This window comes from Amycolatopsis sp. WAC 01376, assembly GCF_003947415.1.
Taxonomy (GTDB): domain Bacteria; phylum Actinomycetota; class Actinomycetes; order Mycobacteriales; family Pseudonocardiaceae; genus Amycolatopsis.
Window position 1 is genome coordinate 228,185 of sequence record NZ_QHKL01000007.1, and the last position, 115,343, is coordinate 343,527.

The following is a 115,343-nucleotide window of genomic DNA, read 5'->3' on the forward strand; positions in this document are numbered from 1 at the left end:
AGCGTGCTCCGGCGTAGTTCCCCGCCCTACTCGCTGACGACCAGGGAATTGGCCAGGTCGACCCTGGTCACGGCGGGCGCGATCTCCCAGCGGGTGGCCCGAGCGGAACGGGAGGGGCTGGTCGAGCGGCACACCGAACCGCCAGGTCGCAGCGTGTACGTGACACTGACCCCGGCGGGACACGCACTGGTGGAGCAGACCGTCGATCGGGTACTGGAGCGGGAACTCGAACTGGTTTCCGGACTGAGCGACGAGCAGCGGGCCCAGCTCGCCTCACTGCTGCGGGTGCTCCTCGGCGAGGTCCAGAGCCGCTGCGGCGATCACGGCGTCTCCCACGTGGGCGATCTCGGTCAGGCGCGCTGAACCCGATCTCACGAGCTCAGTCGAGCCGTACGGGCGGGCTCCTTGGCCTGAGAGGCGTAGTGGGCGGTGACGATCGCGCCCGACATGGCCAGGATCAGGCCCGCGACCGTGAACGTGGCGAAGCCGTCGCGGACGCGGTCGTCGAGGAAGACCAGGCCGATGATCGAGGACAACGCCGTATTCGTGGTGAACATGATCGCGTTGACCGCCGTCGCCCCGCCCTTCTGCAGGGCGAGGGCGAACGCGACCGCCGCGGCCAGGCCGTTGAGGATCATCGCCCACACGGCCGGTTCCGCCAGAATCGCCCAGCCGGACGACGGCAGGTCCAGGGTGCGTGCGGAGACACCGACCACGCTGAACCCGACCCCCGTCGCGAAGCCGAGCACCTGCGCGGCCCAGGGGCGATCGAAGCGCCGGAAGTACCAGGCGATCGCTCCCACGACCAGCGCCATCGCGGGCAGAACCCAGCGCCACGCCGCCGGAAGCACCTTGGCCGGACCCGGCTGCGCCGACAAGCCCAGCAAGATCAGACCGACCGCTCCGACGCCCAGCGCGGCCCAGCCCGCCGTGGCGAGGCGGGTGCCCATGAACGCGGAAATCGCCGCCGTCACGCCGACGCTGAACGCCAGCACCGACTGGACCAGGAACAACGGCAGCCGTTGCAACGCGGCCGCCGCGCAGGCGAAGCCGACCAGGTCGACGCCGATGCCCGCGAAGTAAACCCATTGGCGCCGCAAGTGCACCAGGTCCAGTGCGCTGCCGCCGTACGCGCCCGCGCGGCGGACACCGATCGACTCCAGCACCGAACCACTACCCGAGGCCACCGCCGCCAGCAGCGCGAGGACGTATCCGACGATCACCCCCGCAGTCTGTCAGCCACGCTTCGGCGCCCTTGCCGGTCACCCGCCGTGGGGTGGGCCTTCACACAAGCGGTCTTCAAGCCGGTCAAGGCACGTGGGTGACCGCGTGAGACTTGCCGAGATGACATGATGCAGCCTTGCTCTCGGCTGCCGAGGAGGTCGTTCGCCCGGCGCGCGGCGGCGATCGTGTGTATCGCCCGGCCGAGGTGCTGAATCCGGTGGCGGAAGCACAGCAAGATCCGTGTCGCGGCCATGCCTGCGAATGGTGACAGTGTCGTGGTGACGAGAGAGGGATCATATGGAGTCTCTGTGGACGACGCTTGGTGCCGTGGCCGTGGTGGTGGTCGTCGTCCTCGTTTTGGTCGCGCTGTTCCTCGTGGTCAAGCTGGTGCGGAAACACCGTCAGGTCCATCAGCCGGGCACGCCGGTGCCGACCAAGGCCGCCTACTGGATTTCCCTCGCCTACACCGTTTTCCCGTTCGACCTGTTGCCCGACCCGGTGTACTTCGACGACATCGTGGTCCTGACCAGCGGGCTGGTCTACGTCAGCAGGTCGCTGACCAAGAAGGCGCGCGACGACCGCCGGGCGAACTGAAACACGGTCGGCCCTGGGCGCGGCCAGAGTGGACCGCCACCCGCCGTCCACCCGATGGTGGCATCCGGTCGGCGGGCTCTGCCAATGGTAGGAATGCCTGGTGACCGAACCGAATTTGATCGAAGCAGCCGCCGAAGAGGCAGTCACGCTCACCAGTGAACTGATCCGCATCGACACGACCAACACGGGTGATCCCGACACGCTGGTCGGTGAACGCGCCGCGGCGGAGTACGTCGCCGAGAAGCTCACCGACGCGGGCTACGAGATCACCTATGTCGAGTCCGGCGGCAAGAACCGCCACAACGTGATCGTCCGGTTGCCGGGCGCCGACCCGTCGCGCGGCGCGCTCCTGATCCACGGTCATCTCGACGCCGTCCCGGCCGACGCCTCGGAGTGGTCGGTCCACCCGTTCTCGGGCGCGATCCAGGACGACTACGTCTGGGGCCGCGGCGCGGTCGATATGAAGGACATGGTCGGCATGGCGCTGGCGCTGGCCCGCCACTACAAGCTCAACGGCATCGTTCCGCCGCGTGACCTCGTCTTCGCGTTCCTCGCCGACGAGGAAGCGGGTGGCAAGTACGGCGCGCAGTGGCTGGTCGAGAACCGGCCCGAGCTGTTCGAGGGCGTCATCGAGGCGATCAGCGAGGTCGGCGGGTTCTCGATCACGCTGAAGGACAACGTCCGCGCGTACCTCATCGAGACGGCCGAAAAGGGCATCCGCTGGATGAAGCTGCGGGTGCGCGGCACCGCCGGCCACGGTTCGATGATCCACCGCGACAACGCCGTCACCAAGCTGTCCGAGGCCGTCGCCAGGCTCGGCAACCACCGCTTCCCGCTGGTGATGACCGACTCCGTGCGCGAGTTCCTCGACGGCGTCACCGAGATCACCGGCTGGGACTTCCCCGAGGACGACATCGAGGGTTCCGTCGCGAAACTCGGCAACATCTCCCGGATGATCGGCGCGACCCTGCGCGACACGGCGAATCCGACGATGCTCACCGCCGGGTACAAGTCGAACGTCATCCCCTCGGTCGCGGAGGCCTCGGTCGACTGCCGGATCCTTCCCGGCCGTCTCGAGGCGTTCAACGCCGAACTGGAGGAGATCCTCGGCCCGGACATCGAGAAGGAATGGATGGAGCTGCCGCCGGTCGAGACGACCTTCGACGGCGCCCTCGTCGATGCGATGACCAACGCGGTCCTCGCCGAAGACCCGGGTGCCCGCACGCTGCCGTACATGCTTTCCGGTGGCACGGACGCGAAGTCGTTCCAGTCGCTCGGTATCCGCAACTTCGGGTTCGCGCCGTTGCAGCTGCCCGCGGACCTCGATTTCTCCGCGCTGTTCCACGGGGTCGACGAGCGTGTCCCGGTCGAGGCGCTGAAGTTCGGCGTGCGCGTGCTCGACCGCTTCCTCCGCTCGGCCTGATGCCCGGTCTGCTGGCCGCCGACGGCACACCCCTGCACTTCGAGCGCTGGGGTGATCCGTCGGCGCCGGTGACCGTGGTGCTCCTCCACGGGTACGCCCTCGACAGGCGGAGCTGGCGCGGCATCGCGCCGGTGCTGGCCGAGGCGTCCGAGTCTTCGGAGGAACCGATCTCGGTGGTGGCCTACGACCAGCGCGGCCACGGCGAATCGGGTGAGGTCCGGGCCGCGTCGGCCACCATGGGGCAGCTCGCCGACGATCTGGCCGAGGTGCTGGAAAAGGTGATTCCCGACGGCCGGGTCGTCCTGGTCGGCCATGACATGGGCGGCCTCGCGATCCTGTCGCTCGCCCAGCGCCATCCGGACGTCTTCGCCGCGCGGGTGGCGGGAATCGGGCTGCTCGCCATGTCCGCGGGCGGGGTCACCCCGGACGCGATCTGGCCGAACGCGCTCGGGAAACTCGGCCGGGACCTGGAGATGGTGTTCGGGTCGAAGCTGATCGGCCTGGTGCGGGAGCATACGAGCAAGGCCGTGACCGCGGGACTGCGATGGTGGCTCTTCGGGGACGACCCGGTGCCCGCCGACGTCGAACTGACCGTGCGGATGATCCGCGGCAACTGGCCGCAGACGGTGTCCGCGTTCCGGCCGGCCTTGGACGCCTATACGCGGGAATCGGCGTTGTCGCAGGTCGGCGCGGTGCCGGTGACCGCGATCGTGGGGGAGCGCGACAGGCTCGTTCCCACGGCGGACGTCGAGGAACTGGCGGGCGCCGTGGAGAACGGGACGTCCGTGGTGCTGCCCGGCGTCGGGCACGTGGTCCCACTCGAGGCGGCTCCGCAGGTGGTGCCGCGCCTGCTCGCCCTCGTGACCGAAGCACGCCGACAAGCTTGACGTTCTTGACAATTTCTCTTTTCGGTGGCACCTTCTTGCCATGTTCTCCGTTGCGGTGATCGAGGACGCGGAAGCGGCCGAAGTGTCGCTGGATCCCGTCCGGGCCCGGCTGCTCGCCGAACTCGCCGAACCGGCGTCGGCCACGATGCTGGCCGCGCGGATCGACCTGCCGAGACAGAAGGTGAACTACCACCTTCGCGCGCTGGAGAAGCACGGGCTGGTCGAGCTCGTCGAGGAACGGCGCAAAGGGAACGTCACCGAGCGCATGATGCGCGCGACGGCGTCTTCGTACGTCATTTCACCGACGGCGCTTTCGGCCGTGCAGCCCGATCCCGCCCAGTCGCCGGACCGGCTGTCCGCACGCTGGCTGCTCGCCGTGGCAGGCAGGCTGGTGCGCGACGTCGGCCTCCTGATCACCGGTTCGACGAAGGCGCGCAAACGGGTCGCGACCTTCGCGATCGACGGCGAGGTGCGGTTCTCGTCGGCCGCGGACAGGGCCGCGTTCGCCGAAGAGCTCACCGTCGCGATCACGAACCTGGTGAGCAAATACCACGACGAAGGCGCCGAACAGGGCCGCGACCACCGGATCGTCGTCGCCGTCCACCCGAGCGTCAAAACCGAGCCCGAGGAGCGCTGAATGGGCCACGAATTCGAGCTCACCGACCGCCTCGAGGTCGACGCGACACCGGAACAGGTCTGGGACGCCATCGCCACCGGGCCGGGGATCACGTCGTGGTTCATGGGCCGCAACGAGGTCGACGGCGGCGTCGGCGGCACCGTGAAGACCGCTTTCGGCGGCTACGAACCCACGTCGGCGATCACGGCGTGGGACCCGCTGGAACGGCTCGTCTACGGCACGGAACCCGGGCCGGACGGGCGATTCGTCGCCTACGAATTCCTCATCGAGGGCCGTTCCGGCGGCAGTACCGTGCTGCGGACCGTGACGAGCGGCTTCCTGCCGGGCGACGACTGGGAAGACGAGTTCGAGGCGATGACCGCCGGCGGTGAGCTGTTCTTCCGCACCCTGGTCGAGTATCTCAACGGCTTCGCGGGCAGGCGGGCGGTGCCGGTCACGGTGTTCGGGCCGGTGATCGGGGACTGGGACAGCGCGTGGCTGACGCTCGGCCGGGAACTGGGCCTTGCCGGGCGGCCGGAAACGGGGGACAAGGTCCGCCTGTCCACCGGCGCGGTGTCCACTGTGGACGGCGAGGTCTATTGCGCGAACGGGCAGACGGTCGGGATCCGGACCGGGGACGCGCTCCTCAGGTTCGTCCGCGGTTTCGCCGGTCCGATGGTCGCGATGCATCACCTGTTCGGCGACGTCGACTCCGCGGAACAGGACGCGCTCTGGGCGGGCTGGCTCGGCCGGGTGTTCAGGTGATGAGGCCGGGCAGGGGAGTGGCGGTGCGCTTGCGGCGCAACCACACCCTCCTGGTCCCATCGGAGTAGAGCCGGACGGTCGAGAGTTCCCATCCGGCGAATTCGGCGTGGATCGACAGCTGCGTCGCCGCCGCCCGCCGGGAAACACCGGGAGGCAGTTGCAGCCGCCGGTACTCCCAATCCCCTTCGACCACCGCCTCGTCCACAACTGTCATGGCGTGATCACCTGGATCCCTTCTCCGATGGCCGAGCCGACGACCACGCGGCCGCTCTGCTCGTCGACGGTGACCGAATCTGGCTGCCGCACGGTGGGGAACCGGTGTTTCTCGATCGGCTCCCCGCCGCGGACGTCGAAGCCGACGACCTCGTTGCGTCCCGTGAGCGTGACCCACACGAGGCCACGCGGGCGGTCGTAGGCGAGGCCGTACGCCCCGCCGGGAACGGGATAGCGCTGGCGCAGCAGCAACGGCGTCGTGGAGAACGCCAGCAGCGCGCCCGCGCGCGCGTCGGTGACGAAAACGCGACCGAGATCGTCGGTGACGGCGTTGGCCGCGCCGTCGCCGGCACGAAGACCCTCGCCGATCTTGCCTTCGGTGAGGTCGACGGCGAACAGGGCGGTGCGCAGTTTGTCGAGCACGACCACGCCGTCGCCGGTGTTCAGCACGTCGTCGGCGCTGTAGATCTGGCCGGTGATGGTCTTCGGGCCCGCGTTCTTCGTCAGTACCTCGACGACCTTGCGGTCGCGGACGGAGACCAGCGTCGCGTCGCCGCCCGCGAGCCCGGCCGACGGCTGCCCCGCGACCGGAACCGTCTCCAGCGCGCCACCGGGCAGGGAGACCTTCGCCAGCAGGCTCTTGCCGGGAACGCTGGCGAGCACCTGGGACCCCGACACCGTGAGCCGCTCCGCGGGACCGGGCAAGGCCACGGTCGTCTTCGGAGCGTCCAGAGCGGCGAGATCGTAGATGCGCAGCGAGGGCGGCTCCGAGACGGCGACGACCAGCGTCTTGCTCGCCTCGTCGGTCGCCAGCGCCTTCACCCCCGGCCCGGCGAACACCGAACCGGCGGGTTTGGTCGTCACCGCGGGGGAGACCGCCGCGGTGACCGCGACGGGGTTCTGCACGATCTGCAAGGTGTCGTTCGGTGTGTCGTCCGTACTACAGGACGAGAGCACCAGGGCACCGGCGAGCGGGATCGCGATCCGGGAAACGGCGGACAGCCGACCCACCTTGGTGCCTCCACCTGCTACTCGTCGGACGGACCTGTCCAGCATCCTCCAGGAACTCCACCACGTCACGTCTGCGTCACCCAACAGTCACCTAATCCAGTATTCGAGACGGCTCACAGGCCGCGTTCCGGGTATCCGACCTCGATCGCGCTGACGTCGTCGAGCGCCGAGCGGATGGCGGGCGGGAGCATGATGTCCTCGGCCGTGAGCGAGCCGGTCAGCTGACCGGTGTCACGGGCCCCGACCACGGGCGCGACCACTCCGGGCCGGTCTCGGACCCAGGCCAGCGCGACGGCCAGCGGCGAGGTCCCGAGGCCGTCGGCGGCCGTCGCGACCGCCTGCACGATCCGGGCCGCGCGTTCGGTCCGGTGATGTTCGACATAGCCCGCGAAAACACTCGAAGCGCCGCGCGAATCGGCGGGGGTGCCGCTGCGGTACTTGCCGGTGAGCACGCCCCGGCCGAGCGGTGCCCACGGCAGGAGCCCGATGCCGTGGTGTTCCGCGGCCGGGACGACCTCGCGATCGACGCCGCGCTCCAGCAGCGAGTACTCGACCTGCGTCGAGACCAGCGGGGCGGCGGCGGAACTGCGGGCGGCGGCGGTCGCCAGCTGCCAGCCGGAGTAGTTGGAGACGCCGACGTAGCGGGCCTTGCCGCTGGTCACGGCGTACTCGAGGGCGCCGAGGGTCTCGTCGACCGGCACGGTGGTGTCCCAGGCGTGCAGCTGCCACAGGTCGATGTGGTCGGTGCCGAGCCGTCGCAGCGAACCTTCGAGCGCGCTCAGCAGGGCACCGCGTGAGGCTCCGCCGCCGAACGGGCCATCGGTGCGGCGGGCGACGGCCTTGGTGGCGAGCACGATGTCGTCACGCGGGACGAGGTCGCCGAGCAGAGCGCCGAGGACGCGTTCGCTCTCGCCCTCGCCGTAGATGTCGGCGGTGTCGACCAGGGTGCCCCCGGCGTCGACGAACGCGACCAGCTGGCTGGCCGCCTCCTCCGAGTCGGTGTCGCCACCCCACGTCATGGTCCCGAGGGCCATCCGCGAGACCCGAAGTCCCGACCGGCCGAGCTGTCGCTTTTCCACGACGGACGAGCCTAGCCGGAAGGCAAGTGGGTGACGCGGAGCAGGTCAGCGTGTCGTGATCGAGTACCACCGTGCGGGTCATCGCCGTGTCAACACCCTGAACGGAGGAGTGACACTCCGATGGATACATTCACGCCGTGCGACTCGGACTGAACTTGGGCTATTGGGGCGCGGGAAACGACGCGGCCAACCTGGCATTGGCGAAGAAAGCGGACGAACTCGGCTACGCGGTCGTCTGGGCCGCGGAGGCGTACGGTTCGGACGCGCCGACGGTGCTGGCGTGGGTGGCGGCGCAGACCTCACGGATCGACGTGGGCAGCGCGGTGCTGCAGATCCCCGCGCGGACACCGGCGATGACCGCGATGACCGCCGCGACCCTGGACACGCTTTCGGGTGGCCGATTCCGCCTCGGCCTCGGCGTTTCCGGCCCGCAGGTGTCCGAAGGCTGGCACGGGGTGAGGTTCGCGTCGCCGCTCGGCCGCACCCGCGAATACGTCGAGATCGTCCGCAAGGCGCTGAGCCGCGACCGGGTCCGCTACGACGGCGACCACTTCCAGCTGCCGCTGCCCGACGGGCCCGGCAAGGCGCTGACCCTGACCGTGCACCCCATGCGCGAAGAGATCCCCGTGTACCTGGCCGCCATCGGCCCGAAGAACCTCGAACTGACCGGCGAGATCGCGAACGGCTGGCTGCCGGTGTTCTACTCGCCCGAGCACGCCGGTGAGCAGCTGAAGCTGATCCAGGCGGGGGCCGACAAGGCCGGGCGCTCGCTCGACGGCTTCGACGTCGCCCCCACCGTCCCGCTCGTGGTCGGGGACGACTGGGAGGCCTGCGCCGACGCGGTCCGCGGCTACGCGGCGCTGTACATCGGCGGGATGGGCAGCCGGGAGAAGAACTTCTACAACCAGCTCGCCTGCCGGATGGGCTTCGAACGCGAAGCGGCCGACGTCCAGCAGAAGTACCTGGGCAAGGACTACGCGGGCGCCATGGCGGCCGTCCCGCTCGAGTTCATCGACGCGACGTCGCTGCTCGGCCCCAAGGAGCGGATCGCCGACCGGATGCGGGCCTTCGCCGAGTCCGGCGTCACGACGCTGACCGTCGCGCCGTCCATGCCGGATCCGGAGGGCTCCGCACGCGCCCTCGAGATCGCGGCCGAAGCGATCGAACTGGCCGGTGTCGCCTGATGGGATGGTTCGAAGCACTGGTCCTCGGTCTCGTCCAGGGCCTCACGGAGTTCCTGCCGATCTCCTCCAGCGCGCACCTGCGGATCACCGCGGCGCTCGCCGGCTGGGACGACCCGGGCGCCGCGTTCACCGCGGTGACCCAGATCGGCACCGAACTCGCGGTCATCCTGTACTTCTCGACCAAGATCGGGAAAATCCTCCGCGCCTGGTTCTTCTCGATCTACAAGAAGGACTGGCGCCGCGACCCCGACGCCCGGCTGGGCTGGCTGATCATCGTCGGCTCGATGCCGATCGTCGTACTGGGCCTGCTGCTGCAGGACGCCATCGACGAAACTTTCCGTGACCTGCGGATCACCGCGACCACGCTGATCGTGTTCGGGCTCATCCTGCTGGTGGCCGATCGCATCGGGAAGCAGCAGCGCACGCTCGACCACCTGACCGTGCCGCACGGCCTCGGCTTCGGGTTCGCGCAGGCGCTGGCGCTGATCCCGGGCGTCTCCCGCTCCGGCGGCACCACCAGCGCCGGGCTGCTGCTCGGCTACACACGCGCGGAGGCGGCGGAGTACTCCTTCCTGCTGGCGCTGCCGGCGGTGTTCGGGTCGGGTCTGTACAAGCTGACCGACATCGGCAAGGACGGCGCCCCGGCTCAGTGGGGGCCGACGATCCTGGCGACGCTGGTCGCGTTCGGCGTCGGCTACATGGTCATCGCCTGGCTGATGTCGTACATCAAGACCAAGAGCTTCGTGCCGTTCGTGATCTACCGGCTCGTGCTCGGTGCCCTGCTGTTCGTGCTGATCTTCACCGGCGTCCTCGACCCCGGCGCGGGGCCGCACCTGTAACCGTCGCGCCGGCTGCGGTGGTTGCCCGGACCGGGCCATCGCCACGTTTGCCCCACGTGCATCAGTGGTCACAGCGGCTGCGCGTGAAGGCCCCTTCCCTCGGCTCAGCCGAGGAAACTCGACCTTCACACCTTGCGGAAGTACATGAAGGACCCCTTCACTGCGCCAGGCGCAAGGAAGGGGGCCTTCATGTACCTCGGGCGGGCAAGGGCACTGGTGCCGAGTCGGTCAAGCGGGCAAAGCAAGGCACGTAGGGTGGGCCACGTGAGTACTGTGATCCTTCTGCGCCACGGCAAGTCCACGGCGAACGGTTCGGGTGTCCTGGCCGGGCGCACGCCCAAGGTCGGCCTGGACGACACGGGCCGGGCACAGGCGGCCGCGCTCGTCGAGCGGCTGGCGCCGGTCCCGCTCGCGGAGCTGGTGGTCTCGCCGATGCTCCGCTGCCGTCAGACGGTCGCGAAGCTGGCCGAGGCACGCGGGATGGACAAGGTCAAAGAGCCCGGCTTGTCCGAAGTGGACTACGGCGAATGGACCGGTCGCGCGCTGAAGGATCTGTTCAAGGAGCCCTTGTGGCGGGTCGTGCAGGCGCATCCGTCGGCCGCGGTCTTTCCCGGCGGCGAAGGGCTCGCCGAGATGCAGGCCCGGTCGGTCGCGGCCGTCCGCGCGCATGACGCCAGGATCACCGCGAAACACGGGGAAGACGCGGTGTGGCTCTTATGCAGTCATGGCGATGTGATCAAGGCGATCCTCGCCGACGCGCTCGGCCAGCATCTCGATTCCTTCCAGCGCATCGTGGTCGATCCGGCGTCGGTTTCGGTCGTCCGGTACACCGAGACTCGTCCGTTCGTGTTGCGCGTCAACGACAACGGCGGCGACCTGGCCGGTATCGCACCACCCGAACCCAAGGCCAAAGCCAAGCGGGGCAAGGGAAAGCGGAGCTCCGACGCGGTGGTGGGCGGTACCACCGGAGCGTGACCACCGCCGTCGGTGGCGTCACGCCACGGACGGCATCCACCGGCCCCTCGCTGCCCGTAAGGTGGCCAGACCAGCAGATTCGACGACCCGGGAGCAACACCGATGATTTCGCAGGACAACCCGTTCGCCGCGCCGAGTGAGCTGCCCTACGCCCTTCCTCCGTTCGACCGGATCGCCGACGAGCACTTCCTTCCCGCCTTCGAAGCGGGCTTGGCCGAGCACGCCGCCGAAATCGACGAGATCGCGAACTCGGCCGAGCCGCCGACCTTCGAGAACACCATCGTCGCGCTCGAGAAGTCCGGCAGGCTGCTGTCCCGCGTGTCCAGCGTCTTCTTCAACCTCGCCGGATCGAACGCGAACGACGAGATCCAGCGCGTGCAGGCCGAGATGGCGCCGCGGCTGGCCGCGCACGCCGACGCCATCAACCTGAACCCGGCGCTGTTCGCCCGGATCAACACCCTGTTCGAGCGCAGGCAGGAACTCGGTCTCGACCCCGAGTCGCTTCGCCTGCTGGAGCGTCACCACACCGACGTGCGTCGCGCCGGCGCAGGGCTTCCCGAGGCCGAGCAGAAGCGCCTGCGTGAGCTGAACGAGCAGCTTTCGACCTTGTCGACCAAGTTCCAGCAGAACCTGCTCAAGGACACCAACGAACTCGCCGTGGTCGTCGACGACGTCGCGGAGCTCGCGGGACTGGGCGAGGCCGAGATCGCCACGGCCGCCGAGACCGCCGGCGAGGAGGGCAAGTACGTCCTCAAGCTGACCCTGCCGACGGCGCAGGCCGCGTTGGCCTCGCTGGAGGACCGCGCCTTGCGCGAGCGGATCTTCACCGCGTCGGTGTCCCGGGGCAACCGGGGCAACGAGTCGGACAACAACGAGATCGTGGCTCAGCTGGTCCGCTTGCGCGCGGAGCGGGCGGCGGTGCTGGGCTTCCCCGACCATGCTTCGTACGTCATCGAAGACGAGACCGCGAAGACCGCCGAGGCCGCGGTGGGCCTGCTCGAACGCCTCGCCCCGGTCGCGGTCGCCAACGCCAAGGCCGAAGCCGAAGAGTTGCAGCGCTACCTCGAAGCCGACATTCCTGGCGCGGTCCTGCGGCCGTGGGACTGGGCGTTCTACGCCGAACGCGTCCGCAAGGACCGGTTCGACGTCGACACCGCGGCGCTGCGCCCGTACTTCGAACTGAACCGGGTGCTCACCGACGGGGTCTTCTTCGCCGCGTCCAAGCTGTACGGCCTGAGCTTCACCGAGCGGGAGGATCTGCCGAAGTACCACCCGGAGGTCCGGATCTTCGAGGTCTTCGACGCGGACGGCACGGAACTCGGCCTGTTCCTGCTCGACTACTACGCCCGCGACTCGAAGCGCGGCGGCGCGTGGATGAACAACTTCGTCGACCAGACGAAGCTCCTGGGCACCAAGACGGTCGTGGTGAACGTGCTCAACGTCGCCAAGCCACCGTCCGGCGAGCCGACCCTGCTGACCTTCGACGAGGTCGACACCGCGTTCCACGAGTTCGGGCACGCACTGCACTCGCTGCTTTCCGGCGTCAAGTACCCGATGTTCTCCGGCACCAACGTGCCGCGTGACTTCGTCGAATACCCGTCGCAGGTCAACGAGATGTGGATGCTGTGGCCCGAGGTGCTGGCCAACTACGCGAAGCACCACGTGACCGGTGAGCCGCTTCCGCAGGAGCAGATCGACAAGCTCTTGGCGTCGCAGCAGTACGGCGAAGGCTTCTCGACCACCGAGTACCTCGCGGCGGCCCTCCTCGACCAGGCGTGGCACGCGCTCGGCACCGAGGACCACGTCGAGGACGTCCAGCGGTTCGAATCCGAGGCGCTGACGAAGGCGGGTGTCGCGCTGGAGGCCGTGCCGCCGCGCTACCGCACCACCTACTTCGCGCATATCTTCAGCGGCGGCTACAGCGCCGGGTACTACTCCTACATCTGGAGTGAGGTCCTCGACGCCGACACCGTCCAGTGGTTCCGCGAGAACGGCGGGCTGACCAGGGAAAACGGTGACCACTTCCGTCGTGAACTGCTCGGCCGGGGCGGCAGCGTCGATCCGATGGCCGCCTTCCGCGCGTTCCGCGGCCGCGACCCGGAGATCGAGCCGCTGCTGAAGCGCCGCGGCCTCGCCGGGGCCTGATCCCTGACGGTTTCCCTGCCCGGACACCCCCAGTGCCCAGGCAGGGAAACCGCGTCAGGCGGCGAGTTCGGCGACGGCTGCGGCCACGTCGTCCACCTCTTGTTCCGTGTTGTAGTAGTGCGGGCTCAGCCGCAGGCACCAGTCGACGTCCTTGTCCCCGAAGTCGAACTGCGCGAACTCGCGATAGCTGAGCGCCGAGTTGATCCGCCGGGCGTCCATCGCCGCCTTGAACGGCACGGCTTCCCAGCTTTTGATCGAGAACGTCACCAGTGCGCCCAGTCGCGGGCCGCGGTCGAGCACCTCGACCCCTGCGATGGCGCCGAGTCCGTCCCGCAGCCTCGCCGCGAGCGCGGGGGTGCGCCGTGAGATCGCCTCCAGGCCGACCGCACGGGCGTACTTCGCGGCCGCGGCGCAGCCGAGCACCGTGGCGTACGGGAACTCCCATTCCTCGAACCGGGAGGCCGAAGCCGCGGGTTCGTACTCGCCGGGCGCGCTCCAGCGGGCGCCGTGCATGTCGATGAACAGCGGCTCGTGCCCTGCTTCGAGGAACCTGTCGGAGACGAACAAGAACCCGGAGCCACGGGGACCGCGCAGGAACTTGCGGCATGTCGAGGTGAGCAGGTCGGCGCCGATCTCCTCCACGTCGATGGGGTACTGACCGACCGACTGACAGGCGTCGACGAGATACAGCAGACCGAGTTCCCGGCAGTGCCGCCCGATCTCGGCGACCGGCTGGACCAGCCCCGAGTTGGTCGGAATGTGCGTGGCGGCGACCAGTTTCGGCTTCTTCGCGCGCATCAGGGCGGCCATGGCCTCGACGTCGACACCGCCTTCCGGCCTGTCCGGCGCGTGCACGACCTCGACGCCGAACCGTTTCCGCAGGGACAGGAACGCGATCTGGTTGGAGATGAAGTCGTTGCGGGTGGTGAGCACGACGTCGCCGGGTTCGAACCGGATCGAGGACAGCGCCGTGGAATAGGCGTGGGTGGCGCTCGCCGCGAAGGCGATGTTGTGCGGCCGCGCGTTGATGAGCGCGGCGATTTCGCGATAGAAGCCGTCGACCTCGGTCGCGCGGGCGGCCGCGGCCTCGTAACCGCCGATCTCGGCTTCGAGATTCAGGTGGTCGAGCATCGCCGCGAGTACCGGCTTCGCCAGCAGTCCGCAGCCCGCGTTGTTGAAATGGACGACCTTGTCGCTGCCCGGTGTGTCGGCGCGCAGTGCCGGAATGTCCAGTAGTGATTCCGTGCGATGTTCAGTAGCACTATCATGTTCCTTCATGTCGGATAGTAGCACTTCCGCACTTGTCCTCCAGTTGCGTTCGCTGATCCGCGCGGCTGCGGCGGGGGACCGGCTGCCCAGTAGTCGCGAGCTCATCGAGCGCTACCGGGTCGGCCCGGTGACGGTCTCGCGCGCGATCGCCCTGCTCGCCGCCGAGGGCGCCGTCGTGACGCGCCCCGGGAGCGGGACGTACGTGGCGACGAAGCCGTCGACGGCGGGCGAACCGCTCGATACGGCATGGCAGACCGTCGCGCTGACCGACCGCAGCGTCGACACCAGATCCCTCACCGGCACCCTCGGCCCACCGCCGGACGGCGCGATCCTCCTCGACGGCGGCTATCCGCACCGGTCGCTGCAGGCGACCCGGTTCCTGAGCGCGGCACTCGCCAGGGCGGGCCGCCGTCCGGACGCCTGGGATCGCGCGCCCGCCGCCGGGCTGACCGCGCTGAGGTCGGTGTTCGCGGGACCGGCCGGTGCGTCTCCGGACGACGTCCTGATCACCGCCGGCGGGCAGAGCGGGCTCTCCATGGCGTTCCGGGCCATCGCGGCGCCAGGAAGCCCGATACTCGTCGAATCACCGACGTACCCGGGAGCACTCGCCGCCGCGCGGGCGGCGGGACTCCGCCCGGTGCCGGTGCCGATCGACGACGACGGGGTCCGCCCGGACCTGCTGGCCGAGGCCTTCGCGATGACCGGAGCCCGGCTCTTCTACTGTCAGCCCACCTTTCACAATCCGACCGGCACCGTGCTCGGCCCCGAACGCCGCACCCCCGTGCTGGAGGTGGCACGGGCGGCGGGCGCTTTCGTACTGGAGGACGACTTCGCCCGGCATCTCTCGCACGGGACCACGGCGCCGCGTCCGCTGATCACCGACGACCGCCACGGCACGGTCGTCCACCTGACGTCGGTGACGAAAGCCGCCGCACCGAGCCTCCGGATCGGCGCGCTGATCGCACGGGGACCGGTCCTCGACCGGATGAAGGCGATCCGGCGGGTCGACGACTTCTTCGTCTCCCGTCCGCTGCAGGAGGCGGCCCTCGAACTGCTCAGCGCGCCATCCTGGGAGCGTCACGTGCGGAAACTGGGTGCGGAATTGCGGGAACGATGCGGAAAAGCCGCCGCGGTACTGGCAGGGGAGTGTCCTGAGTGGACTGTCACGCGGCTTCCCGAGGGAGGGCTGCACCTGTGGGTGCGGCTACCGGCGGGGAGCGACGCGAACGCACTCGCCCGCACCGCGAGAGAGCGAGGTGTCGTGGTCGGGGCAGGGGAGCGGTTCTTCGCGACCGAGCCGTCCGGACCGTTCCTTCGGCTGGGATTCGCCGCCGCTGCCGACATCGCCGAACTCACCGAGGGCATCCGACGACTCAACCAAAGTGTATAACGGCCTATACGGCGCGGCTCAGGCCAAAATCGCTTCCAGCAGCAGAAAAACACCACCGCCGAGGACGACACCAGCGACCATGCCGACCGTGACCTCGGCCTTGGTGTGATCGCCGAGTTCGACGCGGGACCAGCAGACCCAGCCGACACCGAGGAAGACGAGTGCGAGCCAGGGACCGTAGACGCGGATCAGCATCACGGCCGCGCCGGCCGCCACCATCGCGTGCATCGAGATCTTGAACTTCCAGCCGAAGGTGATCGCGAGCGCGGCGACCAGGCAGACGAGTTCGGCGGCCGCGAGCGCGATCATCTCGTGCGGGGCGCCACCGGCGATCAGGACGACGAATCCGGCGGCCAGTGAGCCGATGCAGACCGCGAACGGGACGAGCCGTCCGGCCCGATCGGTGACATGGTGGCTGTCCCACTTACCTTTCCGGGCGCCGCGCACGATCACGGCCATCGGGATCAGCGAGCCGGTGACACCGACGATCAGGCCCCACAGCACCGTCTCGCCGAGGTGCTGACCGGTGACCTTCCAGGCGACGATCAGCGGGAGGCCGAGCACCCAGACCCAGGGGGCGAGCACCTCGGTCGCGACCCGCGCGAGGTGGCGGCGGGTCCCTGGCGCTTCCGTGGACTGGGACGACATGGCGCGTGGTCTCCTCGGGGATCGTGGCCGGAGCGGCTCCTGCCGGACTCGCGTCCGGCAGGAGCGACGATCATCGTCGCAGACCCCGGCGGCCCGCCCGCGCGAGGATGTCGGCGCCCGCCGGGACCGCCTTGATCGCCTCGTCGAAACTCTCCTTGGGCAGCAAGGTGTTCCCGGCCACGGTCACCGTCTCGGGCGGGGTGTCGTAGCCGTCGGGAAGGACGTCCCAGAAGTTGCCGATGAAGGCGACGTTCTCCATCGGCGGGCCCACCTGGAGGACGATCGGGGTGTCGGCTCGGTGGACGATGTTGCCGAGGACGGTGATCCACGCGGCGCCGTAATCGGCGTAGAGGCCGAAGTTGTACGAGGTGAGGACGTCGCGGATCACGTTACCGCGGACCATCGCCCCGCCGGCGAACGACGAGCCCTGCGGTGCCGAGAGGTAGATCCCGCCGCCGTCCATCAGCTTCCCCATGCTGCGTTCGACGAGGTTCGAGATCACCTGGCTGCCACTGGCTCGCTCGCCGCCGGTGATCACGATGCCGTTGTGCGGGACGTCGTGGATCTCGTTGTGGGCCACGGTGGTTTCTTCGGACTCGACGACGAGGACGGCGGGGGAGCCGCGGTACTCGGTGGCGATGTGGTGGACGAGGTTGTCCTCCACGGAGACCCGGGTGCTCGTGTGGACGGCGATCCCGCTCCCCGAGATCTCGTCGAAGACGTTCGCCCGGATCTCGACGTCGATGCCGTCCTCGATCAGGAGTGCCCCCGCGCCGAGCCGGGTGAAGTGATTGCCCTCCAGCGTGACCCGGCGGGCCGAGGTGAGACTGACGTTGGCGGGCAGCTGCACCGGCTCCGCGGGCACGTGGACGTAGCCCACGTCCGCGCCGAGGTCGATCTTCTGGAATTCGCCCCGCTCGTGGCGGGCATTGCCGTGATAGTGCAGGTAGCCGCCGGTTCTGGTGGGGCCGGACCAGGCCGCGTCGGTGAAGGTGAAGCCGCGCAGCACGAGGTCGTGCACGCCCTGTCCGCTGACGAGCGTCTCCAGCGCCGGCGCGACGACTCGGGTCTTGCCGATCTCCTCACCGGGGCGCGGACGGTAGTGGAGGACGTGGCCCGCCGGGCCGGTGCTGACGGCGAAGGTTCCCGGCTCGGTCAGGAAGGCCACGTTGTTCTCGAGTACGGAAGGCGCGGCGAGGCCGTCCCAGGTGCCGTCTCCGCCGGCGCCGTACCACTTGGAGTCGTAGAGGGACTTCGCGTGGTCAAAGGCGGGTTGGGCCATGGTGATCGTGGACGAGGAGGCGTCACCGGAGATCGACGCGACCGCGAGCCTGGCCTCGGACCACGGGTAGACGCCGGGGTACACGAACTCCAGTCCGGACGGGTCCGGCCACGATTGCGGTTCCGTGCTGTCCGTGACGTAACCGGTCGCTGTTTTCGTCACGCTCCCCGGAAGACCGTCCTTGCTGGCCGCTCGTGTGGCGGGGTGGCCGTCGATGGTGAGACGTCGCGGTGCCAGGTCGCCGATGGGTGCCGTCCAGACGCCGTCGTCACCAGCGGTCCAGCCGGTGATCACGCGGCCACCGCTCACTTCGACCTCGGCCTGATCAGGTGTTCCGTAGCCGTGGACCTGGTAGATCACGCGGAACCCGTTCATGCCGGAATCGCCGAGCGCGTCGTCGAAGGCAAGGGGTTCTTCGAGGTGATGGACGCCTGCCGTGAAGGTGACGATGACGTCGCCGGTCATCCCGGCGGTGACGGCGCGGACGGCCTCTTGTGCTGCTTTCGGAGTGGCGAAAGGCTGATCGGCGGTGCCGGACCAGTCGTCTCTGCCGTCGGAGGACACGAAGAACCTGATTTCAGGCATGCTGAAGCGCTCCTGCGAGAGGTTTATGGGATATACTGAGGTTTATCAGCTAAACACGTTCGAGTGATGAGAGTCAAGGAGCAGGCCGGTGGCGGAAGACGACACGCAGCCGGATCCGGAGCGCGCGATCGAGCTGCTGTGGGGCGCCGCCGAGCCGGAGCGGCCCGGCTTGAGTCTCGGCCGGATCGTCGCCGCGGCCGTCGAAGTCGCGGACGCCGAGGGGCTCGCCGCGCTGTCGATGCGCAAGGTCGCGGAACGGTTCGGCACCACCACCATGTCGCTCTACCGGTACGTCCCCGGCAAAGCGGAGCTGGTGGAACTCATGCGTGACGCGGTGTACGGCGAGTTCCCGATGGAGCCCTCGGACGGGCTCGGCTGGCGAGCGGGCCTGGAACGCTGGGCGCGGCGGGCATGGGAGATGCATCGCCGTCATCCGTGGCTGGTGCACAGTGCCGGAACCCGCCGCCTGCCGGGGCCGAACATCATGGCCGGATACGACCACGCGCTCGATGTTGCGTCTCGGACCGGCCTGGCGCCGGCGCAGGTGATCGCGGTGGTGAACCTGGTGGGCGGATTCGTCGAGTCCGTCGCGCGTCAAGCGGGGGAGACCGCCGAACTCCAGCGGCGCACAGGTGTGTCCCATGAGCGCTGGTGGAGCGAGCGCGAGTCCCTCTTTGAGCGCCTGGACGGCTATCCGGCCCTGGACAGGCTGTGGAAGGCCGGGGGAATGGACGTGCCGCTCGACCCCTTCGACTTCGGATTGCAGCGCACCCTCGACGGCGTCCAGACGCTCGTCGACAGCCAGGGGAGTGAGGTAATGCGTGACGAAATTGGGGGAGGGGAGTGCGTCATGTGCGGTAAACCGCTGGACGGGGGAGGGCGGGGCAGGCCGCGGGACTACTGCTCACGGGCTTGCCAGCAGCGCGCTTACCGCAAGCGGCAGGCTCAGCCGGACTGACCTGGTCGTTTTGAAGTGTATAACGACCTATTCAGCGCGACAGCGAGCAAGATCAACTTTAGTCAAATAATAAAACCCGCAAAGAGTGTCGCAGGTTCTGGCTAGGGTTTCCAGGTGATCACTGAGGTCTTGCTGGAGCAGGTTGAGGAGGATGTCCGGACCCCGGTCCTCTTCAAGGGGTTCCTGGAACCCGGAGTGCAGGCGGCTCAGGCGCTGCTCGTATTGGGGAAGGTCGCCCGCACCCGGTTCTGGATGCCACCGTCGATGGTGAACCGGCTCATCGCCGAGTCCGACCCGGTGTTCACCACGGACCGGACGGCACTGCGCGCGGAGGCCTTCTCGCCGTGCTGTGGGGTGTACGCCAGGCTCGATCTGCTCGACGTGGGGAGTCTCGGCGAAGGCTGCACGAACGTCGATCTGTCCGACGCGACGCGAACCGTTCTGGCCGGTGTCGTGGCCCAGGATCCGTTGCATCTGACCATTCGTGGCGACGGAATCCGCCTCCGCACGCTCGACGGGCAGAACGACGAACCCCAGGTGCCACTGCCGGATCGCTGGGTCGCGGGGTTCGCGGAGGTCGCCGCTGTCACGACGGGCGCGGTGAAGAAGGCTGAGCTGGACAAGCCTGCGACGCGGAACTTCCTCCGCCAGCTCCCGGCCACCGTCGGTCGGTCGTGGGCGGTGGCGTCCGGCAGGGTGCTCCGGCTGACGTCGCTGTCAGGCCGAGACTCGATCCCGGCGACCGGGCTGCATCGGCTTCGGGTGATAGAACCGCTGATCCGGTTCGCCCAAGGGCTGACCGTCTACACGCGACCGGGCAGCGAGGTCGCGACCTGGGTGGTCCAGCTGGAGCGAGCGCGGCTCGTCGTCACGCTGTCCCCGGAGCCGTCTCGTGGCTTTTCGGGTGAAGGCGGCTGGCTGAACTCGCTGGCAGCATGCATTGAAGCTCCGGAACCCGTCGCGGGTCGCGCCGGTCACGACGTCGTCGACGGCGCGTGGTTCGCGCGTGCGCTCCCGAGCGGGCATGCGCCGGCGAACGGCCGGCTGGCGAAGGCCCGTGAGCTCGTCGTCGCCGGAGCCGTCCGGTCGCTGCCCGACGGTGGCTACGAGATCAGACGCGCCGGCTCGGTGCAGCGGGTCCGGCTTTCGCCTACCGGGTGCACGTGCGCTTGGTGGGCCAAGCACCAGGAGACCCGGGGGCCGTGTTCGCATGTACTGGCCGCCCGGATGTCAGGGTTTGAGTCGTGACGCCGCTTTTGCCGCCTTCGAACTGCCTTTGAAGCCCGCCAGCCATTCCTTCGTTTCGGCGCCGATCGTGCCCGCACCGCGTTCCACGAGATCTGCGGCGAGTTCCAGCAGTGCGAAGATGCCGCGATGGGAGGGCTCCAGCTTCGGCAGCAACGTGTCCAGTGTGGACAGAACAGCTATCGGGTGCTCGTTCGCGATGATCGAAAGTCGCGGAGCCAGCCGTGTCGTGATGAGGTGCGGGCCGAGTACGGCCAGGGCCGCGCCGAGTGCGCGGGGGCCGAGCAACCGCCGGTCCAGAAGAGTCAGTGCGGCGTCCGTGCCGAGTTGGACGGCGGTGAGGCGTTTCAGCGTGAGGCTGGTGGCGATGAGCACCGTGCCAGGGATGCCCGGGATCGAAGGGCTGTCCAGGAACTGGGGTAGTGCCGACTTCTCAACTGGATAGCCGAATTCGGTGTCGTTGGAGAACAGGGCTTCGGAGACGGCGGCTTCCAGGTGGTCCCGGTCGTAGGGAGAGGAGACCGCTTCGTGGCATTCCGTGAAGCCGAGCCACTCAGGGGCCGGACCGTCGAAGAGCACGCCCAGCCAGGGAGCTTTCTGCGGGATTGTTTCCGGGGACCGTCCGATCGTCAAGGAGCTCAGGCCGTAGCCGTCGGGTCCGGTCCTCGCCGTCCAGGCGAGGGGCGGTCCGGGTTCGCCGCGTAGCGCGGCGGCGGGATCGGCGGATTCGGGGTGCCGGGCCCGCGCGGCGGCGAGGGCGATCCAACCCGTGTCTTCGATGGCCGGGCCGCCGAGGGCGTAGCGGATGGCGTCGGTGTGCGGTCCGGTGAGTGCGGAGGCGAGCGCGAGGGCTTCGGGCCGGGTGTCCGGCGCGAGCCGGAGCAGCGCGTCGGCGACGTCATCCTCGGCCGCGTCGGGGTGTTCGAGCATGCGGGAGACGAAGACGACGGGGTCGAGCCAACCGCCTCGGTGAGTGGCGGCGGAGACGGGGACGGCGGTGCCCTCGAGGAGGGCGGTAATCCGGTGGTGGAGCGGGCGTCGCCAGCCGTCGACCGGTGGCAGGTGGGGCGCGTCGCGCCCGGTGAGTCCGAGGACGAGGGTGGCGATCATCTTCGGCACGGCCGCGCTGTACTTCTGGTCGGCGATCCTGGTGGCGCGTTTCACCAGCGGTTCGAGGGCGTTCTGGAGTTCGCCAACGACGCGGTGGGCGCCGTCTAGGGCGGCCAGGAGGAGATCTGCCTGGTCGGGGTCGGCGAGGAGGGAGGAGAGGGCTTCCGCGACGGCGGCGGGGGTGTCGGGGATTTCGAGCGGGTTGGTGAGCGTCTTGCACTGGTCCCACGGTGGTCGCGTGGGTTCGGGGTATTCGGCGGTCTCGATGACCGGTGTGTCGTCCGGGGTGGTGCCGAGCCGTGCGGTGGCGAGGGCGCGGACGTCGGAGGCTTCGTGGGTGAGTGCCGCTTCGAAGACGTCGTCGGCGAGGCCGGTGAGGTCGGGTCGGCGGTCGGCGACGCGGCCGGCGAGTTTGAGAGCGAGTTTGGCGGTGGCGGCGCCGCGTCCCGCCGCCGCGGAGGGGAGGTGCTGGAGAGCGACTTCGTCGTCGAGCGCGCCTTGTTTGTCCACAAGGGAGAGTGCTTTGACGGCGAAGGAGACCGTGCGTGGGAGGCCGCTACCGCAAAGCCGGGCGTAGTGGTTCTGAGCCGCTGTGCGCTCTTGCGGGGTGGGGGCGAGTGCTTCGTGGAGTGCGGCGTACCACTGGGCGCGGAAGGCGGCGAAGTCGCGGGAGAGGATGTCGAGGGTGAGGTCGAGGAGTCTGGCTCGGTCGACGTCGCCGGTGGCGGTCAGTTCGAGCAGCGCGGTGGACCACTTGTCCTCGTCGCGGACGTACTTGTCGAAGCCCGCGAAGCTGGCGTCGCCGCTGCCTTCGATCGTGAGCAGTTCCCAGAGTTCGGTGAGTGCTTCGGGTTCGATTCGGAGGCGTTCGGCCAGGGGTTTCCCGTGGAAGCGTCCGGCCCAGCGGAACCAGCCCGCGTGGTATTCCGGTGTCCGGATGGGTTCGAGGTCGCCGTCGACGATCATGCGGCGGATGGCTTCCCAGGCGGTGTGGTGACCGATCATGCGAAGGGCGATCGTCTTGCGGTCGGCGAGTGTCCGGTCCTGCAGGACGCGTTCGAGGATCGGGGGTGAGGCGATCCAGAGTTTGCGGAGCAGGGGGTCGCCGGCGGGGAGGACTGCCCAGAGGGCGGTCGCGGCCTGCTGGCCCCTGAGCGGGTTCCGGGCGCCGTAGGTGTTAGGCCGGATCTCGGTGAATTCGCTGCTGTCCTTGAACGCGGCCAGGAGTTCGGGGATGAGGGCTTTCCGCTCGGCTCGGGAGAGGTCGAGGGTCCGGGTGAGGACTTCGGAGGGTTGGCCGGTCAGAAGCGCGTCCAGGTGCACTGGGTCAATTTAGCGGCCTGACGGCTCGTGAGTGGTAATGACGGTTATTGAGGGTAGGGCAAACGTTGCGTGTTCAGACCCGGATCACGCGAGTCACGTCCCAAGCACGCGAGTCACGCCTTGCCGACCGGCCGCCCAGGTCACAGCCGTCCCATTGTCACCAGGGAACCACATCTGAAGGTAGCGAAAGCCTCCTTCCCTACCGTCAGAGTAGGCAAGGAGGCCCTCACTACCAGGAGAACGCGTACGCAGGAGCGACACCGGCCCCGCACCACGACACGTTTGCCCTTCCCCTCGATAACCGTCCTCACCACACACCGGAGCGTTGTCAGGGAACGAGGATCGCCCGGCCCCGGATGCGTCCGGCGTCGAGGTCGTCGAGCGCGGTTTGGAACTCCTCGAGGGGGTAGCGCGCGGTGTGGAGTTTCACGCGGCCTTGTGCGGCGAGGACCATGAGTTCGCAGAGGTCGGTGTAGGAGCCGACGAGGTTGCCGATCAGGTTGATCTCGGTGGAGATGACGTCGATGGTCGGGACGTCGATGTTCTCGCCGTAGCCGACGACGTGGTAGTCGCCCGCGCGGCGGAGCATGGCGAGACCGTCCTTGGTGGCGCCGCCTTCGCCGACGAAGTCGATGACGGTTTCGGCGCCTTCGCCGCCGGTGAGGTCGAGGACCTGGTCGATCTGGGTGCCGTCGGCGATGACGCCGTGGTCGGCGCCGATGGTTTCGGCGAGTTCGAGGGCGTCGGGGTTGCGGTCGACGACGATGAGTTCGGCGGCGGTGAGGGCTTTGAGGACCTGGATGCCGATGTGGCCGAGGCCGCCGGCGCCGATGACGACGCAGCGGTCGCCGGGCCGGAGCCTGCGGGAGGCTTTCGCCGCGGCGTGATACGCGGTGAGGCCCGCGTCGGCGAGGGCGGCGACGTCGGCGGGTTCGAGGGAGTCGTCGATGCGGACGACGCTGCGGGCGGAGGTCTTGAGGTATTCGGCGTAGCCGCCGGCGGTGTCGATGCCGGGGAACTGCGACTGGGCACAGTGGACGTCGTCGCCGGAGCGGCAGGCGCGGCAGAGGCCGCAGGTGATGAGGGGGTGGACGATGACCTTGTCGCCTTCGGCCACGTTCGTCACCGCGCTGCCGACGGCGTGCACCCAGCCGGCGTTTTCGTGGCCGATCGTGTACGGCAGGGTGACGCCGGATTTCTCGGCCCATTGGCCTTCGAGGATGTGGAGGTCGGTGCGGCAGACGCCGGCGCCGCCGATGCGGACGATGACGTCGTAGGGGCCGGTCGGTTCGGGTTCGGCGACCTCGGTCAGCTGGAGCTTTTCGTGGTAACCGATGACCTGGATCGCTTTCACGATGCGTGGACCTCCTGGGTTCGGGGTGTCTGGTCGGCGGCGGATTCCGGGTAGCGGGTGCGGAGCAGGCCGCGGCAGAAGTGGGCGTTGCCGTCGATCGAGATGCGGACGGAGCGGGCGAAGCGCAGCCGTAGTGGGACTTCTTCGCGGGGGTAGGGCTTTCCGTGGTCGTCGACGAGGACCGGCGCTTCCGGTGCGGTGTCGAGGCCGAGTGCGGCTCGCCGGCGCAGGAGTGCGTGGGTGGTGCGATGGTCGGGAAGGTCGCCGAGCGTGATGTCGTGGAGCCTGTCCTCGGTCAGCTCACGGTTTTCGCGCAGGAGCCGGGTGAGGGCGCGTTCCATGGCCGCGGTGCAGGCTTTGCGGCGGAAGGTGAGCCGGAGTTCGTCGAGGTCCTGTTCGGCTTCGTCGCCGAAGGTGCCGCGGTATCCGGCGTCGGCGGCGAGGCCGCGGTTGATGAGGCCGGAATCGTGGTGGTCGTCGAGGACGACGTGGACCCGGGATACGCCGTCGAGCGCGGTGAGGACGTCCTTGGCGTCGGAGGCCATGAGGTAGGCGAAGTTCGGTGAGCAGAACGACGTCGGGAGCCTCAGGTGGACGGTGACTTCGGTTCCGTCGACGGTGAGGGAGCGGACGAAGCCGAGGTCGGTGATGGGTTCGTCGAGTTCGGGGTCGAAGACGGCGTGAAGTGCGGTGTAGGCGTCGTGTTCGCGCATGTCAGGCCACCGAGACGGCTTGGGTTTCGATGCGCCGGACCTGGAGTTCCTCTGGCACCGGGAGGTCGTACATCGCGGCGGCGTTGAGGCCGAGGATCTTGCGTTTCTGGTCGGTGGTCAGTGGCGCGTACTCGGTCATGTCCTCGGGGATCTGGAAGTCGACGAACCGTTCGACCAGCCATTTCGGGGTCCAGAGCGCGTAGTCGCTGGAGAACTGGATGCGGTCTTCGTCGAGCCAGTAGAGGAGTTCGCCGATGATCTGGGCGAAGTAGCGCGGGCGGGTGTGGATGAAGGGCATCGCGACGGCGAGGCCGGCGTGGACGTTGGGTTCCTGGGTGGCGATCCAGCAGAAGTCTTCGAGCCGGGGGAGTCCGCAGTGTTCGACGACGAAGTCGAGGTCGGTGTAGTCGGTGGCGACCTTGTCGACGTCGGCGACGTCGAAGGCGTCGCGGTCGAGAGGGCGGATGGTGGGGCCCTTGTGGATGTGGATGTTGCGGATGCCGAGTTCGAGACACGCTTCCAGGTAGCGGCGGCACCAGGGGTCGTCGAGTTTGTAGCCGCGGGAGTCGTCCCGCCATTCCGCTGTGTAGAGCTTGACGCCTTTGAGGCCGAAGCGTTCGGCGTCGCGGCGGAGCTGGTCGAGGCCTGCTTGTTCGAGGCGTGGGTCGAAGCAGTGGTTGTAGGTGAGTTTGTCCGGGTGCTGCTTGGTGAGGGCGAAGGCCTCTTCGGTCTGTCCGAAGCCGGTTTTGTAGAAGGCGCCGAGGTGGGCGGGCTGGAAGATGGCGTGGTCGACGTAGCCGTCTTCGAAGAGGTCCTTCATCAGGCGTTTACCGCCGTAGTAGAGGTAGTCCTCGTAGGGCCAGAGCTCGGATTCCGGGCTGAGGTTGCGGTGGTAGTCGTAGAAGCAGTCGATGAACTGTTTGCCGTGGATGTTGGCCTGGTTCTCTGGCCGGGCGTCCCAGAGCGCGACGTGCGCGTCCACGATGAAGTAGCTCTCGCCGTCCTTGGTGTACATGGGTTTCCTCCGCGTTCGTGACCGCCGTTGGCACGTTGGGGGTGAACGGTAGGGGTGTCGGCGCAGGTCAGGGAGGCGCTCGGTGTCTCAGTTTGAGACACCGACGGTCCTGTGTGCCGGTGGTCGTGGACGTACGCTTGGCGGAAGTCCGAACGCACTGTGGCGTCCCGGGAGGTCGATGTGGAGAGCGCGAACGCGGTGATCGCGCCGCGGTTGCGGGCGTCTTGGCAGCGCAGCGCCCGGTACGGCGCGCCCGAGGACGAGGTGCGGCCGGTGTTCACGGGTTCGCTGGACACCGGTTCGCTGTTGTACGAGTGCGGCAACGAGGTGCTGCGGGGGTTGCAGGCGACGCTGGCGAACGAGCCGGTCAGCCTGATGATCACCGACAGTGAGGGTCTGGTGCTGAGCAGGCTGTGCACGGACGCGTCGATCGTCCGGTCGTTGGATCGGGTCCACCTGGCGCCGGGGTTCTACTTCGCGGAGAGCAACGCGGGGACGAACGGGCTGGGCTTGGCGCTGGCCGATCGCGCGCCGACGCTGGTGCGGGCGGCGGAGCACTATTGCACGGGTTTGCGGGGGTATACGTGTGCGGCGGTGCCGGTGCTGGATCCGTTGACCGGTGCGCTGGCCGGGAGTGTGAATCTGACGACGTGGTCGGATCAGTCTTCGGAGTTGCTGCTGGCGTTGGCGCAGGCGGCGGCCGGGAACACGGCGGCGTTGATGCTGGCGCGGGCGTCGGGTCGGACTCCGCGGCCGGCGCCGCGTGGTGAGGTGTTCCGGGTGCACTCCGACCGGTTCGATCCGGCTGACGCCCCGAGTCTGTCGCCCGGCTGGTCGGATGCGCTCGATGAGGTGCGTTCGGCGTTGAGCCGCGGGCGGGTGGCCGCTGTCGTCGGTGAGAACGGGGCGGGGAAGACGGCGCTCGCGTCGGCTGCGCGGCGGGCGATGCGGCCGAGGGACCGGGTGCTGAACGCGCGTCCGCCCGCGCCGGACGACGTCGACACGTGGTTGACGTTGTGGACTCCTGAGCTGGTCAAGGACGGGACGTGCGTGATCGTCTCGGGGGTGGACACGCTTCCGGCGTGGGCGGCCGCCGAGTTGGCCGGGTTGTTCGCCGAGGCTCGGCGGGCGGGTGAGCCGCCGCCGTTCGTGCTCACCGCGGCGGACGCCGGTGCGCTTCCGGAGGCGTTTGCCCCGCTGGTGGAGGTCGTGGTCGAGGTGCCGCCGTTGCGGTTCCGGCCGGATGACGTGCTCCCGCTGGCGCATCATTTCGCGCGCCGTGACCGGGGTCGTGAAGTCGTGTTCACTCCGGCCGCGGTGCGGGCGCTGACAGCCTGTGATTGGCCGGAGAACGCCAAGCAGCTGCGCCGGGTGGTGCGGGAGGCGGCGTCACGGTCGGACGTGGTCGACACGCAGCATCTGCCGGCGGAAGTGTTCTCCGGGGTGGGGCATCGGTTGGGCCGGTTGCAGGCGATGGAGCGGGACGAGATCGTGCGTTGTCTCGCCGAGCCGGGGTCCACTGTGGTCGGTGCGGCGGAGAAGCTCGGGATGGGCCGGGCGACGCTGTACCGGAAGATGAACCAGTACGGCATCACGGCGCGGCAGTTCCGGTCCGGGTCGTGAGTGGTGATTCGGGCCAGGCCAAGGGTGTTCTAGGTAGCTGCGGCGGGCGGGTCGGGATCGCGTGTCCGTGAGGGGCTCCTTCCCTACCCTGAGAGTAGGGAAGGGGTCCCTCATCTCATGCCGGACTGCGCTCAGCCCGAGAGAGAGGCTCGCCAGAACCCGCGTCGCCATTTACGACCACCTGGCTTTCACTGGAGTGCGGCGGGCGGGGTCAGGCTCGCAGGTCCGTGAAGGCCTCCTTGAGGGACTCTGGGTCCCTTAAGGAGGCCTTCACGGACTTGGCACGCACGCTTCTAGCCCCCGTAGCCCCACCAGTAACAATGATGGCGCGCGAAGGTTTTCGCCAAGTACATGAAGGGCCCCTTCACGTTCTTCAAGCGAGCAAGGCGCCGGAAAGTGTGGTCCGTGAAGGACTCCTTCCCAAGAGTCTCGCCAGCAGCGTCCCTACCACTCACGACCACCTGGCTCTCACTGGAGTGCGGCGAGCCTGGCGAACCCGTCGGAGCCGTGGCCGGTGTCGATCGCTTGCTGCACTTGGGCTCGGGCGGCGGTGAGGACGCCGTTGTCGAGGTCTTGCGCGCGGATCGCGTCGAGGATGTGGTCCATGGTCGCCGCGGTGGCTTCGAGGGTGCCCGCGTCGCCGGCGTAGTTTTCGGCGGCGACTTGCCCGGCGAGCAAGTCGATCATGTCGGGGAAGAAGCCGAGCAGTGCTTTCGCGTGTGCGGCGATGTCGGTGGCGCCGATGTTCTCCGCTTTGGCGAGCGCGAACATGTGGATCACGCCGCTCATGGAGGTCCAGAGCATGTCCTGCAGGGCCGCGTCGAACGCGGCGGCGCGGCCGGGGGAGTCGCCGACGTATTGGGCGTTCTCGCCGAGTGCGGCCAGCGTGGGGCGGTGTGTTTCGTAGACGTCGGCGGGTCCGCTGAAGAACAGGGCGGCGTCCGGGCCGCCGATGGCGTCGGTGGTCGCCATGATGACGCCGTCGAGGTAGTCGATGCCGTGTTCGGTGGCCCATGTCGCCATCGCGCGGGCTTGCCGTGGTGATCCGCCGCTGAGGTTCACGAGCGTGCGGCCTTTGAGTGCGTCGGCGTCGAGGATCGACTGTGCCACGGCGTAGTCGCGCACGCAGACGAGCACGAGCGGGCTCGCCTCGATCGCTTCCGCCGCGGTGGTGGCGACGGTGGCGTCGAGGCCGTTTTCCTTGCCAGGGGTGCGATTCCAGACGGTGGTGGGGTGGTCGGCGGCGGTGAACGCGGTGGCGAGGGCGTGTCCCATGGGGCCGAGTCCGAGGACGGTCACGGTGGTCATGGCGGCTAAGCTAAACCTTGACATTGACGTGAGAGTCAAGTCTGGAGTGCGGATGCGGATCGGGGAACTCGCGCGGCGGACCGGCGTCAGTGAGCGCGCGCTGCGGTACTACGAGGAGCAGGGTCTGCTCACCCCGGAGCGGCGGCCGAGCGGTTATCGCGTGTACGGGGACGTCGACGTGGCGGCGGTGCGGCGGATCAGGATCCTGCTCGGGGCGGGGCTGAACACCGCGCAGATCCTGGAGATCCTGCCCTGCATCGTCGACGAGGACGGCTGGTTGACCCCGGATTGCCCAGAGCTGGTCGACGCCCTGCGGCAGCAGCGTGACCGGATCGACGCGGCGATCGGCGAGCTGGAGACCACCCGTACGAATCTCGACACGATCATCGGCAGCGAAAAGGCGGCCGCGTCCCGGGGGACACGGCCGCCTTCGTGAAGCGGGTCAGGCTCAGATGAGGCCGAGCTTCTTCACCGCGTCGCGCTCTTCGGCAAGCTCGTTGACCGAAGCATCGATGCGGGCGCGCGAGAAGTCGTCGATCTCCAGGCCCTGGACGATCTTGTACTCGCCGTTCGCGGCGGTGACCGGGAACGAGGAGATCAGGCCCTCCGGGACACCGTAGGAGCCGTCGGACACGACCGCCGCCGAGGTCCAGTCACCCTCGGGGGTGCCGTTGACCCAGGTGTATACGTGGTCGATCGCGGCGGAGGCGGCCGACGCCGCGGAGGACAGGCCACGGGCTTCGATGATCGCCGCGCCGCGCTTGGCGACGGTCGGGATGAAGTCGTCGGCCAGCCACTGCTGGTCGGTGATGACCTCGGTCGCGGGCTTGCCGGACACCTCGGCGTGCGCGATCGACGGGTACTGGGTCGCGGAGTGGTTACCCCAGATCGCGACCTTCTTCAGCTCGGTCACCGGCACGCCCAGCTTCTTCGACAGCTGCGCGAGGGCGCGGTTGTGGTCGAGGCGGGTCATCGCGGTGAAGCGGTCGGCCGGGACGTCGGGCGCGTGCGCCTGGGCGATGAGGGCGTTGGTGTTGGCCGGGTTGCCGACCACGAGGACCTTGATGTCGCTCGCCGCGCCGGCGTTGATGGCCTCACCCTGCGGCTTGAAGATGCCACCGTTGGCCTCGAGCAGGTCGCCGCGCTCCATGCCCTTGGCGCGGGGACGGGCGCCGACCAGCAGGGCGACGTTCGCGCCCTCGAAGGCCTGCTTCGGGTCGTCGAAGATGTCGATGCCCGACAGCAGCGGGAACGCGCCGTCTTCGAGCTCCATCGCGGTGCCCTCAGCCGCCTTGACCGCCTGCGGGATCTCCAGGAGCCGCAGCTTCACCGGGGTGTCCGGGCCGAGAAGCTGACCGGACGCGATGCGGAAGAGCAGCGCGTAGCCGATCTGGCCGGCCGCACCGGTGACGGTGACGTTGACAGGGGCTTGGGTCATTGCGGTTCTCCAGCTTGAGGCGACATCGACTTGTACCGCGATGCTAGTCCTGTCCCGAGTCGCCGTTCGGGTGCGTCCAGTCACTGTTTTCTTGATCGATAACGCTGCCAGGTGATCGGGCCCACGCTCTCCAGGGCGCCGAGGTGGCGGGTGGGCGGCCGCGAGCGCCCGCGCTGTCTCACCGGAATCGTCAACGCCGAATCCGCGAGAGCCTTTTCATATCGTGCGAATCGAATGGTGTTTTCCGGGCCGGGTGGCGTTCTCATATGCTCCGGAAAACGGTTACAGACCATAATGTCATTTCATGAACCGATTGCCGTGCCGAATTGCGTCCGATCGGCGGGCGGCATCGTGAAGATCGTTTCGCTAACATGAGTCCGCCCAGTTCCCCGCCCCCCGTGTGGAAGTTTTCGGGAAGGACCCCATGCTCAATGCAGTGGTTGCCGCCGTATCGCTTTTCTCGTCGATAATAACCCCGAACAGCATGTCACCGCCGCCGGTACCCCCGCCCGACCGGGTCGTCATCGACGTGGTCACCGTCAATGGTTCCGGCTGTCCGCCGGGTTCGTCGGCGGTCGCCGTCGCCAGGGACAACAGCTCCTTCACGGTCACCTACAGCGAATACACCGCCCAGGTCGGCGTCGGCGCGAAGCCGACCGACTTCCGGAAGAACTGCCAGCTGAACCTCAACATCCACATTCCGCAGGGATTCACCTACGGTATCGCCAGTGCCGATTATCGCGGTTTCGCTTCGCTCGAATCCGGCGCCAAAGGGCTCCAGCGGGCGAATTACTACTTCCAGGGAAATTCGCCGACCGCGCAGGTGAGCCACCCCATCACGGGGCCGTTGTCGGACAACTGGCAATTCCGTGACGAGGCCGAAGGTGGCGTCATCATCTACAAGCCGTGCGGTGAGGACCGGAATCTCAACGTGAACACGGAACTGAGGGTCGGCGCGGGTTCGTCGGATCCGAAGAAGACCACCAGTTTCATCACGATGGATTCGACCGACGGCGCGTTCAAGACCACCTACCACTTCTCGTGGAAGACCTGCCCGGCCTCCTGACCGCTCCACCAGGGTGACGGCCTGCTTCCCGGTCCGGAAGAAGGCCGTCCACCCCTGCCCGTTCAGGACCTTGGCCGCTCTGAACGACGACTCCGCAGCTCGTCGCCGCCCTGTCCGGCGGCGGCGAGTCTTCTCGACCCCATTTTCGGCGGTCACCCCTGTGTCCGGTGACCGAATCCGTTTTCGTCCCGATCGGCGGGCGGGCCGGGAAAGAACGTCTCGCTGACCTCGAATCCGCCCAGTTCCGCCGTGTGGAAGCTTTGGGAAGGATCCCATGCTCAACGTGCTGGTCGCTGCCGTGACCCTGTTGTCCTCGGTCGTCACACCGAACGCCTGGGTGCCGCCTCCGTTGCCGTCCGACAAGATCATCATCGACGTCGTGACGGTCAACGGAACCGGCTGCAGACCGGGTACCGCGGCTGTTTCCGTGTCTCCGGACAACACCGCGTTCACGGTCACCTACAGCGAGTACACCGCCCAGGTCGGCGTCGGTGCGAAGCCGACCGATCTGCGCAAGAACTGCCAGCTCAACCTCTATGTCCACGTGCCGCAGGGCTTCACCTACGGCATCGCGGGCACCGACTACCGCGGATTCGCCTCCTTGGCCGCGGGAGCGACCGGGCTGGAGCGAGCCAACTACTACTTCCAGGGCAATTCCCCGACGTCCTTCGTGAACCACGGCCTGAAGGGACCGTTCGAGGACAACTGGCAGTTCACCGACGAGATCGAAGTCGGCGCCATCGTCTACAAACCCTGTGGTGAGGACCGGAACTTCAACATCAACACGGAACTGCGGGCCGCGGTCGGCACTTCCGATCCGAAGAAGACCACCAGCTTCGTCACCATGGACTCGACCGACGGCGCCATCAAGACCACCTACCACTTCTCCTGGAAGTCCTGTCCCAAACCGAAGAACTGATCCCTGACGGCCCTGATCTCTTATGTCGCGAAGGGCACCTTTGAGACCTTCATCGTCTCAAAGGTGCCCTTCACGACATCCCCACGGACCGAGCACCCCTCACGACTTCCCGGACGGCGCCGGATCCGTGGCCTCGACTCCGAACACGCGGCCCAGCGCGATCACCGTCTCGTCGAGATGCCCGAGACTGTTGAGTACCGAACGCGCCTGCGGATCGTCGATCCGGTCGGCCACCGGCGTGCCGTCGTCGCGGATCAGCGTGCCGCGGGCGAGTCCGCCCGGATCGCCCATGGCCTTCCTCAGCACCGAGGTGTTCTCGCGGATTCGCCCGGTGTACAGCAGCAGCCGATCCGCCTCGTTGAGCAGCAGCCCTGGTTGCGAGCGCGCCGCGACGTGGCGGGCGCGGAAGGCGATGGTCTCCACCGTCGTGAGCACATGCCAGCCGTAGTCGCGGCGGCTGCTGAGATTCACCGGATGGGTGAGCGGCTCGATCGTCGTGCGAACCTTGTCCACCGCCCGGTCGAGGTCACGCGACTTCTCGATGACGCTCACGTTCTCGGCACCGGAGAGCAGGCCCGCGGCCTTCTCGACGAACTCGTCCAGTTCCTCCAGCAACGCCGAGACGTCGTCCAGCATCACCGCCCGCGTGCGCACCGGCACGATCACCACCGCCGCCAGCACCCCGGCCGCCGCGCCCACTGCGGTTTCCGCGACCCGGATCCACAGCACCTCGATGCTGAACGTGCCCAACAGGCTGTACAGCAGCCCCAGCATGCTGGTGATGAAGAACGCCATGATCACCTGCGACACCCGCGCCATGTAGACCATGCCGAACACGCACACCAGGATCAGCGCCAGCGTCGCCGGCACACTGCCCGACACGAGCAGCGTCAGCACCAGCCCGCCGACAATCCCGATCAGCGTGCCGCCGAGCCGCCGGACACCCTTGACGAACGTCGCCCCCGCCGTCGACGAGCCGATGAACACTACGAACACCGTCAACACCGCCCAGTACCACCGCTGGCTCGACACCAGCTCACCGCCGAGCACGGCGAGCCCGCCGCCCACCACGGCCTGGATGGCGCTGCGTGTCTGGTTGTCGTAGGCGAACGCCGCCGACTTCCCCTCGTCGGGATCTTCGGGGTCGTCGGCCGTGTCGGAGACGTCGTGCTCGGCGACCCGCTGTGCCCGCACATCGGCCAGCGCGAGTTCGGCGAGCGCGCGGCGGACGCCGTCACCGGGGGCGGCGTGCTCGTCGATCCGGCTGCCTTCCACCAGCATCTTGCTGAACTCTTCGGTCTCGCTGATCAGCGGCAGCTCGCGGGGATCGCGTTCGATCAGCGACCGGAACCGCCGCATCCGCGCGATCAGATCGTCCCGGACGTCCTCGTCGAGATCTTCGGCACAGGTGCGCTGCACGGTGATCGTCAGCCACTGCACCGCCAGTTCGACCTCGATCGCCCGGCGGCGGAGCCGATTCGCCGATTCCGCGCCGGTCACCTCCGGAGCGGTGTCCTCGATGAGCAGCACGGATTCGTGCATCCGGGCGTTCATCCTGCGGAGCCGCTTGCGGGTGCGCTCGCTGCCGCCCACCGCGAGGTGATCCTCGGCCGCCCTCACCACCGCGGCGAGCCTGGCCCGGAACGCCCGCCGGATCCGGAGGAACTCCGCGTCGGTGTCCCTGCGCAGCAGGACGAACCGGACCACCGCGTTGGCCGCGATCCCGATGGTCAGCGCCAGCAGCAGCGCCGGGACCTGCTTCAAATGCGTCTGCAGGAACATCGCGAAGAAGAACAGGAAGAACGACAGCGAGCCCAGCGCGATCCCGCGCGAACCGAACCGTTGGGCGTAAACCGCGACGAAGATCAGCAGCACGAACACGACGCTGTCCAGCGGCGGCACCGCCGATCCCACACTGGCCGCGGTGAGTGACGCCGCACCGAGCAGCAGCCCCAGTACCAGCGTCACCGCCTGCTTCCCGGGGGTCTCGTCGTTGACGGTGAAGGCGGAGGTCATCGCGGCGATCGCGGCGACGAGGGTGACCGTGAGCGGCTGGTGGAACGGCAGGATGGCCAGCACCGCGACGACGATGCTGAGGACGGCCGAGAAGCCGAGCCGGAGCCGGACCAGGCCGGGATCGGAGGCGACCAGACGGTCGGTCGTGGCCTGGGTGATGCGGGTGATCATCGGGCGAGCAGCTCTCCTTGGGCGAGGGTGACCCGGCGGGCGGTGGACGAGGTGACGCGAAGACGGTATCGGGCGTGCCGCGCCGGCTCGGCGAGGGCGAACGGCCGCGTCTGGCGGCGCCATCGGAACGTCTCGCCCTCACGCTGGTCCAGCAGCGTCCAGTGCTCGCCGTCGTCGGATCCCTCCAGTACCCACGAACGCGGATCACCCCGGCGGCTTCCCGAGGTCAGCGTGTACATGACGACGTCGCGAGAAGCGTCGTCGACGGGGAACTCGATGACCGGTTCGCGCCCGGGGAAGGTGATCTCGGTCTTGGTGGTGTCGTCGAACAGCGGTCCGTCGACCGCCGTGATGTCCGTGAGTGGTCGCGGATCGGCGGGTTCGACGGGGGAGCGGCCCCAGTCCGACGGCCGCTCACCCATCGTGAACTCCAGTTTCGCGCCCTCGGCCAGCGCGGAATGCGGGAGCGTGGTGCTCTCGTGTGGCCGTCCGTCGATCGTCAGCCCTTGGACGTACACGGTGTCGTCGGTGTTGCCGGGCGCCTCGACGACCAGGTCCTTCCCGTTCTCGAGGTGGACGGTCGCCTTCGTGAACAGCGGCGCGCCGATCGCGTACTCGGGGCTGCCCATCGCCAGCGGGTAGAACCCGAGCGCGGCGAAGACGTACCAAGCGGACATTTCGCCGTTGTCCTCGTCGCCGGGGTAGCCCTGGCCGAGGTCGCTCCCGACGTAGAGCCGCCGCAGGACCTCCCGCACGATCCGCTGCGTCTTCGAGGGCGCGCCCGCGTGGTGGTAGATCCAGGGAATGTGGTGCGACGGCTGGTTGGAATGCCCGTACTGTCCCATCCGGACGTCGCGCGCTTCGGTCATCTCGTGGATCAGCCCACCGTAGGAACCCGGTTTGCGGCCGGTCTCCGGTGTCGCGAAGAACGTGTCCAGTTTGGACTCAAGCGCTTCGGTCCCGCCGTGCAGCGCCGCGAGGCCGGCGCCGTCGTGGGGCACGGAGAAGGCGGTGTTCCAGGAGTTCGTCTCGGTGAAGTCGCCGCCCCACGCTTCGGGGTCGTAGCCCTCGGCGGCGAAGTGGCGGCTGCCGTCCCGGTTGCGGCCCTGGAAGAACCCGATCAGGTGGTCGAAGTGGTTCGCGTACTGCTGCGAGCGCTGCCGGAAGTACGCGGCGTCGTCGTCATGTCCGAGTGCCTCGGCGAGATTGGCCAGGCCGAAGTCGTTGATACAGCCCTCCAGCGCCCACGACAGTCCCTCGTGGACCGACGTCGGCGTGAACCCGAGGAAGATCGATTCGTGCAGGCCCTTGCGGCCGACGCTCTGCCCGCGCGGCGTCACCGTCGCGTTCTTCAGCGCCGCTTCGTAGGCGGCCTCGACGTCGAATCCGCGCACCCCCTTGAGGTACGCGTCGGCGAACGCCACGTCGGAACTGGTGCCGGTCATGAGGTTGGCGTAGCCGGGGGAGGACCAGCGTGAGATCCAGCCGCCTTCGCGGTACTGCTGGACGAACCCGTCGATCATCCGCCCGCACCGGCTTGGGGTGAGCAGCGCGTACGCGGGCCAGGTGGTGCGGTAGGTGTCCCAGAAGCCGTTGTTGACGTACATCTCGCCGTCCACGACCTTCGCGCCGGTCCGGGTGCGCGTGCTGGGCCAGAGGCGGCGGATGACCGGGCTCGCGTGGCGGACGCCCTTCGGGGTGTCCTCGTGCGCGGAGTTCGGATACAGGAACAGGCGGTAGAGACTGGAGTAGAACGTCGTGCGCTGGTCCTCGGTCGCTCCCTCGATCTCGACCCGGCCCAGCACCTCGGTCCACTGCGCGCGGGCCTGATCGCGCACCTGCTCGAAGGTCGTCCCGGCGGGGATCTCCTGGTCGAGGTTCCGCTTGGCCTGCGCGAGGCTGATCAGCGACGTCGCGATCCGCATCGTCACCTCGCCGGCCGCGAACTCCAGGAACCCGGTCACCGTGCGCCACACCGGGCGCCGGATCCTCCAGCCGTTTTCGGCGCGGACGTCGAACTCGGCGTGGACGAACATCCGCCGCGCCCCGGCCGACAACCTGCTGCGCACCCAGGTGTGGCCGGTGAGGACACCGTTCGCCGGGTCGACCCGCAGACTTCCCCGGTTGCGGGCGTTGTCGAACAGCAGCCAGCCATGGTCACCCGGGAAGGTGAAGCGGAACAGCGCCGCGTGATCCGTCGGGGCGATGTCGGTGGTGATGCCGTTGGCGAACCCGACACCGTAGTGATGCGGCCGGTCGATCTCGTCGTCGTGGGAGAACGCGAGCGCGCGGCGGGCCCGGTCGGACTCGACCGGGCCGATGCCCGGCATCACCTGGAAGGTGTGCCGGTCGCCCATCCACGGACTCGGCTGATGCGACAGCGCGAACGCCTGCAGCGCGGGACGGTTCGCGGCGTCGTTGTGCCGGTGGTAGCTGTAGATCCAGTTGGTGACGCCCGCGTCGGTGACCGGGGTCCAGAAGTTGAAGCCGTGCGGGACCGCGGTCGCCGGGAAGTTGTTGCCCCGCGAGAACTTGTCGCTGGAATGCGTGCCGCGGGTGGTGCGGACGTGGTCGACCGGCTCGCGGATCTCGATCGCGCGGTCGGTGATCCGGACGTCGTCCACCCAGCCCGCGCCCTCGCCGTCCGGTGGTTCGCTGACCAGGACGATCCGGGCGATCCGTCGTCCGGCGAACTCGCCCAGCCTGCGGCGCACGAGGTTCCACTGGTCCACGTACAGCGTCTTGTCCAAGCCCTGCCCGGCGGCGCTGAACCCCGCGGACGTCCCGTCGGCGAACTCGACGTCCAGGGCCACGAAGGTGCCGCGATAGTCGGTCCCGGCCTCGGGGAAGACCACATAGGACAGTTCTGTGTCGCCGGTGACCTCGATGTCCACTTCGAACAGGCTGACGCGCAGCGTGTTCTCGTAGCGGAGGGCGTGCGCGCCGGTGAACCCGACGCCGGTCTTCGCGGTCGGCGACGACCGCGGCCCGGTGCCGACGCGCAAGGCCGGATCCACCGGCTGCGGATCACCCGTTTCGAAGGAGGAGAAGAACCCGGTGATCGTCACCAGGCCACCGTAACTCGCACGCGTGAGCCCGGCTCGGTGTGCCGCGTCCGGAGGACTAAACGCGTGAGGAGAGGAACTCCTCGAAAGTGCCCGTGCCGGTCGCGTTCTCCGGGGTCAGGTTGCCGCCCGCCCGGAACGCCCGCGCCGCCTTGCCCGGCAGCCACAGCGGCACGATCGGCTTCCGGCGCCCCGCCGACCGCTGGTACGCCTCCGCCAGGTCACGGGCGCCGCGCACCTCGGGACCGCCCATATCCGGTACCCGCCCCGACGGCGCACCGGACACCAGCTCGACCAGCCGGTCCGCGACGTCGCCGGTGCTGACCGGCTGGAACCGGAACCCCGACGGCATGAACGTCACCGGCAGCCGCCGCTGCGCCGACGACGCCCGCGCGACGAGCTCGTGGAACTGCGTCGCGCGCAGCACCGTCCACGGCAGACCGGACTTCTCGATCACCTTCTCCGAGGCCAGCTTCTCGTTGTAATAGAAGAACCGGATCACGTCGATGCCGACGATCGAGATGTACACCAGATGCGGGCCGCCCGCGCGCCGCGCCGCCTCGACCAGGTTCCGGGTCACCTGCTCGTCCCCGCGACCCAGCGTCGACGCGCAATGGATGATCGCCGAGACACCATCGACAGCCTCGGCGAGACCGTCACCGGTCTTCAGATCGCACCGTGCCCACTCGTTCGGTTCCTCCGCGGGACGCGGCCGCCGGCTCATGATCCGGACCTGCCGGTCTCCGGCGACCAGCCGCCGCACCACCTCACGGCCGAGGTCGCCGGTACCACCGGTCACCAGAATCGGGTTCGCCACCTTGATCCTCCGTTCACGAGAGCTTCCACCCTCAAGAACCGGCCGGCCATCCGGAACGTGACAGCTGCCGTGACAGGAACGCCAGTTTGTCCGGATTCGCGACCGCGCGGAGCCCCGAGATCCGGCCGTCCACGATCTCGAACCCGAGGATGCCGTACAGGGCGCCGCCTGCCGTCGCGATCACCGCGGGACCGCCGTTGACCTCGCCGATCCTGATCGACACCTGGCCGGCACCGGCGAACATCCCGGCGTACAGCCGCGCGACCTTGGCCGCGCCGTGCACCGGACGCCGGGCCGCGGTGGCCTTGCCGCCGCCGTCGGACCACGCCGTGACATCGGCGGTCAGCAAGCTCTCCAAAGCGGGCAGATCGCCGTCCCGCGCCGCCGACAGGAAGCTCTCGACGAGCTTCTCGAGGTGTCGCGGATTCGACGCCCGTCGCTCGTCCGACCGGTTCAGCGCCCGTCGCGCTCGGCTGTGCAGCTGGCGTGAGTTGACCTCGGACAGGTCGAGGATCTCGCCGATCTCACGATGGCTGTACGCGAAGGCCTCTTTCAACACGAACACCGCCCGCTCGACCGGGCTGAGCTGTTCGAGCAGCACCAGCATCGCCAGCGACACCGAATCCCGCTGCTCCGCCGTCTCCAGCGGACCGAGCACGTCATCCGAGGTCAGGACCGGTTCGGGCAGCCACGGCCCGACATAACGCTCTCGCTGTGCCCTGGCCGAGGTCAGCCGGTTCAGGCAGAGATTGGTGACCACTTTCGCCAGCCACGCCCGCGGCGACGCGATCGACCCGTGGTCGGCGCCCGCCCACTTCGGATAAGCGTCCTGAACGGCGTCTTCCGCCTCCGCCGCCGAACCGAGCAGGCGATACGCGAGACCGAACATGACAGGGCGCAGCCGCTCGAATTCCGTGGCGCTGTCCATCTTCCCCTACGAATCCCGTTCGATCCACTGTGGACGCTCAGCCGCGAGGGTCCCGCTCAGCGGGAATTCCGTACCTGATCGGCGCTGACGTCCACTGTGACTGTATCGGTACGAAGAGAACGTCTGCGTCACCACCAAGAGAGGGGTCTGGAGTGACGTCACGTTCGTCGCGTTCGCGTACCTCGTTGTGCGCCGCGACCGCAATCACAGTATTAGCGCTGGTCACAGCGCCCCAAGCCGGAGCGGCACCGGCACCGGGCGCCGTGCACACCACACCGGACAGATCCGGAAAGGACATCGATGTCCGCGACACGGCGAGAACCAGCCCGCGCGTCCTCGGCGCGCACGACCGGCTCTCGGCGTCACGGGCGAATTCCGTCGCGAAGGCACGCGCGGAACTGGGCAACCAGGCCGTGCTCGACTACGACGAGCTGACCGGCACCCCCCGTGTCCTCGCCCGCACCGACGGGTTCCTCACCGGACCGAGCGGGAAATCACCCCGCGACATCGTGCTGAACTACCTGCGGGAGAAAGAAGGCCTCGTCGGCCTCAGCGCGGGAGACACCGCGAAGCTGAACCTGCGCAAGGACTACGTCGACGTCGAAGGCACCCACCATCTGTCCTTCACCCAGTCCGTCGGCGGGGTTCCGGTGTTCGGCAACGGCTTGAAGGCACACGTGGCCAAGGACGGCAGGCTGATCCAGCTGGACGGGGCGCCCGTGCGCGACCTTCCCGCGTCGCTGAGCGTGGCCACGCTGGCCGCCCCCGCCCCGGACTCCAAAATGGTCGCTTTCCTGACCGGCGACGGGATCCGAACCGCCTGGTACACGCTGGCCGAACCCGCCGTGGACAAGATGTTCCAGGAGGTGACCGACGCCGGCACCGGCAAGCTGCTCTACCGCAAGAACCTGGTGAACCACGCCAACGACGCCAACGACGCTGCCGGTGCCAAAGGCCTCGCCTGGGAAGCCCAGCCGGGCCCGCAGAAGCAGGTCAACCTGACCCAGAAGGGCTGGCTGCCCGCCGACGCCAAGACGCTGGACGGCAACGTCGCGCACGTCGCCGCCGACATCAACGGCGACCTGAAGTTCCAGCCGCAGGAGGAGATCGGGCCGAACACCGACGGCACCTACCGCTACAAGTTCACCGACTTCACCGGCGTCGTCGGCCCGCCGTGCTCGTCGGCGAGGCCGTGCTCCTGGGATCCGAAGACTCCGGGCTCGTGGGCGAAGAACCGCGAACAGAACGCCGTGCAGGCACTGGCCTACGTCGGGAGCTTCCACGACCACCTCGCCTCCTTCCCGATCGGCTTCACCCGCGAGGCCGGCAACTTCGAGAAGCTCGACGGCGACGCCGTCCAGGTCCACACCCTGCTCGGCGCGCAGGAACCGGGCTACTACGACAACGCGTTCATGGGCACCCCGCCGGACGGGCAGCCGCCGACGATGGGGATGTTCCTGTTCCACGACCCCCGGGACCCCACCGACCCGTTCCTCGCGGCGAACTCCGCCGACGACGCCACGATCATCCACCACGAGTACGGCCACGGCCTGTCCAACCGGCTCGTCGTCGACGCGCAGGGCAACTCCACGCTGAACTCCTTCCAGTCCGGGGCGATGGGTGAGGCCTGGAGCGACTGGTACGCCTTCGACTACCTCGTCGGGCGCAACGCGATCAAGGACACCTCGGCGCCCGGTGAACTCCTCGGCGGCGACTACGTGAGCAACGGCGTCCCCCTCGCCCGCACCCAGCCGCTGGACTGCCCGGTCGGCGCCGGTGCACCGCAGTGTCCCGGCACGCCGGGGGCGGGGCCCGGTGGTTACACCTACGGAGACCTCGGCCGGATCATCGGCTTCCCGGAGGTGCACGCCGACGGCGAGATCTGGGCGAGCGCGCTATGGGACCTCCGCTCCGCGCTCGGTGTGCAGCTGACGCGGGCGCTGGTCACCCGCGCGATGGAGCTTTCGCCCGCGTCGCCGTCGTTCCTCGACATGCGGAACTCGATCCTGCAGGCCGACACGGTGATCAACGGCGGCCGCGCGCACGCCGAACTGTGGAAGACCTTCGCCGCGCGCGGCATGGGCTACTTCGCCGCGTCGATCACCGGCGCCGACACCGCACCGGCCGAGGACTTCTCCACCCCGCCGCCCGCCGGCACCCCGACCGGGACCGTGACCGGCAAGGTCACCGAACGCGAAAGCGGTGCCCCGATCGGCGGCGTCGCCGTCCGGTTCAGCGGTCACGACTCCGGATTCGGCGGCTCGCTGTCCGCGGTCACCGACCCCGGCGGCGGCTACACCATTCCCGGAGTGCTCCCCGGTACCTATCCGAAGGTCTACGCCTCCGGAGGCGGCGCCGACAGCGAGACCCGCGCGGTCTCGGTGCGCTCGGGGACCACCAAGGTCGACTGGTCACTGCGGTTCAACTGGGCCTCCACCGACGCGGGTGCCGGTGTCACCGCGTTCAACGGCGAGGACTTCACGCCGTACGGCTGCGGTCCCGGTGACCTGGTGAAGTCGTCGGTGCTCGGCGGTGGCGGCTGGTCGACCGACAAGGTCGTCCGTGCCGACGGCACGGTCGAGACGCGATTCGTCACGATCAAACTCGGCAAACCCGTCAACGTCAGCGCCATCGAGATCGACCCGTCCAACATCTGCGGCGACGACCCGCCCGCCGCGGCCAAGGACGTCACCGTCGAGACCTCGGTGGACGGCACGACGTGGGTGAAGGCGGGCACCGGCGACTTCGAACCCGCCGACCTGAACAAGCTCACCGCGCTCCAGCTCGCGCCGGGCAGCGCGACCGGGGTGCAGTTCGTACGGCTGACCGTTTCGTCCAACCAGCTGTCGTTCTATCCGGGCAGGGTCTGCTCGCCGCAGCCCACGACGGCAGGCTGCCTGTACATGGACGTGCAGAAACTGGCGGTGCGGGGCGCTCCTGCCTGACCGGTTCGCAGTACGTGAGGGCCTCCTTCTTCGCGTCTAGCGCCAGGGTCCCGGCAAAGTCGCATACTCGCCCGGATCTTGACTGTCCATAAGGGACACTTGGTGAGATAAGTGTGCCCGGTTTGGGTGACTTGCACGGTTTCGCGAGGGGTCGTGAGTGATTTTTGTCGTTCTAACCCTCATTACCACTCACGACCCCCTCGCAGAAACGTGCGTAGCGGCATCAATCGGACACCCAATCGCCCGACGGTGTCCCTTGTGGACACTGAAGCCCCGCCAGCGCCCAGAATCAGGCCTGCCCCACTCGGCTCGCCCTTGATCAACGGAAGATCAGGGACACTCAACGTCCCCAACTTTCCGTTGATCAAGGACACGCCCACGAGTGCCGAGTTCCTTACTCTCAGGGTAGGGAAGGAGGCCCTCACGGCTCTGCCTTGACCGGAAGACCTCAGCAGAAGACTTCGTCGAGCAGCTTGAGGAGCGCAGGGTTGGGATCGCCCCCGGTCGGCGCGCTCGTGGCCGAGAGCTCCAGCCGCTTCTTGGTGTCCGGCGTGGTCAGCAGCTGCGAGGAGTAGCCGGGGATGCCGCCGCCGTGGCCCCACACCTTGCTGCCGCACGGCAGGGTTTGCACCTGGAGGCCAAGGCCGTAATCGGGGCTGACCGTGGTGGTCTTGCTGATCTCCCGCTGTTGCGCGGGTTTGAGCAGCTTGCCGCTCGCGAGCGCCACGACGAACGTGTCCAGATCACGGGTGGTGGAGATGATCTCGCCGGCGGCCCACGCGACCGACGGGTTGATCCGGGTGACGTCGTTCGGTTCACCCGCCACGGTTACGTAACCGTGGGCGTGCGGGCCCCTGATCTCGACGTTGTCCCCAGGGACCTCGGTGCCGTCGAGGTGCAACGGCTTCAAGATCCGCTGCTCGACCGCCTTTCCGTACGGCTTGCCGGTCAGCTTCTCCACCAGCAGACCCGCGACCACGTAGTTGGTGTTGGAGTAGCTCCACCGGGTGCCGGGGGCGAAGTCGAGTGGCTTGTCGGTGGCGAGCTTGAGCAGCTGCTCGGGTGCCCAGTGTTTGTAGCGGATCTGCTCGAATTCGTCCGGGTCGAGCGGTAACGCGCTGGTGTAGTTGTAGAGGCCGCTGGTGTGCTGCAGGACCTGGCGGACCGTGATGCGGCCGTCGATCAAACCGGGCAGGTAACGGACGACCGGCGCATCCAGGTCGAGCTTGCCTTCGCCCGCGATCTGCAACAGCACTGTCGACACGAACGTCTTGGTGATGCTGCCGACGCGGAACCGGCCGTTCTCCGGCACCGGGCGATGCGAACCCAGCTCCGCCTTTCCCGAGCGAGCGGTGAACCGCTGCGCGCCGTCGCTCACCCTGGCCTGCACGCCGAGCACTCCGTTCACGGTGATCTGGTCCAGCGCCTCCTGCACGACCTTGCGGTCGGCGCTGGTGTCGGCGAGCGCGGTACCCGTGGTGGCGATCAACCCGGCGACGGTGAGCGCGGCAACGAGCCGGGTTCTCAGCAAAGGCCGCGACGATTTTCTTTGCACCATAAGAAAAAATCTCCCCTGTAAGCGCGGATGCTCTCCCCAGCCGACGCTAGCGTCCGGCGCTCCTTACCCGCAGTAGCGGAAAACACTTCCACTCGAACAGAGCAGCGATGGTAAGATCGCGGTATCGGGGTAGAAACGTGCTGTCCGATCGGCACGCGCATAAACGGTATCGAATGAACCGTCACTCCTTCCCAGTGAAGGAGTTTTTCTTTGCGTACCCACGTTGAAAGCCGGTCCTTGCTCGAAGCCTGGCCGGCGCTGGCCGGGCTCTCGGCCGTGTTCCTGGTCGAGATGCTCGACAACTCGATCCTCAACGTCGCGTTGCCGACCATCGGCCGCGAACTCTCCGCCTCGACCACCACCCTGCAATGGGTGACCGGCGTGTATTCCGTCGTGTTCGGCGGGCTGATGCTGGCGTTCGGTGCGCTGGCCGACCGGATCGGACGGCGCAAGGTCATGCTCGCCGGGCTCGTGCTGCTCGGCGTGGCGAGCCTGGCCACGATGTTCGTCACCGTCGCGTGGCAGCTCATCACCGTCCGGGCCGTCATGGGTGTCGCGGCCGCGATGACGACACCGGGATCGCTCGCCCTCGCGTTCCGCCTGTTCGACGAAGACGTGCTGCGCGTCCGGGCCACCACCCTGATCTCGACCGTGGGCCTGATCGGTCTCGCCGTCGGCCCCACAGCCGGAGGACTGGTGCTCACCGTTGCGCCGTGGCAGGCGCTGCTGCTGGTGAACGTGCCGATCGCCGCGCTCGCGTTCCTCGGCATCCGGGCCGGTATCCCGGCCGACGATCCCGCCGGCCTGCACCGCGATCCGATCGACGTCGCCGGCGCGGCGCTGGGAACCGCGACGATCGTCCTCGCGCTGCTCGCCCCGACGCTCTTCGTCGAAGCGGGCACCGCCTCGGCTCTGCCCTGGGGCGCCACCGTGGCCGCGCTCGCCGCCGCGATCTGCTTCGTCATCCGCGAGAAGACCGCCCGGCATCCCTTGCTCGACCTGAAACTCATCGCCCGCCCGCTCGTGTCCAGCGGCCTGGCCCTCAAAGCCGCGGCGGGGCTGGCGACCGCCGGGCTCGGGTACCTCGTGACACTGCAGCTCCAGTTCGGTCTCGGCTGGGCGCCCGCTCAGGCGGCGCTGGGGATGCTGCCCCAGGTCGTCGTCCTCATCGCCGGCGGCGCTCTCATCACCCCGCTGATCACCCGCGTCGGTCTCGGCAAGGCCGCCTGGCTCAGCGCCGCCGCGGTGGTGTGCGGGCTCGCGGTCTACACGGTGTTCGGCGGACTCGGTTACATCTGGGTCGCCGTCGCGCTCGCCCTCGTGGCAGCGGGAATGCGTGTGGTCGGAGTCGTGGCGGGCACCAACGTCATGCGTGGCCTGCCCCCGAACCGGACCACCATCGGGGCCGCGCTCGTCGATACCTCCAGCGAGGTCACCACCGGGATCGGCATCGCGCTGAGCGGCACCATCCTGGCGGTGGTCTTTCCCGGCGCGTTGACGGCGGCTCAGCAGTCGGCCGACTTCCCGAAGGCGATCACCTGCGGCGGGCTCGCGCTCACCCTGCTGTCCGCGGCCCTCGTCGGCTTCGGCATCCTCCGCGGCCGACGTCCCGAATAGATGTGAAGGCCCCCTTCACGGCGCTAGGCGCAATGAAGGGGGCCTTCACGTACGTACCGGAGGACTACAGCTTCGCGCACTGCCCGGCGGTCGGGCCGCGGACGGTGTTCTGCAGGTCGTAGTCCGTCGGAGCGGGGGAGTTGGCCGCGCACGCCAGAGGTCCGCCGATCGTGCTCGCAGTCAGCACCGGCCCCTTGTTGCCCGTCAACGCCACCGGTCCGCCGATCTCGGTCAGTTCGATCGAGACCGGTCCGGTCGCCCCGGTGATCGACACCGGGCCGTTCACCTTGGTCCGGTCCAGCACGATCTGCGCCGCACCGTTCGCGGTCAGCGGACCGGAGATCGTCCCGCCGCGGACGATCAGGCTCGCGCCCGCCGCCACCGACACCGGACCGGACACCGTCGCACCGTCCACACAGGTCACCCCGTCCCGCACGGTCAGCGGGCCCTTGCGCTCGCCCGTGATCGTCTGCGTGCACGCCGCGTCGGGTTTGCCCAGCACCTCGAACTCCGACAGCGACGCCTCCCCGCCCGTGGTCGCGGTGACCTCGAGCCGGTAGTGGGCGTAGTGCGCCGGGTTCGCGATCTTGAACGCCCTGGTCTGCTGACGCCACGAGAACTTCTGGTCGGTCCGCTGATCCGCGACCGCCCACGTCTTCCCGTCGTAGGAACCCTTCAGCACCCAGCTTTTCGCGTCGCCCGCGCCCTTGCCCGAAGTCAGCGTGTAGAACGAACCCGCCTCGTTCGTCGAGGGCACCTGATACTGGATCGGCGCCTTGACCTTCGCCTCGGTCCGCGACGTGTTGTCGAAGAACGCGGCGTCCCCACCGGAGACCGGCTTGGTCAGATCGTGCACCGGCGTCGGCACCGCGTCGCCCTTGGTGATCGACTTCGGCGCGTCATCCGGGCCGGTACCCCACGACGACGGGTTCGGGCCCATGTCGAAGTCGAGCGTCCCACCGTTCCCGATCGCCGAATGCGCCAGTGACGTCGAGGTCTGCGCCTTGCCGTTCACCTTCAGACCCTGCACGTAGACGTTCTTCGCGCTGTTCTTCGGCGCGTTGACCACGATCTTCTTGCCGCCCGGCAGGTTCACGGTCGCCTTGGTGAACAGCGGCGAGCCGATCGCGTAGTCCGAACTGCCGACCTGCAGCGGGTAGAAGCCCAGCATGCCGAACAGCCACCACGCCGACTGCTCACCGTTGTCCTCATCGCCGCCGTAGCCCTGGCCGAGCTCACTGCCGACGTACAGCCGGGACAGCGCTTCGCGGACCTTCGCCTGCGTCTTCGACGGCTGACCCGCGTAGTCGTACATGTAGAGCGTGTGGTGCGCGGCCTGGTTGGAATGCGCGTACATGCCCATCCGCACATCCCGCGCCTCGGTCATCTCGTGGATGACCCCGGGGTAGGTGCCGAACTTGAGCCCCTGCTCGGGTTTGGCGAAGAACTCGTCCAATTTGGACGCCAGCCCCGCCTTGCCGCCGTAGAGGTTCGCCAGGCCCTGCCCGTCCTGCGGGACCGAGAACCGCATGCCGTACGCGTTGGTCTCGGTGTAGTCGATACCCCAGACCTCCGGGTCGAACTCCTCCTTGCTCCGGGTGAACTTGCCCGCCGCGTCACGGCCCTGGAAGAAGCCGACACTCGGGTCGAACACATTCACGTACTGCGTGGCCCGCTCGGTGAAGTACCCGTAGTTGTCCAGGTACTCCTGCTTGCGCGGGTCGTTCGCCGGAGCCTCGTCGTGGAGCTTCTTCGACATGTTCGCGATCGCGTTGTCGTTGACGTAGCCCTCGATCGCCCACGAGAACCCGTGGTCCGCGGTGTTCGGCGCGTACCCGAGGAACGTGCCCTCGTCGATGCCCTTGCGGCCGACCGCGCCGTTCGGCGGGGTCACCGTGGCGTTCTTGATCGCCGAGTCGTAGGCCGACTGGACGTCGAAACCCTTGACTCCCTTGAGATAAGCGTCCGCGAAGGCAGCGTCCGAACTCGTCCCGGTCATCAGATCCGCGTAGCCGGGGGAGGACCAGCGAGAGATCCAGCCACCGTCGCGGTACTGCTGCACGAAACCGTCCACCAGCTTGCCGGTGGTCTCCGGGCTGAGCAGCGAGTACGCCGACCACACCGTGCGATAGGTGTCCCAGAACCCGTTGTTGACGAAGAACTCGCCGTCGACCAGTTTCGCCCCGGTCTGCGTCGGAGTGTCCTGGCCGGTCTTCGGCGACACCGGGCTCGCGTACTTCTTCACCGGCTTCTCGACCGTGCCGACGTTCTCGAAGCCGGAGTTCGGGTACAGGAACAGGCGGTACAGGTTGGAGTAGAGCGTGATCAGCTGGTCCTTCGACGCGCCCTCGACCTCGATGACCTTGAGCTTCTCGTCCCACGCCTTCTGCACGGTGTCGGCGACCGACTCGAGCGTCGCGTTCGGGGCGAGCTCCTGCTCCATGTTCTTCTTCGCCTGATCGACGCTGATCAGCGAGGTCGCGATCCGCATGTTCACCGTCTTGTCGGCACCCGCGTCGAACTTCAGGTAGCCGAGGACGTTGTCCCGCTTCTGGTCGCCCGAACCGGTCGACAGCTTCGAACCGGCGGTCACCGGCTTGTCGAAGGTGGCGTAGACGAACATCCGGGTCGCACCGGCGGACAGCCCGCTCTTCACGTCGCTGTACCCGGTGATCGCCCGGCCTGCCGGGTCGAGGGTGAGCCCGCCGTTGTTGTTGACGTTGTCGAAGATCAGGTTCGAGTCCGCGCCGGGGAACTTGAAGCGGTACAGCGCCGCGTGATCGGTCGGCGCGACCTCGGTCTTGATCCCGTTCTCGAAGTCGACGCCGTAGTAGTGCGCCCGCGCGGTCTCGTTCGAGTGCTTGAACGGCAGCTTCCGCGCCTCACGGTCGGGGTTCGGCACCCCGGACGCGGTCGAGGGGAGGAACTGGAAGGTCTGCCGGTCCGCCATCCACGGACTCGGCGCGTGGCTCGCGGAGAACGCCTGCAGCGCCGGGAGGTTCTGCTCGTTGTTGCGCGAGTGGTAGGAGTACATCCAGCTCAACGTGCCCGCGTCGGTCGTCGGGATCCAGAAGTTGAACCCGTGCGGCACCGCGGTCGCGGGCATGTTGTTGCCACGCGAGAACGACCCGTTCGACAGCGAGCCACGCGTGGTCAGCACGTTGTCCGACGGGCGAAGGCTCGCCGGCGGCGTCGGCGTCGCCGAGACCTTGATGTCGTCCAGCCAGCCCTGCAGCGAGCCCGGCCCGTCGGCGTTGTCGTAGCCGACCAGGATCCGGTCGACCGTCTTGCCCTTCGCGACCACGCCGATCTGCGAGCGCACCAGGTTCCACTGGTTCGTGTAGAGCACCTTGCTCGCGCCCTGACCCTGCGGCGAGAGCCCGAAGCCGTACTGGTCGACCGCGCCGAGCTGGCTCAGGTACGTGCCGTCGGTGAACGCCAGGTCCACCGCGACGTTCGTGCTCGGATACTTGAGGTCGCCGCGGATGAACTCCGGCTGCACCTTGTACGACAGCTCCGAGGTCGCCGCCACCGGGATGTCGACGTCGAAGATCTTGTTGTACGACCAGCCGTGCCCCTGCGCCTTGTGGCTGCCGGAGTAGCGGAACGCCCGCAGGCCGGTGAAACCGACCCGGTTCTTGCTGGTGTAGCCGCTGCCCGGGCCGCTGTCGGCGAAGCTGCGCATGTTCGGCAGCGCCGGCGGGGCCGGGTCCTCGTTGGCCAGCAGCAGCTCCGAAAGCTGCATGATCGGGCCACCGTTGTTCTTGCTGACGTCGAGCCGGAAGTACTTGTACGCGGCACTCGCGGCCGCGAGGCGGTACTCCTTCGTCTGGAACGGCTCGCTGAACTTCTGCCCGGTCTGCTTGTCCAGCTCGGTCCAGTTCTGGCCGTCGGCGGAACCCTGCAGCGTCCAGTCCTGCGGGTTGCGGTTGTCGAAGTCGTTCGCCGAGGACAGCGCGTACCGCGTGATCGACGTCGGCTCGGACAGCGTGACCTGCGCCCAGCCGGTCGGCGTCCAGGCCAGCCACTTGGTGTCGGTCGAGCCGTCGACGAGGTTCGAGACCCCCTCGTTGGGGGTGTTCTCGCTGTTGGCGGAGGTCTCGGTGACCTTGCCGCGGATGTCACCGGGGATGGTGGTGGCGTTCGCGCCGTCGACACCGAAGGCCTTCGGCTTGCCCGACGGGTCGGTGTCGACGGTGTCGCTCCACGTCGGCTCCGGTTCACCCGGCTCGAACGAGGAGTAGAAGTCCGGTGGGGCCTCTTCGGCCGCGGCTGTGGCGGGGAAGGCTACCAGCCCGGACGCCACGACCGTGGCACTCAGAAGGCTGCAGACCCAGGGTCTGACGCTTCGGGGCATCGTTGCACCAATGCTTTCTCGCAGGGGGACCGGTGACGCCAAGAGAGAAAAACTCGGTTGTGACATCGATGTCAAGACACCCGGACAAACCTGGCCCGAAGTGGACAACCCGGATGTCCGCAAACCTGGTGGACAACGGGCGGGAGCGGGGCCAGGGTGAATGAGCCAACTGAAGCCGATCCGGAAACTGGGGTGGGGAAATGCGGCGGTTGTCCATGCTCGGCGTGGCAGCGCTCATCACGGCAGGCTCGATACTCACGGCTCCGGCGGCCACCGCCGGCGAAACGACCTTCCGCCCGGTGCGCACGTGCGCCGAACTGGTGCGGACCTACGACCTTCCCGGCGCGGTCACGCACGTCAAGACCGCGACCGTGGTGCCGGCGACGGCGACCGAACCGGAGAACTGCGACGTCCGCGGCTACGTCGAACCGGCGGTGCAGTTCCAGCTCCGGCTGCCGACCAAGACCTACGCGGGCCGGTACCTGCAGTTCGGCTGCGGCGGGTTCTGCGGCGTGGTCAACACACCGCCGTTCGCCGACTGCGGCCTCCCGCACGGCGGCGACGTCGCGGTCGCGGCCACCGACGACGGTCACGTCGGCAAGACCCCTTCGGTGGTCGACGACGGCAAGTGGGCCGAGAACGACCAGGCCGCGCGTGACGACTTCGCGTTCCGTGCGCCGCACGTGGTCTCGAAAGCGTCCAAGCGACTGATCACGGCGTTCTACGGCGCTCCGCCGAAGAAGTCCTACTTCACCGGCTGCTCCGACGGCGGCCGCGAGGCGCTCCTGCTGGCACAGCGCTACCCGCACGACTTCGACGGCATCATCGCCGGCGCGCCCGCCGGCTACTGGGGCCCGCTGCTCGGCGTCTACCAGACCTGGCTCGCGAAGGTGAACACCGGCGCCGACGGCAAGCCGATCCTGACCGCCGACAAACTCCCGGCCCTGCACGCCGCCGCACTGTCCACATGCGACAAGTCCGACGGCCTCGGCGACGGCGCCATCGACGACCCGCGCACCTGCCGCTTCGACCCGGCCGCCATCGCCTGCCCGCCGGGCACCGACAACGCGGGCTGCCTCACCGCGGCACAGGTCCAGGCCACCAAGAAGATCTACGCGCCGCCGACCGACGAACGCGGCCGCAAGCTGTACCCGGGCGGCCAGACCGTCGGCTCCGAGCTGTCGTGGTACGGCTGGATCATCCCGTCACCGGAAACCGGCGGCGTCCCCTTCGCGCAGGCGCTCGCCGACAACTACCTGAAGTACATGGCCTACCCGATCGGGACACCGCACTCGTCGGTCGAGAAGTTCGCCTTCACCGCACGCGAATTCGACCGGCTGACCCCGGAAGGCATCCGCTCCAACGCGATGTCGACGGACCTGCGCGAATTCCGCCGTGCGGGCGGGAAACTCGTGATCTGGCACGGCTGGGCCGACCAGGCGATCCCCGCCGCGGGCAGCATCGACTACTACCAGCGGCTCACCCGCGCCAACGGCGGCCCCGCCGCGACGCAGAGCTGGGCGCGGCTGTTCATGGTGCCCGGCCTGTACCACTGCGCGACCGGCGACAAGCTGACCGAATACGACCCGCTGAAGGAACTGGTCTCCTGGGTCGAACGCGGCACCGCGCCGGACCGGACCATCGCCACCGGCCGCGACGCCGACGGCAAGGTCTTCCGCACCCGGCCGGTGTTCCCGTACCCGCTGCAGGCCAAGTACGACGGCACCGGAAGCGTCGACGACGCCGCGAACTTCGTGCCGGTCCCGCCATCGCGGCCTTCACAGGACGTCGTGAACTGGGCCGGGAACGACCTGTACGGGAAGGCGGGTCCTGTCGCTCCCTAGGGGCCCTCGCCACCCGCCTGGCCCCGTGTTCCGTGAAGGCCTCCTTGAGGGACTCTGGGTCCCTCAAGGAGGCCTTCACGGAAAGACCACCTGGCACGACACCGCCCAGTGACCGGTCAGGAAAGGACGCCGTCCAGCAGGCGGACCCGCCGGTCCGCGATCCGGTGCACGTCGTCGTCGTGCGTCGCCACGATGACCGCGGCGCCCTCCTCGGCGCACAGCCGCAACAGCCGAAGCACGCGCGGCGTGCTCCCGGCGTCCAGATGTGCTGTCGGCTCGTCGGTGAGCAGGACCCGCGGCCGTCCGCTGACCGCCCTGGCGAGCGCGACCCGTTGCTGCTGCCCGAACGAGACCTCGAGCGGGTAGCGGTCGCCGAGTTCACCGATCCCGAGTTCCTCCAGCAGCCCCGAAACCCGCGCGTGGATGTCCTTCGCACTGGGTTTGGGGACGTCGGAGCGCAGCCGCAAGGGCAGCGCCACGTTCTCCGCGATCGTCAGTTCGTTCGCGAGGCCGAGTGCCTGCGGCAGGACGGCGCACGTATGCCACGGCGGCGCGCCCGCTATCGGAATGCCGTCCAGCAGGACACTGCCGGAATCGGGCGAGTCGAAGCCGCACAGCAGCGCCAGCAGCGCGCTTTTGCCGGAGCCGGACCGGCCGGAGACGGTGACCAGTTCGCCCGCGGCCACGCGCAGTTCGAGTCCGCGCAGGACTTCGACGTCGCCGCTGGGATGGGGGAACCGGCGGCGTAACCCGACGGCCTCGAGGGCGGGTTCCGCCATCACGGCACGACCTCCCGTTCTTCGACTTTTTCCAGTCTGCCCTTGTGCATCCGGGCGACCCGGCTGCCGAGTTCGATGAGCCGGTCGTCGTGTGAGGCGACGATGACGGCGAAATCCTGGCCCGCCAGGTACTTCAGGGTGTCGAGCACCCGGTCGGCGGACCCTTCGTCCAATTGGGACGTCGGCTCGTCGGCGAGGACGACGGTGGAGCGGCGAGCCAGGGTGCAGCCGAACGCGAGCCGCTGCTGCTGCCCGCCCGACAGTGCCGAGATCCGCCAGCTGCCGGTCCCGCCGAGCCCCAGCTGATCGAGGATGTCGTCGGGCAGGCATTCGGTCCCTGCCGATTCCGCCGCCGCGCGGAGATTGTCGGCGACGCTCAGGTACGCGAGCAGGTTGTCGGTCGGGTTCTGGAACACCAGGCCGAGGTGGTTCCGCCGCAGCGCTCGCCGGTCGCGATGCCGAAGCCTGCCGGTTTCGGTGCCCTGGAAGGAGATCGTGCCCCGCACGGGCTGCTCGAACAGGCCGAGTGTCCGCAGCAGGGTGGACTTGCCGGAGCCGGACGGCCCCGCCAGCACGGTGATCCCGCGCGCGGGGATGTCGATGGTGACGTCGTCGACACCGGTGACGGTGCCCGCCGGCGTCTGGTAGTCGACGCCGATCCCGCGCAGCCGGAAGATGGGTTTCTCAGGCACGGATCAACTCCGCGGTCCGGGCGGTGCGCACCGAGCGCATCGCGATCCAGCCGGCCAGCGCCACGACGAGCACACCGACGGCGAGAACGGTCAAAGCGAGCGGGGTCGGGTCGGGCAGCGCCGACTGCGGCGGGAGGAAGGTCGCCGGATCGAAGCGCGGCACCGAAAGCCCCGCGACCGAGACACCGCAGACGACACCGATGACCACGGCGAGCCCGCTGAGCGCGCCCAGTTCCATCAGATGACTCGCCAGCAGGGCACGCGGCCGCATCCCCATCCGCAGCACCAGCGCCCCGGCCAGCGCGTTCTGGCGCCGGCGGACTTCGACCGCGACCAGCAGCGACACCACCGCCACCACCCCGAGCACGGCACCGAGCAGGGCCATGAACGAGAACGTCCAGGACACGACGTAGAACGGGAGCGCGTCGAGTGCCGACTCACGGGTGACGCGGTTGACCGCCGTCGCCACCCCCACGGAGCTCAGCGCCTCGGTCACCTGGGTCATCGACGAGCTCGACAGCACGCTCCACTTGGGCACGCCGCGCAGCTGCGCGGCGCCGAGCGAATCCCGCGAGATCACGTACCCGGCCTTGGTGCCGATGATCGGGAACATCGGCAGTTCGCCGATCGCCCTGGCATCCCCGAGGCCGGCGGGCAGCGCGGTCTTCCTGGCGGCGTCGCTGCCGATCCTGATCGCCGGCACACCGGCGCCGGCGCTGGACAGGCCGCTCAGCAACCGGTCGACCTCGGCGCCGTCGAGCGGGCCGAGCGTGGCGGCGCGCCGGAACGTTCGCGGGTCCACGACCAGCACGACATTGCCGGTCCCGGTCAGTTCGCCGACGATCGTGGTGGTGTCGCCGACCGAGTCGGGCAGCCGGACCTGGCCGGTGCCGACAACGCTTTCGGTGTCGACCCTGGTCTCTGCCCCGACGAAGATGGCCGACTTCGTTTGCAGCGCCTCTTCCTGGCCGCGGGCGATACCGATCCCGGTCGCCAGTGTCCCGATGGCCAGCGTGCCGATCACGAGGACACCGGTGACCGGCGCGCGGGCGCTGGCGAGCCGCCGGATGGCCAGTTGCAGCGCCGGCCGGGACCACAGCCGCGCGCGATGCGACGCATGCAAAGCGAGCCAGGCCAGCCGTGCGGCGATGAGCCCGACGGTGAGCACGACGAACACCGGATACGTGAGCGCCAGCGGGTCGACCTGGGGGAGCGGGTTGCCGATCCGGGACCCCTTGCTGTAGTCGACCAGCCGGTTCCAGCCGAGCAGGGCGACCGCGGCGGTGAGCAGTTCCCACGGGAAGAACGCCAGGATCTTCACCCGACGGCGTCCTCCCGAGCGGACGCGGCCGAGTTCGAACTCCCGATGGGTGCGGACCGCGATCACCCCGGCGAGCAGCGCGAGCGAGACGAGGAGGATCGCGGCCGCGACGAGTGACCCCCACACCATCGACCCGTCGTCCAGTTCACCTGGTGGTCCGTACACCCCGAGCAACAGCCGGGCGAGGACGCCGCCCGCCACTCCACCGGCGACGATGGGGACCCCGAGTTCGGCGACCGCGAGCAGGCCCAGCGCGCCCGGGCCGCTGCCCCGGGCGGACAGCAACCGCAGCTGCGGGTGCCGCCGCTGGTACCACTGCAACGCGACGGTGCCGATTCCCGCGCAGCCGACCAGGATGCTGATGGCCGCGAGCGGCAGGATCGAGATCAGGACATTCGATTCGGCCTGGTTGCTGATCTCCACCGAACGCTCGAACGGCAGCGAGCCGACGATCGCGTCACCGAGGCCTCGGGCACCCAGATCCGCCTTGACCGAGGCGATGAGGGCTTTCGAACGTTCCTGCAGGTCTTCGGCCTCGCTCACGGTCTTGGGAGGAGCCTCGTAGAACGACAGGTGCAGTGTCTTGATCACCGGGACGCCCAGTGCGCGGACCGTGTCGTCGAAGGTCTTCCCGTCGGTGGCGAACATGACCGAGTCGAGCGGGTCGTTGGCGAGCCTGCTGACGACGGCGTTCCGCTGCTGCGAGCACCACCAGCGCGGCGCCGGGTCGGCGAGGTCGCGGTACAACCCGGTCACCGGGGGCAACGGGGTGCCGCGGATGCTCGGCGTGGTCCCGGTTTTGATCCCTTCGGCCCCGGCCACGACGGTGCCGAGCCAGAATCCGGCGGCAGCCGACCCGTCCGTCAGATTGAGATGGCCGGGCAGAGCCTGATCCCGGTGTGCGAGAACGACCTTGTAGTTCGGGTCGCCGTTGAACTCGGTGCCGGTGAGGTACGGCGTGTACCGGGAGGTGACCGGCGCGGCGAAACCGTGCGCCGGGGCGTTGCGGCGGACCGAGTCGACCACCTGCGGAGCGACCGCGGCGGGGACGTTGTCCTTGCTGAAGACGGGGCCGTAGTAGTCCGGGCACGCGATGCCGGACTGGTACGTCACCGCGGCGCCGCCCGCGGCCGAGGCCTGCAGGATGGCTGCGGTGCCGAGGAAACAGGCAAGTAAGGCGGTCACCGCTGCGATGATCAAAGTCAGAGGACTGGTCAGTGCCGCCCTCGGAGCCGCTCGCCACGGCATTGTCACCCTGGGCCCGCCGGGAGCCCCCCACCTCACCCGCATGGATACGCACGCTACCGGTCGGGGCGCTTTGGCGACAGAAAGAAATCACCGTTTGTTGCTGACGTGAAGTAAGGCCTGGTCCATTGTGGTGATACGGGTGCACGCCTACTGACTGTCCGTCACCAAGTGATCGACCGGTGTCCTCTCGCCCGCCGCGTGCTCCGCCGAGAATGCGGTTTCTCCGAGCGCCGCCATCACGACGCCGGTGATCCGGTCGACGTCGCCACGTTCCCCCTTCGGCAGGGGAGCGCCCACCGATCGCCGCGAAGCCGCCGCGGCACCCAGCAGCCGCGCGGCCGCGTGATACGAGCCGGCTGCCGCCTCCGCCCCGGCCAGACCTTCCAAGCCGAGGGCGATCGCGCGGGGATCCTCGCTGTGCCGGGCGATCGCGAGGCCGTCCAGCTGGAGTCGCTTCGCCTTCGCCGTGTCTCCGCGTTGCTCGGCGATGAACCCGAGCTCGGCGAGGATGAGCGTGCTGCCCGCTTCGGACTCCACGCGGCGATGCCAGTCCAGTATGGACAGCAGCCGCTGTTCGGCCTCCTCGAACAGCCCCTGACGTCGCTCGCCGAGCGCGAGCCCTGTCTCGGCGTAGACCTCGCCGGGTTTGAAACCGTGTTCGACGGCCAACGTCCTGGCCCGCTCGTGGAACTCCTTCGCCCCCTCGAAGTCCCCCGTGAGCAGCGCCGTCCGGCCCAGCCAGGACAGTTTGTAGGCGACCTCCGGCCACAGCTCCAGTTCCTCCGCGCGGCGAAGGCTTTCCCGATGGACACGGGCGGCGTGGTCGTAATTCCCGGCTATCGACGCCAGCACGCCGACGACGAACGACGCTTGAAGCCAGCCCCAGCGTTCGCCGAGCCCGTCGAAGATCGCGGCGCTTTGAGCGGCGATCCGGCCGGCGCCGGTGAGGTCCCCGCCGGCGATCAGGTGGGTTGCCCTGTCGCTGAGCGCGGCCGCGGCGCTCCAGTCTTCACCGATGTCGCGGGCGGTTTCCAGCGCGCCGAGGGTGAGCTTCTCGGCCCGGCACAGGTCGCCGATCGTGGACCACGCGTAGCCGAGGAACCACAGCGTCCGTGCCCGCGCGACGGGATCGGAGATGCCCCACACTGCGTCCTCCGCCGCGCCCTCGGTGCAGGTGCCGTCGAGGACGGCGATGCCGGTGCTCCAGCCCAGAGCCTGCGCGTACTCGTCGCCGGCGTCGATCTCCGTGTCGAGTACCAGGTTCAGCGAACGACGGGCCTCGCTGAGCCGTCCGCGGAGGAACCAGAACCAGGTCGTCGCGTTCACCAGCCGCAACGCGAGCCGGTGTTCTCCCAGCCTCAGCAGCGTTTCCAGGGCACGCCGGGTGTTGGCGCCCTCGGCGTCCAGCCGGTCGAGCCAGCGCCGCTGCTCCTTCCCACGCAGCCCCGTGTCACCGCGTTCGGCGAGTTCGACGTGGAAACGGGCATGCCGCAAGGACAGTTCGTCGAGTTCGCCCGCCCGTTCGGCGTGTTCGGAGGCATACGCCGAAACGGACTCCAGCAGCCGGAACCGCGGTTCGCCGGATCTGCCCGGCCTGCTGACCACGAGCGACCTGTCGACGAGCCGGGACACCAGATCCATGACGTCGGCGGCGGCGATCCCGCCGCCCGCGCAAACCGACTCGGCCGCGTCGAGCCCGCAGCCTTCGGCGTGGACGGCGAGCCTGCGCAGCACGATCTGCTCGGGCTCGCTCAGCAGGCTCCAGCTCCAGTCGATCATCGCGCGGAGCGTCTGCTGGCGGCGCGGCCCGCCCCGCCTGCCCGAGGACAGCAGGCCGAACCGGTCGTCGAGGCGGGCGAGGAGTTCGTGCACGCCGAGCGTCCGCACCCGGGTGGCGGCGAGTTCGAGCGCCAGCGGGATGCCGTCGAGCGTGCGGCAGATCCGGGTGACGACGGCCGCGTTCTCGGCGTCCAGCGCGAACCCCGGAGCGGCCGCCGCGGCACGGGCGGTGAACAGCCGGACCGCGCTCGATTCCCGCACTGCGGCGAAATCCGCGTGCTCGGGCAGTTCGAGCGGCGGCACCGCCCAGACGTTCTCCCCGGGCAGGCCGAGCGGTTCCTGGCTGGTGGCGAGCACACGCAGCCGCGGCGCCGCCGCGAGCAGCCGTTCCACCAGCGCCGCGACCGGTTCGACGACCTGTTCGCAGTTGTCGAGGACGAGCAGGATCTCCTTGTCCCGCAAGGCATCGGCCAGCGACTGCGTGACCGACTTCGCCGACGTGGCCTCCTCGCGGAGGTCCAGCACGGCCGCCAGTACGACGGCGACGAGGTCCTCGGGCGGGCACGTCGGGCACTCGACGTTGTCCAGGCCCGCGAGCTCGACTAGCCAGGTGCCGTCGGCCATCGCGTGCTTCGACGCGGCCTCGATGGCGAGCCTGGTCTTGCCCACGCCGCCGGGACCGGTGAGGGTGACCAGCCGCGTGTCGGTGACGAGCGCGCCGACCTCCTTGACCGCCGTGGTGCGGCCGATCAGTTCGGTGAGTGACTCCGGCAGGTTCCCGCGCACCGGCTCGGCGGCACGGCCGGGTTCGAGATCCGGACTGCGGGTGAGGATCGCCTGGTGCAGGGCCGCGAGGTCCGGCCCCGGTTCGAGACCGGACTCGTCACGCAGACGAGCCCGGAGCTCGGCGTAGGCCTCCAGCGCTTCGCTGTGCCGCCCGGCGGCGTACAAGGCGCGCATCAGCAGGCCGCGGAGCCGCTCGCGCAACGGATGCCGCGAGACCAGGGCCGCCAGTTCCCCGGTGAGGAGGCCGTGCTCGCCGAGCGAAAGCCGGGCTTCGGCTCTGTCCTCTTCCGCGAGCAGCCTTTCCTCCTCCAACCGCTGTGCCGCGGCCACGGCGAAGAGTTCGTCCTCGAATCCGGCGTACGCGGGACCTCGCCACAAGGCCAGCGCGTCCGCCAGCAGCGCGGCCCGCGCGCGCGGATCGACGGAGGCACGGGCGCGGGCGGTGAGCGCGCGGAACCGGTGGACGTCCAGGTCACCGGCCTCGACGGCGAGGACGTACCCGGCCGGTTGATGCGTCACGATCTCCCTGGCACCCGGCTCCGCCCGATCCAGCGTGCGGCGCAGCTGGGACACCTTGGTCTGCAGGGTGTTGCCCGGATTGCCCGGCGGATGCTCACCCCACAGATCGTCCGTCAACGACGACACCGACGCCGCCCTGCCCTCCCGGCTCAGCAGCGCGGCGAGCAGGAGACGGACCTTGGCCTCGGGCACGACGACGGGCTCGCCCGCGGTCGTCCACGCGGCGAGCGGTCCCAGCACTCCGAATCGCACGAAACCGACGTTAGCGCGGACCACCGACAAGACCGTGCGTGGACCCGCAGCGATCCGTGCGCGGGCGGCGTCACGGTGGTCCCATGAGCGAACACGGAAAGACCCCGGTGACGGTACTGGGGCTGGGCGCGATGGGAACCGCGCTCGTAGAGGCACTACTGGCCGCGGGACATCCGGTCACCGCGTGGAACCGGACCGCGAGCCGCGCCGAGGGCGTGGCGGCGAAGGGAGCTTCGGTCGCTTCGACCATCTCGGAGGCTCTCGCGGCGAACGAGATCGTGATCGCCTGCCTGCTCGACTACGACTCGGTGCACGAAGTCCTCGACCCGGTCGCGGCCGAGCTCGCGGGACGGCAGCTGATCAACCTGACCAACGGCACCCCCGGCCAGGCACGCGAAATGGCCGCCTGGGCCGAAGAGCTGGGCGCGGCGTACCTGGACGGCGGGATCATGGCGGTCCCGCCGATGATCGGCACTCCCGCGGCGTTCATCTTCTACAGCGGATCGGGCACCGTCTTCGGCCACGCCCGCACCGCGCTCGACACCTTCGGCGGCGCCAACTACCTCGGCGCCGACCCCGGACTGGCACCACTGCACGACATCGCGCTGCTCAGCGGGATGTACGGGTACTTCATCGGCGTCATCCAGGCGTACGCGCTCGTCGGCTCGGCTGGAGTCAAGGCGCGGGAATTCGCGCCGCTGCTCCGCGGCTGGATCGACGCGATGAGCGGCTTCCTGGAGCGCTCGGCCGAACAGATCGACGACGGCGACTACCTGACCGACGTCGTGTCGAACATCGGGATGCAGGCCGCCGCCTACCCGAACCTGGCGCAGGCGGCGGAGGACCAGGGCATCAGCGCGGAGTTGCTCACGCCGCTCCAGTCGCTGATGGACAAACGAGTCGCCGACGGACACGGCGCCGAAGACCTGATCGGCGTCATCGAACTCCTCAAGAAGTAAAGGAAAACACAATGATCACACTGATCGGGCTCGGCCCGATGGGACAGGCCATGGTCCGGGTACTCCTGGAGAACGGCCACGGAGTGACCGTCTGGAACCGCACGGCCGCCCGCGCGGACGGCGTGGTGGCGGCCGGTGCCGTTCGCGCCGAGACGCCGGCGGACGCGGTGTCGGCATCGGAGCTGGTGCTGCTGAGCCTCACCGACTACGCGGCGATGTACGACATCCTCGGCAAGGCCGAGGACGCCTTGGCTGGCAAGGTGATCGTCAACCTCAGCTCGGACACCCCGGAGAAGACCCGCGAAGCAGCCGACTGGGTCAAGGCCCGGGGCGCGCAGTTCGTCGCGGGTGGCGTCATGGTGCCGGCCCCGCTGGTGGGCAAGGAGGAGGCGTACGTCTTCTACAGCGGCCCCACCGACGTGTTCGAGAAGTATCGGGACATCCTGGCGCTGATCGGACGGGCGGACTTCCTCGGCGAAGACGTCCGGCTGGCACAGCTGTTCTACCAGGCGCAGCTGGACATCTTCCTGAACGCGCTTTCGGCGTTCCTGCACGCGACCGCGCTCATCCGCTCGGCCGGAGTGCCGATCGCGAAGTTCCTCCCGTACGCCAAGGAGAACTACGCGATGATGGACTTCTACCTGGAAGCCGCGGCGGAGCAGGTCGAGAAGGGCGAGCACCCTGGCGACGAGGCCAACGTGACGATGATGGGCGCGTCCGCCGACCACATCGTGCAGGCGAGCCGCGACGCCGGGATCGACGTCGTCCTGCCGGAGGCGATCAAAGCGCACTACGACCGGGCGATCGCCGCGGGACACGGGCGCAGCTCGTGGACCAGCCTTTACGAGGTCATCAAGGAAGGGCGCGAGTAGTCGCCTGACTCACGGCGCGCATTGCCGGTCCGTGAGGGCCTCCTTCCCTACTCTCAAGGTAGGGAAGGAGGCCCTCGCTACCCGCCGTCTCCCGTGATGCCGGGCCCGCGTTCCGTGAAGGCCTCCTTGAGGGACTCTGGGTCCCTCAAGGAGGCCTTCACGGAACGTCCCCAACGTCACCCGGCGCCACGCCCAGTACGTCCAGGAAAGCTTTCGCGGCCGGAGTGACCGTGGAGCGGTTCCAGACGAGGTGCTCGATCCGCGCGGGCGCGTCCCGGACCGGCACGGTGACGACGTCGGTCAGGTTCGGCATGTACTTCGACGGCAGCAGCGCCACACCCAGTCCCTGATGGATGAGCCGCGCCATGAAATCGGCGGCCGTCACCTCGAAGGCCACCTCCCGCGTGATCCCGGCCGCGGCGAAGGCCTGATCCGTCTGGGCCCGTCCCGCCGATCCGGCGGGGAAATCGACGAAGACCTCGGTCGAAAGCCGCTTCAAGTCCACTTCGGACTCGACGGCGAGAGGGTGCCCCGGCGCCACCACGGCGATGAGATCGTCGCGGCCCAGTTCGCAGGTGGCCACGCCTTGGGGCCGGTCGGACACCGGGAGGCCGAGGAACGCGACCTCGATCGCCCCGTCCCTGATCTGCTCCACCAGCTTTTCGCTCGCCCCGACCCGCAGCCCGATCCGGACGTGCGGATACCGGCCGCGGAAGGTGTGCTGCGCCGCCGGGACGTCGACCGCCGCGACGGTCGGGATGACGCCGACGGTGAGCCGTCCGCGGATCTCGCCGACGGCCGCGGCGACCTCCGAACCGGCGCGTTCGGCGGCCTCGAGACATTGCCGGGCGGCGGGCAGGAACGCTTCACCCGCGGCGGTCAGTCGCACTCGGCGGCTCGTGCGCTCGAACAGCCGCGCGCCGAGTTCACGCTCCAGCCGCGCGATCTGGTGACTCAGCGCCGACTGCACGACCAGACAGCGTTCCGCGGCGCGCGTGAAGCTGTTCGTCTCCGCCACCGCCAGGACGTACCGCATCTGCTGAAGCTCCATGTATCCATCTTGAATCACGATGGATCAAGTGACAAACATGTGTTGGACTCATTGATCGCCGGCGCCGAAGCTGAGAAGCGTGAAAACGCTGACGACCACACCCCTCGCCGCCGGTCTCGCCGGTACCGCGCTGACCGCCTTCGCTCCCATGGTCTGGGGAACGACCTACGTGGTCACCACCGAACTCCTTCCGCCAGGGCATCCGCTGTTCGCCGGACTCATGCGCGCCCTGCCCGCGGGACTGATCGCGCTCGCCATCACCCGCACCATCCCGCGCGGCACGTGGTGGCTGAAGGCCGCGGCGCTCGGCGTCCTCAACATCGGGATGTTCTTCCCCTTGCTGTTCGTCGCCGCCGAACGGCTGCCCGGCGGCGTCGCCGCCACCCTCGGCGCCGCCCAGCCGCTCCTCGTCGCGATCCTCGCCGTGGCGGTGCTGCGGCAGAGCCCGTCCGCGTGGCGGTTCGCCTGGGGGATCGTCGGAATCGTCGGTGTCGGCCTGGTCGTGATCGGCCCCGCGGCGGGTTTCGACCTCGTCGGGGTCATCGTCGGACTCGGTGGCGCCGCCACCATGGCGCTCGGCGTGACCCTCACCAAACGATGGGGACGCCCGGCCGACGTCGGGCCGACCGCGTTCGCCTCGTGGCAGCTCACCGCGGGCGGCTTGTTCCTGCTGCCGGTGACCTTCCTGTTCGAAGGCGCACCGCCCGCCATCAACCTGGACGCGGCTCTCGGTTACCTCTGGCTCGGCCTGATCGGCGGCCTGCTCGCCTACGTCCTGTGGTTCCGGGGCATCACGTCCCTGCCGGTCACCTCGGTCGCCGTCCTCGGCCTGCTCTCGCCGATGGTCGCCGCGGTGCTCGGCGCCGCGCTGCTCGGTCAGTCGCTCGGCCCGGTCCAGCTCGCCGGTTTCGCCCTCGCCCTCGCCTCGATCGTGGCAGGCCAGATCACCCCGAAGACCAAGATGGAAGGCATCGTCCGATGAAGATCGCCGTTGTCGGAGCGTCGGGAATGGCAGGCTCCCGAATCGTCGCCGAGGCCGTTTCGCGCGGACACCACGTCACTGCCGTCTTTCGCCGCACTCCACCGGAGCATCCGGACGTCGACGTCGTACACGGCGACGTCACCGACATCCGCCACATGAGCGCGGTTTTCGCGGGAGTCGACGCCGTCGTGGGCGCGACGAGACCCGCGCCCGGCGCGGAAGACACCGTCGCCGCAACGGTCACGGCCCTGCTCGACGCCGCGGCGGGCACGCGTGTGCTGGTCGTCGGCGGCGCCGGACCGTTGCGGTCGCCGTCCGGCGGCCTCGTGATCGACGACCCGGCGTTCGTGCCGCCGGGGTGGCGGACCATCGCCTCGGCCAGCCTGAGCCAGCTCCAGGCCTGCGAGGCCCACGCGGGCGACTGGGTGTACCTCAGTCCGCCCGCGATGCTCGAGCCCGGCGTCCGGACCGGGGCCTATCGGCGGGGCACGACGACCATCGTGACCGCGGAGGACGGTTCGTCCGGGATCTCGGCGGAGGACCTCGCCGTCGCCGTCGTGGACGAACTCGAGAATCCGGGCCGGGACCGGCATTTCACCGTCGGCTACTGAGGCTAGAGCCGCCACTTCAGCTCGGGCGGGTCTCCGGGTGATGGCGTCTCCGGGCTCCGTTCGGCCTCGATCTGGATCTCGATGTTGGTCTTGTGCGAGATCGGGTCCCAGATCTCCTCGATCGGCGCCAGCAGCGACTGGCTGACGCCCGCCCGTCGGGCACGCGCCGCGTACCACGCGAATCCGGCCAGGAAGAGGGGAAGGCTGAGAAACGCGGCCACGGGTGCCAGGAACTCCATGCACCGGACGATACAGTAACGTCGTGTATCCAGAAACGTTCTGTTACTGAATTGGCGGGCGATGACCAGGCTGACACGGGCCGAACAGCAGCGGCGCACCCACGAACACCTGCTGGAGGCCGGTCGGCAGGTCTTCTTGCGACGCGGCTTCCTGGCGGCGACGGTCGAGGAGATCGCGGCCGACGCCGGGTACACCCGCGGCGCCGTCTACAAGCACTTCGGCGGCAAGGAAGGACTGTGGCTGGCGATCATCGAAGCCGGCGCGGAAGGTCACCTCGCGGAGCTGCGGAAAACCCTCGCCCTCGCCACCAGCAGGGACGACGTGATCGCGGCACTGGCTCCTGTCGACGTGGTGGACAAGGATGCCGCCAGATGGAGCGCGGCGGCCGCGGAAGTGCTCGCCGCGACGGCGCAGCAGCCTGAAACCGCCGCCCTCGTCGCCGCCATCCAGCAGCGCCACGACGACGAGGTCGTCGCCCTGCTCGTCGAACACGCGAAGCGGCTCCGCCTCGAACCCGCACTGCCACTCCATGAGGCAGTCGTGATGCTGGGCGCTCTGGGCATCGGGCTCGCCCTGCGTCAGGCGGTCGCGCCTGCCGCCGACCCCGCCGCCATCCTCACCCACGTGCTGGACTCGGTGTTCCCGCCCGAGGCGACGTGAGAAACTCCAGCGCGTGATCGATTCCTTCACCACCGCCGACCTCGTCGACGAACACGGCGACCGGCTGCGCGTCTGCGACACCCAGTTCCGCCAGTTCGGCGGGCACCGGAAGTTCTCGGGCCCGATCCGGACGGTCTCCTGCCACGAGGACAACGGCCTGGTCAAGAAACTGCTGGCCACCCCCGGTGACGGCGGTGTACTGGTGGTCGACGGCGGCGGCTCCCTGCACAGCGCGCTGACCGGCGACATGATCGCGAAGTCCGCCGTGGACAACGGCTGGGCGGGCGTGGTCGTCAACGGCGCGGTCCGCGACAGTGCCGAGCTCGCCGGGCTCCCGCTCGGGGTGAAGGCGCTCGGCACCAACCCGCGCAAGAGTTCCAAGGCGGGCGTCGGCGCTGTCGACGTCCCGGTCGGTTTCGGGGGAGTGACCTTCACTCCCGGCGACACGCTCTACGCCGACGACGACGGCGTCGTGGTCCTTCCCGCCTGAACCGGCTCACACGACGATGACCCGGCGGCCGCGGGTGTGCCCGGCGTGGCTGTCGACGTGGGCCGCCGCGGCATCGGCCAGTGAGTAGGACTTCTCGACCGGGATGTGCAGCTTGCCCCGCGAGATGAGGTCGACGGCTTCGGCCAGCGCGTCCGGCACGCTCCCGGCCACCCCGGAGAACCGGACGCCGAGCTGGGGCGCACTGAGATCGGCGATGGTGAGCACCTTGTCCGGATCCCCGGTCAGCTCGACCAGTTCGGCGATCACGCCCGACCCTGCCAGGTCGAGTGCCGCGTCCACCCGGCCGAGCCGCCGCACCCGCTCCACCCAGCCCTCGCCGTAGGTCGTGGCGACCGCGCCCAGGCCGCGCAGATAGTCCTGGTTCGCGGCGCCTGCCGTGCCGATCACCGCTATGCCGCGCTCGCGGGCGATCTGCAGCACCGCCGAACCGACCCCGCCGGACGCGCCGCTGACCAGCAGCGTCTCGCCCGATCGCACGCCGGCTTCGCGGATGAGGCGCAGTGCGGTCTCGACCACGGAGGGGTATCCGGCGGCCTCTTCGAACGTGAGTCCCCCGGGCATCACGGCCCAGGCCGTCAGCACGGCGAACTCGGCATAGGTGTTCGAGCCCTCGCCGAATACCGAGTCGCCGATCTCGACACCGGCCACGCCATCGCCGACCTCGTCCACCACGCCGGCGGCGTCCAGGCCCACACCGGACGGCAGCACGGTCGGATGGGCGCCGAGCACCTGTCCCTCGCGCACTCGCCAGTCGACAGGGTTCACTCCCGCCGCCCGCACTGCGATGCGCACTTGACCGGGACCCGCGTGCGGATCCTCGGCGTCGACGAGCTGCAGGACTTCCGGACCACCGAACTCGGTGAAGATCACTTTCTTCATGCGGCCGACCGTAGCACTAACAGTTAGTGTTTTGAAACCGTTGTTGTTTTGGATCTGCTAGCGTCTCCGCATGACCGTGCCGACCGGACGTCGTGAGCGCAAGAAGGCCGCGACCCGCCAGAAGATCGCCGACACCGCCCTCCGGCTCTTCTTGGAACGCGGATACGACGCGGTGGGCATCCGCGAGGTGGCCGCGGAGGCGGACGTCGCCGTCACCACGCTCTTCTCCCACTTCGCCTCGAAAGAGGCCCTGGTGTTCGAGCAGGACGCGGACTTCGAGCAAGGCCTTACGCGCGCGGTCACCGAACGGGCGCCGCACGAGCCGCTCATCCCCGCGTTGCGCCGCGAGATCCACGCGATGGTGCGGCATTGCACGGCGGACGGCGCCGCCCCGATCTGGCGCATGATCGACGGATCGCCGGCGCTGCGGGAGTACGAAGACTCGATGCGGCTGCGCCACGCCGAATCGCTGGCGGCGGCCATCGCGGCCGATCCGGACCTGTCCCGGTCGACGACGGCCTGCCGCACGATCGCGCGGTTCGTGATCGACGCCTATTCGATCGGCAGGGAGGCGGCCGACCCCGAGGCCGCGGTGGGCGAGATCTTCCGGATGATCGAAGCGGCCTGGGAAACCGTCAGCCCTTCGGCATGAGGCAAAGTTCCCTGGCCTGTCCCGACTCGAAGTCGTAGACGACGGGGTTGCCGTACTCGTAACCCGGCACGGACGCACAGTCCGAACCGGACCCGGACAAAAGCTGTGCCATCACCGAGTAATTGGCCGTGCTGTCCGAACAGTGGACCCGGACGGCGCTGGCGCTGAACTTGCCGTTGCTGCCGGCGTCCTCGTCAGCCGAGATGCAGTCTCCGGCCTGCGCGGAGAACGGGTCGGGATCGACCTCGGGGACGCTGCCGCCGGGAGCGCTGCCGCTGGGGGCGCTGCCACCGGTGGTGATCGCCACGGTCACCGCGATCGCCCCGCCGGTGACGACGAGCGCCGCGGCCGCGATCCCGGCGATCAGTCCGGTATTCGGGGCCTTCTTCGGCGGCACGACGGGGTACTGCTGCCAGATGGGTGGCTGTTGCTGAGGGTAGGTCACGTCACCATGATCGGCCGCGCCGATGAAATTCCGATGACACGGCTCATTTGCGGGCGACGAGCCGTTCCACCAGCCCGAGTTTGAACCGCTCCCGGTGCTCCACGACCAGGCCGAGACCGCCGATCTTGTCGAGCGGGCGCCGGAGGAAGTGCTCGCCCGCCATCGGCACGGTGACCCGTTCGGCGAGCCACTGCAGACCGCGCACGGCACGCGACGAACTCGCGATGTGGTCGAGCAGGATGAGCCTGCCACCCGGGCGGATGACCCTGGCCATTTCCCGCAGCGCCTTGCCGTCGTCCGGGATGGCGCACAGCCCGAGCGTGCAGACCACGGTGTCGAACGAATCGGCGTCGAAGGGCAGGTCGTGCGCGTCGGCCCACCGCAACGTCACCGGATGGCCGAGGCGTTCGGCGCGGCCGCGGGCGATGGCGAGCATGCCGTCACTGAGGTCGATGCCGGTGAGCGTGACGCCTTCGGGGTAGAGCGGCAGGTTCAGGCCGGTCCCGACGGCGACTTCGAGGACGTCGCCGGTGGCCTGGCCGCAGGCCCACGCGCGGGAATCGCCGAAGAGCTTGCGGTCCAGGAACTGCATCTCCCGGTCGTAGTTCTCGGATTTGCCGTCCCAGTAACGGTTCCATCGTGCGGGCCGGGTCATGACGCTCCTTTCAGCAGCAGTGCTCGCCACGCCAGGCCTCGCGGCCTTCCTTGATCGCGACCGCGGCGATGACGAGCGCGACCAGCGGATCGGCCCAGTACCAGCCGAAGAGGCTGTTGAGCAGCAACCCGACGAGCAGCACACCGGAAAGATAGGTGCAGAGCAAGGTCTGCTTCGAGTCGGCGACAGCGCTCGCGGAGCCGAGCTCGCGCCCGGCGCGACGCTGGGCGTAGGACAGGAAGGGCATCACGAGCAGCGAGATCGCCGCCAGCACGATGCCGACGGGGGAGTGCTCGGCGTGGTCGGCGCCGAACAGGGTGCGTACCGACTCGACGGCGACGTACGCGGCCAGCGCGAAGAACGACACCGCGATGACCTTGAGCGCGGTGCGTTCGCGGGCTTCGGGGTCCTTGCCGGAGAACTGCCAGGCGACGGCCGTGGCGGACGCGACTTCGATGATCGAGTCCAGGCCGAAGCCGATCAGGGCGGTCGAGGAGGCGATGGTGCCCGCGGAGATGGCGACGATCGCCTCGATGACGTTGTAGGTGATCGTCGCGGCGACCAGGAGCCGGACCCGGCGCGACAGCACGACACGACGATCCGGGTCCACTGTGGACTTCGTGGCGCAGCAGCCGTCCGCGCACGAGCTCATCGGAGCACCTGAAGGGCGGCGTCGTCCACACAGGGCTCGGCGGTGTCGACGGCGAGTACGACCTGGACCAGTTCCCGCAGCGCGCGGGCCAGGTGCGCGTCCGCCAGCGAGTAGCGGACCTGCCTGCCTTCGTAGGTGGCCACGACCAGTCCGCAACCCCGCAGACAGGCGAGGTGGTTCGACACGTTCGAGCGGCTCAAGCCGAGCTCGTCGGCCAGCCTGCCGGGATAACTCACTCCGTCGAGCAGGGCGACCAGGATCCGGCAGCGGTTCGGGTCGGCCAGGGCACGGCCGAGCCGGGCGAGCGCGGCGCCCTGGGTCTCACATGTCAGCACGGACACGACAGTACAGCCACCGCTGACATGTCGGCAAGGGGCTGAACCGTGACACGACGGAGTGTCCGGACGCGACCCTCTGTTTTGTCGCTGTCCGTCAAGTCGCCGCCGAACACGGGCGCGGAAGCGACCCGAAAGAGTTCCGCGCGTCCACTCCAACGGCCGCATCGCGGGTACCTCCGGGAGTTCCGGGGCGGCTTCGCATAACACCTCAGAACAATCGATGGACCGATTGCGTGGCGGCTTTAAAGCGTCGGGTGACGGCGGCAAAAGCGTTACTGCGCAATGGGAAAATCGGCATTCGGGTGGCCTTGCCGCATTACCTGAAAGTGCGCTTGTGCGGGAAAAACACCTTGCTATGTTGATCCTGCGGGGCCGCACTTCGGGGTACGACCGGCACGCCGCGACTTGTGGTTCTTGTTTTGTTCGCACGACTATCGAAGGGTGGACCTTGCTGTGACCGTCACCGAATCGGGCACTGCCGCCGAAGGTGTCCAGGGGCCGGAAAATCCGCAGCTGAGTTTGGGCCGGGCCGCCGCGCGCAACCTGGCGACCACGACCAAATCCGTTCCGCAGATGCAGGGAATTTCGTCCCGCTGGCTGCTGAAGATGCTCGAATGGGTGCAGGTGAACGGCGGCGCCTACCGGGTCAACCGGCGGCTCAATTACGCGGTCGGCGACGGGCGGGTGACCTTCTCGAAGGCCGGCAACCAGGTGAGCGTGATCCCGGCGGAATTGGGAGAACTGAAGCCGCTCAAGGGATACGACGACGAAGAGGTACTCGTCGAACTCGCCGGCCGCTTCGAACAGCAGGAGGTGGCGGCAGGCGACGTACTCGTCGAATTCGGCCACCGGGCCGATCGGGTCTTCCTGATCGCGCACGGCAAGATCACCAAGACCGGCCCCGGCCCGTACGGTGACGAGACCGCGCTCGGCGTGGTCAAGGACGGCGACTACTTCGGCGCGCAGGCCCTCGTCGCCGACGACGGCATCTGGGAGTTCACCGCCAAGGCTGCCACCGCCGGCACGGTGCTCACCTTGGCCCGCCAGGACTTCGAGCGCGTACTGGAACAGTCCGAATCGCTGCAGGCCCAGATCGAGCAGGCGACGCAGGATTCCGGGCGCGCCAACGACTTCGGCGAGGCCGAGATCGACATCTCGTCCGGACACGACGGCGAGCCGCTGCTGCCTGGCACGTTCGTCGACTACGAGACCTCGCCGCGCGAATACGAACTGAGCGTCGCCCAGACCGTGCTCCGCGTCCACAGCCGCGTTTCCGACCTCTACAACCAGCCGATGGACCAGACCGAGCAGCAGTTGCGGCTGACCATCGAGGCGCTGCGCGAGCGCCAAGAGTACGAAATGATCAACAACTCGGACTTCGGCCTGCTCCACAACGCCGACTTCACCCAGCGCATCGCGACACGCACCGGTCCGCCCACTCCGGACGACTTCGACGACCTGCTCGCCTTGGTATGGAAGGAACCCGGCTTCTTCCTCGCGCATCCGCGCACGATCGCCGCGTTCAGCCGCGAGTGCAGCAAACGCGGCATCTACCCGACCGGCGCCGATCTCGGCGGGCACAAGGTGCCGTCGTGGCGCGGGGTCCCGATCCTGCCGTGCAACAAGATCCCGGTGAGCCAGACCAGCACCAGTTCCGTGCTGTTGATGCGCACCGGAGAGAAGAGCCAAGGCGTGGTCGGCCTGCGTCAGATCGGCCTGCCGGACGAATACGAGCCCGGGCTGAACGTCCGGTTCATGGGCATCTCGGAGCAGGCGATCATCTCCTACCTGGTCAGCACCTACTACTCCGCCGCCGTGCTCGTACCGGACGCGCTCGCCGTCCTCGAAGCCGCCGAACTCGGCCGCGAAGGATGACCGCCACGACGCCGGAGGCCGACCGGCGGCTCAGTCTCGGCCCCGCCGCCGCGCGGAACCTGGCGACGACCACCAAGACGCGGCCGCAGATGCAGAGCATCACGCCGCGGTGGCTGCTGAGGATGCTGCCCTGGGTCGAAGCGAACGGTGGCACGTACCGGGTCAACCGGCGGCTGACCTACGCCATCGGTGACGGGCGGGTGACCTTCACCAACGTCGGCACCGAGGTACGGGTCGTCCCGCAGGAACTCGCGGAATTGGCGCTGCTGCGCGGTTTCGACGACGAGGACACCCTCACCGCGCTCGCCGACCGGTTCGTGCAGCACGAGTACCGGCCAGGCGAGACCATCGTCAGCCACGGCTCGCCGCTCGATGAGGTCGTGCTGGTCGCGCACGGCAAGGTCGCCAAGGTGGCGCCGGGTGAGTACGGCACCGAAGCCACCATCGGCAGCATGGCCGACGGTGACCACTTCGGTGACGAAATGCTCGCCGGCATCGACCGGAACTGGCCGTTCACCGTCAAAGCCGTCACCCCGGTCATCGTGCTGACCCTGCGCGCCGAAGACTTCGCCGACCTCAACGGCCGGTCCGAGGCGATGCGCCGCCACGTGCAGGACATGCTGGCGCACAAGGGAAAGCCGCAGAACGCCAAGGGCGAGGCCGAGATCGGGATGTCGTCAGGGCACGACGGCGAGCCGATGTTGCCGGGCACGTTCGTCGACTACGAGATCTCGCCACGCGAGTACGACCTGGCCGTCGCGCAGACGGCGCTGCGGGTGCACACGCGGGTGACCGATCTCTACAACGGGCCGATGGACCAGTTCGACGAGCAGCTCCGGCTGACCGTGTCGGCGCTGCGCGAGCGGCAGGAACACGACCTGATCAACAACCGCGAGTTCGGGCTGCTGCACAACGCCGATCTCAAATCACGGTTCCAGACCAGGTCGGGCCCGCCGACACCGGACGACATAGACGAACTCGTCAGCCGTCGCCGCAAGACGAAGTTCTTCCTCGCCCATCCGCGCACGATCGCCGCGTTCGGCAGGGAATGCACGCGCCGCAGCCTGTATCCGGAAGGCACCACGGTCGACGGCAAGGTGGTCAACGCGTGGCGCGGGGTGCCGATCCTGCCCTGCGACAAGATCCCGATCACCGAAAGCGGCACGTCCTCGATCCTCGCCATGCGGACCGGCGTGGAGGACAACGGCGTGATCGGGCTGCACCAGACCGGCCTTCCCGACGAGTACGAGCCGGGTCTGAACGTGCGCTTCGAGGGCATCAACGAACAGGCCGTCGCCAACTACCTGGTCAGCACCTACTACTCCGCCGCCGTGCTCGTTCCCGACGCGCTCGGCGTCCTGGAAAACGTCGAGGTGGCGCGGTGACGCCCCGGTCGGCCACGACAACGAACAACAACGCTTCAGAAAGGACCTCACACGTGACCATCGCCCGTACCCCCGCTCCCGCAAAGGTGCTGCGCACCGAGTACCAGAAGTCGGTGGCGTCGTACTGGAACAAGGAGAAGGACCCGGTCAACCTGCGTCTTGGCGATGTGGACGGGCTCTATCACCACCATTACGGGATCGGCGAGGTCGACTGGTCGGTGCTGGAAGGCCCCGAGAACACCCGTGACGAGCGGATCATCGCCGAAATGCACCGGCTGGAGACCGCGCAGGCGGACGTCCTGCTCGATCACCTCGGCGACGTCAAACCGGACGACCGGCTCCTCGACGCCGGCTGCGGGCGCGGCGGGTCCAGCATCATGGCCAACGCACGGTTCGGCTGCCACGTCGACGGGATCTCGATCTCGGAGAAGCAGGTCGAGTTCGCCAATCACCAGGCGGACATCAGGGGTGTCGCCGACCGGGTGCGCTACCACTTCCGGAACATGCTCGACACCGGCTTCGAAACCGGTTCGCGCAAGGCGATCTGGAACAACGAAAGCACGATGTACGTGGACCTTCACGAGCTCTTCGCCGAGCACGCGCGACAGCTGGAGTTCGGCGGGCGCTACGTCACCATCACCGGCTGCTACAACGACGTGACCGGTGGCCGGTCCAAGGCCGTCGCGCAGATCGACCAGCACTACACCTGCAACATCCATCCGCGCAGCCAGTACTTCAAGGCCATGACGGCCAACGACCTGGTGCCGATCTCGGTGGTGGACCTGACGCCGGACACGATCCCGTACTGGGAACTGCGGGCGAAGTCTTCGGTGGCGACCGGGATCGAGGGCCCGTTCCTGGACGCCTATCGCGAAGGCAGTTTCCACTACCTGCTGATCGCCGCGGACCGCGTCTGATCCCGCGAGACCATCGGAGTAAGCGATGACCGAACAGGGTGCGCTCGCCACACTACTGGCCGGTCCGAGCGGACTGGGCACGTCAGCCGCTCGGCTGGCGGCCCGGCTGACCGCTGTTCCCCCGGTGGCGGTGGAGGAAACTCCGCCGCCACCGGAGGAACCCGCTCTCGACCCGTCGTACGCGTACCGGCCGTGGGGCGACGGGTCCGCGCCGCCGTTGTACTGCCCCGTCACCGAACGCATCAACGATCCGCTCGCCGAGGAGGTCGACAGACGGCTGGTCCTGTGGGCGGGGGAGTGCGGGTTCGGCGAGGAGGAATGCGAGCAGATCGGGAAGGCGGGTTTCGGCAGGCTCGTCATGCTCGCCCACCCGGACTGCGAGGATCCCGACAAACTGCTGATCTCCGCGAGGCTCAACGCCGCCTGGTGGGCGGCCGACGACCTCTACGCCGACGACACCTCGCTCGGTGCCGTACCCGCGGAGCTGCCGCCGAAGCTCGCGCTCGCGATGGCGGCCATGGACCCGGTGCCGTCACTGGGCGAATTCAGCCGCGACCTCGACGAAACGCTGCGAAACGACCGGGTCCTGGTGGCCCTCAACTCGGGGACGGACTTCCTGCGGCAAGCCGGGACCGCCGCACAGGTCAACCGTGTCTGCTATTCGACCTTCGCGATGTTCGTGAGTTGGAGCGCCTACGCGGCATGGCGCCACAGCGGGAAATACCCGCCCGCCTGGGAGTACCTCGCGGCCCGGCAGCACGACAGCTTCTACACGTCGATGACGCTGATCGACGTCCTCGGCGGCTACGAACTGACGTCGAACCTCTACTACGACCCGCGGGTCCGTGAGGCGGCGATCCAAGCGGGCACGGCTGCCGTGCTGGTCAACGACGTGCACTCGGTCGCCAAGGACCTTGAGGACGAGTCGCCGCCCTGTAACGCGGTCCTGCTGATCGCCGACGACCGGAAATGCTCGATCGAAGAGGCCACGGCGATCACCGTCGAACTGCACAACGACGTCGTCCGGGACTTCCAAGCGGCGCACGAGAAGCTGAGCGCCGTGCCTTCCCTTGAACTGCAACGGTTTCTGCGTGGGTTGCGGGGCTGGATGGGCGGCGGTTTCGAATGGCACTCGACGAGTCCGCGGTACCGGACGAAGCCTGCGGGGTGACGAGACTTGACCGGCTCGGTGCCAGTGTCCTTGTCCGCCCGAGTACATGAAGGACCCCTTCCTTGCGCCTGGCGCAGTGAAGGGGTCCTTCATGTACTCGGCAAGGGGTGAAGGTCGAGTTTCCTCGGCTGAGCCGAGGGAAGGGGGCCTTCACGCGCCACTATTGTGGCTGCTGGTGCCTGTGGGGCGAACGTGGCGATGGCCAAGTCCGTGAAGGCCTCCTTGAGGGACCCAGAGTCCCTCAAGGAGGCCTTCACGGACCCGGGCTTGGCACCAACCGCAGCCGGAACCACGTAGGTACCTAAGCCGCCTCTGGCTCTAACCGTCTTTACTACTCACGAGACTTGACCGGCTCGGTGCCAGTGACCTTGCCGCCCGAGTACATGAAGGACCCCTTCCTGTACCTAGGCGCAAGGAAGGGGGCCTTCATGTACTCGGGAAGGTTTCCTCGGCTGAGCCGAGGAAAGGAGTCCTTCACGGACTGCGAGGCCGGTTCTACCGTCCTTGCCAGTCACGAGGCCTTGGCTAAACGACGCCCGCCTCGATCAACTGCTGCCAGATCACGCCCTGGTCCACGACCTCGACTTCGAGCTTTTCGGCCTTCGTCAGTTTGCTCGCTCCGACGTCGGCGCCGGTGATGAGCAGGTCCGTGTTCGCCGAGACCGACGACGCGATGGTCGCGCCCGCCTTTTCACACAACCGCTGGAACGTCGGGCGCGGCACCTTCTCGCCGGAACGGGGGTCGCTGATCGATCCGGTGACCACGACCGTCTTGCCTGCCAGCGGCGCGCCGGCCGCGACGACCGGCGGAAGGTCCTCTTCGCGTACGTCCAGCGAGACGTCGGCCTCCCGCAGCCGCTCGAGTTCGGGGCGCAGCCGGGTGAGGTGCTCGATCAGGGACGCGGCGACCTTCGGGCCGATGTCCTCCACGGCGACGAGACCTTCTTCGCCCGCGTCGGCGACGTCTTCCAGAGAACCGAATCCCGCCCGGCACAGCCGCGCGGCGGTGCCTTCGGAGGCCATCGGGATCGCCAGCCCGATCAGCGCCCGGCGCAGGCCGACGGCGCGGCTCTTGTCGATGGACTCGATCATGCGCGTCGCGGAGATCTCGCCGATGCGGTCGAACTCCAGCAGTGTTTCCTTCGTGAGCCGGTAGAAGTCCGACGGGTGTTCGAGAATCCCGGCCTCGGCGAGCCGCTCGATCCAGACCCCGCCGATCGCGTCGATGTCCGCTGCGGCACGCGACGCCCAGTGGATCAGCCGCCGGACGGTCTGTGCGGGGCAGGCGACGTTGGTGCAGAACAGCTCGCGGCTGTTGCCCTGTTCGGTCAGCGGTTCTTCGCACGACGGGCACACCGACGGCGGCACGATCTCCCGCTCCTCGCCCGTGCGCTTGGTGGCGTCGAGGACGCCCGCCACGAACGGGATCACGTCGCCGGCGCGGCGCACCAGCACGGTGTCGCCGATCTTGATGCCGCGGGCGCGGATGACCTCCTGGTTGGCCAGTGTCGCCCGGGTGACGGTGGTCCCGCCGACGAACACCGGCTCCAGCCACGCGACGGGGGCGATCTTGCCGGTCTTGCCGACATCCCAGACCACGTCGGCGAGCACCGTGGTCTTCTCCTCGGCGGCGAATTTGAACGCCAGCGCGCCGCGCGGTGAGCTGGACCGGGTTCCGGCGGCCGCGTAGGCGTCGCGATCGGCCAGGCGCAGCACGGCACCGTCGAGGTCGTAGTCGAGGTCGTTGCGCTGCTGCTCGATGGTCGTGATGACGGCCTGCGCCGACTCGGCGTCTTCGCAGTGCCGCATGTCGGCGGCGGCGAACCCGAGCGTCCTCAGCGCGCCGTCGAGATCGGTTTCCGCGCTGTCGGGTTCGGTGGAGAGGTCGAAGGCGAAGAACTGGAGTCGCCGCTCGGCGACGGTGGCCGGATCCTTGGCGCGCAGTGTTCCGGCGGCGGCGTTCCGCGGGTTGATCAGCGGTTTGTCCGGGTGGACCTTGTTGTAGGCGGCGAAAGTGGAGCGCAGCATGACGGCCTCGCCGCGGACCTCGACCCGGCCCGGCGCGTCGACCTTGTCCGGGACGCCGTCGGTCAGCGCCCGCACCAGCATGGTCACGTCGTCACCGGTGGTCCCGTCACCTCGGGTGACCGCCCTGGCGAGCCGCCCGTTCTCGTACACCAGGGCCAGCGACAGGCCGTCGAGTTTGGGCATGACGACCACCGACTGCCCAGGGAAGCGGGTGAAGAACGCCGCGACCTGCTCGGGTTTGGTCGCCTTCTCCAGCGACAACATCGGGCGCGAGTGCCGGATGGGCGCGTGCAGGATGGCGGGCGCGCCGACCTGGTCGAGCGGGTTCGGATCCGGGGTCAGCTCGGGGTTGGCCTCGATGAGGCCGCGCAATTCGTCTTCGATCGCGTCGTAGTCGGCGTCGGCCACCTTCGGCGAGCCCCGGTAGTAGGCGTCGCGAAGGACGACGATCTGATCGGCGAGTTCTTGGATGCGGTCCCGAGCGTTCACCGGGCAGAGATTACCCGCGACCACCGACAGAACACCGTCCGAAGAGGACTCGTGTCACGGATTGATGGCGAGGACCAGGAACGAGGCCAGCAGGACCAGGTGCACCCCGCCCTGCAGCCGGGTCGCGCGGCCGGGGACGACGGTGAGCACGCTGACCGCGATCGTCAGCGCCAGCAGCACGATGTGGGTCGCACCGAGGCCCAGCATCAACGGCCCGTCCAGCCAGATCGACGCCAGCGCGATGGTCGGGATGGTGAGCCCGATGCTCGCGATCGCCGAACCGTAGGCGAGGTTGAGGCTGGTCTGCATCCGGTCGCGCCGGGCGGCCCGGGACGCGGCCAGGGTCTCCGGCAGCAGGACCAGCATGGCGATCACGACGCCGACGAACGACTGCGGGAAGCCCGCCGCCCTGACCCCCGCTTCGATCGCCGGTGACTCGACCTTCGCCAGTCCGACGACGGCGACCAGCGCCACTAGCAGCAACCCGAGGCTGGCCAGCGCCGCCTTGGAGGTCGGCGGTTCGGCGTGTTCCTCCTCCTTGACAGAACCCTCGCTGTCGACCGGTAGGAAGAAGTCACGGTGACGCACGGTCTGGGTGAGCACGAAAAGGCCGTAGAGCAGCAGTGAGGCGACAGCGGCGAAGGTCAGCTGCGTGCCGTTGAAGGCCGGGCCGGGAGTGCTGGTGGTGAAGGTCGGCAGCACGAGGCTGACGGTGGCGAGCGTCGCCACGGTGGCGAGCGCACCGCCGCTGCCCTCGGGGTTGAAATGCGTCTCGCCGGTGCGGCGAGCGCCGACCATGAGCGAGATGCCGGCGATGCCGTTCATCGTGATCATGACCGCGGCGAACACGGTGTCACGGGCCAGCGTGCTCGCCTCGGGGCCGCCGGAGGACATCATCGTCACGATCAGCGCGACTTCGATGACCGTGACCGCGATCGCCAGCACCAGCGAGCCGAAGGGTTCGCCGACGCGATGCGCGACCACTTCGGCGTGGTGGACCGCTGCCAGCACGGTCCCGCCGAGCGCCAGCGCGACGACGACCACCGGCACCGGGCCCAGCTCGCGGCCCCAGCTCAGCGCCAGGACGACTATGGCGAGGACCGGCATGACGGTGGTCCAGGACACGGGGAATCGTCTGCGTGAAGCGGCCATGTCGTCACCTTCGCACACTCAGCGTGACATCGCCGTTCCATGGGGGGAGCGGGGTGATGAAGTTCCTAATGGGTGGTGTCGTCTGTGAAAAGCCTGTTCAGGAGACCGCACGCCACATTCACGCCTCATTCACGCTCTGGTCCGGCACGACGCTGCCCGGGATCGTTGATCGGGTGAACCGCCACCGATCCACTTCTCGGGCGCCGGAGGTCCCCGCGCCGATCGAAGGGGTCAAGAAGCAGGATGTGGTCGCGCCATCGTCGCGAAGCGAGCACTTGACGCGACGGAATCCCCATGGACGGGGCGGGCGCTAGCTCGCACCGACTCCACCCAGGACGGTGTCGACGAGCAGATCCGCTGCACGCGGAGCGGCCATGTCCTCCTTCGAGGCGAGCTCAAGACCGTCAGGGGATCCTGACGGTGATCCGCTGGTCGGCGGCCACGATCCGCTGGAGCCGGAATCGGCAGAGGGTGTGGAACATCTCGCCCAGTTCCTCGGGGTCGATACGTCCTTCGAGGTCGCGCTTGCTCGCGTTGAGCACCCGGCTGATCATGGTCGAGGGCACCCGGCCACCGAATTCGCCCGTCAGCCAGACACCGATTTCGCCGATCTCGTCCATGATCGTGCGCTGCGCGGTCATCAGCCGTACCCCTCTGCGTCGGAGTCCCGCCGGGATTGCCCCGGCGACACTCCGACGTGCGACCGAAACCCCCATGACGGGAAACCCGCGAGATTGCTCTGCTCGGTCTAACGCCGGTCGGTTGCACGGAACCGTGCAGCGGGCCCGGGAGATCTCCGGGGAAACCCCGATGTGATCGACATCCGGGTGTGTCAGCCTCGATGGTGACCATTGTGGACAGTCGGAAAGGAGAGTTCACGCGTAGTGGCCCCAGCAAGGGATGAACAAGTCGAGCAGTGGACAGCGGAGTTGACGGCCCTCAGTGAGCTGTATCGGTCAGCGGAGACCGCGGGCTCCACGGAGGCGGTGTCACACGCCGGATGGCACACCGGCGCGCGACTCTGGGCGGGCAGCGCGAACGGGCGGCTGCTGGCCTACAACGATTCGGGCGCCGAGGCGGAGTGCGTCTTCCGGGAGGGAGAGAGCACGCTGTTCAACATCATGAGCAGAGGGTACGGAAGTGACACCGCCGAGCGCGGATTCGCGGTCTGGAGCAGCAGGCCGGGCGTGCTCGGAGCGATCGACGCCGGGGTGAGCCGCCTGGAGGTCGCCGATGCGGACGGCGCCGTCGTCGGAGCCGACATCGTGGCCCATACCTTCGCGGTGGACGTCGACCTGGGGCCGGTGCCCCAGACGGTCGACGAAGTGTTCGCGCCGTGGGAGCCGCCGGAGTTGACGGTCCGGGTGTACGGCGAGGGTGACTCGTTGCGATACGAAGGTCCGTTGCTGACGTCCTGAGAGATCACGTGAAGGCCCCCTTCATCGCGAAGGGGGCCTTCACGTACTCGGAGATCAGCCGTTCGGAGTGGTGATCACCGTGAACTTCGATCCCTGGCTCGCGATCCGCTCGCTGAGATCGGTGGTGATCGTCTCGATCGGTGCGTAGTTGTTCAGCTCACCGGCCTGGCAGGGGCCCGACCGGGACTGCTGGTTGCCGACCAGGATGCCCAGTGCGGCGTGATCAGCCTGGCTGAACAGCGGTCCGCCGCTGTCACCGGGACGGGCGCACAGGTCGGTGTTGATGCCGACGTCCGTGGACAGGACACGACCGCAGCGGGTCCCGACCAGGTAGCCGGCGCCCGCGCCGCTGTCGACGGAATCGGGGTAGTTCACCGCGCTCGACGCGGTCCCCGAGGCGCAGACGACCCAGCCCGCCTTGATGTCGGCGAGTTTGTGCGCGCCGGTGATGTACTCGTCGACCGAGGTGGCCTGCGTGCCGCACGGGGTGTCACCGTTGCTGTCCATGCCGCCGTTGCGGCAGTACTTCAGCACCCGGTTGCGGCCGGTCTGGCCTTCGAGCCAGTTCGTCGCCGCCGCGTCGTTGACGTACGGCAGGGCCGCGTAGTCGTACGGGTACGAGCTCTTCTCGATGCCGTGCTGCTGCAGCACGTCGTTGCCGTTGTGCTGAGTCGGTGTGTTGTTGGTCTTCGTCCGCATGCAGTGTCCCGCGGTCAGCACCCAGCCCTTGCCGGGGAAACCGCCGCCGGTGGACCGCAGGTTGAAGCCGCTGGTGCAGCCGCCCCAGGTGCCGTTGTCCCGCTTCATGTCCAGCCGGATGCCGCCGCGCATCGGGCCGTAACCGGTGCAGTAGAGCGGATGGCAGAAACCCAAGTCAACGTTCGGCGTGGAGAGCGCGTTCGGATTCGCCAGCACGCGTGAGACGACCATGCCGGATTCCGCCGCCGCGGCCGTGCGAGCCGTGTTCACTTCGGCGGTCACGGCGCGCATGGCCGCCTTCTCCTGCGCTACCCAGCCGCGTTCCCACAGTACGACCCGGTTCTCGGACTCGCTCACCGCTGGAAGGTAGACGGCCTCCGGCCCTGCGCCGACCTTCGCGGCGACACGTTCCTTCGCCGCCGTGAGCTGCTGCAACGAGTGTTGGACCCGTTGTGTGCGAACGCCGGAACGGGCGGGCATCGCCCGCAGATACGGTTCGGCGGCCGCGGGCTCGGTCATCGCCACGACCAGCTGCCCCTTGGCCTGGTCGAGCCACATGCCACCGTACTCGGCGCCGCGATCGCGGCGCAGCAGCTCGTCCAGCTTGACGCCGTCGGTCTGCAATTCCAGACGGCGTACCGCCTCCTGCTCGTCGACCTGGTAGTTCTCGACCAGGTATCGCACCGACTCCCGCACCGAAGCGGGGTCGAGTGTGGTGTGGAACGACTGCACGGTGCCTGCCGACGCCGGGCTGCTCAGTGCCGTGGCCGCTGCCAGCACCGAAACGGCCAGGGCCCCCAGTCTTCTAGCTGTCCGCACGAGATCTCCTCACATGTCGGGACTTCGCGATCATTCAACCGGAGGTCGCCGGACAGATGTGGAGAATTTCCGACTATGCCCGAAGCCCCGTGCCGGCGATGCGACCGGCACGGGGCGTGGGTTCGGGCTACAGACTCGGCTCCCGCCGGTGTTTCCCTTGGCGGGCTTTGACGATCCAGGCGCCGAAGAGAGTCAGGAGACCGACGAACGTCCCTGCCGAAGCGCCGATCTCCGGCGTGCTGATCTTGACGACGCCGACGACGATCCCGCCGCCGATCGCCAGCAGGAGACACATCCGCAGCGTCGGCGCCCAGCCGGCGAGAACCGTCATCGCCAGGCAGAGCCAGCTGTCCCTGGTCTGCTCCTTGCGGTGGCGGCCAGGGCTCCTCAGGAGAGGCCGAGCCGCGCGGAGCATTTCCGCGGAGGTGGCGACCCGCCGGGCCGGCTTTTCGACGTGCTCGATGACGACTTTGACCCGTCGGGGCGGACCGTTGTCTGGTGTCTTCGCGTTATCAGGCTGTATGGTCACGGCTGTCCTGTCCTTGTTCTAGCGAGCGGGCGAATGGACATCCGCGTGGCCTCCTGTTACAGCAGGGGGCCACGCGTGCGTTACCGGTTCTTTACCGGTGCGGCTGAGAACATCTTGGCGAAAGCGGACTGTGACCGTTCAGTCGTACAGCGTGTGTCGCGCTGAACGGTATGCACGCGTCGCTCAACGGTCTGGGTGACCCCGAAAACTACTAAAAGTAGCGGGTGACGCCGAATGGCCCAGCGCCGTCGAGAGGCTTCGACGGCCCGGCGACTTGCCTTTCCGGTGTCGAGCCAGGTCACGGCGCGATCGGCCGCCGAGCTGATCTTCGCAGGTGGAGTACCGAATATTCGTCGTTGTGCGCGACGACTTCGCACTATGCAGAATGCTGATCGCAAAAGCGGCTTACGGCCAATTTCAGCCAAACCCGAGCATCCGTGCTCACGGTGGGTTCACTCGATCGGTCGCCCCGCCACCCGTTGTGACCTCACTCGGCTCACCAACAGCGAGTGACTGGTCTGACCGGGTGGTCACCCCTCGGAAAGGATCTGTTCGCGGAGGATGTCGCCGTGCCCGGCGTGCCGCGCGAAATCCTCGATCAAGAGCAAATGGACGAACCGCAGGCTCACGTCGCCGGCGCGGGGATGCGTCTTGATCTCGTCGAGGTCGAAGTCCGCGGCGATCACGCGGGAGCGCGCACTGGCGCGCTCGAACTCGGCGATGACCCCGGCCAGCGTCTCGTGGTCCCCGACGACGAAACTGGCGTCGCCCGGCGTCGTGCCACCGTCACATTCGTTCTCGGGCACGCCGCCGAGGACGTGGTGGAACCAGATCCGTTCGGCGACCGCGGCGTGTTTGAGCAGACCGATCGGCGTGGTCATGGACGCGACGAGCCGCCGTCGGGAGTCGGCTTCCGACAGGCCGCGCACCGCATTGACCAGTTCGGCCCGGTTGCGGTCCAGCATGGCTTCGAGCAGCCGGCGTTCGGCGCCGATGGTGATTCGCGGAAACGACCAGGTCATCGCAGGCTCAACCGAGCAGCAGGAGTGCGTAGTAGGCCAGGAAGTGTTCGACCATGTAGGCACCGCCGGTGGTCTGTGAAAGCGAGGCATGGGTGTGCGCGTGCGTGGTCCCGAGTATGGCGGGGATCCGGCCGTCACCCTCGGGGAGGGTGTGCGCGAGACGCTGCCAGCACCAGGCGCGATGCAGATTGAGGCCGTGCAGGTGGGCGAGCTGCCCGTCGGAAGGATCGGTCACGGTCGCCGGGGTGAAAAGTGACGAGGGCTTCCGCTCGGCGATGCCGGGAAGGAACCTGTCCAGCCATTCGGCGAATTCGGCCGCGGGCAGCAGACGGGACATGAGTTCGGCTTCGGCGAGGGCGGGGGACAGGAAATCGGCTCCGGACGGTTCCCAGGCACCCGGGTAGTCCTGGTCGGATCCGAACCAGCGCCAGGCGGTCTCGACGATGACGTCACGCAGTCGCGAGTCGCCCTGCTCGGCGAGGTGACAGGCGTAGGGCAGGGCGCGGGACAACCCGAACGCGCCGTTGTCGTGCACCCCGTACCGGATCGGGTACGTGGTGCGCGGCAGCCAGCCGAGGTAGCGGGTCACGAAGACCGTGTTCAACTCTTTCAACGCGGCTGACCAGCGTGCGGCATCCGGGTCGTCCCAGGTGGCGGTCTCGAAAGCGAGTTCCAGCAGCGCGGACCAGCCGTACGGACGTTGGGTGGTGCGGTGTTCCTCGGGGGCGAAGAACGCGACCTCACCCGCGAGTGCGTCGATGGTCAGGTGTTCGTTGAGGCATTCGCGGATGTCCTCGGCCGGTACGAGTTCGGCGTGGTGGCGCAGCAGGCGCACGAGCACCCAGAACATTTCCACACAGGAGTGCCAGTCGAAACTGCCGTAGAAGCACGGATGCGACTGGCGCGGGGAAAGGATGGGTACGCCCTCGACGTGCCAGTGGCTCTCGTGGTGCGGGTACTCGCGCACGACATTCGACAGTGCAGTCCCGGCGAACGCGCCGGCATTGGCCTTCAGTAGCCGGTCTCGCTCGACGTCCCATTCGGTCATGGGCCTGCTCCTGGGTCTCGTGAGTGGTAAGTGGCGTTCTAACGACACTTACCACTCACGACCTCCGTTTTTCCGTCAGGTAGAACAAGGGGCATGCTGGGTGCAATCGGGTTCGTGCTGGTCATGCTGGGCGTCATCGTCGTGGTGAGCGCGATCAGCCACCGGATCGGCTTGCCGGATCCGGTGTTGCTGACCGTCGTCGGGCTCGTCTATGCCCTGCTCCCTGGGCCTAATCTGCACTTGGAACCGGAGTTCGTCCTCGACGTCATCCTTCCGCCGTTGCTGTACAACGCCGCGCTCGGTTCGAGTCTGCTGGCGATCCGCAGCAAGTTGCGCTCGGTCGTCAGTCTCTCGGTCTTGTTGGTGCTGGCGACGGCGTTCGCGGTCGGCGGGTTGCTGACCTGGCTCGTCCCGGTGATCCCGCTCGCGGCCGCGATCGCGCTCGGTGCGGCGGTGGCGCCGCCGGATCCGGTGGCGGCGCTGGCCGTCGGTCGCCGGGTCGGGCTGCCCGCGAAGCTGTCGACCCTGATCGAGGGCGAGGGGCTGCTCAACGACGCGACGGCGCTGACGGTCTACAAGATGGCGCTCGCCGTCGCGGTCGGCGGCAGTTTCTCGTTCGGGCTCGCGACCGGCGAATTCGCCTTGGCCACGATCGGTGGCCTGCTGGTCGGTGTGGTCGTGGCGTTCCTGGTGCGGTTGTCCCGCCGCGTCCTGGCGGATCCCCTGTCGGCGAACGCGGTGTCGCTGGCGACGCCGTTCACCGCCTACGTGCTCGGCGAGACCATCCACGGTTCGGGTGTCCTGGCCGTCGTGGTGGCCGGGTTGATCGTCGGACATCAGACGCCCCGCCTCCAGACGGGAGCGAGCAGATTGCAGACGGGCGCGGTGTGGAGCCTGGTCAACTACCTGCTCGAAGGATTCGTCTTCCTGCTCATCGGCCAGCAGTTGCCGGCCGTCATCGCCGGGCTCGGTGGCTACCCGGTCGGCTCGGTGGTCTTGACCGCGGTGGTCACCGTGGGCGCGGTCTTGCTGGTTCGGCCGTTGTGGCTGGTACTGACCCAGCTCTTCCCTCGGCGGCTGCACGCCCGGCTCGGCAGCGCGGACGAAACGGGGGAGGCGGCGGAGCGGGCGCTGACGGGCAAGGAGATCGCGGGGCTGAGCTGGGCGGGCACCCGAGGGGTGATCACGCTCGCGGCCGCGTTCGCGATCCCGGTCGTGACCGCGGACGGCAGTCCGTTCCCCGCGCGCGATCTGCTGCTGTTCTCGGCGTTCCTGGTGGTCTTGGTGACGCTCGTGGGCCAGGGGGTGACTTTCGGGCCGCTCCTGAAGCGGCTCGGCCTGCGCGCCGACGTCCAGGATCAGGCCCGGCTGCGTAACCAGGCACGCAGCGCCGCTGTGGACGCGGCGCTCGCTCGTCTGGACCAGCTCGTCGAAGAGGACGACGTGCCGGACGAGGCGGTGGCGGCGCTGCGCAAGAACCTCCAAAGCCGTCAGCGACGCTACCGGGCGCGGCTGGCCTACCTCGAGGACAACCCGCTCACGCCCCGGGCTCCGGGATACGAGGCGGCCGTCCGCGCCCGGCACAGCATCATCGAGGCGCAGCGGGAAGAACTCCTCCGCTGGCGTGACGCCGGCCGGTTGCCCGACGCCAGCCTGCGGATCCTGCAAACCGAACTCGACCACGAGGAGAACGCGCTGATGCCGTCTTCCGGCAAATCGTGAGAATCGATCTACCATGCAGGGGTGGACGAACGACCGATCACCACGGCGCAGCGCAACTTCCAGCGGGTCGCCGAAGAGCTCGAAAGCATGGGGACCCAGGATCGTTTCACCTACATTTTCCGCTCTCGGTTGTGGAGTTCCTCGTCGGTCTCCGGGCCCGGTTCCGAGTCGGTCCAGACGCGGGAACTGAGCGACCGGCTGCCCGGCCTCCTCGATCGTTTCGGGGTGCGCACCCTGCTCGATCTCCCGTGCGGGGACTACGGCTGGCTCAGTGAAGTGGACCTCGACCTCGACCGGTACATCGGCGCCGACATCGTCCCCGACCTGATCGAGATGAACGCCGCACGGTTCCGCGACGATCCGGTCCACGAGTTCCGGGTGCTCGATCTGACCGGTGATCCGCTGCCGTCGGCCGACCTCGTCCTGTGCCGGGATTGCTTGGTGCACTTGAGTTTCGCCGATATCGAGCGGGCGCTGCGCAACCTCAGGCGAAGCGGCTCCCGGTACTTGCTGACCACGACCTTCACCGAACTGAGCACCAACACCGACATCGCGACGGGCGACTGGCGGCCGCTGAACCTGTGCCGGGAACCGTTCGGGTTCCCGGAGCCGCTGGCCGTGCTGGTCGAAGGGTGTACCGAAGAGGGCGGGTCCTACGCCGACAAGTCCTTGGGATTGTGGGAGATCGCCGCGATCGTGGACTGATCGGCGAGGTGCCTCACCGGAGCGGGAAGTCGGCTCCGTGTTCTTCCTCCGGGCGCGGGCCGCGGATGCGCCGCTCGCTCTCGGAGATGGCCACGTCGTTGATGCTCGCCTCACGACGGCTCATGAGCCCGTGCTCGTCGAACTCCCACAGTTCGTTGCCGTAGCTGCGCCACGACTGACCGGCGTGGTCATGCCATTCGTACTGGAACCGGACGGCGATCCGGTCGTCGGTGAACGCCCAGAGGTTCTTGCGCAGCGCGTAGTCCAGTTCCCGCTCCCACTTCGCGGTCAGGAACGTGACGATCTCCTCGCGGCCGCGGACGAACGTGTCCCGGTTCCGCCAGACGGAGTCCGGCGTGTACGCCGACGCGACCCGGCGGGGATCGCGGGTGTTCCAGCCGTCTTCGGCCGCTTGGACCTTCCTCAGTGCCGTCTCCCGCGTGAACGGCGGGTAGGGCGGGCGATCTTCCGGCATCTTCGGCCTCCTCAGGTTGAGAACGTGCGTTCTCCACGTCTGGCGCCTACGATAGGGAACGACCGTTCTCAACGTCAAGGGAGTCCCGATGCCGGCCGCCGTCACCGACGAGCAGAACCGCGTGGACCGCGAAGCCCTGCTCGACGCCGCAGAGAAACTCTTCTACGAGAACGGCATCCAGGCGGTCGGCATGGACCAGCTCCGCGCTGCGTCCGGCCTTTCGCTGAAGCGGATCTACCGGTTCTTCGAAGCCAAGGACGACCTCGTGGTGGCGATGCTCAAACGTCGTGATCAGCGGTGGCGGGGCAGCTTGGCCGCCCACGTGGAGCGGATCCAGGACCCCCGCGAGCGGGTGCTGTCGATCTTCGACTGGCTCGCCGTCTGGTTCGCCGAACCCGGTTTCCGCGGTTGCGCCTGGATCAACGCTCACGGCGAGGTCGGCCCGACCTCCGATGCGGTCCTTGCCGAGGTGCGAGCACACAAACAGGCGTTCCACGAGCAGATCGAGACCTGGGTGCTGGCCGCGGGGTCGGCCATGGCCGAGCCGGTGTACCTGCTCGCCGAGGGGGCGATCGTGACGGCGGGCATCAGCGGTGACCCGGCTCCGGCCCGGCGGGCGCGTGAGGCCGTCGCGGCGTTGCTCGGGAGCCCCTGATCGCCGATCAAGGCCAGCTGAGCTCGCCTTCGCTGATGTCGGGATGCCGTTCCCGATAAGGCAGTTCACGGTCGTGGACGTAGTTGTCGAGTCGCTCGGCGATCTCGTCGAGGATCTCGGTGACGCTCGCCCAGTCGGACGGGTAGATCCCGTCGCTGGCGTACCACTCCATCACGCAACCGTGGTACTCGCCCGGCCGGAGATCGACGCACAGCAGGCCTCCGTCGATGGCCCGGCCGATGGGGAGAATGGCTGCACAGAAAGGGAATCCGTCCTGTCCGGCCTGCTTGCGGTGCGTTCCTTCGGCGGTGCAGCAGTCCGGGTCGGGATACTGCGACTGCCTGGCGTACTCGTCCTCGGCTCGCGCCACCGACAGAGGAAGGTAGCCCTTCGGAATCAGGTATCCAGCGCCGCGGACGCGCTGGTCGTCGACGCCGTCCATGAGGGCCCACCAGGCGAGCAGTTCGGGTGGGAGTTCGAGGCCGACGCGGTCGCGCAGGCGTTCGACGTGCGCGGCCGGCGCCGGGGGCCGGATCTCCCGCGCGGTGACCGGTGCGTGCTCGGACAACAAGGCCATCATGCGCCGCCACGTCTCTTTCACCGGTGCCCCCTTCGCTCGGCGGACCACCCTAGCGAGAATCGGCGGCCTTCGGCGCGAAAGCGGGTGAGTGGATGCGGGTCGGCAGGCCCCACGCTTCCGCCACGCGCTCCGGGGTCAGCACCGAAGCCGGCGCGCCTTCGCCGACGAGGCGGCCGTCCTGCAGCAGCAGGCAGTGATCGGCCCGGCCCGCCACCTCGAGGTCGTGCGTGACACGCAGGATCGTCGTGCCCTCGGCGAGGGTGGCACGCAGGGCTTCGTCGATCAGGCCGCGGGCGTGCAGATCGAGACCGGCCGATGGCTCGTCGAGCAGCAGCAGTCCGGCTTGCTGGGCCAGCCCCTGCGCCACCAGCGCCCGTTGCCGCTGCCCGCCGGAGAGGGAGCCGATCAACCGGTCCGCGATCGACGTGATCTCCAGCCGCTCCAAGCACTCTCCGACGATCTGACGGTCCACCTTGGACAGTCGCCGCCAGTGACCGCGGTGCGCCCAGCGGCCCATCGTCACGGTGGCGCGCACGGTGATCGGCAGCGATCGTGACACCTCGCTCTGCTGGGTCACATAAGCGACGCGCCCCGGATCCCGCCGGGTCACCGAACCGGTGGTCGGCGGCAGGACACCCGCGACGAGGTTGAGCAGCGACGACTTGCCCGCGCCGTTCGCGCCGGCGATCGCGGTGAGCCGGGCCGACGGCACCAGAGCCGTGATCCCGCGCAGCACTTCGCGGGGCCCGTAGTGCGCGTGCGCGCGGTCGATCGTGAGTGCCGTTGTGTCCGGGGTCATCCCACCCTCTTTCAGATAATGACAATCATTACCACTATAGTGTGACGCGTGGAGTGGTTGTTGATCCCCTTCGAGGTGTCGTTCGTGCAGCGTGCGCTGGTGGCGGGAGTGCTCGTTTCGGCGGTGTGCGCCGTCGTGGGCACCTGGGTGGTGTTGCGCGGCATGGCCTTCATCGGTGACGCGATGTCGCACGGCATGTTGCCCGGCGTGGCGATCGCCTCGCTGACCGGCGTGAACCTGCTGATCGGCGCCGCGATCAGCGCCGGGGTGATGGCGCTCGGCGTCACGGCGCTCGGGCGTTCGCGGCGGCTGTCCGAGGACACCACGATCGGGCTGCTCTTCGTCGGCATGCTCGCGAGCGGCGTGATCATCGTGTCGCACTCGCGGTCGTTCGCGGTGGATCTCACCGGATTCCTGTTCGGCGACGTGCTCGCCGTCGGATCCGGCGACCTGGTTGGCCTCGCGATCACCCTGCTCGTCGTGGGGGTGGTGGCACTGGCGGGACACCGCTCGTTCACGGCGCTCACCTTCGATGTCCGCAAAGCGCACACGCTGGGGCTTCGGCCACGTCTGGCCAACGCGGTGCTGCTCGGGCTGGTCACGTTGACGATCGTCGCGTCATTCCGCGTGGTGGGGACGCTGCTGGTGTTCGGCCTGCTCATCGCACCGGCCGCGGCGGCGCTCTTCTGGTCGCGGCGGATCACCACGATCATGCTCATCGCGGCGTTGCTCGGCGTCGCCGCCACGATCGGCGGCCTGCTCGTGTCCTGGCATTGGGGCACCGCGGCGGGCGCGACCATCGCCGCCGGCGCGGTCCTCCTGTTCTTCCTTTCCGCGTTCCTGTCCTTCGTACGACAGCGATTCCGTTCCCTGACACCGGAGATCGAGTGCTCACGATGAAACTGAAAGCAGTGACGGCGGCCGTCGCGGCGCTGACCCTGGCGGCGTGCGGCGCGGAGCAGCCGAAGGAGGTGACCGCGGAAGTCCCGCACGGCTACGTCGAAGGCGCCGAAGAAGCGGCCGAGGCGCAGTCACGGCTGATCGTCGCCGACCCGGACACCGGCGCGGTCCGCGTCGTGGACCTCATCACCGAGGAAATCCACGAAGTCGGACGAGCCGACGGTGTGCAGGCCGTGACCACTGATGGCCGCTTCGGCTACCTGACCGCTCGCGACGGCACGATCCGGGTGATCGACAGCGGTTCCTGGATGGTCGACCACGGTGACCACGTCCACTACTACCGGGCGAAGGTCCGGGACGTCGGCGTGGCACCGGGCAAACAGCTTTTGGCGGCGTACAGCGATCCCGCCGTTTCCGCACTGTCCTATTCGGACGGTACGACGACGTTGCTCGACCGGGCCGCGCTCGACAAGGGGTCCGTGACCGAGCTGGGGAAGATCACGCGCGAACCGCACGCCGCGACCGCGATCCCTTATGGCGAGCACATCGTCGCCACGGTGGCCGACGCCGGAAAGCCGCTCGGTCGCGGAGTGCGCGTCCATGACCGTCAGGGCAAGGCCGTGGCGGAGATCGATCAGCCGTGCCCTGACCTGCAAGGGCAGGCGGTGACCCGGCGCGGTGTCGTCTTCGGTTGCGCGGACGGCGCTTTGCTCGTGACCGAAAAGGACGGTGCGTTCGCCGGGGTGAAGATCCCGTACCCGCGCAGTGTCACGGCGCAGGAACGCGCCACCGCCTTCTTCCACCGGCCAGGTGGCTCCACGCTCGCGGCGCGGGCGGGGGAGTCCGCCGTCTGGTCGCTGGACGTCGGCCGCCGCAGCTGGCAGTACGTCGAGACGGGACCGGTCGCCGCGGTGAACGCCGTCGGGGAGGGCGGCCCGCTGCTGGTGCTGTCTCGCGACGGAAAGCTGAACTCCTTCGACGGCACCGGAAAGGAGCAGGCGTCGATCCCGCTCCTGGCCCCGGAAGCGACCGCGGCCGGCGTCCCTACGATCCAGGTCGATACGACCCGCGCCTATGTCAACAACCCGCTTTCGGCCGAGGTGTACGAGATCGACTACAACGACAACCTCCGTCGTGCCAGGACCCTGAAGGTCGGCGGCAAGGCGGGTCACATCGTGGAGACCGGCCGATGAGGCGGCGGGCGCTCGCCCTGTTCGCGGTGGCCCTGCTGGCGGCGGCCGGATGCTCCGCCGGCGGCGGAGGCGGCAAGTCGGTCGTCGTCACGACGAACATTCTCGGCGACATCACCCGCGCCATCGTCGGCGATCAGGCCGAAGTGACCGTGTTGATGAAGCCGAACGCCGATCCGCATTCCTTCGGCATCTCCGCACAGCAGGCGGCCCAGGTCGAGCGTGCCGGTCTGATCGTCTACAACGGACTCGGGCTCGAAGAGGGCATGCTGCGCACCGTCCGCACCGCTGAGGAAAACGGTGTGCCGTCGCTGCCGGCCGGGGAGCGGGCGAACCCGATCAGCTACGCCGACAACAAGCCGGACCCCCATTTCTGGACGGATCCGGCACGGGTGCGCGACACGGTGAAGACGATCGCCGACGAGGTCGTCGCCCATGTCGACGGCGTCGACGAAGCGGTGATCCGCGCCAACGCCGAACGCTATCGCGGCGAGATCGAGGCGCTCGACGCGATGATGGCCGGGAAGTTCGGTGGGATTCCGCGCGAACGCCGGAAGCTGGTCACGAATCACCACGTGTTCGGGTACTTGGCCCAGCGGTTCGGCTTCGACGTCGTCGGCGCGGTGATCCCCGGCGGGACCACGCTCGCTTCCCCCAGTTCCTCGGATCTGAAAGCACTCGCCGACACCGTCCGCGCGGCGGGGGTTCCGGTGATCTTCGCCGATTCCTCGCAACCGGACCGGCTCGCGCGGGTGCTGGCCGAGCAAGCCGGGCTGCACGTCCAGGTGGCCCCGTTGTTCTCCGAATCGCTCAGTGAACCAGGCCAGGGCGCGGCCACCTATCTGGAAATGATGCGCGCCAACACCGAATCGATCACCACCGGTTTGACCCGTTCCTGATCGGAACAGACGAAAGGCACAGTGAAATGGCAAGGAAAACCCGATATCTCGCGCTGATGGCGACGACGGCGAGCACCCTCGCGCTCGCCGCCTGCGGGACCGAACAGCCGGCGGCGGAGGCCGGAAAGAGCGCGGCTCCGGCACCGGTGGTCGCCGATCCCGTGGCTGTCACCTATGACGGTGGCATCGTCCTGCTCGACGGGAAGACCTTGAAGGAGGCCAAGAAGCTTCCGCTGGAGGGCTTCAACCGGCTCAACCCCGCCGGGAACGACCGGCACCTGCTGGTCTCGACCTCCACCGGGTTCCGGGTCCTGGACGCAGTCGGTGCCGTGCTGACGGACAACGAGGTGAAGGCGGCCAAGCCGGGACACGTCGTCCGGCACGCGGGCAAGACGGTGCTGTTCGCCGACGGGACCGGCGAGGTGACGGTCTTCGACCCGAAGACGATCGGCGCCGCGGCCTTGCCCGCGCCGAAGCACAAGACGCCGGAAGCGCATCACGGCGTGGCCGTCGAACTCGCGAACGGCGAGCTGGTCACCACCGTCGGGAACAAGGACAAGCGGTCCGGAATCGTGGTGCTGGACAAGGACAAGAAGGAGATCGCGCGCAACGAGCAGTGCCCCGGCGTGCACGGTGAAGCCGCCGCGCGTGGCGAAGCGGTCGTGGTCGGATGCCAGACCGGTGTGCTGATCTACCGCAACGGTGCCATCACCAAGGTGACCAGCCCGGACCCCTACGGACGCATCGGGAACCAGGCGGGCTCGGACGTCTCCCCGATCACCTTGGGCGACTACAAGGTCGACGAAGCGGCCGAGCTCGAACGCCCGACCAGGATTTCCCTGATCGACACCGAGAAGGCGACGCTCAAACACGTCGACATCGGGACCAGCTACACCTTCCGGTCGCTGGCCCGCGGCCCGCAGGGCGCGGTGGTGGTGCTGGGCACCGACGGGCAGATCCACGTGATCGACCCGGTGAGCGGTGCCGTGACGCGGAAGATCGCCGTCCTCGGAACCTGGCAGGAACCGATCGAGTGGCAGCAGCCGCGTCCGGCGATCTTCGTCCGGGGCGGAACCGCCTACGTCACCGATCCCGGCAAGAAGGAGATCCACTCGGTCGACCTCGCCTCGGGCACGAAGACCGCGACCGGCACGATTCCGGGAACGCCGAACGAGGTGAGCGGCGTCCTCGGACACTGACCTCCTGCCTGTGCCGTGAAGGACTCCTTGAGGGACTCTGGGTCCCTCAAGGAGTCCTTCACGGCTGGCTTGGGGTCGTGAGTGGTAAGTGGGGTTCTAGTGAGGGGTAGGGCAAACGTGTCGTGTCTGGGGTGAGATGGTGGGCTGGGTGACGCAATACCGCACTCGTGTGCTCAGACCCGGATCTCGCGTGTTTAGAGACGTAACTCGCGTGTTCAGACTCCGCACTCGCGAGTGCGGCATCCAGACACGCGAGTCACGCCTTCCTTCACGACCGGCCACCGAGGTCACAGCCGCCCCATTGTCACCAGGGACCACATCTGACGGTAGCGAAAGCCTCCTTCACTACCCTCAGAGTAGGCAAGGAGGCCCTCACTACCAGGAGAACGCCCACGCAGGAGCGACACTGGCCCCAAGCCACGACACGTTTGCCTTCCCCTCACCACTCACGACCCTTGCGAAGTCGTGCAGTTGCCCAAATCGGGCATAGCCGTTTTGGTCACTGTCCCTTATGGACAGTCCCGCTCCTGCCGTCAACTCCGGCCCACCCCGCCGGCTCGGTACTGCCACACTCAACCCACTCACGAGACGGTCACCGGCGGATGAGGCCGAGATCGGTCGCGGTGGCGACGGCGGCGGTGCGCGAGTCCACGCCGAGTTTGGTGTAGCTGCGGGCCAGGTGGGATTTCACGGTGCCCTCGGTCAGGTGGAGCCGCTCGGCGATGGCCCGGTTGGACAGGCCGTCGGCGACCAGGACCAGTACTTCGATCTCGCGCAGCGTCAGCGCGGCCGAGGGCGTCCGCATCCGGTTCATCAGCCGGTCGGCCACGGTCGGGGCGAGTGTGGTGCGTCCGGCGGCGGCGGTGCGCACGGCGGCCGCGAGGCTTTCGGGAGGGGCGTCCTTGAGGAGATAACCGGTGGCACCTGCTTCGATCGCCGGCAGCGTGTCGGCGTCGGTGTCGAAGGTGGTGACGATCAGGACGCGAGGTGCGTCCGGTCGCGCGGTGATCACCGCGGTGGCTTCGGCCCCGGTCATGCCGGGGCCGAAGCGCAGGTCCATCAGCACGACGTCGATGTCGCCCTCGGCGGCGCGGGCCACCGCTTCCTCCGCGGTCGCGGCTTCGGCCGTGACGACGAGACCGGGTTCGGTTTCCAGCAAGGCGCGCAATCCTGCCCGGACGATGGGGTGGTCGTCGGCCAGGAGGAGCCGGATCGGGGGCGCGGTCACGGGCGTTCCTCGGATTCGACGGGCAGCCGCACGGACAAGGTCGTGCCGTGGCCGGGGGAGGACTCGACGGTGAGCGTTCCGTCCAGTGCTTCGGTCCGCGTGCGCATCGCGCTGAGTCCGAAGCCGCTGTGCTCCGGGTGGAAGCCGATGCCGTTGTCGACGACCTCGAGGGTGGCGTGTTCCCCGAGGTAGCTCAAGGTGATCTCGGCGGTGGACGCATTGGCGTGCTGGACGGTGTTCGAGAGGGCCGCCTGGCCGATGCGCAGCAACGCGACCTCGTGCGCGGTCGGCAGCGGAACGGGAGCCCCGGCGAGGCGGAAGCGTGCGATGAGCCGGTGCCGGGCGCTCGTGGTGGCGCAGAGTCGTTCCAGCGCGTCGGCCAGTGTGGTGTCGTCGAGCGCGGGAGGGGACAGGGCGACGACGAAGCGGCGGGCTTCGGCGAGGTTGTCCGCGGCCGCTTGACGTGCCTGCTCGACATAGCGGGCGGCGTTCCCGGCAGTGTCGGGAAGCGTTCTTTCGGCGGCCCGCAACAGGAGTTGGATGCTCGACAGCCCTTGGGCGAGGGTGTCGTGGATCTCGTGGGCCAGCCGCTCCCGCTCGGCGAGCACTCCCGCCGCGTGCTGCGCCTCGGCGAGGTCGGCGCGGGTGGCGGTGAGCTCCTCGATCAGGTCGCGGCGATGTTCACTTTCGCGGTACAGCGCCTGGTACCCCCACACGACGGCGACCGCGACGGCGGCGCCGAGTGCCGGCCCGATCGCCGCCGCCGGTGCGAAGGAACCCTGGTGGGCGGCGAACGCGGCGATAGCGGCCAACGCGGTCGCGATCACCGCGACCAGACCTTGACGGCGCGGAAGCAGATGCAACTGCAGGAAGTACAGCGGGAAGGCGAGCCAGACACCGTCGGCGGTCAGCGCCAACAGGACCAGCCACACGACGCCCACGGCGATCAGCCACCACAGGGCAACCTGCCGTGACGTCCTGACGAGGGGCAGGAGCGGCCCGGCCGCGTACACCACACCGCACACCAGCGCCGTCGCGACGACGGCCACCGCGTGGGCCGAGCCGCCGGCCACCGCCCGCGCGGCCGCCAGCGCGAGCAGCGCGACGAACAGCAGGTGCAGACACCAGGTCAGCACCCGGCTGGTCGGGGTCAAAGCAGGCGTGGTGATCACAATGCGTCCAGATTACGGAGCAGGCTCGGCGAGCGCCTCTATCCAAAGGTAGAGGCGGCGTGCCGTCTTCCGACGGACGAAGTGCCATCTCCGGCCAGATGTCCTCGCCGGTCCCGGCGGCGATCGTGGAGAGGTACCCAGCCCACCCGCCGGAGAGGACAGACCGGAACCGTGTTCGTCGCCTGGAGAGACCTGAGATTCGCCAAGGGGCGGTTCGCCCTGATGGGCGCCGTCGTCGTGCTGATCACCCTGCTGGTCGGCCTGTTGTCCGGGCTCACCGCGGGATTGGGCGAGCAGAACATCTCCGCGATCACGGGCTTGCCCGCGGACAAGATCGTCTTCGCCGCTCCCGGTGACGGGCAGAGCCTTTCCTACGCCAACTCCGCCATCAGCGAGACACAACGACAGCGGTGGGCCGAGACCCCGGGCGTCATCGGCGTCGAACCGCTGGGCATCGCCACCACCAAGGCCACCGCGGGGAGCCGCAGCGCCGGGATCTCCGTGTTCGGCGTCCGGACCGGTTCGGCGCTCGCCCCCGACAGCGGGAAGATCGTCGCCGATTCGGTGGTGCTGTCGACGTCCGCCGCCGATGACTTGGGCGTCCGAAGCGGGGACACCATCACCGTGGCCGGACGTCCGCTGACGGTCGGCGCCGTGACCGGGGACGCCTGGTTCAGCCACACCCCGGTGGTGTGGGCGGCCCTCGACGTCTGGGCGAAGACGGCGCCGCCTTCGGGCGGTGAGCCGAGTGCGACGGTGCTCGCGCTGAACACCACCACCGATGCCGATCTCGCGGCCACCGACCGCGCCGCCGGCACCCAGACGGTTTCGAAGAGCGACTCGTTGTCCGCGATCGGCTCCTACACCTCCGAGAACGGTTCGCTGCAACTGATGCGCGGCTTCCTGTTCGCCATCTCCGCCCTCGTGATCGGCGCCTTCTTCACCGTCTGGACCATCCAGCGCAGCGGCGACATCGCCGTTCTCAAGGCGCTGGGGGCGAGTACGGCCTTCCTACTGAAGGACGCGCTCGGCCAGGCTGTCGTACTTCTCGCCGGCGGCACCGCCGTCGGAACCGGGCTGGCCGTCGGCTTGGGGGCGGTCGTCGGCGGCTCCGCCGTGCCGTTCCTGCTGACACCCGCCACCGTTCTCGTCCCGGCCGCCGTGATGATCCTGCTCGGTGCGCTGGGGGCCGCGCTTTCCGTCCGCCGTATCACCTCCGTCGACCCGCTGACCGCACTCGGGAGTGCCCGATGAGCTTGAACCTGACCGGCGTCACCCTCACCTATCCCGACGGCGACTCCCGCCTCACCGCCCTCGACAACGTCACGCTGGACGTCCCCTCCGGCGCGCTCACCGCTGTCGCCGGGCCCTCCGGTTCCGGCAAGTCCAGCCTGCTCGCCGTCGCCGCCACCCTGATCAGCCCGGATAGCGGGACCGTCACGATCGACGACACCGTGACCACGGGCCTGTCCCGCGCCGAACTCACCGAACTCCGCCGCCGCAAGATCGGGATCGTCTTCCAGCAACCGAATCTGCTGCCGTCCCTCACGGCGGCCGAACAAATTCAGGTCATGGCCCGGATCGACGGCCGCTCCCCGGCGGCGGCACGGGGTGTGGCCATGGATCTGCTCGACGCCGTCGGGCTCGCCCCGCAGGCCGGACGGCGCCCGCATCAGCTCTCCGGCGGTCAACGACAGCGGGTGAACATCGCGCGTGCGCTGATGAACGAACCCACCGTGCTGCTGGTCGACGAACCGACGAGTGCCCTCGATCACGACCGTGGCGCCGCGGTCGTCGAGCTGATCACCCGCCTCACCCACGAGCGGGCCACCGCCACCGTCCTGGTCACCCACGACCGGGTCCACCTCGCCGCGGTGGACCGGATCGTCGAAGTCCACGATGGACGGTTGGGAATTCCCTCGACGGCCGTGAACACGTAAAAGGATCCCGCGACTTCCGGAGAGCAGGAAAATTCGTTCCTTGTCACGGTCGCTCTTTCGGATTTCGAAGGCACTGGGAATGCGTCATTCTTTCGGCCCGATTCCATCGAACTCGGCTGTTCGCAGCTATAACATTACGCGATGTCGTCGGGTTATGACCTGCAAGAATGGACGACCGGTTTTTCGTACTTACGGAGGTACCCCTTCAAAGTTTCTCGCACTACTTTCCATTCCTGTCAGCCCGACCGCGCAGGACTGAGCCACGGAAGTCTTCTCTGGCAGCTCTGAGTGAAGAATATTCGTTGCGGGCTGATTGTCCGAATTCGAACCCGGCCGCCGCGGCGATCCACTAAGGAAACTGGTGAATTCTTCTCCGGACCTCGAGCTCAGCTTGGACCTGCCTTTACGGAAGACGCGGAGCGAAGGGCCGGTCATACGAAAATACGGTGGCTCCTCGCTGGCCACGCCGGTAATGGTGAGCGACGTGGCCGCCGAAGTGGCCGCGATCGCCGAAGCGGGGAACCGGTTGGTCCTGGTCGTATCGGCCATGGGGGACACCACCGACAGGCTGATCGACCTGGCCGGGGAGTTCGCCGAGACACCGCATCCTCGGGAACTCGACCAGCTGATGGCGACGGGCGAACAGGTCTCCGCGTCGGTGCTCGCCATGGCGCTGACCGAGCGCGGGGTGCGGGCCGTGTCATTGTCCGGTGACCAGGCGGGGATCGAGGTGACCGGCGAACCCGGGGCCGGGACCATCGTGCGGGTCGACCCAGGCAAGATCCTCACACGGCTGCGTGAAGCGCAGGTCGTCGTGGTCGCCGGTTTCCAGGGGCGGAACGCCGACGGTGAGCTGCTGACCCTGGGCAGGGGCGGTTCCGACACCACCGCGGTGGCGCTCGCGGCCGCGCTCGGCGGTGCCGAATGCGAGATCCGCACCGACGTCCACGGCGTTCGCACGGCCGACCCCAGGATCGTCTCGGACACGCGTCCCGTCCAAGCGATCTCCTACGACACCATGGCCGAGCTCGCCGGGCTCGGGGCTCGCGTGCTGCATCCCAGATCCGTCGAGCTCGCGCGCCGCCACGGGGTGGCGGTGCGGGTGACGCACTCCTCGGATCCCGGCCCTTCCACCGTCGTCACGGCGGAGGAATCGTCGCTGGAAGGCACTCCCCGGGTCATCGGCATCGCACACGAACGCGATGTGCGGCTGGTCAGAGTCGAGGTTTCCGCCGACGGCCCGGATCAGTACGCCCGCGTGCTCACGATGCTCGCGAGATGCGGGGTGAGACCGGACAACCTGAGCTGGCCCGATCCCGGCGAGCTCCGGTTCACCGTCCGAGGTTCCGAGCCCCGCCTGCCGATCGCCGAACTCGCGATGGAGCTGGACGCCCGCGCCTCGGTTTTCGACGAGCTCGGCTCGGTCTCCGTGGTCGGCACCGCGCTGCTGGACCCGCCCGGGTTCCTGCCCGAACTGCTGCGGGTCCTCGCCGACCACCGGGTCACGGTGCCGTCGTTGACGACGTCGCAGTCGCGGCTCACCGCCGTGATCCCCGCCGACGCCGTCGACACGACCGTCCGCGCCCTGCACGACTCGTTCGGCTTGGCGGAGGACAGGACATGAGCCCGTACGGACAGCCGTCGGGCCTGTTCACCGCCGATGGCCTGGTCCTGACCTGCGACGGCCACGAACAGCGGATTCGATGGCAGGCCGGCGATCGGCTCGAGCAGTTGTACGAGCGGCTTTGCGACCGGCTGCGCGCAGAGGGCCTCGGAGATCGCCTCGCGGTGGACGCCGGGGGCACGAAGCTCACCTTCGCCGGACTGGACGAGCGGGCCAATCGTCTCGCCCGCCACCTGCGAGCGCGCGGAGTGCGGCCCGGCGATCGGATCGGGCTGCTCTTCGACGAGCCGGTTCATCCCTACGTCGCGATGCTGGCCGTGCTCAAGGTCAACGCGGCGTACGTGCCCTTGGACGCGGGTTTCCCGGACGACCGACTGGCGTACATCGTCCGCGACGCCGGTGTCCGGCTGGTGGTGTCGATCTCCGGTCTGCGCGACAGGTTCGATCCGGGCAGCGTGGAACTGGTTTGCCTCGACGAGGACGCGGACCGGATCGCCGCCCTTCCGGGTGAGCGGCTCAGCGCGGACGAGAAGGGCGCTCCGGTGGACGAGCTCTGTTACGTCGTCTACACGTCCGGTTCGACCGGGCGGCCGAAAGGCGTGACGATCGACCACGCCTCGATCTGCAACTTCGTCAGTGTCGCGGCCGACGTCTACGGCATCCGGGGCGCCGACCGGATGTACCAGGGCATGACGATCGCGTTCGACTTCTCGGTCGAGGAGATCTGGGTGCCGTTGCTGTGCGGCGCCACGCTCGTGCCGAAACCCGGCGGCGCGGCCCTCGTCGGCCACGACCTTCTCGAATTCCTGCGGGAAAACCGGGTCACCGCGTTGTGCTGCGTTCCGACCCTGCTGGCCAGCCTTGATGAGGATCTGCCTCGGCTGCGGTTTCTCCTGGTGTCCGGTGAAGCGTGCCCCGAAGACCTCGTGCGCCGCTGGTACCGGGCGGGCAGGCGTTTCCTCAACGTCTACGGCCCGACAGAGGCCACGGTCACCGCGACGTGGTCGGTGCTGCGACCGGACCGGCCGGTGACCATCGGGGTGCCGCTGCCCACGTATTCGGTCGTCATCCTCGATCCGGACGAGCCGAGGGCACTGGCCGCGGGCGAACTGGGGGAGATCGGTATCGCCGGGATCGGCCTCGCCGGGGGATACCTGAACCGTCCCGACCTGACCGAGCGGGCGTTCATCCCGGACTTCCTCGGCATCGGGTACAACCCGTCCCGCCGCATCTACCGCACCGGCGATCTCGGCCGGATCACCCCGGACGGGGAGATCGAATATCACGGTCGGGCGGATACCCAGGTGAAGATCCGCGGCTACCGCGTCGAGCTCACCGAGATCGAATCGGTCCTGCTCCAGATCCCCGGGATCGCCCAGGCGGTGGTCGAGACCCACCATCCGGACGCCGGCACGACCGAACTCGTCGCCTATTACAGCCTGCGGCACGACAAAGCGGACATCGATCCCGGGGAGCTACGCCGTCGCCTGGTGGAACTGCTGCCGGGCTACATGGTGCCCGCCTATCTCGAACGACTCGACCACATCCCACTGACACCGGCGGGCAAAGCCGACCGCAAGAATCTCCCGGCACCCAGCAACCCGCGAACAACCGCGAGCGACGTCGGCTACGTGGCACCGGCCACCGAGACCGAGCTCCACCTGGCGGAGGCCTTTGGACGGGTCCTCGGGATCGAGCGGATCTCGGCGACGGGACATTTCTTCGACGACTACGGTGCCGACTCCCTGTTGCTGGCCAAGTTCTGCGCCCTGGTCCGGGAACGCGGCGACGTCGCGCCCTTGTCGGCGAAGGACGTCTACCTCAACCCCACTGTTCGCGGTCTCGCGGAGTCGGTTCCCGCGTCGGCCCAGGTCACGGCCGTTCGCGCCGAGGAGCCACGCCGGGCGTCCACGGCGTCGTATGTCCTCTGTGGAGTGTTCCAGCTTCTGGCCTTCCTCGCCTACGCCGCCGGTTCCGGCTGGATCCTGGACACGGGATTCACTTGGCTCTCCGCCGCGACCGGACTCGTCGACGGCTACGCGCGGGCCGTCGGGCTCGGGCTCGTCGTGTTCGTCGTCCTCTCCGTGGTGCCGATCCTGGCGAAGTGGGCGCTCGTCGGACGGTGGCAGCCGGGGGAGATCCCGCTGTGGAGTCCCGGCTATCTGCGCTTCTGGACGGTCAAGACACTGATCAGGTTCAGCCCGCTGATGCTGTTCACCGGCACTCCGTTGTACTCCTGGTACCTGCGGGCGCTCGGCGCGGACATCGGCAAGGGCGCCGTGATCCTGTCCCGGAACCCGCCGGTCTGCACCGATCTGCTCAGCATCGGCGACGGGGCTGTCATCCGGAAGGACGCCTACTTCTCGTGCTACCGCGCCAGGGCGGGCAGGATCCAGACCGGCCGGGTCACTCTCGGCGACAACGCCTTCGTCGGTGAGATGACCGTGCTCGACATCGGCACGACGCTGGGCGACAACACACAACTGGGCCACTCGTCGTCCTTGAACGCCGGACAGTCCGTCCCCGACGGCGAGAGCTGGCACGGGTCGCCCGCCCGTCCCTCCACCGTGGACTACCGGGCGTTGCCGACCGTGGCACGGGGCAGGCTCAGACCATTCGTTTTCAGCGCCTCCAGCCTGCTGCTCCTGCTGCTGGTGACGCTTCCCATGACACTGGGCGGCGCGGACGTACTCGCCGAGCGACTGTTCACGAAGACGGTGGACTTCACGAGTTGGGCCTTCTATCGCGGCCAGATCGCCGACTCGGCGCTGGTGTACTTCGGGGCACTGTGCGCCGGGCTGGCCGTCGTCCTCACGATTCCGCGTCTGCTCGGCCTGTTCCTCCGGCCGGACCGGGTCTACCCGCTCTACGGGAGGCATTTCGCGATCCAGCGGCTGATCGCGCGGCTGACCAACCTCCGCGCGTTCACCTACCTGTTCGGCGACAGCAGCTACATCGTGCACTACCTGCGCGCGCTGGGATACGACCTGTCGAAGGTCCAGCAGACCGGATCCAACTTCGGAGTCGAGGTCAAGCACGAAACGCCGTTCCTCAGCACGGTCGGCACCGGGACGATGGTCTCGGATGGCCTTTCGCTGCTCAACGCGGACTTCTCCGCCTCGTCGTTCCGGCTGCGCAGGACTTCCGTGGCACCACAGGCGTTCCTGGGCAACGAGATCGCTTATCCACCGGACGCGCGGATCGGCCGGAACTGCCTGCTGGCCACCAAGGTGCTCGTTCCTTTGGACGGGCCGATCAGGGAGAACGTCGGCCTGCTCGGGTCGCCCGCGTTCGAGATCCCCCGGACCGTCCGCCGTGACACCGGTTTCGACCATGTCAGCACCGAGGACGGCCTCCGGGCGAAGAACCGGCACAACACCGTCACCATCTTCGTCTACCTGCTGGTGCATTGGCTCCACCTGCTCGGGGTCCTGCTGATCGGCGCGGCCGCCGGTGCCCTGCACGAGCGGCTCGGTCCACTCGCCATCGGCGCCGGCATCGTGGCGACACTGGTGTTCTCGGTCTCGTTCCTCATGTTGGCGGAACTTGCCGTGCAGGGCTTCCGGGCGATGCGGCCGCGGTTCTGCTCGATCTATGATCCGATCTTCTGGCGGCACGAACGGTTCTGGAAGCTCAGCCCCGCCCGCTACCTCGCGTTGTTCGACGGGACACCGTTCAAACCCTTCCTTCTGCGCTGCCTCGGCGTCCGGATCGGCCACCGTGTCTTCGACGACGGATGCGCGATCCCCGAACGGTCCTTGGTGAGCATCGGCGACGACTGCGTGCTCAATCTGCACACCGTCGTCCAAGGACATTCGCTCGAAGACGGCCTGTTCAAATCCGACTACATCACCATCGGCGCGGGGTGCACGATCGGCACCGGTGCGTTCGTCCACTATGGAGTGACGATGTCGGACGGGGCGATCGCCGAAGCGGACGCGTTCCTGATGAAGGGCACCGCCGCCCCAGCACGAACCCGCTGGCACGCCAATCCGGCTGTCGAGCTCGACACGGCGGAGGAGATCACCGCCGCTAGGGGACTGTCGTGACGCGAGCCCACCTGGTTGGTATTATTATACCGGCAGATGTTAGGGTGCCGGTATAATAATACCAACCGCCACGCGAGGACCTCATGATCGAACTGAAGACGCCCGCCGAGATCGACCGCATGCACGTGACCGGGCGTTTCGTCGCCGAGGTGCTCACCGAGGTCGGCAGCATCGCCGACGTCGGCGTCAACCTGATGGACCTGGAACACCACGTGCGCGGCATGATCCAGCGACGCGGGGCGGAGTCGTGCTACTGGGACTACGCGCCGTCCTTCGGCAAGGGCCCGTTCCGCAACGTCATCTGCCTGGCGGTCAACGACGCCGTCCTGCACGGCCTGCCCCACGACTACACGCTGCGCGACGGAGACGTGCTCACCGCGGACCTCGCCGTGAAGATCGACGGCTGGGCGGCAGACTCGGCGCGCACGGTCATCGTCGGGACGCCCGCCGAGGAGGACCTGCGGATCATCCGCGCCACCGAGGAGGCGTTGGAGGCGGCGATCGAGATGGCGCGTCCCGGCAATCGGCTGGGTGACATCTCCGCGGCCATCTGGGCGGTCGCCCGCGACTACGGCTATCCGGTGAACACCGAGTTCGGCGGCCACGGCATCGGCCGCACCATGCACGAGGAACTCCACATTCCCAACAAGGGCAAAGCGGGCCGCGGCCTGAAGCTCCAGCCGGGACTGACCGTCGCGCTCGAGCCGTGGTTCGCCCGGACGACGGACAAAATCATCTTCGACGACGACGGCTGGACCATCCGTTCGGCCGACGGTTCACGCACAGCCCACTCCGAGCACACGGTGGCCATCACCGAAGACGCACCCTTGGTACTCACCCGGCGCGAGCACGAGACGTCCGTCGCACCTCTGTCCACAAAGGACTCCGAGCACGCCGAGTGATCTTCGGCACGCGCTTTGCCTTTTCGGGCAGAGTCGATGTGCACAACAGGCAGAGTCACGGGCACGAACATCGGTGCCGTCTGCACCATGTACTCGGGCAACGCCTGAACCGGTGTCGACGGCGGTCGTTTCGGCTCATGCTTGAATCAAGTCATGAGTAATCCGTTGGTCGCGCCGGTCAAGGACTCGACGACTGCGGTGTCGGGCGTGCCGTTGCTGGAAGGCGCGCTCGACCTGAAGTCGGCGATCGAGAGCGGGGACTGGGCTTCGGTCGCCATGGGCGCGGTGGGCACCGCGCTGGACGCGCTGACGGCCGTGATGGACCCGTTCGGCGCGGTTCTCGCCGCCGGTGTGGGCTGGTTGATCGAGCATGTGGGCCCGCTGAAGGAGGCTCTCAACGCTCTCACCGGCAACGCGGACGAGATCGCGGCGCAGGCGGAGACCTGGACGAACATCGCCAAGGAACTCGGGACCGTTTCGGTCGAGCTGGTGGATCTGGTCGACAAGGATCTCGGTACCTGGACCGGGGAAGCGGCCGACGCGTACCGAAAACAGGCCAAGAACACCTCCACGCTGATCGAGAGCGCGCAGAAGGGGAGCGAGGGCGCGGGCAGCGGGGTGAAGACGGCCGGGGAGGTCGTCGCCGCGGTCCGGACGCTGGTCCGGGACATCATCGCCGAACTCATCGGACACCTGATCTCCTGGGCGCTGCAGGTGGTGTTCACGCTCGGCATCGGGTTGACGTGGGTGGTGCCGCAGGTGGTGGCGGCGGTGGCGAAGACCGCGTCGAAGATCGCCGGCCTCACCACGAAGCTGGTGAAGGCGCTCAAGGGCCTGGTCCCGCTGTTGAAGAAGGCGGGCGATCTGTTCGACGACGCCGGGAAGGCGTTGAAGAACCTCAAGGGCGGGACGGTCACGCCGTCCGGCAAGCCCAAGGACATCACCGTCAAATCCCCCGAGCCGAAGCCCAAACCCGACGAGGACGGCGGCACCAGCCCCTCCGGCGACCACACCGGCCCATCCGGCGACAAGGGCGGCTCCGGCGGGGACAGGGGTGGTTCGGGCGGCGGGGACCGGAACGGCAACACCGGTCCGGCGGGGGACAACGTCACCCCATCGGGGGCAGGCGGCAGCCGTGGCGGCGGAAGTAACGGAAGTCCGCCCCCGGCCCGAACGGACCCTCCGCCCAAGCAGTCCGCGCCCGATGAGATGAACCTCTGTGGCGACCCGATCGACATCGCCACCGGCGAGGTCGTGATGGTGCAGGACGATCTGTCGCTGGCCGGACCGCTGCCGATCCGGATCCGCCGCACCCATATGTCGAGCTACCGCGCGGGCACCGGCTTCGGCCGCTCCTGGGCGTCGACCGCCGATCTGCGGTTGGAACTCACCGCCGAACACGCCCGGTTCTTTTCCGACGACGGCACGGCGCCGACGTTCCCGTTGCCGGAGCCGGGGCGGCCGACGGAATCGCCGGCCGGGCCTTCGCGAGCGCTACTCGTGGACGAGGCCGGCACTTATCGGCTGGAGACCTGGGATTCCGGGATCACCCTGTACTTCGCGCCGGTCCCGGGTGCGCCGTCACGAGTGCTGCCGCTGACCGCGTTCGAGCTCGGCGAGGACGGGCCGCGGATCGAGGTGGACCACGACGCCGACGGCGCGGGCGTGCGCTGGCGGCATTCCGACGGACGGGTACTGGAGATCGACCGTGCGCGTGGCCGGATCCAGGCCCTGCGGATGACCGATCCGGTGCAGGGTCAGAACGTCGTCGTCATGCGCTACGGCTACGACGACGCGGGCAACCTCACCGAGGTGACCAACTCCTCAGGCCGGGCCCTGCGGTTCGACTACGACCCCGACGGCAGGCTGGCGGAATGGCAGGACCGCAACGGGATCTGGTACCGCTACGTCTACGACGCGGCCGGACGCTGTGTGCGCACGGTCGGGGATCGCGGATTCCTCGACTGCACCTTCGAATACGAGCCGAAACGGACGCGCTACACGGATTCCCTCGGCCACGTCACGGTCTTCGAGCTCGACGCCGCGCATCACGTGGTCCGCGAGACGGATCCGCTCGGCGCGACCACCGTCTTCACCTGGGACGAGCGCGACCGGATGCGGTCGAAGACCGATCCACTCGGCCGGACCACGCGGTTCAGCTACAACGCCGAGGGCGAGATCTCAAAGGTCACCCGGCCCGACGGCAGTGTGGTGCTGGTGAACCGGTCCGAGGACGGCGCGGTCGACGGACTGGTGGCCGACGAGGGCGACCACACCCGTTACCGGGCCTACCCGGACGGCATGGGGCCGGATCCGCGGCAGGATCCGGTCGGCGTTTCCGGCTCGATCAACCTCGACTCCGGCCCGGAATCCGACGACTCCGGGACCGAGGACCACGACCTGTTCGGCAGGCCGCGTTCGGTCCCGCACGGCAGGGGACGGGCCCGGATCGGCTGGACCGTGGAGGGGCTGCGGGCCTGGCGGGTCGGTTCGCTGAGCGAGCGGCAGAGCTGGCGCTACGACAGCGAAGGCAACGAGATCGAACACGTCGACCCGGCGGGGCGCACGACTCGCCGCGAGTACGGCCCGTTCGACATGCTGACCGCGGAGATCGATCCGGCGGGTGGACGCACCCAGTACACCTACGACACCGAGTTGCGGCCGGTCGTGGTGACCAACCCGAACGGGCTGACCTGGACCTATGAATACGATCCCGCGGGCCGTCTCGTCCGGCAGACCGACTTCGACGGCCGGGCGCACACCTACGCCTACGACGCGGCAGGGCAGCTGATCCGGTCCGTCGACCCCGCCGGTCGAGTCACTGAATACGACTACGACCTGATCGGGAACCTGGTCCGGATCCGCACCGACGACACGGAGACCACCTACGCCTACGACGTGGTCGGCGAGCTGGTCCGTGCGGACGACGGCGAGTCCGTGGTGGAGTTCGAACGGGACGACAACGGCCGGACGGTGCGCACGGTCACCGACGGGATGGAAGTGGTCTTCGCGTACGACTCCGCGGAGGGGACGATCAGTCGGCGAACCCCTTCCGGTGCAACGAGTGTGTGGTCCTTCGACAAGGAGGAGCGGCCGAGCGCGCTGTCGACGGCCGAGCACGTCGTCGACTACGCCTACGACGCCGAAGGCCGTCCGATCGAGCGGCGCGTCGACGAGGGCGCCCGGCTGCGGCAGCAGTTCGACGCCGACGACCGGATCATCGGCCAGACTCTCACCGACGCGACAGGCACCGTGCTGCGGCACCGCGAGTTCGCCAGGTCGGCCGACGGCGACCTCACCGCGATCCGCGACGCCGCGGGAGGCGAATCCTTCGGACGTGACGCGGCCGGGCGGATCACCACCCACCTGGTCGACAACGTGCGCGAGGACATCGCCTACGACCGGGCGGGCAAGGTCGTGCAGTGGGCCACCACGACGATGGCTTATCCCGAAGCCGGGCCGCGCACGTACGACCGCAACACGATCACCGGCGCCGGGGTGGTCCGCTACGAGCACGACATGAGCGGACGGCGTACCGCCCGGCGCGAAGGTGACCGGATCTGGCGGTACGAATGGGACGCGCGCAACCGGCTGACCGGGCTCACCACGCCGGACGGCCGCCGCTGGCGGTACCGCTACGACCCGCTCGGCCGCCGCACGGCGAAGGAACTGCTCGCCCCGGACGGCCGGGTCGTCGAGCAGACGCGCTTCGTCTGGGACGGCAACTCGCTGATCGAGCAGGCGCACACCGGCCCCGCGGGTGTCACGGTCACCACCTGGGAACGGCGGCCGGACACCGAGGAACCCGTCACCCAGACCGAACACGGCAACGCGCCGGCCCGGTTCCGCGCTTTCGTGAACGACTCCATCGGGACCCCGACCGACCTGCTCGACCCGCTGGGCACGCCGAGCTGGAGCGGCCGCTGGACGTTGTGGGGCTTGCCGTTGACCGGGTTCCCGGGCACGCCGCTGCGCTTCCCCGGCCAGTACCTCGACGCGGAAAGCGGGCTGCACTACAACCTGCACCGCTACTTCGATCCGGCCACCGCGCGCTACCTCAGCCAGGATCCGCTCGGCCTCCCCGCCGGGCCCGATCCGGCCGGTTACCCGCACGACCCGACCTCGGGTTCGGATCCGCTCGGCCTGGTGTGGTGCGACAAGAAACGCAAGCACGTCGACGGTCCGGACACCAGCGGGACCGGGCACAACGCGGGCAACACCGGTGGCAGCGCGAAACGTCCGCGAACCGAGAACGACAACGCCAATCGCGGCGGCCGCAGCAAGAACCAGGCGGGCACCACCGAAGAGGTCCGGGCCACCTACGACAAGAACTCCACTCGCGGGAAGGACTTCGTCAACACGCCGGACCCCAAGCAGGTCACCGACGTGGACGCGCTGAACAAGAACTCGATCATCCGCAACAAGACGGACCAGAACGGGAAGGTGCACGGGGAGAACAACCTGAGCGAGAAGCTGGTGGAGACCCTGGAGAACACCCCGAAGAGGAACCCCAAGCCGGGCGAGAGCCAGTTCCTCAGCGCCGACGAGAAGTGGATCCGCGGTCACCTCGAGAACGGTGACATGGGCGGGCCTGGCAACTCGGACAACATGATCCCGCTGACCCACACCGCGAACATGAACTACAAGAAGCTCGAATCAAGCCTTCAGACCTACGTCGACCTCAAGAACGCACTGGCGAACCGGGACGCCTCCGACATCGGCATCGACTTCCGGGTCAAGCCCAGCGACGAGGTGAAGTTCCCCAAATCGGACAACGACGTCGAACGCGGCATCCGCGACCACGTCGAGATCAACACCCAGTACACCGGGATCACCCCGGACATCGCCAAACGGCTGATGGACAGCAAGATGGACGTCCCGCTGCCGGATCTGCCCCCGCTGGGGACCAAGTTCGACACCATCAGCGGCAAGTTCACCAAACCCGACGGCACCGAGTGGGTCAAGAACCCGAAGGGCCACGACCTCAGTCAATACCTGTGAGCGCGAGAAGTTTCGGCCGAAAACTCCGAATACGGCCCGTCACCACGGCGGGGCCGTTAGAGTGAACGGTCGCTGTAGTCATCACCCTTGAGGAGCAGTAGTTCATGATCGCCGAGAGCGCGAACCAGCAGAGCGTGACCTTCCCGCAGGAAGCCACGCCGATCTTCGACCTGGTCGCGAAGACGGTGTCGCGCAAGCAGACCGAGGACGAGCACGACTTCGACCGCGAGGCCGGTCTGGCGACCACCGCGTAGTTTCCTGCCGAGAGAACGTCAATCAGACGGCGTGCCCGCGTGGACGCGGAGTTCCGCGGCCGTGCGGCGGGCGTGGGCGAGGCCGTCGAGGATCCATTGCGGGGGCTGCCGGTCGTTGGTCGCGATCCGCTCGTAGGCGGCGACCAGCCGTTCCGCGATCTTCAGCCGGGCGTCCGCGGCCGCCGGTTCAGGCCCCGTTCCGGTGTCGCCCTGCTCGGGCGGGATCGTGACCAGGGCGAGGTGCCCGGTCGAGGACCCGGCGGTGGTGTCGGGATGCGGTTCCGGGACAGACAGCCGCCGGATGCGGAAGGACGTCCGCTCGGTGTTGTCCGGCACACTTTCACGGCGGGAGTCCTGCGAGGGGAAGGGATCCGCCCGGAATCGCGCGACCGCGGGCCCGTAGCGGGTTCGCACGGACTGCGGCGTCTCCCCGTCGAGCCCGTACGCGATCTCCTGCCAGGTCTTTCCGTCGATCCTCGCGGCGACCACCGTGGCCTCGACGATCTGCTGCGTCAACTCGATCAGACCGGAGTGGTCCGACGCGGAGTCCGCCCGGGCGGCGTTCGCGGCCAGGTCGGCGAGTTCCGCCGCGTGCGCGGCGAGGACCAGATGCGCCCGGCTGGCCGCGGCGGGGACGTGACTCACAGGTGTTCTCACCTTCTCTGATGTGCAAATTTGCATAAATGTGCAATTTTCGCGCTGAAGAAACGCGGCCGTGCCCTGATCGGGTGTGGCCGCTGCGGTTCCGCGCGGGGTGCGGTTCAGTGGACCGTGTGGTCGGGCACGATCGAGGTCATCCGGACGGCAGGACCTGCGAGGGAGGGATGCCGATGAACAGGCCCCTGTACCAGGCGAAGGCGGAACTCTTCAAAACGCTGGGCCACCCCGTCCGGATCCGGGTACTCGAACTGCTCAGCGAGCGCGACCATCACGTCTCGGAGTTGCTCGCCGACCTCGGTATCGAGCCTGCCAACCTGTCCCAGCAGCTCGCGGTGCTGCGGCGGGCCGATCTGGTGGTGCCGCACAAGGAGGGCACGGCCGTGTCGTACTCCCTCGCCAGCCCGTCGATCACCGAACTGCTCGCCGTCGCGCGTGGGATTCTGAGCGGGCTCATCACCGGCAGGCTGGAGTTGCTCGACGATCTGCGGAATTCGGCCGATTTTTCCGGCGACGTGAATTCATCGGAAATCGACTGAAAGGAAGCACGTGCGCGGTCGTCATCGATTTTCCTGACCGGCATCGGTGTTGTTCTCGGTCAATTCTGAATTATCCTCGCCGCCGCGGGGGAGCCCGCCATCACCGGCGGCCGCCCTCCTCGTTTCCTCGACCAGGGAGTCGAAGATGGGGGTCCCGCACAGTTCCACATGGTCCTCCGTCAGAACGGTTCTCGTGCCGGGGTCATCTTGCCCCGGAATGGGTTCTTCGATCCAGTTCCGCCAGGCAATGCACTCGATTGAGCTCACCCTCTGGGGTGAGCTATTCGCCGATGCGAAAAGCAAGTGTAGGGCATGGCTCTTTCCGGGCTCGCACGGCATCGCCGGTTTGTGGAAATAATGATTCCGCTTTCCGGCAGTGCGCGGGAAAAGGATTTCTCAGCGGACAGCCGCGCTGCCGGAGAACTCGACCCGGTAGCGGGTCGGCGTGGTGCCCAGCGCGGCGGCGAAGTGCTCGCGAAGACGGGCTGGCGTGCCGAAACCGGACTGCGCGGCGATGGCGTCGATGCCGAACGCGGTCGTTTCGAGAAGGTGCCTGGCCCGCGCGAGGCGTTGCGCGACAAGCCAGTTGTGGACGGTGGTCCCGGTGCGGGCACGGAACGAGCGGGTGAAGGTGCTCCGGCTCATATGCGCACGGGCGGCGAGCCCGTCGATGGTGTGCGGTACGTCCAACTGTGACTGCGCCCAGCTCATCACCTGGGTCAGCGGATCGTTGTCCGGCGCGGGCACGGGAAGCTCGATGAACTGGGCCTGGCCGCCGGGGCGATGCGGCGCGGCGACGATCCGGCGGGCGACGCCGTTCGCGACGACCTGACCGGCCGTGCGGGCGAGCAGGTGAAGACAGGTGTCGATTCCGGCGGTCGCACCCGCGCCGGTCACGACGTCGCCTTCGTCGACGTACAGCTCTTCGGGGCGCAGCTCCACCGCTGGGAAGCGCCTCCTGAACGTTTCGACCCATTTCCAGTGAGTGGTCGCGGCGCGCCCGTCGAGGATACCGGCGTCGGCGAGCGCGAAGACTCCCAAGCAGAGCCCGACGACGAGTGCTCCGCGTTCGTGCGCGGCGCGCAAAGCGGCGGCGACGGGCGAAGGTGTCGGGGCTTCCGGGTCGGACCACCACGGCACGACCACGATGTCGGCCTTCGTGAGCGCGTCGAGGCCCGCGGGCACGTCGATCGCGTAACCGCCGCTCGTGGCGAGACGGCCCGGCTCGACGGCGACGACCGCGATCGGCCACGGCTCCATGTCACCCGTCGGAGCCTCGGGTCCCCACACCAGGGACGGCACGGCGAGGTGGAACGGGCTGATCCCCTCGAACGCCAGGACGGCCACCTGTGGAGCACTCATCGATCTCTCTTCTCGCGGATGTCGGCCGATCTCGACCACAGCCGACCCGAATCCGTATCCCAGTATCGGATCGGGTCAGCCACGATGGTAACCGTACCGACGGAAAGCGAAGGAAACACGATGACCAGCACTACTCTCCGCGAGATCAGCACCCTGCCGACGACTCCCGCGACTCTCTCGGACGCGACGGTGATCCTCGTCGACTACCAGAACACCTACACGCGCGGCGTGATGGAACTCGACGGCTGGGAAGCGGCGCTCGACGAGGCGGCCACCTTGCTGGCGCGCGCCCGTGCCGAGGGCGCGACGGTCATTCACGTCAAGCACGACGGCGGCGAGGGCAGCCCGTACGACCTCCAGCAGGACATCGGCCAGATCCACGAACGGGTCGCCCCCGCTCCGGGCGAGGAGGTCGTGGTGAAGACCGCGCCGAACTCGTTCGTCGGCACCCCGTTGGGAGAACTGGTCGACGCGGCCGGACACCAGAACGTCGTCGTGGCCGGGTTCATGACCCATATGTGTGTCACGTTCACCGCGGAGGGCGCGTTCCTGCGTGGAAACGCCCCGACCGTGGTGGCGGCCGCCTGCGCGACGCGCGCGCTCCCGTCCGCTGTCGGCCCGGTGACCGCCGCGGAGCAGCATCGCTCCGCCCTCGCCACGATCGGTGATCTTTACGCCGTCGTGGTCGGTTCCTCGGCCGACCTCGGCTAGGTCGCGTTTCATAAGTCAAGTTCGCGGTCTTCGCGCCCAAGCGTGGTTCCGGGCTGGCCGACAGGAGTCAGCTGCGCTCTGAGTGTCCACAAGAGTCGTGAGTGGCAAGTAGCGTTCTAACCCTCTTTACCACTCACGACCCCCTCCCCAAACCGCACAACTCGCCCAACTCGGACACTGACACCTCGGAAAATGTCCCTAATGGACAGTCGGGAAGGCGTCTCTTCGGCCAGTCCCGCCCCAGCCGCCAACTCCGGCCACGGCACGTTGACTTACCCCTCAATACGAAACAGGCGCTAGGTCCTGCGAGGCGGGGCACTCCCGTGGATCATGAAGGGCAGTCCCGCCGCCGGAGTATCGAAGGGGTCCTGATGGCCAAGCCCAACGTCGCCGAGCAGTTCGTCCAAGTCCTGGTGCAGGCCGGGGTGGAGCGGATCTACGGCGTGGTCGGAGACAGCCTCAACCCCATCGTCGATGCCATCCGGCGCACCCCGGGCATCGAGTGGGTGCACGTACGGAACGAGGAGGCCGGCGCGTTCGCGGCGGCCGCCGAGGCCCAGCTGACCGGAAAGCTCGCGGTGTGCGCCGGCAGCTGCGGTCCCGGCAACACGCATCTGGTGCAGGGTCTTTACGACGCGCACCGCACCGGTGCCCCGGTTCTCGCGCTCGCCTCGCATATCCCGTCCGCGCAGATCGGGACCGGGTTCTTCCAGGAGACCCATCCTGAACGGTTGTTCGTCGACTGCAGCGGCTACTGCGAGCAGATCAGCAGGCCCGCTCAAATGCCAAGGGTGCTGCGGATCGCCATGCAGCACGCGTTGTCCCGCGGCGAGGTGTCGGTGCTCGTGCTGCTCGGCGACGTCGCGCACCTCGAGGCCGCGGCGCCCACCGGGAGCGGAGTGCCGGTCACCGAACACGGGACGGTCATGCCGCCCGAATCCCAGGTGGCACGGCTCGCCGAGTTGATCAACGAAGCCGAAACCGTCACGGTGTTCGCCGGCGCCGGGGTGCGCGGCGCGCATGCCGAGGTGATGGAACTGGCCGAGACCGTCCAGGCGCCGGTCGGCCACAGCCTGCGCGGCAAGGAGTGGATCCAGTACGACAACCCCTACGACGTCGGAATGAGCGGGCTGCTCGGCTACGGCGCCTGTTACCGGGCGATGCACGGCGCCGATCTGCTGCTCCTGCTGGGCACCGATTTCCCTTACGATTCCTTCCTTCCCCAGGCCCGGACCGTGCAGGTCGACCACGACGCGACCCGGCTCGGCCGCCGCACCCCGCTGGAACTGGCGGTGCATGGCGACGTACGGGAAACGCTGCGAGCAGTGCGGCCGCTCCTGCGACGCAAGACCGATCGGACGTTCCTGGACCGCATGCTGCGTGAGCACTGCAAAACGCTGGAGCAGGTCGTCGACGCCTACACCCGCAACGTCGAACGGCACGTTCCCATCCACCCGGAGTTCGCCGCGGATCTGCTGGACGAACTCGCCGCGGACGACGCGATCTTCACGGTGGACACCGGAATGTGCAATGTGTGGGCGGCCCGGTACCTCACGCCCAACGGGCGGCGCCGGGTCATCGGTTCGTTCCTGCACGGCACCATGGCCAACGCGCTACCGCACGCCATCGGCGCGCAGTTCGCGTACCCGGGACGTCAGGTCGTGTCGATGTCCGGCGACGGCGGGCTCGGCATGCTGCTCGGCGAACTGCTCACCGTGGCCTTGCACGACCTCCCGGTCAAGATCGTGACGTTCAACAACTCCTCGCTGGGCATGGTGAAACTGGAGATGCTGGTCGACGGCCTGCCCGACTATCAGACCGACCACCGCCCGGTCGACTTCGCCGCCATCGCCAGTGGCGCCGGTCTGCGAGCCGAGCGGGTGACCGACCCGACCCGGCTGCGCGCGGCTCTCAAGGAGGCGCTGAGCCACGACGGCCCCGCGCTGGTCGACGTCGTGACCGACCCGAACGCGCTGTCCGTCCCGCCGCACATCACCGCCGGGCAGCTCGGCGGATTCGCGTTGGCCGCGAGCAAGGTCGTCCTCGAAGGCGGGGTCGGCCGGATGATCGACCTTGCCCGCGCGAACCTCCGCAACATCCCTCGGCCCTGAGCGGCGTCAAGAACGGTCGGTGCCCATCCCGCGCCACAGCAGATCGAGGAGGCTCGCGACGTCGCGCCGCCACTCACCGTTCGGGTCGAGGTACAGCAGGCCGCCCAGTCCACGCAGGACGGTCTCGGGCTTCAGATCCGGGCGGACGGTGCCGGCGTCGATATTCGCCTGCAACAGCTTGAAAACCGCGCCGACCATGGCCTCGTAGGCTCCCGCGGGCAGCTCGCCGCGCGAAGCCGTCGCGGCGCGAAGGGCGTCGGCGAGTCCGCGTTTGGTCATCATGTAATGCGCGAGGTGGTCGGTGGTCCACGTCCGGAAAGCCTGCTCTGGCGGGAACTTCTCGAGCAGGCTCGGCACGATGTCGACGAGCTGGCGTACTTCGCGCTGGTAGACCGCCAGGATGAGGGCTTCCGGGGTGGGGAAATGCCGGTACACCGTGCCGACACCGACCTCGGCCTGTTTCGCGATCGCGTTGAACGAGACCTCACCGGAGCCGGCCAGTGACTTCGCCGCGGTGGCGAGGATGCGCTCGTGGTTGCGCCGGGTGTCCGCGCGCCGGGGGTTGACCGATCCCGTCGTCATCTTCCCTCCCGTCCGCCGATCCCGTTCTCCGGTGAAATGTAGCCGAGGAACCCGGGCGACCTGGAGCGACTCCAGGGGGAGCATCGACATTGCCAAGCGGATTGTAATCCGCTAACTTGAAAAACGAAGCGGATGAATATCCGTTTCGGTTCGCGAACAGTCTCCCACCACCTCAACCTACGCCGTCGGGCCCGTGCCCGGACGATCTGCGGAAAGAGATCCAGTGGACATCTCACTCGAAGTCAACGGCAGGACGGAACACCTGAGTCTCGATCCCGGGGTGACCCTGCTGGACGCGCTGCGGGAGCGGCTCGCCGTCACAGGCCCGAAGAAAGGCTGTGACCGGGGGCAGTGCGGCGCCTGCACGGTGCACGTCGGCGGACGGCCGGTGCTGTCCTGCCTCACCTTGGCCGCCACCGTGAAGCAGCCGGTGACCACGGTCGAAGGACTGTCCACAGAGGACCGGCTGCATCCGGTCCAGCAGGCGTTCGTCGACCGGGACGCCCTCCAGTGCGGATTCTGCACGTCGGGGCAGATCATGTCGGCGGTCGCCGCCGTCGAGCAGGACGTCGAGGACGTCCGTGAGTTCATGTCCGGCAACCTCTGCCGGTGCGCGGCGTACCCGAACATCATCGCGGCCGTCGAGCAGGCAAGGAGGGCCGATGCGTCCCTTTGAGCTGCTCGCACCCGAGACCGTCGAGGCCGCGGTCTCCTCGCCCGGCACCTTCCTGGCGGGCGGGACCACTCTCGTCGACCTGATGAAACTCAATGTCCTGACCCCGCAACAGGTCCTGGACATCAACGCGGTGCCGCTGCGGGGTATCGACACCGCCGACGGGCTCCGGTTCGGCGCGCTGGAGCGAATGGGCGACATCGCCGCGCATCCCGGGGTGTATCCGGCGATCTCCCGGGCGCTGCTGCTCAGCGCCTCCCAGCAGATCCGGAACATGGCGAGTATCGGCGGGAACCTCATGCAGCGCACCCGCTGCTCATACTTCCGGGACGTCGCCATGCCGTGCAACCGGCGGGTACCCGGTAGCGGCTGCCCTGCGATCTCGGGCGCCAACCGGATGCACGCGGTGCTGGGCACGAGCGATTCGTGCGTGGCGACCCACGCGAGCGATGTGGCCGTC

The 115,343-nt window shown here is 68.4% G+C and carries 96 protein-coding genes (2 of these 96 running past the window's edge); 51 read left to right on the plus strand and 45 right to left on the minus strand.

Annotated features, from left to right (window positions below; translation table 11 throughout):
• Window positions 1-363 carry the 3' portion of a MarR family winged helix-turn-helix transcriptional regulator gene (locus tag DMH03_RS31650; RefSeq protein WP_125795657.1) on the plus strand. 201 nt of this gene lie to the left of the window's left edge, so the window shows 363 of its 564 coding nt (coding positions 202-564); its start codon lies beyond the left edge, outside the window; the stop codon is at window positions 361-363.
• 8 nt (window positions 364-371) lie between these two features.
• On the opposite strand, the gene DMH03_RS31655 is transcribed toward DMH03_RS31650, so the two are convergent.
• Window positions 372-1,223 (minus strand): hypothetical protein, encoded by an 852-nt coding sequence (locus tag DMH03_RS31655; protein ID WP_125795658.1) that lies wholly within the window; start codon window positions 1,221-1,223, stop codon window positions 372-374.
• 298 nt (window positions 1,224-1,521) lie between these two features.
• Between DMH03_RS31655 and DMH03_RS31660 the strand changes: the two genes are divergently transcribed.
• From DMH03_RS31660 to DMH03_RS31680, 5 genes are all read left to right on the plus strand, one after another.
• The gene (locus DMH03_RS31660) at window positions 1,522-1,818 is read left to right on the plus strand and encodes a YkvA family protein (protein ID WP_125795659.1); all 297 of its coding nucleotides are present in this window, start codon (window positions 1,522-1,524) and stop codon (window positions 1,816-1,818) included.
• A 100-nt stretch (window positions 1,819-1,918) separates the two neighbouring features.
• Complete coding sequence (locus tag DMH03_RS31665) at window positions 1,919-3,241, plus strand: M20/M25/M40 family metallo-hydrolase (RefSeq protein ID WP_125795660.1); 1,323 nt, start codon at window positions 1,919-1,921, stop codon at window positions 3,239-3,241.
• Window positions 3,241-4,128 (plus strand): alpha/beta fold hydrolase, encoded by an 888-nt coding sequence (locus tag DMH03_RS31670; RefSeq protein ID WP_125795661.1) that lies wholly within the window; start codon window positions 3,241-3,243, stop codon window positions 4,126-4,128. Before DMH03_RS31665 ends, DMH03_RS31670 begins: the two co-directional genes overlap by 1 nt.
• Window positions 4,129-4,168: 40 nt before the next feature.
• Entirely contained in the window at window positions 4,169-4,765 is a 597-nt protein-coding gene (locus DMH03_RS31675; RefSeq protein WP_125787694.1) for a helix-turn-helix domain-containing protein, read from the plus strand.
• Entirely contained in the window at window positions 4,766-5,509 is a 744-nt protein-coding gene (locus DMH03_RS31680) for an SRPBCC domain-containing protein (protein ID WP_125795662.1), read from the plus strand.
• Here the strand turns inward: DMH03_RS31680 and DMH03_RS31685 are convergent.
• From DMH03_RS31685 to DMH03_RS31695, 3 genes are all read right to left on the minus strand, one after another.
• Window positions 5,502-5,723: a DUF5703 family protein gene (locus DMH03_RS31685; protein ID WP_016334446.1), complete on the minus strand. Its 222-nt coding sequence runs from the start codon at window positions 5,721-5,723 to the stop codon at window positions 5,502-5,504. The genes DMH03_RS31680 and DMH03_RS31685 overlap by 8 nt on opposite strands.
• Window positions 5,720-6,733 (minus strand): YncE family protein, encoded by a 1,014-nt coding sequence (locus tag DMH03_RS31690; protein ID WP_125795663.1) that lies wholly within the window; start codon window positions 6,731-6,733, stop codon window positions 5,720-5,722. The genes DMH03_RS31685 and DMH03_RS31690 overlap by 4 nt, the downstream gene beginning before the upstream one ends.
• 113 nt (window positions 6,734-6,846) lie before the next feature.
• Window positions 6,847-7,812, minus strand: a complete 966-nt coding sequence (locus DMH03_RS31695) for an aldo/keto reductase (protein WP_199746780.1) — start codon at window positions 7,810-7,812, stop codon at window positions 6,847-6,849.
• A gap of 137 nt (window positions 7,813-7,949) precedes the next feature.
• Here DMH03_RS31695 and DMH03_RS31700 point away from each other — a divergent pair, with 137 nt between their 5' ends.
• From DMH03_RS31700 to DMH03_RS31715, 4 genes are all read left to right on the plus strand, one after another.
• Window positions 7,950-8,996, plus strand: a complete 1,047-nt coding sequence (locus DMH03_RS31700) for an LLM class F420-dependent oxidoreductase (RefSeq protein ID WP_125795664.1) — start codon at window positions 7,950-7,952, stop codon at window positions 8,994-8,996.
• Window positions 8,996-9,835, plus strand: coding sequence for an undecaprenyl-diphosphate phosphatase (locus DMH03_RS31705; RefSeq protein ID WP_125795665.1), 840 nt, complete (start codon window positions 8,996-8,998; stop codon window positions 9,833-9,835). The genes DMH03_RS31700 and DMH03_RS31705 overlap by 1 nt, the downstream gene beginning before the upstream one ends.
• A 264-nt stretch (window positions 9,836-10,099) precedes the next feature.
• Window positions 10,100-10,810, plus strand: coding sequence for a histidine phosphatase family protein (locus tag DMH03_RS31710; protein ID WP_125795666.1), 711 nt, complete (start codon window positions 10,100-10,102; stop codon window positions 10,808-10,810).
• A 102-nt stretch (window positions 10,811-10,912) separates the two neighbouring features.
• A complete protein-coding gene (locus DMH03_RS31715; RefSeq protein WP_125795667.1) occupies window positions 10,913-12,955 on the plus strand; it encodes a M3 family metallopeptidase in 2,043 nt (680 codons plus the stop codon).
• Window positions 12,956-13,009: 54 nt separating this feature from the next.
• Here DMH03_RS31715 and DMH03_RS31720 read toward each other — a convergent pair whose 3' ends face one another.
• Window positions 13,010-14,233, minus strand: coding sequence for an aminotransferase class V-fold PLP-dependent enzyme (locus DMH03_RS31720; RefSeq protein ID WP_125795668.1), 1,224 nt, complete (start codon window positions 14,231-14,233; stop codon window positions 13,010-13,012).
• On the opposite strand from DMH03_RS31720, the gene DMH03_RS31725 reads away from it, so the two are divergent.
• A complete protein-coding gene (locus tag DMH03_RS31725; RefSeq protein ID WP_125795669.1) occupies window positions 14,232-15,614 on the plus strand; it encodes a PLP-dependent aminotransferase family protein in 1,383 nt (460 codons plus the stop codon). The genes DMH03_RS31720 and DMH03_RS31725 overlap by 2 nt on opposite strands.
• Before the next feature lie 18 nt (window positions 15,615-15,632).
• Here DMH03_RS31725 and DMH03_RS31730 read toward each other — a convergent pair whose 3' ends face one another.
• Both DMH03_RS31730 and DMH03_RS31735 read right to left on the minus strand, forming a co-directional pair.
• Entirely contained in the window at window positions 15,633-16,262 is a 630-nt protein-coding gene (locus tag DMH03_RS31730) for a hypothetical protein (protein WP_125795670.1), read from the minus strand.
• A gap of 70 nt (window positions 16,263-16,332) precedes the next feature.
• Complete coding sequence (locus tag DMH03_RS31735; protein WP_125795671.1) at window positions 16,333-18,129, minus strand: right-handed parallel beta-helix repeat-containing protein; 1,797 nt, start codon at window positions 18,127-18,129, stop codon at window positions 16,333-16,335.
• A gap of 88 nt (window positions 18,130-18,217) precedes the next feature.
• On the opposite strand from DMH03_RS31735, the gene DMH03_RS31740 reads away from it, so the two are divergent.
• Both DMH03_RS31740 and DMH03_RS31745 read left to right on the plus strand, forming a co-directional pair.
• Entirely contained in the window at window positions 18,218-19,087 is an 870-nt protein-coding gene (locus tag DMH03_RS31740) for a TetR/AcrR family transcriptional regulator (RefSeq protein WP_125795672.1), read from the plus strand.
• Window positions 19,088-19,201: 114 nt separating this feature from the next.
• Entirely contained in the window at window positions 19,202-20,335 is a 1,134-nt protein-coding gene (locus DMH03_RS31745) for an SWIM zinc finger family protein (RefSeq protein WP_125795673.1), read from the plus strand.
• On the opposite strand, the gene DMH03_RS31750 is transcribed toward DMH03_RS31745, so the two are convergent.
• The 4 genes from DMH03_RS31750 to DMH03_RS31765 form a co-directional block, all read right to left on the minus strand.
• Window positions 20,318-22,765, minus strand: coding sequence for a DUF6493 family protein (locus tag DMH03_RS31750; RefSeq protein WP_125795674.1), 2,448 nt, complete (start codon window positions 22,763-22,765; stop codon window positions 20,318-20,320). The two genes, DMH03_RS31745 and DMH03_RS31750, sit on opposite strands and share 18 nt — an antisense overlap.
• Window positions 22,766-23,093: 328 nt before the next feature.
• Window positions 23,094-24,119 carry an NAD(P)-dependent alcohol dehydrogenase gene (locus DMH03_RS31755; RefSeq protein ID WP_125795675.1) on the minus strand — a complete coding sequence of 342 codons (1,026 nt, stop codon included), beginning with the start codon at window positions 24,117-24,119 and terminating at the stop codon, window positions 23,094-23,096.
• On the minus strand, window positions 24,116-24,832 hold the full coding sequence (locus tag DMH03_RS31760; protein ID WP_125795676.1) for an iron-sulfur cluster assembly protein: 717 nt from the start codon (window positions 24,830-24,832) through the stop codon (window positions 24,116-24,118). The genes DMH03_RS31755 and DMH03_RS31760 overlap by 4 nt, the downstream gene beginning before the upstream one ends.
• A 1-nt stretch (window position 24,833) precedes the next feature.
• Window positions 24,834-25,847: an amidohydrolase family protein gene (locus DMH03_RS31765; protein ID WP_125795677.1), complete on the minus strand. Its 1,014-nt coding sequence runs from the start codon at window positions 25,845-25,847 to the stop codon at window positions 24,834-24,836.
• A gap of 180 nt (window positions 25,848-26,027) precedes the next feature.
• Between DMH03_RS31765 and DMH03_RS31770 the strand changes: the two genes are divergently transcribed.
• Complete coding sequence (locus DMH03_RS31770; RefSeq protein WP_199749096.1) at window positions 26,028-27,470, plus strand: helix-turn-helix domain-containing protein; 1,443 nt, start codon at window positions 26,028-26,030, stop codon at window positions 27,468-27,470.
• A 468-nt stretch (window positions 27,471-27,938) separates the two neighbouring features.
• Here the strand turns inward: DMH03_RS31770 and DMH03_RS31775 are convergent, their stop codons facing one another.
• A complete protein-coding gene (locus DMH03_RS31775) occupies window positions 27,939-28,778 on the minus strand; it encodes an NAD(P)-dependent oxidoreductase (protein ID WP_125795678.1) in 840 nt (279 codons plus the stop codon).
• Between the two features lie 52 nt (window positions 28,779-28,830).
• Between DMH03_RS31775 and DMH03_RS31780 the strand changes: the two genes are divergently transcribed.
• Window positions 28,831-29,214: a MerR family transcriptional regulator gene (locus DMH03_RS31780; protein WP_125795679.1), complete on the plus strand. Its 384-nt coding sequence runs from the start codon at window positions 28,831-28,833 to the stop codon at window positions 29,212-29,214.
• Window positions 29,215-29,226: 12 nt separating this feature from the next.
• On the opposite strand, the gene DMH03_RS31785 is transcribed toward DMH03_RS31780, so the two are convergent.
• Entirely contained in the window at window positions 29,227-30,216 is a 990-nt protein-coding gene (locus tag DMH03_RS31785; RefSeq protein WP_125787678.1) for a malate dehydrogenase, read from the minus strand.
• A 424-nt stretch (window positions 30,217-30,640) separates the two neighbouring features.
• Between DMH03_RS31785 and DMH03_RS31790 the strand changes: the two genes are divergently transcribed.
• Window positions 30,641-31,282 carry a DUF4360 domain-containing protein gene (locus DMH03_RS31790; protein WP_199749097.1) on the plus strand — a complete coding sequence of 214 codons (642 nt, stop codon included), beginning with the start codon at window positions 30,641-30,643 and terminating at the stop codon, window positions 31,280-31,282.
• Window positions 31,283-31,556: 274 nt separating this feature from the next.
• Window positions 31,557-32,201 carry a DUF4360 domain-containing protein gene (locus DMH03_RS31795; RefSeq protein WP_125795680.1) on the plus strand — a complete coding sequence of 215 codons (645 nt, stop codon included), beginning with the start codon at window positions 31,557-31,559 and terminating at the stop codon, window positions 32,199-32,201.
• 99 nt (window positions 32,202-32,300) lie between these two features.
• Here DMH03_RS31795 and DMH03_RS31800 read toward each other — a convergent pair whose 3' ends face one another.
• The 4 genes from DMH03_RS31800 to DMH03_RS31815 are packed head-to-tail and all read right to left on the minus strand — an operon-like array spanning window position 32,301 to window position 39,198.
• Window positions 32,301-34,388 (minus strand): FUSC family protein, encoded by a 2,088-nt coding sequence (locus tag DMH03_RS31800; protein WP_125795681.1) that lies wholly within the window; start codon window positions 34,386-34,388, stop codon window positions 32,301-32,303.
• Window positions 34,385-37,456 (minus strand): GH92 family glycosyl hydrolase, encoded by a 3,072-nt coding sequence (locus DMH03_RS31805; protein ID WP_125795682.1) that lies wholly within the window; start codon window positions 37,454-37,456, stop codon window positions 34,385-34,387. The genes DMH03_RS31800 and DMH03_RS31805 overlap by 4 nt, the downstream gene beginning before the upstream one ends.
• A gap of 55 nt (window positions 37,457-37,511) precedes the next feature.
• Window positions 37,512-38,270: an SDR family oxidoreductase gene (locus DMH03_RS31810; RefSeq protein ID WP_125795683.1), complete on the minus strand. Its 759-nt coding sequence runs from the start codon at window positions 38,268-38,270 to the stop codon at window positions 37,512-37,514.
• Between the two features lie 31 nt (window positions 38,271-38,301).
• Window positions 38,302-39,198 carry an RNA polymerase sigma-70 factor gene (locus tag DMH03_RS31815; RefSeq protein WP_125795684.1) on the minus strand — a complete coding sequence of 299 codons (897 nt, stop codon included), beginning with the start codon at window positions 39,196-39,198 and terminating at the stop codon, window positions 38,302-38,304.
• A 263-nt stretch (window positions 39,199-39,461) separates the two neighbouring features.
• Here DMH03_RS31815 and DMH03_RS31820 point away from each other — a divergent pair, with 263 nt between their 5' ends.
• Entirely contained in the window at window positions 39,462-42,143 is a 2,682-nt protein-coding gene (locus DMH03_RS31820) for a M36 family metallopeptidase (protein ID WP_233611745.1), read from the plus strand.
• 448 nt (window positions 42,144-42,591) lie between these two features.
• Here the strand turns inward: DMH03_RS31820 and DMH03_RS31825 are convergent, their stop codons facing one another.
• The gene (locus DMH03_RS31825; protein WP_370311003.1) at window positions 42,592-43,674 is read right to left on the minus strand and encodes a serine hydrolase domain-containing protein; all 1,083 of its coding nucleotides are present in this window, start codon (window positions 43,672-43,674) and stop codon (window positions 42,592-42,594) included.
• A 237-nt stretch (window positions 43,675-43,911) separates the two neighbouring features.
• Between DMH03_RS31825 and DMH03_RS31830 the strand changes: the two genes are divergently transcribed.
• A complete protein-coding gene (locus DMH03_RS31830; RefSeq protein ID WP_125795687.1) occupies window positions 43,912-45,318 on the plus strand; it encodes an MFS transporter in 1,407 nt (468 codons plus the stop codon).
• A gap of 64 nt (window positions 45,319-45,382) precedes the next feature.
• Here DMH03_RS31830 and DMH03_RS31835 read toward each other — a convergent pair whose 3' ends face one another.
• Entirely contained in the window at window positions 45,383-49,675 is a 4,293-nt protein-coding gene (locus tag DMH03_RS31835; RefSeq protein WP_125795688.1) for a GH92 family glycosyl hydrolase, read from the minus strand.
• Between the two features lie 200 nt (window positions 49,676-49,875).
• On the opposite strand from DMH03_RS31835, the gene DMH03_RS31840 reads away from it, so the two are divergent.
• Window positions 49,876-51,519 carry a tannase/feruloyl esterase family alpha/beta hydrolase gene (locus tag DMH03_RS31840; RefSeq protein WP_233611746.1) on the plus strand — a complete coding sequence of 548 codons (1,644 nt, stop codon included), beginning with the start codon at window positions 49,876-49,878 and terminating at the stop codon, window positions 51,517-51,519.
• Between the two features lie 116 nt (window positions 51,520-51,635).
• Here the strand turns inward: DMH03_RS31840 and DMH03_RS31845 are convergent, their stop codons facing one another.
• The 4 genes from DMH03_RS31845 to DMH03_RS31860 all read right to left on the minus strand — a co-directional run bounded on the left by DMH03_RS31845 (window position 51,636) and on the right by DMH03_RS31860 (window position 58,895).
• The gene (locus DMH03_RS31845) at window positions 51,636-52,298 is read right to left on the minus strand and encodes an ABC transporter ATP-binding protein (protein WP_125795689.1); all 663 of its coding nucleotides are present in this window, start codon (window positions 52,296-52,298) and stop codon (window positions 51,636-51,638) included.
• Window positions 52,298-52,990: an ABC transporter ATP-binding protein gene (locus DMH03_RS31850; RefSeq protein WP_125795690.1), complete on the minus strand. Its 693-nt coding sequence runs from the start codon at window positions 52,988-52,990 to the stop codon at window positions 52,298-52,300. Before DMH03_RS31850 ends, DMH03_RS31845 begins: the two co-directional genes overlap by 1 nt.
• A complete protein-coding gene (locus DMH03_RS31855) occupies window positions 52,983-55,559 on the minus strand; it encodes an FtsX-like permease family protein (protein ID WP_125795691.1) in 2,577 nt (858 codons plus the stop codon). The genes DMH03_RS31850 and DMH03_RS31855 overlap by 8 nt, the downstream gene beginning before the upstream one ends.
• Window positions 55,560-55,706: 147 nt before the next feature.
• On the minus strand, window positions 55,707-58,895 hold the full coding sequence (locus DMH03_RS31860; protein ID WP_125795692.1) for a BTAD domain-containing putative transcriptional regulator: 3,189 nt from the start codon (window positions 58,893-58,895) through the stop codon (window positions 55,707-55,709).
• A gap of 83 nt (window positions 58,896-58,978) precedes the next feature.
• Here DMH03_RS31860 and DMH03_RS31865 point away from each other — a divergent pair, with 83 nt between their 5' ends.
• Window positions 58,979-59,854 carry an NAD(P)-dependent oxidoreductase gene (locus tag DMH03_RS31865; RefSeq protein WP_125795693.1) on the plus strand — a complete coding sequence of 292 codons (876 nt, stop codon included), beginning with the start codon at window positions 58,979-58,981 and terminating at the stop codon, window positions 59,852-59,854.
• 11 nt (window positions 59,855-59,865) lie between these two features.
• A complete protein-coding gene (locus DMH03_RS31870) occupies window positions 59,866-60,726 on the plus strand; it encodes an NAD(P)-dependent oxidoreductase (RefSeq protein ID WP_125795694.1) in 861 nt (286 codons plus the stop codon).
• Window positions 60,727-60,883: 157 nt separating this feature from the next.
• Here DMH03_RS31870 and DMH03_RS31875 read toward each other — a convergent pair whose 3' ends face one another.
• Entirely contained in the window at window positions 60,884-61,777 is an 894-nt protein-coding gene (locus DMH03_RS31875) for a LysR family transcriptional regulator (RefSeq protein WP_125795695.1), read from the minus strand.
• Window positions 61,778-61,856: 79 nt separating this feature from the next.
• Here DMH03_RS31875 and DMH03_RS31880 point away from each other — a divergent pair, with 79 nt between their 5' ends.
• Both DMH03_RS31880 and DMH03_RS31885 read left to right on the plus strand, forming a co-directional pair.
• On the plus strand, window positions 61,857-62,759 hold the full coding sequence (locus DMH03_RS31880; protein WP_125795696.1) for an EamA family transporter: 903 nt from the start codon (window positions 61,857-61,859) through the stop codon (window positions 62,757-62,759).
• Complete coding sequence (locus tag DMH03_RS31885) at window positions 62,756-63,370, plus strand: NAD(P)-dependent oxidoreductase (protein ID WP_125795697.1); 615 nt, start codon at window positions 62,756-62,758, stop codon at window positions 63,368-63,370. Before DMH03_RS31880 ends, DMH03_RS31885 begins: the two co-directional genes overlap by 4 nt.
• 2 nt (window positions 63,371-63,372) lie before the next feature.
• On the opposite strand, the gene DMH03_RS31890 is transcribed toward DMH03_RS31885, so the two are convergent.
• Window positions 63,373-63,609, minus strand: coding sequence for a hypothetical protein (locus tag DMH03_RS31890; RefSeq protein WP_034318480.1), 237 nt, complete (start codon window positions 63,607-63,609; stop codon window positions 63,373-63,375).
• Window positions 63,610-63,670: 61 nt separating this feature from the next.
• On the opposite strand from DMH03_RS31890, the gene DMH03_RS31895 reads away from it, so the two are divergent.
• On the plus strand, window positions 63,671-64,270 hold the full coding sequence (locus DMH03_RS31895) for a TetR/AcrR family transcriptional regulator (protein WP_125795698.1): 600 nt from the start codon (window positions 63,671-63,673) through the stop codon (window positions 64,268-64,270).
• 13 nt (window positions 64,271-64,283) lie between these two features.
• Entirely contained in the window at window positions 64,284-64,760 is a 477-nt protein-coding gene (rraA, locus tag DMH03_RS31900) for a ribonuclease E activity regulator RraA (protein WP_125795699.1), read from the plus strand.
• A 6-nt stretch (window positions 64,761-64,766) separates the two neighbouring features.
• On the opposite strand, the gene DMH03_RS31905 is transcribed toward rraA, so the two are convergent.
• Window positions 64,767-65,660 carry an NADP-dependent oxidoreductase gene (locus DMH03_RS31905; RefSeq protein WP_125795700.1) on the minus strand — a complete coding sequence of 298 codons (894 nt, stop codon included), beginning with the start codon at window positions 65,658-65,660 and terminating at the stop codon, window positions 64,767-64,769.
• A 70-nt stretch (window positions 65,661-65,730) separates the two neighbouring features.
• On the opposite strand from DMH03_RS31905, the gene DMH03_RS31910 reads away from it, so the two are divergent.
• Window positions 65,731-66,312 (plus strand): TetR/AcrR family transcriptional regulator, encoded by a 582-nt coding sequence (locus DMH03_RS31910; protein WP_125795701.1) that lies wholly within the window; start codon window positions 65,731-65,733, stop codon window positions 66,310-66,312.
• Here the strand turns inward: DMH03_RS31910 and DMH03_RS31915 are convergent.
• From DMH03_RS31915 to DMH03_RS31930, 4 genes are read right to left on the minus strand one after another with little or no spacing between them, the layout of a single operon-like run.
• Window positions 66,296-66,757: a hypothetical protein gene (locus DMH03_RS31915; protein ID WP_125795702.1), complete on the minus strand. Its 462-nt coding sequence runs from the start codon at window positions 66,755-66,757 to the stop codon at window positions 66,296-66,298. The two genes, DMH03_RS31910 and DMH03_RS31915, sit on opposite strands and share 17 nt — an antisense overlap.
• Before the next feature lie 43 nt (window positions 66,758-66,800).
• The gene (locus tag DMH03_RS31920; RefSeq protein ID WP_125795703.1) at window positions 66,801-67,412 is read right to left on the minus strand and encodes a class I SAM-dependent methyltransferase; all 612 of its coding nucleotides are present in this window, start codon (window positions 67,410-67,412) and stop codon (window positions 66,801-66,803) included.
• Window positions 67,413-67,422: 10 nt separating this feature from the next.
• On the minus strand, window positions 67,423-68,064 hold the full coding sequence (locus tag DMH03_RS31925; protein WP_125795704.1) for a cation transporter: 642 nt from the start codon (window positions 68,062-68,064) through the stop codon (window positions 67,423-67,425).
• The gene (locus tag DMH03_RS31930; protein WP_125787652.1) at window positions 68,061-68,399 is read right to left on the minus strand and encodes a helix-turn-helix transcriptional regulator; all 339 of its coding nucleotides are present in this window, start codon (window positions 68,397-68,399) and stop codon (window positions 68,061-68,063) included. The genes DMH03_RS31925 and DMH03_RS31930 overlap by 4 nt, the downstream gene beginning before the upstream one ends.
• 456 nt (window positions 68,400-68,855) lie before the next feature.
• On the opposite strand from DMH03_RS31930, the gene DMH03_RS31935 reads away from it, so the two are divergent.
• From DMH03_RS31935 to DMH03_RS31950, 4 genes are read left to right on the plus strand one after another with little or no spacing between them, the layout of a single operon-like run.
• Complete coding sequence (locus DMH03_RS31935; RefSeq protein WP_125795705.1) at window positions 68,856-70,277, plus strand: family 2B encapsulin nanocompartment shell protein; 1,422 nt, start codon at window positions 68,856-68,858, stop codon at window positions 70,275-70,277.
• Window positions 70,274-71,662, plus strand: coding sequence for a family 2B encapsulin nanocompartment shell protein (locus DMH03_RS31940; RefSeq protein WP_125795706.1), 1,389 nt, complete (start codon window positions 70,274-70,276; stop codon window positions 71,660-71,662). Before DMH03_RS31935 ends, DMH03_RS31940 begins: the two co-directional genes overlap by 4 nt.
• A 53-nt stretch (window positions 71,663-71,715) precedes the next feature.
• Entirely contained in the window at window positions 71,716-72,579 is an 864-nt protein-coding gene (locus DMH03_RS31945; RefSeq protein WP_125787649.1) for a geranyl diphosphate 2-C-methyltransferase, read from the plus strand.
• A 25-nt stretch (window positions 72,580-72,604) separates the two neighbouring features.
• The gene (locus tag DMH03_RS31950) at window positions 72,605-73,750 is read left to right on the plus strand and encodes a family 2 encapsulin nanocompartment cargo protein terpene cyclase (protein ID WP_125795707.1); all 1,146 of its coding nucleotides are present in this window, start codon (window positions 72,605-72,607) and stop codon (window positions 73,748-73,750) included.
• A 525-nt stretch (window positions 73,751-74,275) separates the two neighbouring features.
• On the opposite strand, the gene ligA is transcribed toward DMH03_RS31950, so the two are convergent.
• From ligA to DMH03_RS31970, 3 genes are all read right to left on the minus strand, one after another.
• Window positions 74,276-76,267 carry an NAD-dependent DNA ligase LigA gene (gene ligA, locus DMH03_RS31955; protein WP_125795708.1) on the minus strand — a complete coding sequence of 664 codons (1,992 nt, stop codon included), beginning with the start codon at window positions 76,265-76,267 and terminating at the stop codon, window positions 74,276-74,278.
• A gap of 54 nt (window positions 76,268-76,321) precedes the next feature.
• Complete coding sequence (locus DMH03_RS31960; protein ID WP_125795709.1) at window positions 76,322-77,419, minus strand: calcium:proton antiporter; 1,098 nt, start codon at window positions 77,417-77,419, stop codon at window positions 76,322-76,324.
• A gap of 404 nt (window positions 77,420-77,823) precedes the next feature.
• Window positions 77,824-78,060 (minus strand): hypothetical protein, encoded by a 237-nt coding sequence (locus tag DMH03_RS31970; protein ID WP_125795710.1) that lies wholly within the window; start codon window positions 78,058-78,060, stop codon window positions 77,824-77,826.
• Between the two features lie 345 nt (window positions 78,061-78,405).
• Between DMH03_RS31970 and DMH03_RS31975 the strand changes: the two genes are divergently transcribed.
• Complete coding sequence (locus DMH03_RS31975) at window positions 78,406-78,837, plus strand: hypothetical protein (RefSeq protein ID WP_233611747.1); 432 nt, start codon at window positions 78,406-78,408, stop codon at window positions 78,835-78,837.
• Between the two features lie 54 nt (window positions 78,838-78,891).
• Here the strand turns inward: DMH03_RS31975 and DMH03_RS31980 are convergent, their stop codons facing one another.
• From DMH03_RS31980 to DMH03_RS31995, 4 genes are all read right to left on the minus strand, one after another.
• Window positions 78,892-80,355, minus strand: coding sequence for a trypsin-like serine protease (locus tag DMH03_RS31980; protein WP_233611748.1), 1,464 nt, complete (start codon window positions 80,353-80,355; stop codon window positions 78,892-78,894).
• Between the two features lie 127 nt (window positions 80,356-80,482).
• Window positions 80,483-80,884: a hypothetical protein gene (locus tag DMH03_RS31985; protein ID WP_233611749.1), complete on the minus strand. Its 402-nt coding sequence runs from the start codon at window positions 80,882-80,884 to the stop codon at window positions 80,483-80,485.
• 530 nt (window positions 80,885-81,414) lie between these two features.
• Window positions 81,415-81,906 (minus strand): DinB family protein, encoded by a 492-nt coding sequence (locus DMH03_RS31990; RefSeq protein WP_125795712.1) that lies wholly within the window; start codon window positions 81,904-81,906, stop codon window positions 81,415-81,417.
• A gap of 7 nt (window positions 81,907-81,913) precedes the next feature.
• A complete protein-coding gene (locus tag DMH03_RS31995) occupies window positions 81,914-82,954 on the minus strand; it encodes a DUF2891 domain-containing protein (RefSeq protein WP_125795713.1) in 1,041 nt (346 codons plus the stop codon).
• A gap of 93 nt (window positions 82,955-83,047) precedes the next feature.
• On the opposite strand from DMH03_RS31995, the gene DMH03_RS32000 reads away from it, so the two are divergent.
• Window positions 83,048-84,676 (plus strand): Na+/H+ antiporter, encoded by a 1,629-nt coding sequence (locus DMH03_RS32000; protein ID WP_125795714.1) that lies wholly within the window; start codon window positions 83,048-83,050, stop codon window positions 84,674-84,676.
• A gap of 21 nt (window positions 84,677-84,697) precedes the next feature.
• Window positions 84,698-85,381 (plus strand): class I SAM-dependent methyltransferase, encoded by a 684-nt coding sequence (locus tag DMH03_RS32005; protein ID WP_125795715.1) that lies wholly within the window; start codon window positions 84,698-84,700, stop codon window positions 85,379-85,381.
• A 13-nt stretch (window positions 85,382-85,394) separates the two neighbouring features.
• Here DMH03_RS32005 and DMH03_RS32010 read toward each other — a convergent pair whose 3' ends face one another.
• On the minus strand, window positions 85,395-85,856 hold the full coding sequence (locus DMH03_RS32010; protein ID WP_125795716.1) for a nuclear transport factor 2 family protein: 462 nt from the start codon (window positions 85,854-85,856) through the stop codon (window positions 85,395-85,397).
• A gap of 88 nt (window positions 85,857-85,944) precedes the next feature.
• Between DMH03_RS32010 and DMH03_RS32015 the strand changes: the two genes are divergently transcribed.
• Window positions 85,945-86,511 carry a TetR/AcrR family transcriptional regulator gene (locus tag DMH03_RS32015; protein WP_125795717.1) on the plus strand — a complete coding sequence of 189 codons (567 nt, stop codon included), beginning with the start codon at window positions 85,945-85,947 and terminating at the stop codon, window positions 86,509-86,511.
• A 7-nt stretch (window positions 86,512-86,518) separates the two neighbouring features.
• Here the strand turns inward: DMH03_RS32015 and DMH03_RS32020 are convergent, their stop codons facing one another.
• Together DMH03_RS32020 and aztA are read right to left on the minus strand one after the other, a co-directional pair.
• Window positions 86,519-87,112: an SMI1/KNR4 family protein gene (locus DMH03_RS32020; RefSeq protein ID WP_233611750.1), complete on the minus strand. Its 594-nt coding sequence runs from the start codon at window positions 87,110-87,112 to the stop codon at window positions 86,519-86,521.
• Window positions 87,113-87,140: 28 nt separating this feature from the next.
• Window positions 87,141-87,890: a zinc ABC transporter ATP-binding protein AztA gene (gene aztA / locus DMH03_RS32025; RefSeq protein WP_125795718.1), complete on the minus strand. Its 750-nt coding sequence runs from the start codon at window positions 87,888-87,890 to the stop codon at window positions 87,141-87,143.
• Window positions 87,891-87,938: 48 nt separating this feature from the next.
• On the opposite strand from aztA, the gene aztB reads away from it, so the two are divergent.
• The 4 genes from aztB to aztD are packed head-to-tail and all read left to right on the plus strand — an operon-like array spanning window position 87,939 to window position 92,078.
• Window positions 87,939-88,790 (plus strand): zinc ABC transporter permease AztB, encoded by an 852-nt coding sequence (aztB, locus tag DMH03_RS32030; RefSeq protein ID WP_125795719.1) that lies wholly within the window; start codon window positions 87,939-87,941, stop codon window positions 88,788-88,790.
• The gene (locus DMH03_RS32035; protein WP_125795720.1) at window positions 88,787-89,983 is read left to right on the plus strand and encodes a hypothetical protein; all 1,197 of its coding nucleotides are present in this window, start codon (window positions 88,787-88,789) and stop codon (window positions 89,981-89,983) included. Before aztB ends, DMH03_RS32035 begins: the two co-directional genes overlap by 4 nt.
• Window positions 89,980-90,879: a zinc ABC transporter substrate-binding protein AztC gene (gene aztC / locus DMH03_RS32040; RefSeq protein ID WP_125795721.1), complete on the plus strand. Its 900-nt coding sequence runs from the start codon at window positions 89,980-89,982 to the stop codon at window positions 90,877-90,879. The genes DMH03_RS32035 and aztC overlap by 4 nt, the downstream gene beginning before the upstream one ends.
• Before the next feature lie 26 nt (window positions 90,880-90,905).
• Window positions 90,906-92,078, plus strand: a complete 1,173-nt coding sequence (gene aztD, locus DMH03_RS32045; RefSeq protein ID WP_125795722.1) for a zinc metallochaperone AztD — start codon at window positions 90,906-90,908, stop codon at window positions 92,076-92,078.
• A gap of 592 nt (window positions 92,079-92,670) precedes the next feature.
• Here the strand turns inward: aztD and DMH03_RS32050 are convergent.
• Entirely contained in the window at window positions 92,671-93,306 is a 636-nt protein-coding gene (locus DMH03_RS32050) for a response regulator transcription factor (protein WP_125795723.1), read from the minus strand.
• Entirely contained in the window at window positions 93,303-94,478 is a 1,176-nt protein-coding gene (locus DMH03_RS32055) for a sensor histidine kinase (RefSeq protein ID WP_125795724.1), read from the minus strand. The genes DMH03_RS32050 and DMH03_RS32055 overlap by 4 nt, the downstream gene beginning before the upstream one ends.
• Before the next feature lie 171 nt (window positions 94,479-94,649).
• On the opposite strand from DMH03_RS32055, the gene DMH03_RS32060 reads away from it, so the two are divergent.
• From DMH03_RS32060 to DMH03_RS42445, 7 genes are all read left to right on the plus strand, one after another.
• Complete coding sequence (locus tag DMH03_RS32060) at window positions 94,650-95,732, plus strand: ABC transporter permease (RefSeq protein WP_125795725.1); 1,083 nt, start codon at window positions 94,650-94,652, stop codon at window positions 95,730-95,732.
• Entirely contained in the window at window positions 95,729-96,418 is a 690-nt protein-coding gene (locus tag DMH03_RS32065) for an ABC transporter ATP-binding protein (RefSeq protein WP_125795726.1), read from the plus strand. Before DMH03_RS32060 ends, DMH03_RS32065 begins: the two co-directional genes overlap by 4 nt.
• 361 nt (window positions 96,419-96,779) lie before the next feature.
• Window positions 96,780-98,042 (plus strand): aspartate kinase, encoded by a 1,263-nt coding sequence (locus DMH03_RS32070; protein WP_255431264.1) that lies wholly within the window; start codon window positions 96,780-96,782, stop codon window positions 98,040-98,042.
• Window positions 98,039-102,091: a Pls/PosA family non-ribosomal peptide synthetase gene (locus DMH03_RS32075; RefSeq protein ID WP_125795727.1), complete on the plus strand. Its 4,053-nt coding sequence runs from the start codon at window positions 98,039-98,041 to the stop codon at window positions 102,089-102,091. The genes DMH03_RS32070 and DMH03_RS32075 overlap by 4 nt, the downstream gene beginning before the upstream one ends.
• A gap of 83 nt (window positions 102,092-102,174) precedes the next feature.
• Window positions 102,175-102,993 (plus strand): type I methionyl aminopeptidase, encoded by an 819-nt coding sequence (map, locus tag DMH03_RS32080; protein ID WP_125795728.1) that lies wholly within the window; start codon window positions 102,175-102,177, stop codon window positions 102,991-102,993.
• Window positions 102,994-103,146: 153 nt separating this feature from the next.
• Window positions 103,147-107,994: a DUF6531 domain-containing protein gene (locus DMH03_RS32085; RefSeq protein WP_125795729.1), complete on the plus strand. Its 4,848-nt coding sequence runs from the start codon at window positions 103,147-103,149 to the stop codon at window positions 107,992-107,994.
• A 104-nt stretch (window positions 107,995-108,098) separates the two neighbouring features.
• Entirely contained in the window at window positions 108,099-108,248 is a 150-nt protein-coding gene (locus DMH03_RS42445) for a hypothetical protein (protein ID WP_199749098.1), read from the plus strand.
• Between the two features lie 18 nt (window positions 108,249-108,266).
• Here the strand turns inward: DMH03_RS42445 and DMH03_RS32090 are convergent, their stop codons facing one another.
• Window positions 108,267-108,893, minus strand: coding sequence for a hypothetical protein (locus tag DMH03_RS32090; protein ID WP_233611752.1), 627 nt, complete (start codon window positions 108,891-108,893; stop codon window positions 108,267-108,269).
• A gap of 185 nt (window positions 108,894-109,078) precedes the next feature.
• On the opposite strand from DMH03_RS32090, the gene DMH03_RS32095 reads away from it, so the two are divergent.
• Window positions 109,079-109,444 carry a helix-turn-helix transcriptional regulator gene (locus tag DMH03_RS32095; protein ID WP_125795730.1) on the plus strand — a complete coding sequence of 122 codons (366 nt, stop codon included), beginning with the start codon at window positions 109,079-109,081 and terminating at the stop codon, window positions 109,442-109,444.
• A gap of 396 nt (window positions 109,445-109,840) precedes the next feature.
• Here DMH03_RS32095 and DMH03_RS32100 read toward each other — a convergent pair whose 3' ends face one another.
• Window positions 109,841-110,806, minus strand: coding sequence for a helix-turn-helix domain-containing protein (locus DMH03_RS32100; protein WP_125795731.1), 966 nt, complete (start codon window positions 110,804-110,806; stop codon window positions 109,841-109,843).
• Window positions 110,807-110,926: 120 nt separating this feature from the next.
• Between DMH03_RS32100 and DMH03_RS32105 the strand changes: the two genes are divergently transcribed.
• On the plus strand, window positions 110,927-111,517 hold the full coding sequence (locus DMH03_RS32105) for an isochorismatase family protein (protein WP_125795732.1): 591 nt from the start codon (window positions 110,927-110,929) through the stop codon (window positions 111,515-111,517).
• A 371-nt stretch (window positions 111,518-111,888) separates the two neighbouring features.
• Entirely contained in the window at window positions 111,889-113,628 is a 1,740-nt protein-coding gene (locus tag DMH03_RS32110) for a pyruvate dehydrogenase (protein ID WP_125795733.1), read from the plus strand.
• A 6-nt stretch (window positions 113,629-113,634) separates the two neighbouring features.
• Here the strand turns inward: DMH03_RS32110 and DMH03_RS32115 are convergent, their stop codons facing one another.
• Window positions 113,635-114,210, minus strand: coding sequence for a TetR/AcrR family transcriptional regulator (locus DMH03_RS32115; protein ID WP_125787613.1), 576 nt, complete (start codon window positions 114,208-114,210; stop codon window positions 113,635-113,637).
• A 223-nt stretch (window positions 114,211-114,433) separates the two neighbouring features.
• Between DMH03_RS32115 and DMH03_RS32120 the strand changes: the two genes are divergently transcribed.
• Both DMH03_RS32120 and DMH03_RS32125 read left to right on the plus strand, forming a co-directional pair.
• Window positions 114,434-114,886 (plus strand): (2Fe-2S)-binding protein, encoded by a 453-nt coding sequence (locus DMH03_RS32120; RefSeq protein WP_125787612.1) that lies wholly within the window; start codon window positions 114,434-114,436, stop codon window positions 114,884-114,886.
• Window positions 114,873-115,343 carry the 5' end (the start) of a xanthine dehydrogenase family protein subunit M gene (locus tag DMH03_RS32125; RefSeq protein ID WP_125795734.1) on the plus strand. The gene runs 489 nt beyond the window's last position, so the window shows 471 of its 960 coding nt (coding positions 1-471); the start codon lies at window positions 114,873-114,875; its stop codon lies off the right edge, out of view. The genes DMH03_RS32120 and DMH03_RS32125 overlap by 14 nt, the downstream gene beginning before the upstream one ends.

Excerpts from the sequence above, each read along its gene's own strand:
- DMH03_RS32105 (WP_125795732.1), top strand. The coding sequence starts at position 110,927 with ATGACCAGCACTACTCTCCGCGAGATCAGCACCCTGCCGACGACTCCC.
- DMH03_RS32075 (WP_125795727.1), top strand. The coding sequence starts at position 98,039 with ATGAGCCCGTACGGACAGCCGTCGGGCCTGTTCACCGCCGATGGCCTG.
- DMH03_RS32035 (WP_125795720.1), top strand. The coding sequence starts at position 88,787 with ATGAAACTGAAAGCAGTGACGGCGGCCGTCGCGGCGCTGACCCTGGCG.
- DMH03_RS32010 (WP_125795716.1), bottom strand. The coding sequence starts at position 85,856 with ATGCCGGAAGATCGCCCGCCCTACCCGCCGTTCACGCGGGAGACGGCA.
- DMH03_RS31875 (WP_125795695.1), bottom strand. The coding sequence starts at position 61,777 with ATGGAGCTTCAGCAGATGCGGTACGTCCTGGCGGTGGCGGAGACGAAC.
- DMH03_RS31670 (WP_125795661.1), top strand. The coding sequence starts at position 3,241 with ATGCCCGGTCTGCTGGCCGCCGACGGCACACCCCTGCACTTCGAGCGC.
- DMH03_RS32085 (WP_125795729.1), top strand. The coding sequence starts at position 103,147 with ATGAGTAATCCGTTGGTCGCGCCGGTCAAGGACTCGACGACTGCGGTG.
- DMH03_RS31705 (WP_125795665.1), top strand. The coding sequence starts at position 8,996 with ATGGGATGGTTCGAAGCACTGGTCCTCGGTCTCGTCCAGGGCCTCACG.
- map (WP_125795728.1), top strand. The coding sequence starts at position 102,175 with ATGATCGAACTGAAGACGCCCGCCGAGATCGACCGCATGCACGTGACC.
- DMH03_RS31950 (WP_125795707.1), top strand. The coding sequence starts at position 72,605 with ATGACCGAACAGGGTGCGCTCGCCACACTACTGGCCGGTCCGAGCGGA.
- DMH03_RS32115 (WP_125787613.1), bottom strand. The coding sequence starts at position 114,210 with ATGACGACGGGATCGGTCAACCCCCGGCGCGCGGACACCCGGCGCAAC.
- DMH03_RS31925 (WP_125795704.1), bottom strand. The coding sequence starts at position 68,064 with ATGAGCTCGTGCGCGGACGGCTGCTGCGCCACGAAGTCCACAGTGGAC.
- DMH03_RS31870 (WP_125795694.1), top strand. The coding sequence starts at position 59,866 with ATGATCACACTGATCGGGCTCGGCCCGATGGGACAGGCCATGGTCCGG.
- DMH03_RS31675 (WP_125787694.1), top strand. The coding sequence starts at position 4,169 with ATGTTCTCCGTTGCGGTGATCGAGGACGCGGAAGCGGCCGAAGTGTCG.
- DMH03_RS31885 (WP_125795697.1), top strand. The coding sequence starts at position 62,756 with ATGAAGATCGCCGTTGTCGGAGCGTCGGGAATGGCAGGCTCCCGAATC.
- DMH03_RS31715 (WP_125795667.1), top strand. The coding sequence starts at position 10,913 with ATGATTTCGCAGGACAACCCGTTCGCCGCGCCGAGTGAGCTGCCCTAC.
- DMH03_RS31735 (WP_125795671.1), bottom strand. The coding sequence starts at position 18,129 with ATGCCTGAAATCAGGTTCTTCGTGTCCTCCGACGGCAGAGACGACTGG.
- DMH03_RS31660 (WP_125795659.1), top strand. The coding sequence starts at position 1,522 with ATGGAGTCTCTGTGGACGACGCTTGGTGCCGTGGCCGTGGTGGTGGTC.
- DMH03_RS31725 (WP_125795669.1), top strand. The coding sequence starts at position 14,232 with ATGTCGGATAGTAGCACTTCCGCACTTGTCCTCCAGTTGCGTTCGCTG.
- aztA (WP_125795718.1), bottom strand. The coding sequence starts at position 87,890 with ATGACCCCGGACACAACGGCACTCACGATCGACCGCGCGCACGCGCAC.
- DMH03_RS31680 (WP_125795662.1), top strand. The coding sequence starts at position 4,766 with ATGGGCCACGAATTCGAGCTCACCGACCGCCTCGAGGTCGACGCGACA.
- DMH03_RS31730 (WP_125795670.1), bottom strand. The coding sequence starts at position 16,262 with ATGTCGTCCCAGTCCACGGAAGCGCCAGGGACCCGCCGCCACCTCGCG.
- DMH03_RS31775 (WP_125795678.1), bottom strand. The coding sequence starts at position 28,778 with ATGACCACCGTGACCGTCCTCGGACTCGGCCCCATGGGACACGCCCTC.
- DMH03_RS32065 (WP_125795726.1), top strand. The coding sequence starts at position 95,729 with ATGAGCTTGAACCTGACCGGCGTCACCCTCACCTATCCCGACGGCGAC.
- DMH03_RS31835 (WP_125795688.1), bottom strand. The coding sequence starts at position 49,675 with ATGCCCCGAAGCGTCAGACCCTGGGTCTGCAGCCTTCTGAGTGCCACG.
- DMH03_RS31765 (WP_125795677.1), bottom strand. The coding sequence starts at position 25,847 with ATGTACACCAAGGACGGCGAGAGCTACTTCATCGTGGACGCGCACGTC.
- DMH03_RS31910 (WP_125795701.1), top strand. The coding sequence starts at position 65,731 with ATGACCGTGCCGACCGGACGTCGTGAGCGCAAGAAGGCCGCGACCCGC.
- DMH03_RS31960 (WP_125795709.1), bottom strand. The coding sequence starts at position 77,419 with ATGGCCGCTTCACGCAGACGATTCCCCGTGTCCTGGACCACCGTCATG.
- DMH03_RS31990 (WP_125795712.1), bottom strand. The coding sequence starts at position 81,906 with ATGACCTGGTCGTTTCCGCGAATCACCATCGGCGCCGAACGCCGGCTG.
- DMH03_RS31970 (WP_125795710.1), bottom strand. The coding sequence starts at position 78,060 with ATGACCGCGCAGCGCACGATCATGGACGAGATCGGCGAAATCGGTGTC.
- DMH03_RS31920 (WP_125795703.1), bottom strand. The coding sequence starts at position 67,412 with ATGACCCGGCCCGCACGATGGAACCGTTACTGGGACGGCAAATCCGAG.
- DMH03_RS32100 (WP_125795731.1), bottom strand. The coding sequence starts at position 110,806 with ATGAGTGCTCCACAGGTGGCCGTCCTGGCGTTCGAGGGGATCAGCCCG.
- DMH03_RS31780 (WP_125795679.1), top strand. The coding sequence starts at position 28,831 with ATGCGGATCGGGGAACTCGCGCGGCGGACCGGCGTCAGTGAGCGCGCG.
- DMH03_RS31855 (WP_125795691.1), bottom strand. The coding sequence starts at position 55,559 with ATGCCGTGGCGAGCGGCTCCGAGGGCGGCACTGACCAGTCCTCTGACT.
- DMH03_RS31940 (WP_125795706.1), top strand. The coding sequence starts at position 70,274 with ATGACCGCCACGACGCCGGAGGCCGACCGGCGGCTCAGTCTCGGCCCC.
- DMH03_RS31865 (WP_125795693.1), top strand. The coding sequence starts at position 58,979 with ATGAGCGAACACGGAAAGACCCCGGTGACGGTACTGGGGCTGGGCGCG.
- DMH03_RS31840 (WP_233611746.1), top strand. The coding sequence starts at position 49,876 with ATGCGGCGGTTGTCCATGCTCGGCGTGGCAGCGCTCATCACGGCAGGC.
- DMH03_RS31890 (WP_034318480.1), bottom strand. The coding sequence starts at position 63,609 with ATGGAGTTCCTGGCACCCGTGGCCGCGTTTCTCAGCCTTCCCCTCTTC.
- aztD (WP_125795722.1), top strand. The coding sequence starts at position 90,906 with ATGGCAAGGAAAACCCGATATCTCGCGCTGATGGCGACGACGGCGAGC.
- DMH03_RS31800 (WP_125795681.1), bottom strand. The coding sequence starts at position 34,388 with ATGATCACCCGCATCACCCAGGCCACGACCGACCGTCTGGTCGCCTCC.
- DMH03_RS32095 (WP_125795730.1), top strand. The coding sequence starts at position 109,079 with ATGAACAGGCCCCTGTACCAGGCGAAGGCGGAACTCTTCAAAACGCTG.
- DMH03_RS31760 (WP_125795676.1), bottom strand. The coding sequence starts at position 24,832 with ATGCGCGAACACGACGCCTACACCGCACTTCACGCCGTCTTCGACCCC.
- DMH03_RS31720 (WP_125795668.1), bottom strand. The coding sequence starts at position 14,233 with ATGAAGGAACATGATAGTGCTACTGAACATCGCACGGAATCACTACTG.
- DMH03_RS31995 (WP_125795713.1), bottom strand. The coding sequence starts at position 82,954 with ATGACCGAATGGGACGTCGAGCGAGACCGGCTACTGAAGGCCAATGCC.
- DMH03_RS32015 (WP_125795717.1), top strand. The coding sequence starts at position 85,945 with ATGCCGGCCGCCGTCACCGACGAGCAGAACCGCGTGGACCGCGAAGCC.
- DMH03_RS31790 (WP_199749097.1), top strand. The coding sequence starts at position 30,641 with ATGCTCAATGCAGTGGTTGCCGCCGTATCGCTTTTCTCGTCGATAATA.
- DMH03_RS31785 (WP_125787678.1), bottom strand. The coding sequence starts at position 30,216 with ATGACCCAAGCCCCTGTCAACGTCACCGTCACCGGTGCGGCCGGCCAG.
- DMH03_RS31815 (WP_125795684.1), bottom strand. The coding sequence starts at position 39,198 with ATGGACAGCGCCACGGAATTCGAGCGGCTGCGCCCTGTCATGTTCGGT.
- aztC (WP_125795721.1), top strand. The coding sequence starts at position 89,980 with ATGAGGCGGCGGGCGCTCGCCCTGTTCGCGGTGGCCCTGCTGGCGGCG.
- DMH03_RS31795 (WP_125795680.1), top strand. The coding sequence starts at position 31,557 with ATGCTCAACGTGCTGGTCGCTGCCGTGACCCTGTTGTCCTCGGTCGTC.
- DMH03_RS42445 (WP_199749098.1), top strand. The coding sequence starts at position 108,099 with ATGATCGCCGAGAGCGCGAACCAGCAGAGCGTGACCTTCCCGCAGGAA.
- DMH03_RS31895 (WP_125795698.1), top strand. The coding sequence starts at position 63,671 with ATGACCAGGCTGACACGGGCCGAACAGCAGCGGCGCACCCACGAACAC.
- DMH03_RS31685 (WP_016334446.1), bottom strand. The coding sequence starts at position 5,723 with ATGACAGTTGTGGACGAGGCGGTGGTCGAAGGGGATTGGGAGTACCGG.
- DMH03_RS32110 (WP_125795733.1), top strand. The coding sequence starts at position 111,889 with ATGGCCAAGCCCAACGTCGCCGAGCAGTTCGTCCAAGTCCTGGTGCAG.
- DMH03_RS32000 (WP_125795714.1), top strand. The coding sequence starts at position 83,048 with ATGCTGGGTGCAATCGGGTTCGTGCTGGTCATGCTGGGCGTCATCGTC.
- DMH03_RS31905 (WP_125795700.1), bottom strand. The coding sequence starts at position 65,660 with ATGAAGAAAGTGATCTTCACCGAGTTCGGTGGTCCGGAAGTCCTGCAG.
- DMH03_RS31845 (WP_125795689.1), bottom strand. The coding sequence starts at position 52,298 with ATGGCGGAACCCGCCCTCGAGGCCGTCGGGTTACGCCGCCGGTTCCCC.